The sequence below is a fragment of the Nostoc sp. genome (assembly GCF_036917395.1).
In the GTDB taxonomy this organism is placed as follows: Bacteria; Cyanobacteriota; Cyanobacteriia; order Cyanobacteriales; family Nostocaceae; genus Nostoc.
In genome coordinates this window covers 1-115,343 of sequence record NZ_JBALDI010000012.1, presented here as the reverse complement: position 1 = coordinate 115,343, position 115,343 = coordinate 1, and the positions used below count along the sequence as shown (strand labels likewise).

The following is a 115,343-nucleotide window of genomic DNA, read 5'->3' as shown; positions in this document are numbered from 1 at the left end:
GGCGATATTCATAACGCAATAAAGCATTAAATTTATCGTTATTGGGGTCGCGGTAGGCTAAACCTAGCTTCAGGTTAGCTGTATCTCCCAATCCTGAAAGTTTTTGATTGGAAGAACCGGCTTGTTGATAACGTACCAAGGCTGTGAGAGCCGGAGAAATTTTACCCGTAACACCTGCGGTAATTACTGTATTACCACCACCAGAAGAGGAACGATGTTCGTAACGAGCGCTGGCTTGAAACTGCGGATTATCAGAGTACTCCAGCCCCACACTGTAACTATCGCCCCCATCAAATCCGATCGCAGATGCTGATTGACCAAAGGCGAAGGGTTGGGCATATTGTTGACCAGCCGCAGTTCGTCCAAAGAAGTTGCCAAATACGTGTTCGTAAGCAACGTTCAGCCGCAATCCAGAAGCAATAGTCCAGCGATTATTTAGACCAATCGCCCCTTGGGTAGTCATTTCGTTAGCACCACCCAAAATTGAATAACGACCAGTCAAAGTAGTATTTGGTCCGAGTTTGTGTTCACCATTGACACTCAAGCTGGTGATGGAATTACCCGAATATTGACCGCTAGTGTAAAACTGTTGGGCCAGACTGATATTGACACCAGGAATTGCTGCCCAATTCAACCCTAAGATGGTACGGTCTGGGTAAACAGTATCTTTTTGGGAAGATAAACTCAGTTCATTTTGGGCTTGGAAAGTCAGATTCTTAGCGATGGGAACTGAAAAACGCGATCGCAATTGATCAGAATTACCACTCAGGGCGCTGTCGGGGATGCGGTCTTCCCGATGACGATGAATCCAATCCACATCAAGGGTAGCGCTACCCAAGCGTTGTTGAATCCCAGCGGAAATTGTCGTCAGTGAATTATCAACATTGCTCCCAGGTATGGCCTCAGAACGGGGTGCAAACAGTTCTTCAAAGGTGTCTAGGGGTTGGGGAGCAATCCCAAAGTTGTCTTCGTGGTCATATTGCGCCCTAACGTTGGTACTTGAGGTGAGTTTAGCTGTAACCTGCGCTCCATAACGGGTTTGTCCTGGGACAAAGCTGATAGTGGAATTATTAGCAAAACCTGTATCAGCAAAGCGATAATAGGCACGACCTAGAATCCCATTGGTAATTTGTCCCTCAGCTTCCAACCGATACGCATCACCCCTGATTTTTCCCACAACATCAGAATCATTAGTGGAATGGGCATATTCTGCGATTAACTTACCTTGATCACCCAAAGCAATCAGTGCATCTGCACCATAGAGTTGAAAGTCACGCACCCCGTGATTTTCTTGGACGTAAGTTGTACCGATCCAACTTTCCTGATTAAGTTTGCGGGAAAGGTTATATTGCAGACGGCCAGCATAGATATTGCTGTCAGAATCTTGGCTGTCATATTGGTAGGTAACAACAATCCGGCGTACTAACACTTGTCCAGTTTGATCAATATCGGTGCGAAGAATAGGTTCGCGGAATAATAAGGTACCGCGATCGTAGTCAATTTCGTAGTCTGGGCCTCGATTAAGCTGTTTGTGTTCTAGTACAGTCCCAGGACGATTGAGTTCTTCTAACTCGATAAAGACATTTTCACTACCTGGTTGTAGTAGTCTGCGAGAGAGGAAGTAATAACCGCTAGTGCCATCGGGAGGAATAGTATCCCGTTGAAACCCTTCTAAGTGATTGCCATACAAACCTGTAATTTGTAAGTTGCCTAAGTTGTAGTTAGCTTTAAAGCCGTGGAGTTGACGGGTGATAGAAGTAAATTGCTGCGATCGCCGCGCAAATTCTTCTGTGTTGTAGTCACCCCACATGGCATAATCAGGATCAGATCCGGGGATACGAGTTGAACGCTCAAAACGTAGAAAGAAGCTGTCTATAGAAGGAGCGGTGGCATCAACTTTGGAGCTATCGCCGTAGACAGGATAATTTTGCTCGCTGAATTGGTAAGTTTTAAACAGGCGATTATCGCAGTTGCAATCTTCATTGAGGTTACGAGAACTGTTGTATGCACCTGTAAACAACCATTCCCCGATCGCACCAGTGGCAAATATCGCTGAATGGAAATCTAATTGCGTTCTGTTGTCTTTGTCAGGAGGGAGGAAATCACGGAAGCTGCCGTAATAATCTGTACCTCTAGCGCCCAAACGTAAATCTATTACCCCACTAACCAAACTCGGACGTAGTGCAGTTTCAAATTGCAGTTGGGTAAATGCTTCTAAATCATTAGCGATCGCGCGAATTCTGACAGTTTGGGCATTCAGTTGCGATCGCAAAATCGCTGTAAATTGCCCCGCTTTCGCCTCTACTTGAAATCCGGGTTCATCCGGTTTGAAGTCTTTCCCAACAAACTCCCCAGCAGTAGGTATCAGAGTGATAACAGCATCACGGTTAGAGCGATTACCACTTGCATCAATGAGTTTACCCCGGATTGTCGCCGTGGAACGTCCATCCGCCGGGATACGAGACTCAACTGTTTCTAAAGTTAGTTGTTGTGGCGCTCCCCGAACTGCGACTTGCACCGTTACGGGGGGTTCTGTTCCTCCAACAACTTGTGCAGAGATGGTGTTTGCACCTTCTTTTAACGAGACACCATACCATGTCTGCGTTACCAATTTGGTAGTGGCATCAGTTTCCGTTCGTCCCACTAAAGAAGAGTCTACCAACGCCCCATTTACCCGTAATTCCACCTGACTTCCAGTGGGAAATTGCACAATTACTGTGGTAGCTGGTACATCTACAACACTATTAGCTGCCGGAGTCAGGATTTTTATTGCTGTAGACATAGGGAGAGTGGGAGACACGGGAAGATTTTCATTCACCCCTTGTCTTCTTGTCCCTGCGTCCTCTACTCCGGCAATTTTGCGTAAGCCTCTAGGCAAACCTACGGAAGTTGCTGGTTTAAATGGTTGTATTTCCGTTGAAGAAGCTTGAAACTGTGTATCGGTGTCTTTGCGTGCGTCGTTCTTGTCCTCGATTCCGGCTATTTTGCGTAAGCCTCTGGGTAAATCAACGGAAGTTGCTGGTTGAAATGCCTGTATTTCCGTTTCAGTTGACTGGACACCTGGAATTGAAGTATCAGTAGCTGGTGCTGGAGAAGTTAAGGCAACTTCGAGGAGTGGAAATTGCTGCTCAGAACTTTGTAGGAGATCGGGAGAATTTGGGCGTTGCTCAATTCGACTGTGAATCATTCTCGTGATCTCTGCGCCTTTGTCCAGCATTCGCTTGGCAGTTTGAACGGAGGTTCCCTGCTCAACGTACTGCTTCCCCAATGCACTACCTTGTCTTTGCGTCAGTTTTTCATATTCTGATTCCCCTTTGCCAGAATTTGAACCTGTACTTTTTTCAACCCCTTTGTCTTGATCCGCTTGATCTTTGATAGCATCCTCTGCTTGCAAAGAAGAATCAGGAAAAACCTGGTTTTCATGGATAATTTCTGCTTTAACTATGGCAGGATAGAAAACGAGGCTGAGAGCTACTGGCATTACCCCCATCATCTTCAGGTGAAATATAGTTGCATGGTGCAGTCTGGGCTTCATTTCTTGACTGGCTCCTGGAAAGCGGGGGTAACTGCGAAGTTCATACGTACCAAGCCACCAGGCTCTAAACGCACTAGACGAGATTGGCTATTCCGTTCGCGGAATTTTTCGTTGGGAGCTAAGGTGTAACCGGGTACACTGCTGAGGTCTAGTACACCCGTATGGTTTCCTGGTAAGGCATTGGCTAAGGAAAACAAACCATTGGGATCTGTGGTGATGCGGTTTCCGTCCTCCAGAAAAATTACTGCATTGGGGACTCCAGGCTCACCAGCTTGTTGTTCCCCGTCAAAGTTTTTATCAATAAACACACGACCGATAATAGTGCCACAGTCGGAAACGATTCCTGGACGAATTTTTAACTGGTGTGTTGCAGGGCCATCCTTGGTGCTAAAACGGTTATCAGCCCGTTGGGCATTAACGATCGCACTGTTGCGACCGTTACCACGCAGAGCATCGGCTGTTAGTTGAGCCGCGTAAGCAATATTCAAGATTTTTTCTGTAGTAATTGTTACGTTTGTGCGAAATGTCACCGTGTTTCCATTGCGTTCTGAGGTGAGAGTGATTGCTTGACCATCCAACTCTCCCCGCACAGATTTAGGTAAGAACTGGAATCCTAAAGGTAAGTTGTCGGTGACAACTATATTATTCAAACCAGCATCAGCTAGATTTTTTACCGAGAGACGGTAGATTACTGTATCTCCAGGTTCAGCAGCAGCGCGATCGCCTGTTTTGATGATCTGTAACTGATTGGCTTGACACATATTTACAGTGAATTCAAAGGCTAATAAGTCCAGTCCCACTGTTTCTGCGTTGGGAACTAAGACAACTGTTTCCTCTAGCCTGGTCTCACCTGTGAGACTGATTGGTTGTCCATCCAGAGAAGTAGCGATGTATTGCACGACATTATTATTATTTTTTGCAACAATTTCAATCTTGATGCGCCGTTGTTTGTAGATAGAATTTGGCGGTGGATTGACTACAAAAATATAGCTTCTACCTGGATCAGTTTGACCTTTATTCGGGTCAAGTAGAAAATTGTAGAAACCCGCAGGGTTATTTGTAATGAAATATGGATTACTATTCTCGGTATTTGGCGGTTTACCGCCAGGAACATTGTTATTAGAAATATCCGGTAACTCAGTTCGAGTCAAAGCAAGCAAGCTGCCCAATTCTGTCCCCGTTGGGTCACTAGGGTTAAGTTCGTATACGCCAACTGAAAAACCTGTATAGTCAGGTAAAATAGCGCCACCACAACCTAATATTCGCCCTAAGGGGTCAATTAATGGATTAGAGTTAACCTTAAGCTGATTAGAACTTCCTTGATATTCATAATTACTAGCAGAATCTGTATAAGTATAAGTAGCTTGATTAGTTATTGGCAAAGACGCAGCCAGATTGTTAGTCGTTTGTGCTCTGGCTGGTATAGATATAGTAGTATGCAAAAAACTTACCAAAATAACGGTTGCTGTTAACCTTTGATACCAGATATTGTTATAAGGAATTTGCTTTTGTTTTTGAGTACGGCTCACTGAATACATTTCCTGTGGGATGCCAGTTTTATTAATAAAACTAATTAATTTTTGAAAAAAGTCCATAACTCTTAAAGGATATTTTCCACACCAAAGGATTAGTAATTCATAATTTAAAATCTCCATTACGAATTACTAAACTTCGGGGTTTTTGCATCTTATTAAGTCAACGCACTTGGGTTTGATAAGTCGCTTTGACTGTTGTTTTTGCTGCAACTAATGGCACTTGCAAACGGATATGGGTATAAAGATTCGCTGGTGCTGGTTTGGTTTCGACTTTGCCGTCAGGAAGAGCAACTTTAACAGTCGGATTTTCGACAAAGCTGCGTCCGCCATCAATGCTGTAAATAACTTTGGCATTGTTAGTAACAGTGGTTGATTGAAGTACGTACACCATTGCTTTAGGAATAGGTTGATTGAGAATCAAATTCTTCACTGGGCGATCGCTCTTATTTTCGCCAATCAAGGTATATCGCAACACATCTCCTGGTCGCACCACAACTTGACCTTTCAAAGGTTGCCATGTCTTGCTTTGCTTACCTTGTTGATCCTGTGCTACCACTTGCTTCTCAGCCTCTAAGCGCAATTGTATTTGCCCTTGAGTTTTGACATTTTGAGCGATCGCACTTGTAGAATGCCATAAAGAAGCTACTCCCGGCACTTGACTGACAAATGGAACTGTAGCAATGAGTGCGAACGCTCCTAAACCTGCAAAAGAAAGACGCTTCATATAAATAACCTCAAAAAACTTTCACAATGTCGATTGCTGATTTATCTTTCCCTGTTTTGGCTAGGGAATAATCAGTTTGTAGTTAGCGCTTCAGCCCTAAATCACTAACTACAAACACTTAGGAGCTATTACACCTCTGTTTGCAAACAAAGAGGGGTGAGGTCAAACTACCTAGTTAACCTTGCGTTGGAAGGTAAATGTTCTTTGAATACCTGGTGCAACCTGTCCGGTGGCAGTATCTACATACTTGGTGATATCAGTGTTAACTGTGGTTCCAGTTTGGTCGATGCCAGAGGTAGTAGCTGGATTACCATTGAAGAATTGAATAGTTGAAGCCCCAGAATCCTTAGCTGAACCAACAATGTTGCTAGTATCAATTTGAGTATTACTATCGTTGTCTAGCGCCCAGTTGTTGGGGTTTTGCGTACCATCTTCAGTAATCACAACTTTGTTAGCATTCAAAATCACGTTACCGGTTCCAGCTTGAGCATCAGAAATATTTTTGTACCGAATTTGGTACTCAATAATGTTGCCTGGAGCAGGATTTCTGGGTACATCAGCAATTCCTGGATTCGGATCAATAACAGTGCTGGTAACAGGATTTGTGTAAGCTGGTGTAGAGTCAAAATTATCTTGACCTGCACCAACTGCTGGCCCAGTTCCTTGTAAAACTCGTGACACTTTCACCAGTTGTAAGAAGCCAGTGTAGACGCGATCAATGGAGATGTTGTTGACTTCAACACCATCAAGTACACCATTATTATTACTGTCAATAAAGGCAGTAATGGGTACTGGGAAGCCCTTACCGATATCAGTCGATAGTTTCGTACCAGCTGGTAGGTCAATTTCTACACCATAATTAACACTGGCACCAGCAGCAACACCAGAGACTTTAATTGGTGTACCGGTTGTTATGGTAAAAGCACCAGTACCACTATTGTAGGTATAAACAGCAGATTGATTGTTATAACTAACAGTCACCTTTGTACCAGTTGGCAAATCTGTAGCAGTTGCTGGTGCGGTTGGCACTATTGTAATATCGTTAGGCGCAGTACCGTTGTTCTTAATTGTGTTAGTGAAGCCAACTGATTGCGGGTCAAGTGTACTACCAGGCGCTGTGTTGGGAGGAACAAAGGCAGATTTGTTGGTGAAGTCATCGTTGTTCCCCGATGGGCCAGTAGCATCAGGTGCATTATTCGGCCCATTTAAAACTGAGTTTGCCGTGGCGACTGAAACAGTATAAACGTTGACATCTCCTGTTACAGAATTAGCACCTTGGTTGTTATTGCCTGTGTCAGTTTGACCAGGGGGAACTGTTCCGGGATAATAGCCAGAGTCAGGTGTAGTAGGAAAGGCTCCAGTGGTGGGGTTGATATTATCTGGGTTTTGGTCACCTGAATCGTCAAAGAGTAGGGGACTAGCTGGATCACCAGCAGTTTTACCGAACACTTGAGCGATGTTGTTAATATTTGTCGGTGTAGTTCCTGTGATTCCAGTGGTCGTTACTTGTACTGTAAAGCCTGTAACGGTTGTCCCAGTGGCAACTGTAGAGATAGAGCTAGGATTGTTAATAAAACCAACTCGTCTTACTGTACCGCCTGTTACTTGAGTTTTGTCAGTTTTCCATAGAGCCTGATCAGCAGTTGTAGTTGCAGGATCTTCGCCAGCATAAACCACTATCCACCCTGGAGGAGCGGTCGGAGTCCCATTAAGAGTTGTGGATGCTGGAAGTGCATCAGAAACTAAGATGCGAGTAACTGCACTACCATCTACATTGATATTTGTACCAGCTAAAGCTGCGGGTGTTAGCCCCCGATTGGTTACGTCATTGCTCTCAACTCGCAAGCTTAAACCATAAGTCAGGACATCATCATTGAGTACGGAAGCATTACCAGGGTTGTAGGCTGTCCGAGTTTTGAGTATTGTGGCTAGAGCAACGGTTTTAACAGTGTTGCCCACTTGAATTTGCTGGGTAATACTAGCTTCTCGTGTACCGTTAACTGGTGCGCCAGCAACTTCCCCAGGACTTCCATCAGCGTTATCTATAGTATAAACGTCACCACCATCGGGACTCCGCAGTTGGTTTTGGGCATCACCAGGAGTGTTACCAAGGGTAACTTTGATTACGTCACCCGATTGAGCGCCAGTCTGTACAGTCACTGGCACACGCACCAACACAGTACCGCTAACCGGAATTGAGGGTGTATCTACACCACCTGCTGTTACATTTGTCCAAGTTGCACCGCCATCGGTGCTGTATTGCAGTGTGCCACTAGCTGGTGTTACGTTATTTTTATCAGCAGGAAGTACACCAGAAACTGTACCAGGCCCGGTTGTTGTTGCTTGGTTGGGAATATGGAATTTGGTGGGGTCGTTACCTACGTTCGTTAAGGTGTAGGTGTAGGTTAGTAAATCGTTAATTGCAACAGAGCCACCATTGTTATCTGTAACACCCGACGCAGTAACGGTGATACCAGCAACTTCTGCCACAGTTACAGTTACAGTGTTAGAAGTGGCATTTATAGTTGTCCCTGGCGCATTAGGATCTTCGTAGGTCGCTGTTGCTGTGTTACTTATAGCTTGACCACCAGCTGTACCGTCAGCTAGTACAGGTGCAATAAATTGGAAAAGGCTACTAGTTAATAATGCTGTTGCTACTAGAGATTGATAACGCTGGCGCTGCTTGTTGAGAGATTTTTTTCGGTTTACCATAGAAACAGTTTGTTTATTTGCTGAACTTGTATCTTGGGTTTTGAGACAGGATAAAGTTCAGCAATTCCTTAAAGAATTACCGACTAGACCTGCCCAAAACCTTAATGTTTCGGGGAGTGCATATTTGAGGAGTTAACTTATTGACACTCCTAAAAAACTATCTTGAGGCAATACGCAGAAATAAATTGCTTACTTGTTTTATCCTTACCGTTGATTATCAAGGCTGGCAATCGCAAATAGGGGTAACTTACTACTGTGTGTTGCTGAATTGTCTATGCAAGTAGCAATGTAACTTTTGCAGCAAAAAAAATCTTCCGTATAAATAAGTAACTTCTCTAGCTGTGAATGAGTGCATCAAAGCCGAAAAATTAACTTTATCTTGGCAACACACATAGCAATTTTAGTGATTTAATCAGACGCTAAAAACACTACAACTTATATATGTAAATGCTTTTGAGTTTTTGCTGTCATATATGCATACTACCCTGTGGAGTCATTTAGATAAAAAATAAAAATAGAAGCTTAACTAAGTGATTCAGATCACTTAAATGGGATAGTGATTGAAATAAATGCAAATTCATCATAACTACAATCCAATTTAATCATATTACTCCTCAGTGTTAAAACTGAGTTTTTATTAAATGGAAAATTGAAATCTAAATACTAAATAAAGCAAATAATTACTGGCATGAAAGTTTACAATAACAATTTACTTCAATACCAAACATACCCGACAGTTTTTGTCGGGTATGTTTGACTGGTATTTTTGCTCGTGTTACTATCAGGCGACAGACAAACAGGGAAAGCTAGTTTATGACTCAGGCAATCAAAACCCAAACTCAAACCCAAACCAGCACTGCCTACTTTCAAGCCTTGAAGTGTAAGGAATGTGGTGCAGAATATGAACTCAAAGCCAGTAATGTTTGTGAGTTATGTTTTGGGCCGTTAGAAGTCAAGTATGACTACAGCGCCCTACGTCTAACTGTCACTCGTGAAACAATTCAAGCTGGGCCCAATTCAATTTGGCGCTATCGTCCCTTTTTGCCTGTCGCAACTGACAATGTTATAGATGTGGGAACGGGTATGACTCCCTTGGTTCGTTCCCACCGTCTTGCCCGTCGCCTGGGTCTAAATAAGCTTTATATAAAAAATGATGCCGTTAATATGCCCACCCTTAGTTTTAAGGATCGGGTGGTGTCAGTTGCCCTCTCCAGAGCGCGGGAGTTGGGTTTTACTACTGTTTCTTGCGCTAGCACTGGTAATTTGGCAAATTCTACAGCTGCGATCGCAGCTCACGCCGGTTTAGACTGCTGTGTGTTCATCCCCGCAGATTTAGAAGCCGGGAAAATTCTGGGTAGTCTGATTTATAGTCCCACCCTGATGGCCGTCAAGGGCAACTACGATCAAGTAAATCGTCTCTGTTCGGAAGTTGCTAATACACATGGGTGGGGTTTTGTCAATATTAATCTGCGCCCTTATTACTCTGAAGGTTCCAAGACGCTAGGCTTTGAAGTCGCAGAACAACTGGGTTGGGAACTACCTGACCATGTTGTTGCTCCCCTAGCTTCTGGTTCACTATTTACAAAAATTTATAAAGGGTTCCAAGAATTTGTAGAAGTTGGTTTGGTAGAGGGTAAGAATGTTCGTTTCAGTGGCGCTCAAGCTGAAGGTTGTTCACCCATCGCCCAAGCCTTCAAAGAAAAACGCGACTTTATTAAGCCAGTGAAACCGAATACAATTGCTAAGTCGCTGGCGATCGGCAATCCAGCAGATGGCATTTATGCTGTGGAGTTAGCCCAGAAAACTGGTGGTAACATTGAATCAGTCAATGATGCAGAAATTATTGATGGCATCAAGCTGCTGGCAGAAACCGAAGGCATCTTCACAGAAACTGCTGGTGGTACAACCGTGGCTGTGCTGAAAAAACTAGTAGAAGCTGGCAAAATTGATCCAGATGAAACTACCGTGCTTTACATCACTGGCAATGGTCTGAAAACCCAAGAAGCATTACAAGGCTACGTTGGCGAACCCTTGACTATTGATGCCAAACTCGATAGTTTTGAACGGGCGCTAGAGCGATCGCGTACTCTGGATCGCTTGGAATGGCAACAAGTCCTCGTTTAGTTAGGATTTAGGAGTTATAAGTTTTTTTATTCATGACTCCTAACTCTTAACTATATTCCTCACTCTTCACTCTTAACTTTGTAGTTGTATGGCTGTAACAGTTTTAGTTCCTACTACTCTTCAGAATTTGACTAATAATCAAGCTACTCTAGAATCCAACGGTAGCACCATTGCTGAATTGTTGGACTCCTTAGAACAAAGCTTTCCTGGTATTAAATCCCGGTTGTGCGATGAAGAAGGCAAGCTACGTCGGTTTGTAAATTTTTACGTCGATAGCGAAGATATCCGTCATTTAGAAGGGATAAATACACCCCTAAAAGATGGGGATGAAGTAAGTATTGTCCCCGCTGTCGCTGGTGGTTAATACAGAGAACACCAAATAAAGTAGAAGGCTGACTAGACAAACCTTTGAGAGATTGCCTCGTTCCCAGTCTCAGACTGGGAATGCTGATTAAAATAATTCGTAATTCGTAATAAAACTAAATTTTTTTGCTGCAATTCATAACTAGACCTTTCGAGTAACGATTAATTTGTGCTGATAGTAAAATTTATAGCTGATAAAAATCTCAAATTACAAAGAAATTAATATTCGTGTCTTATTAGTAAGTATTTGGCAATTTGGCAGGTTGTGATTAGAGTCTTTTGATATATTACATAAATTACCAAGATGTTTTTACTTATTATACAGAGGACGGGCTAACTCCCGTCTTTTTTGTTGCTAATTATTTTGCATTTTAGCATTATATTACAACCAAACTATGATATGTAGCAATCCTAAACCTCATCTATGTTGAGAACCGTAGTTTTTGCCCTCACCCTAAATCCCTCTCCCAAGTAGGGGCAGAGGGACTTCTTTCCGGCTCCCCTTCTCCCAAATTTGGGAGAAGGGGCTGGGGGATGAAGGTTTTTTGTTTTCATACGGAAAGAACTACAGTTTTCAAGGTGGATGCGGTTTATTTGATTTGTGAGAATTGCAACCCGCAGATTCGCGACAAGTTTTACGAAGTTGGGGATCTTGTTTCTGTACGTTTAATTCAGGATTGTTATATCTTTAACATCTAATTTTATCTCTTTTGAAAATTAGGCATGGGGGATTGAAAAAGAGATTTTCATTGTTTGTTGCGCCCAATTGGGTATAAGCGCCTGTCAACATAATTAATAATTATTGGGTTAATACTTAAACTTTAGAATATTTATGTGCAAACAGAATTAAAAACTAAAAGTACTCCGCAGAAGACCGATAGTAACTGAGTCACTATCTGGTGTGTTACCAGGCTCTATGATATGAATTATTCCTGGTGTAATGCTGATGTTATCTGTTAGCTGGAAACGATAAAATGCCTCAATTTGAGTGGTTGTTCCTGGTTGTCCACCTGCACGTCCTAAACCAGTATTAATAAAATCAGGGACATTATTCCCTACAGGTAAGTTGCTACTGGTGATTTTAGGAGGTTGACCGACATAAATTCCGCCCAAATTTCCTTTAGCAAATAAATCAGGGAAATTTAGAAATACCATATAATTCGTCGTTTCTACATTTCCCGATCGCCCAGGAATGTAAGATTTAGTATAACCACCCCATGCACCTGCGCTAATATGGGAGGAAATTTGCCAAGTTACAGTTGCACCCACAGCGTTCGTTTGCAGGGGTGCTGATTTTCCGGTAGCGGTATTAACTGTAGTTAAGCATTCATCGCCAACAAAGGTTAGTAAACAACCATCCGAAGAGTAATTGTTAACGTAATACAAACTTAAATCTAGAGTATCGGTTGGTGTCAGCAGCAATTGCACGCCTGTAGTGGTGTTTCCATCAAATAAACCGCTACCTTTACCGGGATTTCCTGGTTGAAAACTAGTATAAATTGCCTGCAAACTAGCGCGTTTAGCAAATTGCCAATCAATAGCTATACCGCCGTGACCGTATCCCATATTTAAAATTGGGTTTCTTTGGGCAAAATAAGACAGCGACCCTGTTGCAGCACTTTCGACTCGATTGGGACCTCGGAAAGCAGCTGGCATACTTACGCCTTCTGTTCCCACCATTACTGCTAATTTATCTGTCACCAGCCAATGAAAATTGAGGTCACTTACAATCAAGCTATCTGTAGGAAATTCGTAGCCAAGTAAAACATTATTCCGAGAAACACTATTGGTAAATCCAAGCGAACTTTTTCCTCTACCATCTAAAAGACCTGTAAACAAGTAACTACGGGGAGTGATTTGACTAGTTAAATACAGCTGCGCCAGGGATATAACATTAGTGTTTGTCGCTGTATCATCTGTATCTTTTTTTCCATCTCTAGGATTCACATCACCACGATTGCTAGTCCGTCCTTGAATGCCAACTATTAGTAGTCCACTGAGTTTGGTTGTTGTTGAGAATTGGTTGGCTTTGATTTCGGCGGTTTTGGCTTCTAAACTATCGACACGACCCCGCAAAGTTGCTAATTCAGGGGCAAATTCTGACTGCAATTTTTGTAATATTGCTAAATCTTCGCGAGTGACTAAATCGCTGGTGGCTGTAGTAAGTAATTCGTTGACTCTATCTAAACAAGCATTTACACCCGCAGCAAATTCATACCGACTTAAAACACGATTACCGCGATAACTGCTATTTGGATAGCCGACTATACAACCATAGCGTTCTACCAAAGACTGTAATGCTTGGAATGCCCAATCGTTAGGTTGTACGTCCTTGAGTTGAGAAACCGATGTAACTTGCGCCATCGAATCTTCTGGGGAGAGGGAAGAAGAATTTAAATCTATACTCTCCTGCGCCTGAGTAGTTTCTGTGTCTGTATACTCTTGTGCTAATACTTTTTGTGCAACTCCATTTACTCCCGCAATTAGTAACCATGCAAGCATCCAGGTTTTGCGATGACTGCGGTTAATAAGTCTACATTTCAACTTTTTACACTCTGCTCACATACTTAAGTGAAGAGTGTATTCGTGATCATCTAGCGTTCACATGGGGAGATTTACGGATTTTGGACAAAATTAGACTTAATCCTTCTGGGCAACTTCTGAAAGGACGAGTATAACAGGATATTAAGTACTGGGGACTTTTAAGGGGCAGAGGGGGGCAGGGGAGAGAGGGGATAGAGGGAGAAATAAATAATACCCAATGCCCCATGCCCAATACCCAATGCCCAATGCCCAAAAATATCCACTGGATTGATTGAAAACTAATATGGCAAACCGCTCACGCAAGCTGACGCCAAAAGCCTCTAAACTAAATAAACCTCATGCAGGTGCGATGAAACGCATTGCTAAAAAACCCCAGAAAAAGCTCAAACGGGGAAGTTGGTTGTCGTCAATGCTAGCGATGTCTACGACGGGCTGCGCCTACGCAATTCTGTTGAGTAGTGCTAGTCTAATTATCGCTTTTGCCTGGATTAGCGTTCTCTTCATCTTCAATCCAGACCAGGTAAGCTGGCTAAATAAAATTTTACCCGCATGGGCACAAATCCCCCTTGGTAAGCACGAACGTCCTCAAACTCTCAAACAAATTCAACTCAATTTAAGTAAAGAAAACAAAATATTTGGGGAAACTCTGCCTTTACATCAGGATGCGAAAAACTTATTTTTACTACCAGTCTTTCAACAGCGTGTTAATTGTCAATCTGATTGTAAACAACTTGTGGAACTCAGGGTTTACGAGCGCTCAGAAGAGTTAGAGTTTAAATCTCAGTCAGAAAATTACTACTATTTAGCAACTCAATTATCTGTAACTGAACCAGAAGAATCCTTTGTGATTTCTCCCTTACTTGATGGGACATCAGAACCCCAAGATATCAGCATTCCCATACCTTTAACTGAAGTGCAACGCTTTGACGGTGGGACACCATTATCAGGGGTTTGGTTTAATTTGCGAGGTCAACGCCAACAAGGAACTGGTGCGATCGCCTATGGTGACATCGTATACTACAATCCAGAACGCACCAATTTACTACAAATGTTGTCTTGGACAAGCCCTAACGGACAATTGCCCAAATGGCAGCAGGTAACTGGTGATGGTACAAAAGAGTTAGTTGTTGATCAAACTATAGGTTTAGAACCGTATTTACAGGTTTACCAAGTCAAGCCTCTGAAGTTATTCCTCAAACCAATTCAATTGGAGGCAATTACTCTCCAATCACCAGCCCTCAAGGATTCTGCATACCAAAATGCCTTGTCAATTGCCCGTAGTGGACTGTGGACACCAGCCTTTGAATGGTTGAAATTCATCAAAAAACAGCGCAAAGGAGTTTTGCCAGAAGTGGCGCAAGCGCAAATGGATTTGATTCGCTTGCATTCCCAACTTACTAAAACCCAAGCTGATAAAAATTGGGCAAGTCCTAGTCAAGAAGTGTTAGCAGATTTGATTGATGGTCGTTGGGGGAAAGCTTTACAGGTGTTTGAAGCGTCGCCACATAATGCCCAAGAAATTGCTACCCTACTCAAAGCTGATAAAAAACGGTTGTGGAATCGCACAGCGGCGGCGTTGCGGGTAAACCCAAATAGACTAGAGGTGCAAGCTTGGTTCGCTTTGATTTTAGCAGTTCAGCAGGGAGAGGAACATGCTAATTCCTGGTTAAAGGCGCAACCAAAAATTACAAAAGATAATCTTGTCTATATTCAAGGTCTGTTAGCAAGACTCAACAATCAGGGTACAAAGTCGCAAATATCCTCTACTCACCCTAGTCAAATTGTCGGTACAGTGCAACCAATTACTCAAGTTACCAGCACCGAATGGCTGCAATCAAATTCCCCAGCGAACTTGAAACTCACAGATAACCAAGTTTGGTATCAGGTAGAGGTTAGTGCTTTTCATGATGGGAAACGCTGGCTAAATTCCCCTTTTGAGAATTTGAACCCACCCAAAACTGACGCCGCCAAATTTTTCTGGAAAACTTTGGGAATCACTTCTGACCCTGAAATCCAGATTGTGGTCTGGTTGCCAAATGGAGAACAACGAATTACTATAGCCGCTATCAAAGCGGTGCAACTACGGGGTAAAGTTTTGCGCCTATTAGCTGCTGGCCCAAAAACTCCAGAGAATCAAAACGGTGTTCTTCAACCCAAACCTTTAGCTTTAACAAATGCAGCACTGGAATGGGTGCAACCATCTCCAATAACTCTACAAGAACTGCATCAACAAAATCCCCAAGGGGTCAAGGTAATGTTATCAACTGTGTGGCAATCTTTACAACAATCTGGTGAAGTTTCGGCTGGTGCTATTCCTAGCTTTGAACAGATGCAGGAAAAGTTGGGTGATTGGCCCGTTCAAGTGATTGATTTAACAAATAACGCTAAACCAGAAATAATACTAACTATCTCAGCAGCAGCAATCGCATCCTTGAATCAGCCTACATCTGGAATTCAGAGGGAAAACACAGAGCAACACCGTGACCGGACTATAATTTTGTCTGATAGCAATGAAGTCATTTACACTGATTTTACAAGAAATCACTTCCAAAGGCTCTCTGCGATCGCCAAGCTTTCTGGGGTGCAATCCTTAGCTTTATTAGTAGAAAATGCTCATAACTACAGTTTGAGACGCTGGTCAGAGAAAAATCAGCGCTTTGAATAGCACGCCTGTTACTCAAATTTACCCTTTCTCAAATTTAAATTAGAGAGGGGAAAAGCGTAGGCGTAGCCCGTCGTAGACATCGCTTTTCTACTAAACTTATTTATTCTTTTTGGTTATTGTCGGCTAGACGTTGGTGCTTCAGGTTTTCCAACTGCTGTAACAGGGAGTCTACCTCTGCTTGTAAATGCATAAACTTAGCTTGCTGATCGTCTTGATAATAAGACTTGGTTAACTTACTGACCCAGTTAGTCTGAGATTCGCGATCGGAAACACTAGATAAACAAGTAGTCATCACTAATTAAATCCACAACTTAACTCACACCATTAGAAATATTATAATAATTCTCTTTTAAGCTTTATTACGATATTGGATATTTTAAATCAATTACTCTAATGGATTTTAGGTTCAATCATAAGAGACGGTGATCATAATCGCTGTGTTCCAAAGAAAACATTGCCCCAAGTATGCAAAGCTTCCGTCCACTCGACGGTACTTAGCAATACTTAATTCATAATCTGTCAAATATGGCTGTATGAATTATTGCTGCCGTCTCTTAGGAATTTACGCAAGAAATTACATGCAGACTATATCAAGAATTACGCAAAATTATGAAAAGATGTAAGGTGCAGCACTTGCCGTAGCCCTTCTCTTAAAGCTTGCTTAGCGCAGCGTCCCGTAGAGAAGGTAATAAATAAGACTACCGTAAAGGAAAGACAACCTGTTATTTATTTTACCTAGCTATTGAAGCGAACATGAGAAAATATACATAGACATGTTCGCGGAGCATCTCGCACAGAAGTAGCTTTTTGCAAGGTAGCGCCGTGTGCAACTTTCTTTCAAACCTAACCCCCAGCCCCAACCCTTGTAGCGTTGGGGAGCAAGAATCAAAGCTTCTCGACCTTTCGGGGAGAGGAATGGAAGCGGGATTCTAAGAATAAGTTGCACATCGCGTAAGGTAGGAATAAGAATTTCAGAGAGTTCTAACCTAAGTCCCATACATTTGCCGAGCATTTTTCATCCCGTCAGCATCCCCAGGCTAATTCGTTAAACCGAAGGTCGCCGTGGCGGTCTATGATAAACTGACATTCAAAATCAAATAAAAATGGCAAGTCAAACGCCTGCACCACAAAAAATAATATTCTTTTGGAATTAGGGGACTCTTAACTCTTAACTGGCAACGAAAAATTCACTTTCTTCCTCTTCCCCATTCTGCCCTTCCCTCCCTATACCATCCTCTCTAAATATCCAATCCTTACATTAAGAAATATTAAATCCTGTGACTTTGAGCCTGTCTGTTGCTAAATCTCATCGCCAACCCTGGCCCGGACTGATAGAAGCCTATCGCGAATACTTGCCTGTCAGCGAAAAAACACCGATTGTGACTCTGTTGGAGGGAAACACACCCCTAATACCAGTGCCAGCGATCGCAGAACGTATTGGCAGACAAGTGCGGGTTTTTGTAAAATATGACGGTCTGAATCCCACCGGCAGCTTCAAAGACCGGGGGATGACTCTGGCAATTTCCAAAGCCAAAGAAGCAGGGGCAAAAGCAGTAATTTGTGCCAGCACCGGCAATACTTCAGCCGCCGCCGCCGCTTACGCAAGGCGTGGGGGCATGAATACCTTCGTACTAATTCCCGACGGTTATGTGGCGCTGGGCAAGTTAGCCCAAGCATTAGTGTACGGTGCAGAAGTATTGGCAATTAAAGGTAATTTTGACCAAGCCTTAGAAATTGTCCGCGAGATGGCCGAAAGCTATCCGGTCACTTTGGTAAATTCGGTCAATCCCTATCGTCTAGAAGGGCAGAAAACAGCAGCCTTTGAAATTGTCGATGTGCTGGGTGATGCGCCAGACTGGCTGTGTATCCCCGTGGGCAATGCAGGGAATATAACAGCATATTGGATGGGATTTTGTCAATATCATCAAGATGGAAAGTGCGATCGCCTACCCCGGATGATGGGATTCCAAGCCGCAGGTGCAGCCCCCTTAGTACACGGTCAGCCAGTGGCAGATCCTGAAACCCTAGCCACAGCAATTCGCATTGGCAACCCTGCTAGTTGGGAGTTAGCTGTTGCAGCGCAAACCGCAAGTCAGGGAAATTTCTACGCCGTTACCGATGCAGAAATTCTCGACGCTTATCGACTTTTGGCAGGATCAGAAGGTATCTTCTGCGAACCTGCTAGCGCCGCTTCTGTAGCCGGGTTGTTGCAGGTGAAAGACCAAATTCCGACAGGGGCGACAGTGGTTTGTGTCCTCACAGGGAATGGTCTAAAAGACCCAGATACAGCCATTAAACACAATCACAGTCAATTTAAACAGGGTATTGCAGCAAAACTGGGCGCAGTAGCGGAGGCAATGGGATTTTAACCACTCTGGAACTAAGAGCGATCGTAATATCTAATTGAAAAATTGCGTAGACATTCGCGCAGCGTCTTGTAGAGAAGCCCACCATACCCTTTCCTACGGGACACTAGGGGCGAACGGGACTTGCTACGCGTAGCGGATGCACCAGAAGCGATCGCAGCCAGGATTTTTCAGTCTGGTAAGTGTCAAAATAATCTTAGATAATTTTTAAGCAACTACTTGATCATCTTGTAATGACTCATTCTACTGATATCGCCACCTTAGCCCGCTTGATGGCAGCTGACTTTAGCAATCAAGAACAAGCTTTTGAAAATCCGCCTTTTTATGCCCACATTCGCGTGTGTATCCGTCCCCTTCCCTTGGAATTGTTCTCAGGGGTAAGTTTGTTTCTCGAACAAGCTTACGATTTTATGCTCAATCAACCCTACCGGATGCGGGTAATGAAGTTGATTCCGGCAGAAAACCACATTGTTATTGAACACTACACGGTTAAAGAAGAACAAAAATTTTATGGCGCATCTCGTGACCCGGAACGTTTAAAAGTTTTATCCCTTGACCAATTGGAAAAAATGTCAGGTTGCAACATGGTTGTAGAGTGGACAGGTAATAGCTTCAAAGGCAGGGTTGAACCTGGTAAAGGCTGCATTGTAGTTCGTGACGGCAAAAATACTTATTTGGATAACGAATTTGAGATTGACGCTAAAGAATTTTTCAGCCTCGACCGGGGAAGGGATTTAGACACTGATGAACGTCTGTGGGGTTCGATCGCCGGGCCATTTCACTTTGTTCGCTGGGGTAATTTTGCCGATGAAGTGAAGGTGTAACAAGTGACCTTGAGGAGTGAATTAAAACTTATAACTCATTTGTTGTTGGTATAAGGTAGGAGGAAAGAGGATTTTAGCCTAGTCAATATACACATAGTTTGGTTTTATTTGCTGATAGCTATTTGTGTATATTATGTATCGGCTATGACATATTAATGCTATTAAGGGAAGCTCAGGAAGAACCTGGAAACAACTCAGGATGTTACAAATAACCTTGGTGATTTGTTTTTATGGATCAGGACTTACGCACGGGTCATGGAAGAAGGAACCACAGAGACACAGAGTACACGGGGGAATGAGAGTTTGAGAGGTTTTTTGCGTAAGTCCTATGGATAAATAAATATACATCATCAGAAATCCAGGCAGACTCCAGAGCTTCCATTAATCTGCTAAAGGTTGTTTGTGCTATAGTCAACCTCCTTAGCGATCGCCTAAAGACTACCAGAAACATCCAGTTAACCCACTATCTCTACCTCAGAATCCTATGCTATTATGGGTTAACTAGCGCCCTATGGCTACTGAATGCTACTAAGATAGCTTAGGAACATTAAAGTAGTTCAGGGAATCCTGCTGTGGCGGCATAGCCAAGTGGTAAGGCAGAGGTCTGCAAAACCTCCACCCCCGGTTCAAATCCGGGTGCCGCCTTTAAATAAATACAAGGATTACAGGGCTTATAAGTCCTTTTTTAATGGGAGTTTTAGGGCTTATTTCCAGAGCCTCTCGAGATTTTTGGGGTAATTTTGGGTAGTTTGGGGAAACAACTGAGGTAAAACTGGGGTAAACATGTAAGGCAAAGGTTTTTACCCCAATACACATTTCTGGGGTAAAACTGGGGTAACCATCAGAAGCGATCGCTCTACAATGGAAGCATATCAGTGATAGATACATTACTTTTGAGCAAGCAATTACAATCAGTATTAAAGGGTTAGCTCTTAAAGATGGATTGAAGACTCAAAACCAAAGACGTTTTCCGATTAATAATCAGCAACGTGAAATTTTAGACTCTATCAAACCTGAAAACTGTAACACAGATGATTTTATCTTTAGAAGTAAGAAAGGCGGCATAGTAGACTTTGGGGATTTTCTCAATCATGCTTGGAAAGGTTACAAAAATCACCGTGGTACACATGTAGATGGAATTGTAACTAAACTTGTAAAACAGGGTGTAGTCAGCGAATATCGCAAACCTTACCAATGCAGACACACTTTTATTACCCTTTGCCTAGAAGCTGATATTGATGCGAAGGATGTAGGAAGATGGGTTGGTAACTCTCCAGAAATTATTTACAAGCATTACGCAGGTAATAAACGTAACCTACAAGTACCAGAGTTATAAATTTGTTGAATTAAAATATAAGTGATCGCCTACAAAGCAATTGTGTCAATAAAAAATACGTAGATATTCCATTTTATATATTTAAATTGTTGTTCAAGTCTATTCTCTATCTGGAATGATGTCTTCGCCAAACTCACTAATTAAATTATTAAAACTATTGTCAGCATAATAACCTGAATGCCACAGATCATCTTCAATATCATCTATTTTTTGATCCATTTTTTTTATTTGTTCTGCAATTTCTATGAAAGATTCATGGTAAATTTTTATTTCTGAGGTAAGCATTTTTTTTAGTAGAATCTCTTCTCTATCTTTAGAAGGTCTTAAAGGAATGTAAGACCAAGTTGAAAAGCATCCTAAAGCATAACCTCCGAAGCACTTACCACTTTTCCAGTGTCCTAGAGAACCAAACTTATTATTTTCTATCCATTCTTTTTCTTCTGAATTTAAAGCTTCTACATTTAACGTTAAAAATCCTTCTTGGTTAAGCTTTATTTTTTTACAAATAGGCTGAATTATATCAATTAATGAAGGACTAAAGTATGTAAATAACTCAAGTTCATAACGAAATCTAGAATTAAGACTTTTATATTTTATAATTAAATGTTTACGCTGATCTTCTTGGTTTTCAAAGGTTGTATCAAAGAGATTTTTTCTAGCCATACTACATTATAAATTTTACACTGTATTATCTTAAAGGGTGCAATATGAAAACTGAAATTTTAAATATATGTCATTTTAATTTTAATCTAATTAGCCTAACCTCAGTAATAATACTATTAAATTCGATTCCTTAGTCCGTTATTAAAACTAAGTCTATATTGCCAAGAATTTAAATTTTACAGCATTCACGCACCAGCATCATAAATACTCCTTTGTCCAGAGTAATTCTCATAAATGTGCTGATAAAATTCCTGACACTTCTGTTCATACAGTTCAGCAGAATAACTCTGAGGTAATCTATCCAAACTATCCTTAATTGCCACTTCTATTGATGCTCTGGTTTGCTGTCTCTTCTTCCAATCCAAAACTAACTTCTCTTTCTTGAGAGTTTCCAATAATTCTCTTGCAACTTGTTTGAGTTCCTGTTCCTCTTTCCTAGTGAGTTTAATTTCTGGTTTAGTCAGTAAGTCAAAAATTGCTAGTTCTTCTTGAGTGAGATTTTTTGTGATCGCTCTTTTATCTTCAACGCCCAATTGTTGAGCAAAATTAATCAAATCATTGAAGAATATCTGCACGTTGCGTGAGTCAGCATTGTGTTCTGCTATCATCTGTTGGAATTTGTCCAGGTAGTTGATGCGAGTTTTATTTAACCTCACCATCTGCTGGAGTTTTTGCGCGATCGCAGTTTTGAGTTTTTCTGTCTCTGTTCTCTGGTAGTCGGTACTAGTAAATTTATTTTTTAACGCTACAAAGTCGATTTGACTTAAGTCGATGCGTTGACTGTGGGATTCCTGAATCACAAACTCTCCAGCAGTGATCGACAGATCCAACAGTTCCTCTACTTGTTCGATCACTTCGGACACATCAACTTCTGGTACTTCTGCGAGAATTTGGTCTTTGATTGCCTGCAAGTGAGCATTGATAGCGGTAAACTCATTAGCAGCAGGATCTAGGAGGATAGCTTTGTAGAGTTTGTTAGCGTTAGCTGCTAGGGAAAGATAAGTTTTTTTGGCATCATTATTAATAATGATAGATTCTACTGCATCTGCCCAAAATTTTGTGCGTGCAAAACCTTGTGCTGACTCCAGTACAGCAAAATCAATGCCTTTTTTGATACAGAATGTTGTGGTTTGGGCGATCGCTTCTCTCAATTGTGTTACTAAAGCTGTTTTAGCTTGAACTGGGGTAAAAATTTATTGAAAAGCTTGAAATACCTGCAAAAAGCTTGTTTTTCTTGGTCTAACCTCTGCCTTACCCCATCATAAATTTAGCAAGGCTTTAGCACAACTGGTAAAACCTAGATAAGTAGAAGCTTACTCAACTCAAACTTGATAGAGGCTTATTGAAAGAGCGATTGGGATTTGAAATTTCCCTATAGGCTCTTTGAGACACACAGATTAGAATAATATAGCAACGGTGGTATCATTGCATCCAAATGATACCGTAATTTTGTCTAGATATAGAATTCTATCGCCCTGCCAACGGTAGATTATTTCTGAAAGGAGTTTCCTGCAATGTCTACAACACCAACTACCCGACTAATTTTGGAGACTTTACTTCCCCATCTCAAAGTAGCAGCAGCTTATGCCAATTTTCTTCAACCAAAAATTGCTGCACTTCCGGCTAAAGAACAAGGCAAAAACTTTTTTGCTGCCGCCCTTACTGATGCAGATGTGGCTATTCAAAATCTAATAGAAGTAGTATTACTGGGCACTTTCCCAGAGATTCGCTTTTATGGTGAAGAGTATGAAAGTTCTAACAACACCAAGTATTTTCGTGCTACCGAACTAGGTTCACAAGGTGATTACTTAGTCACACTCGACCCGATTGATGGCACGAAGTTTTACATGGATGGACATTCTAATTACCAAATTATTCTCAGTATTCTAAATTCGGATGATTTTGAAGCAGTAATTGCCATTTCCCCTGCCGAAAATGTTTATTTTTACGCTTTTAGAGGCGAAGGTGCTTTTAAAGGGACGCTGGAAATGAGCTTAGAAGCCTGTGCCCCGTTACACATAACATCTGCCAAACCTTCTATTTTGTTGGGATGGGGAATGAATTCTGTCGCACCTTTACTAAAAGATCAATATAAATTAATTGATATAGCGACTGATTACTCTAGTGATATTCAAATTCCCAATCTCAATGGTATTCTCAGTGACGACTTGAGTGGAGCAGTTATCAAATCGGGCAAATTTATTGATAGTGCTGCACTCGCTTTTATTGCGAAAGAGGCTGGCTGGATTGTAACTACTCTGGACGGTTCGACTTTACCGCCACTGCACAGTTGTAAAAACTATAGCCTGCCTGGATTGATAGTAGCTGCCTCAAAATCTGTTCATCAAGACCTGCTGTCGGCGATGCAAAGCCTAGCTGTTTGAGGGTAAATAACTAATTAATTATTTGCTAACTATCCCTAAAAAAGATGAAAATCTGTATTGTTGGCGCGGGTGCGATTGGTGGATATTTAGGAGCAAAACTGGCACTGGCAGGTGAAGAGGTGACGCTAATCGCTCGCGGTTCTCATTTGGAGGCAATTCAAAAAAATGGGCTGAAGTTACTCATGGCAGACGGTTCCAGCCAAATTGCCACTCCGATGGCAACTAGTGATATTCAGTCAGCGGGGCCACAAGATGTAGTAATTTTAACTGTTAAGGCTCACAGTGTAACTGCGATCGCACCCTCTCTCCCTGCACTCTACGATCCTCACACAATAGTGGTGACAGCGCAAAATGGCGTTCCTTGGTGGTACTTTCGCAAGTATGGCAGTGAGTATGAAGGTACACGCATTCAATCTGTTGACCCAGATGGGATTATTGAAGCTAATATCGGTGCTGACCGCGCCATCGGTTGTGTTGTTTACCCAGCAACTGAGATAATTGAACCAGGTGTGATCAAACATATTGAAGGCGATCGCTTTACTCTTGGTGAAATCGACGGCACTAAAACAGAACGCATCCAATTATTGGCGCAGACTTTAAAACAGGCAGGATTTAAAGCACCAATCCGCAATCAGATTCGCACGGAGATTTGGATCAAATTGTGGGGTAATGTCGCGTTTAATCCGATCAGTGCCCTGACTGGTGCTACTCTAGAGGATATTTGCCGCTATCCCCTCACCCGTGAACTAGCGCGACAAATGATGAGTGAAACTCAAGCGATCGCTGAAAATTTGGGTATAAAGTTTGGCATCACTTTGGAACAGCGAATTAATGGGGCAGAAAATGTTGGTGCCCACAAAACCTCAATGTTACAAGATATTGAAACCGGACGCGCTACGGAGATAGAGGCGATTGTTGGCGCGGTGGCAGAATTGGGAAAACTTACTCAAATTCCCACACCTTATATTGATGCTATTTATGCCAGCGTCAAGCTGCTGGAAGCGACCAAAGTCAGAATTTGACAGTCCCGAAGTTTTCATGGGATTAGGCAGATATATTACCTACAGAAATGGATATTAGAATTTTTTCCTGCTGTATGTCAGATGATCTCCTGTAAATTACTTGTGATTACTGCGTCACCTCTCCCCCATCTTCTACCCTACTAAAGCTACCGTGTACACATAAGTCTTTTAAAGTTGCTACCTAACGTAGGGTGCGTTAATTTTTACAGGTCGATGCATTGGCATTGTAAGTCGATGCATTGGTATTGCAAGTCGATGCATTGGCATTGTAAGTCGATGCATTGGTATTGCGAGTCGATGCATTGGCATTGCGAGTCGATGCATTGGTATTGCGAGTCGATGCATTGGCATTGTAAGTCGATGCATTGGCATTGTAAGTCGATGCATTAGCATTGTAAGTCGATGCATTGGCATTGTAAGTCGATGCATTGGCATTGTCAGTTGATGCATTGGCATTGCAGAGCAAGATGTGGGGCAGCTTTAGAAGACTTATGTGTACACTGTAGCCTACTAGGGGAAGCCTGTAGCTTTGCTTTAGCTATAGGCGGGGTGAAGTTCTTTTATTATGGGAAATTCAGCGGACATGATATCACAGGTATTATCTGCTCGATTGATTTGACAGTTTAAGGTGCGGAATGGAGTTTATATACTTATCAAGTCCATGAAGAAAAAAAAAGTATGGCTATTAACGATACTGGTTGTAGCAGTAGTAGGAATCAGCATCATCACAGGACATAGTAATTCTCTAAAAGCTGCCTCATCTTTAGGTAAAGACACGCTGACGATAATTACTTCCCCAGATTATCCTCCTTATGAGTTTTATGATACGAAAGGAGGCGATCGCCAAATCATTGGCTTTGATATAGATATTGCCAAAACCCTTGCTGAAAAACTAGGGTTTAAACTTCAAATAATGGAATCCGATTTTAATGGATTAATTCCTGCACTCCAAGCAAATCGCGCTGACTTTGTAATGGCTGGGATGACGCCGACTCCAGAACGTCAGAAAAATGTTGATTTTTCAATTATTTATTACGAAGCTAAAGATACGATTGTCGCACCTAAAGGTAGCAACCTGAAGCAGCCCCAAGACTTATCAGGAAAAAAGGTTGGGGTACAACTAGGAACGATACAAGAACAAAATGCCCAGAAAATTGCTAAAAAAGTTGCGGGGATTCAGCTAAAGCAACTCAACAAAGTGCCGGAAGTAGTTCAGGAAATCAAATCTGGGCGAATTGATGCAGCAATTGTTGAGGATACTGTCGCTAAGGGATTCGCCCAAGCTAACCCAGATTTAGAATTTAATATTATTCCCTCAGAGGAGGCAAGTGGATCAGCGATCGCTTTTCCCAAAGGTTCTTCTTTTGTAGAACCGTTTAACAAAGTCCTTCAACAGATGAAGGATGATGGCACATTGAAAAAACTTGTAGCCAAGTGGTTTTCACTGAACACCGCCGCCAATCCTGCATCCTCAACTCCTGCTAAAGGCGGATTGAATCTCGACTTCACTAGAATTCTTCCAGACATTCCCTTTATTCTTCGGGGAATCCCTTTAACTTTGTTGTTTACGCTATTATCTGTATCCTTGGGGTTAATCTGGGGAACAATCCTGTCTCTATTAAAAATTATCGGCATCAAGCCGCTTACCTGGGTTGCTAACGCCTACACCTCTGTTTTTCGAGGCACACCTTTGTTATTACAGTTGGCGTTGGTTTACTACGCAACACCCCAGCTTACAGGCTATGACATTTCAGCATTGCAGGCTGGGGTGCTAACTTTTACCCTAAATTCTGGTGCTTATATGTCGGAAACCATCAGGGGTGGGATTCAGGCGGTGGATAAAGGGCAAAGTGAAGCAGCGATGTCTATGGGTGTTCCCTATTGGTTGATGATGTGGGATGTGATTTTGCCCCAAGCATTGAAGAATATTCTGCCAGCATTGGTAAATGAAACTATTGGATTGCTCAAAGATTCCGCGCTGGTGTCAACCATTGGGGTGGTGGAAATATTACGCAGCGCCCAAATCGTTGGTGCAAATAAGTATATTTATTTTGAACCACTGCTATTTGCAGGGTTAATCTACTATGTTTTGGTAATGGGTATGACGTTGGGTGCATCCGCTTTAGAAAGGAGGTTACGGCAAAGTGAGTAATGTAGTAATTCGCACGGAATTCTTATCTAAATCCTTTGGCAAACTCGACGTACTCAAAGATATTTCCACTGAGTTTTATCAGGGGGAAGTGGTTGCTATACTTGGCCCTTCTGGTTCAGGTAAATCTACCCTTCTGCGATGCATAAACTTACTAGAACAACCCACCAGAGGAAGAATCTACTTTCACGATCAAGAAATTACCAAACCCAAAGCAAACATCGCTAAGGTGCGCCAGCATTTGGTGATGGTATTTCAACATTTTAATTTGTTTCCCCACATGAATGTGCTGCAAAATGTCACCTATGCACCCATCAAAGTGAAAGGAATAAACAAGCAAAAAGCAGAAGAACATGGCTTAGAATTGCTTGCGAAGGTAGGTTTAGAGTCAAAAGTGTCTGTCTATCCGTCCAAACTATCCGGGGGACAGAAACAGCGAGTAGCGATCGCCCGTGCATTAGCAATGGAACCAGAGATGATTTTGTTTGATGAACCCACCTCTGCATTAGATCCAGAAATGGTCAAAGATGTGCTGGAAGTGATGAAAGCTTTAGCGCTATCTGGAATGACAATGGCGATCGTTACGCATGAAATGGGCTTTGCAAGAGAAGTTGCTAATCGGATTATGTTCCTCGATCAGGGAAGTTTAGCAGAAGATACTACTCCTAACGAGTTTTTTCAAAATCCTAAGTGCGATCGCGCTAAACAGTTCTTGGAAAAAATGCTTTAGAACAATTGAAATTCACCGCTTTTCTTGTATTCCTGAAACTTTTCCAAAACAAAGCGTTCATTTGACATTCTGCCTGTTCTGAATTTAATTCAGAGCAAAGAACAAAAAACTATAAGTAAGTTATAAAAACTTCAATTTATGAAAGGTAAGATATTACTACTCATTGTGTTTCTGTCCGTATTGGTACTCAGTTACTTAATATGTACCTTTTTTGGATATACAACCCTATGGAGATTGTGGCATATTCCTGTCATGATGCCAAACTTTGCTGATACTCGTGCAATCACAAGTGGTTCAGAGGCTAGTGTTCTAGGATATGATCCTTTATTTAATAATGTGCGAGATCCTTGGCATCGTCCTATGAATCTCTCAAGATTATGGAATGTTCTTTTTTATTTTAGATTGAACCAGAGCCATACTAATCTTCTAGGAACAATTTTTATAAGTTCATTTTTTTTGAGTCCTTTTATTTTTATTAAAAAGCTTGATAAACTGACAGCTTGTATACTTTCATGTGCCTTTATTTCCCCAGCTATAATGCTGGGTGTAGAAAGAGGAACACCTGACTTATTCTTATTTTTTATTCTGGCAATTGCTATAAGAGTAGGATGTTTTTCAGTAATAGCTGCATTATGTTTGATTATATTTGCTGCTTTTCTTAAGCTCTTTCCCATTTTTGGCATTGGTTTAATTTTAAAGGAAAAAATATCTCGATTTTGGCTTCTTTTAGCTATGACTTGTATGAGCTTTTTAGCTTATCTTCTTTTCACATTATCAGATGTCAAACAAATGATTAATGTGACTCCTAAAGGAACTGATATGTCCTATGGATATGATGTTTTTATATTAGCTTTAGAAAATCATTTTTAAAAATTAAATTATCTAAGTTTTTTAAAATTTATACTACCTATATTTTTTCATTTGTTATTATTTTTAATATTTACAATAGCTTTATTATTAGTATTTAAGAATTATAATTTAGATGAAAGTAAAATAGAAAAAATAAGGATATAGACTCTTTTAGAGTAGGGGCTGGTATTTATATAGGTACTTTTCTGTTTGGTCACAACTGGGATTATAGACTCATGTTTTTAATTTTTACAATTCCCCAAGTTGTTACATGGATAAAACAGAAAAACAGTCGTTACTTTTTAGCCGCATCAGTCACTTTACCGACAATAATTCTATCTTTCTGGTACTTAATTGTTTCTCGAATAATAAATTACTATTTAACTTTTCATTTAGGTTTTGTCATAGACGAGTTTTTCAATTGGGTAGTTTTCTCTGGTTTAGTTTATTTATTTTTAGCTTCTTTACCTGATTGGTTATACAAGAAAATGTACAAATTAGTTTTAGTAGTTCGTCAAAGATGGCAAATATTAGTTGGTTGATCAAAATTTCGTAAAGAATAGAGACGTAACAAGTTTGAACAAAAATACTTACAGGTAGTATAAGAATTCTATCTGATTTCTGAGCAGTTTTTCAGAGAAAACGCTGATAAAACTGGCTACTTTAGACTCAGTTTATTTTCAACAATCAAATTGGAGTTTTATGGTTTCAACCCATATTCTGCAGGTACGATGTTTATAAAGAAAATCTAAAGGTAACAAATAGCGATCGCCTGAAAACAGGATAATGCAGTTGAACTGGCCAATTTATTCCCATTCAACCTAAAACTATGGCATCTACACCTAAAATCCTCGCCTTTGCTGGCAGCACCCGGATTGATTCTTACAACAAAAAATTGGTAAAAATCGCGGCGGCTGGCGCGAAGGCAGCAGGCGCAGAAGTGACTTATATAGACCTCCGCGATTTGGCGCTACCTCTTTTTGATGAAAATTTGGAAGCTCAAGAAGGACTACCTGCCAACGCCCGCACTTTTAAGGACTTGATGATTTCTCATCAAGGATTGCTGATTGCTTCGCCTGAATATAACAGTTCACTCACAGCAGTTTTGAAGAACGCCATTGACTGGGCATCCCGTCCATATCCAAATGAAGCACCTTTGGCTTTGACTGCTTTTGCAGGTAAAGTCGCTAGTATTATGAGCGCTTCCCCAGGCGCTCTTGGTGGTCTGCGGGGGTTGGTTCACCTGCGGTCTATCTTGGGAAACATGAAAGTTTTGGTACTTCCCGATCAGGTAGCCGTGCCCAAAGCTTACGAAGCCTTTAATGCTGATGATACGTTAAAAGATCCTAAACAGCAGCAATATATTGAAAAGCTAGGAGATGGCTTAACAAAGATATTGCTGAAGCTTAATTAAACTCTTTAATTTGGCAGTAAATAACGAATACCTATCATTAACACAAAGATGCCATACAGCTTTTTCATTAACTCGGTGCTAATAAACGGCTGATTTGCAAACAATGCCCCGAAGAAGTTACCCACAATTAAACCAACTGCAATAATCAGGGCATATTTGATATTAAGATTACCGTTTTGGTGGTAAACTAAGGCTGCTAAAATGCCGATTGGCAAAATTTGAGCAGCCACAGAAGTTCCTGTAGCTAACTTCTGATCTAAACCAATTACTAATACCATTGCCGGAATCATAATTGCGCCGCCACCAATACCAAACATCCCGCCAGCAACGCCAGAAATTAAACCGATTAACAACAGTTGGATAAAGATATTAGACATAAAAAATGGTCGCCAAATTACAAATTAGAAATTAATATTTTTGGAGAAGATTGATTTTGGTAGCATTCCATGCACACCTTTTTGAGGATTGTTGACAACTTGAGTAATATGAAAATTCACAGCTAAACTACACAATACATAAGCGTCTTCTGGCGACAAATTTACGAAGCGTTCCAGAAAATCAATCATGTTTTTTAAAGCTTGTTCTAAGGCTTCATCTAAGGTTTGAGCAAAGCCCATTGTGATGATATGAGTTGGAGTTTCAGCAATTGGTGTTGTCAGTTGTAAATCCTTGCGAAGTTTGAGGGTAATTCTACCGTTCATCGAAGTTTCAATGGCGGTAACATTCACTTCGCCGTCTCCTTGTGCAGAATGTCCATCACCAATAGAAAATAATCCACCTGGTACAAAAATTGGCAAAAATAAACGAGAACCAGCTTGCAGTTCCCGATTGTCAATATTACCACCGTAAGAACCTGGTGGGACAGAAGTTCGAGAGGTTTCTGGAGTAGCGACACCAAGAATTCCAAAAAACGGTTTCAGGGGAATTTTTATGCCAGCACCCGCCGGAAATTCTGCGATATTGTTTGCTAAATCTAGAGGAATGAATCTCAAAGCAGGTTGAGGAAACTGATGTGGTAAAGCTCCCCAACCTGTACGAATGGCATTGAAGCCGACGGGTAAACGAGGTGCGATCGCATCTAATTGTACTTCTAAAACATCCCCTGGTTCGGCATCGCGTACATAAATCGGCCCTGTGAGTAAATGCGGCCCCCCGGCAATTTTGCGTTCTGGTAGAAGATTTTGGCAGATGTCGAGAAATTCTGGTGTGATAAACTCAGGTGGTGCTTTGTCATAAACGTAGTAACCAGTATAAGTTTCTACGTCAACTGTATCGCCTGAATTAATAGTGAGTACTGGTTCTAGCAGATGGGAGAAACCACCTAAATGCACAGTTTCTTTGGTAGCTTTTAAAATATAGTGAGTCATATTATATCCGCCTAATCATTACTAAAAAAAACTCTCTGCGTCAGAGTATCTTCCTAAACAATAAGTCTTCAAGCTGTTTATCAACTCCCGTCATTCCGTCAAACCTCAGATGAAAGGATGCCTACTAGTACTCGTACCAAATCTTCTAAACCTTCAGGAACACGATAAAGTTTAATATCTTCTGTAATTAGCTTCTGTTGTCTATTGAGTGTACCAAATTTCCAGTCATCTCCATTAGTAACTGCGCCAAATAAAATTGATGATTGATTATCTAGAGACTGATCCAGAGCTATTAATTCTACTGCTAGCTGTGTAAACCCCCTTCTGATATCTGATTGTTTTGCTTCAATCACCAATAGTGAGTTAGATTTATGTAAGTAATAATCCAAAGTGCCTTTGAGCTTTTCATCCACATTAAGTGGATATTCACTATATAGTTGAGCTTTTGTTTGATCGCAGATTTCAGCAAGGATAGGAGCAATCATAAATTCTCTGATTGATATCTCAGCCATCGGATTAAAAAGCTTTATATTGCGCTGTAAATAATTTTGTAAAAATTCTAAATAGCTAATATTAGCAAAGTGTCTTGGTAATTCTAGTTCTGTGCGATCGTAGCCGTACTCAAACTCAGCTACTACATCTATTGTTGGGTTAGGTAATAAAAAGTATTGACTAAAAGTGTAACTTTGCTCAGGTTTTAAAATTTTATATTTGCTCATGATTTTTTATCGTGTATGAACCATGCCGGATATAATATTACGAATACGTAACTTGCTTCTCGCCATTCGCGTAGCGTCTCGTAGAGAAGGCGAGTCAGACGCTACGCACAGTTGCTAACACAACTCTTGGAGACGCCCAAGGGACGCAATCGAGCGTCATTACGAATTAGGAATTGGTATGATTATCTCAACAATTTGCTAAACTCCAACTTTGTGGAGAGCAAATAAAAACAATTTGAACATCGGGAATTTGGAGGGGGTTGCAGAGTGGCTGATGATCAACGCATAGTCAATACACAACAGATACATCCAAAAGACTTTTCGTGGAAATTATGGCCTGTTGTGCCACTCTACCCATTTGGTAGGCGGCAGACAATCCGCAAAGAAGTGATTAAGGGCACAATCTGGAATTTTGACCAGATTCAGGGCATTCTCTATGTTGTTGTACCGATTCGCATGACTGTAGTTAAGCTAGAAGCCGGGGGTCTTCTCGTCTATGCGCCTGTTGCACCAACCCCAGAGTGTATTCGGCTTGTGAATGAGTTGGTGGCGGAACACGGTAACATTAAATACATTATTCTGCCAACTATCTCCGCTATAGAACACAAAGTCTTCGTCGGCCCCTTCGCTAGATATTTTGGGACTGCACTGGTGTTTGTGGCTCCCCATCAGTGGAGTTTCCCGCTAAATCTCCCCCTTAGCTGGCTTGGCTTACCCTCAAAACGCACTCAAGTACTCCCAGAAGATAGTAGCAAAACACCCTTTGCTGACGAGTTTGATTATGCAATGCTGGGCCCCATCGAGCTTGGGCCTGGTCGGTTTGCGGAAGTTGCTTTTTTCCACAAGCGATCGCATACTCTTTTAGTAACAGATTCTGTGCTTTCTATCCCAGAAGATCCACCTGCGATCGTTTTATTAGATCCATATCCCTTGCTATTCCATGCCAAGGATCATGCTTTTGATATTGTTGCAGACATTGAAGTAAATCGCCGTAAGGGTTGGCGGCGGATCTCGTTGTTTGCTTTGTACTTTCAACCAAGCACACTAGATATACGCCAATGGAGTCAAGTATTGCAAGATGCCTTGAAAGCACCAGAACGTTCAAGGAAAGCTTATTTTGGATTGTATCCCTTTAAATGGCAGTCAGATTGGCAGCGATCGTTTGATGTGCTGCGAGGGAATGGGCGTTTGTTTGTCGCACCAATTTTACAGACGCTGATTCTCAACCGCGCACCCAAAGAAACCATTGACTGGGCTGATAAAGTTGCTAGTTGGGACTTTGAGTGGATTATTCCCTGCCACTTTGATTCACCGATTAAAGCCGAGCCGCATCAGTTTCGCCAAGCTTTCTCTTTTTTGGAAAAGCAGCCTGCTGTCAGTAGGGGTTTGTTCAGCAGTAGCAGCTATCCCTTACCAGAGGAGGATTTTAAAGCACTTAAGAACATTGATGCAGGTTTAAATAAGTTTGGCATTGTGCCAGCAGCAAAGGAAAAAGTGTAGGAGAATTTTTTGTAACTTTAAGAAAGTGATTATTGATGATTGAAATTTCTATATCTATGACAAATGGAATAAGACTCAAGTTAGATGATAAAATATCTGAATCAATAAAAATCACTTGCTCAAGAGGAAATATATTATGTTAAGTATACTTTAGGGTATTGTTGTTGCACAGATTGCTTTTTGAGGATTAGGCTCGTATTTCATATTGCTAGAAATTTAATTCATGCAGTATTCCTTTTAGCTATTGGGCTTGCAATTTACAGTTTTTTCAAGGTGCGTAATGTGTAAATGAATAACTCATGACAGTCAAAATTTAGTATTCAGAAGTAAAACAGGCTTTCTGGTTGACTTTGAGATCCAATTTGTGTACTTCAGTAACAGGAATTACGCAAAAATCGGTAAAAAACTCAATTTATCGAACCATAATTTAAATAATGATCAACAGAAGAATAAGTGACAGTAATGGCGAATCCTAGAGATACAGAAAGTGGATGGTCGCAGTTAACTCGTGGTGCACCATTGGCAGTAATGGTAGCTGTGATACTCTACATCCTATACCAACTTTTACCAGTATTAGAACTTTTAACTATTGCAGCATTGATTGCTTTAATTTTGCGAACGTTATTACGGTTTTTGCAAAAGTTAGTCAAATCACAGGATCTTGCTGTTCTGTTATTAATTGGATTAATCGTCGGATTTGTTGTAGTATTAGCTACTGTAGTCTTACCAAGTGTGACGTTTGAGTCTCAAAAATTAATAAAAACATTACCAACTTATCTCAATAGATTGACAGGAGATGTTGAGCAACTACGTCAGAGATTCAGTTTTATTCCGGATATTTCCCAAGCACTAATACAACTACGGAACTTGACCGACCAGTTACTGGCTGGAGTACCAGTTTTCTTAGGTGAAGCTTTGAGTTTAACTGTGGAGTTGGTAGCGACGTTAATTCTAGCGCTTTACATGGCTTACGATCCTAATTCCTTAGTGAAAGGGATTTTAAGATTAGTACCAAGGCGACATCATCCACGGTTTAAACGAATCCTTAAGGCTTGCGAGACAAGATTGCGGGGCTGGATTTTTGGGACAGGGATAGCGATGATATTTCTGGGTGTTGGAGCAGCCTTTGGACTTTTGATTTTGGGAATTCCGTCAGCCCTGCCATTTGGGATTATTGCAGGTTTATTTGAAATAATTCCTTACTTTGGTTCGATTATTGGTGCTTTTTTACCAGCATTAATAGCACTGAGTATTTCACCGCTAAAGCTAATATTTGTGCTGATACTTTTCTTTGTAATGAATCAAGTAGATGCCCATGTTGTTCAGCCTGTGGTGATGGGTCAGCAAGTTAATATTCATCCGGTAATGGTGATTGTGACATTTCTGGTAATGGGTAAGCTATTTGGATTTATTGGTATACTGCTTGCAGTGCCTGCGGCAGCGGTGATAATTACGCTGATTGATGAGTTTACGCTTGAAGAACCGACTTTAGAGCAAGTAGCAATTGAAAGTAGGACAGATGTGAAATTGAACGACTAAATGAGCAATTCTTCAGCTAACTATTAGAAGCCATAGTTGATCAAGGTAAACGCACAGGAATTGCGAAAAACATGCTGGATAAGGATTATTGAGTCTTAACGTTTGATTCCCTTAAACCGTTCTTGCGCCGCCTGGAACGCTTCTTGCATCACCAACTGAATTTTTTGGGGATCAGGTTTCTTTCCTCCCATTAAATCACCAAAGTAAACGCAGGCAGCTTCCCCTAACGCCCAGGTATAGGCGGCTGCCCAAGAGGCTGCGATCGCACTACCAAAACCTGGTATAAATTTAATTAACTCCCGGGCAATTGCCTGTGCTAAAAAACCACCTGCGATCGCACTCACAACGCCTCCCGCCTGAGATGGCGTAAGTGTCTGCCCATATAATTTACCCAACAGACCCACCATTGATCCTTGCAAGGCAGTGAGTACGGGCATTGTGGCAAATGGCAGAGGTACAGCCGCGACGGTGGCAGACATAATCGCAAATGGCAAAATATAACGGCGGGCAGCATCTCGGTAAAGGTTGCCAAGTTGCTTACCAGTTTCTTCTTGATCCAAAAGCTGATAAATCGCCTGGGCTTCGGCTTCTGGGAGTAATTCTGCCAGGGAATCTCTCAGCGCTTCTAAGCCATAAAATACCGGAGTGTAACCATCTTCTTCTAAAGTAAAGTCAATTCGTACAGAGCGGTCAGTTATTGCGGCAAAGGCTTGTTGCATTGCGCTAAATGCGCGGTTGACTTCCTGATAATCTGGTGGATAGGCAGGATGATCGACGATATCGCCAGGATAAACCTCGTGCAAGCAGGTAACTACCAGCAGACAGGGAATATTTGGATACTGCTGGCGCAACTGTTGAGCAATTTGTCGTAGCGTGTCAGTTGCAAAATCATTGATTTTAACGGTGAGAAGCAGGATTCTGGCGGAACGAGTCTCTTTTTGTAAATCGCCAACTAACTCCTGAATAATTGCCTGAGTATCTTGTTTAACATCACCTAGTCCGACCGTATCAGTAAAAATCAATAACGGCAGGTCATTGGAAGGATAGGCATAGCGTTGGGTGTGTTGCGTGTGGGGACGAAATCCCTGACCAACAATATCGGCAGATACTCCTGTCAATCCCCTGACAATTGAACTTTTTCCGGCTTGGGGTTTACCAATCACGAGGGCTTCTGTGGTTGGCAGTTCGGCTCGGACTTTCTCTAAAATCTCTGCAACCTGAGCCTCGCTTACACTAAACCATTCAACAACCGTTTGTGCCACTTGTTCTACGGGTAAGAGTTGCGTTAAGCGTGTTGTTGCGTTGTTCCAGACACCAGCAATGCGGTTTGTCCAGGAATTATCGACCGACTTGGTTGTTGCTTTATCGGTCGGTTTACTCAATTGCTGAGAATCAGTTGACGGTGAGTCAGCATCACGTTGCTCAGTCATTTCCATCCAAACGGTAGATAGCTGTCTTTAATTTAGGACACTTTATAGTGTTTAAGATTGAAATTGTTGATAGATAAGACCCTTTTACTCATTTTATAGCGATTCTCATGCATGATAACCAGTATCGTTAGTAGTGTTATAAATCTGGGCGATCGCATTTTGGAGGTAGCGGTGGCTCACACTTTTAGAACACCAATTCAGTAATCCTGGAAGAACCTCTCCCTCAATCCCTCTTTGAAACGGAGCTACAGTGTACACACAAGTCGAATTACCCCCCTTAATCCCACGCCACTTACAACGGAGGGAACCTCCGCAACGCAGTGGCTCCCCTTGGAAAGGTGGGAAACAGGAAATCCAGTTCCCTCCCCAATGCATCGGGGAGGGTTAGGGTGGGGTAAAACCTTAATTAATCATCAGCTATTTCAGACTTATGTGATACACCGTAGCTCCGTTTCAAAGAGGGGATGTTTGGCTTCCCCAACCCTACAAAGGTGGGGGATTGGTTTTTGATTACTGAATCGATGTTCTAGACGAACCGTCGCCGTAGAAGAACGCTAGCACCAGCAAATCATTGTATCGGCTGACAATGCGATTGCATCGGCTGACAATGCGATTGTATCGACTGACAATGCGATTGTATCGACTGACAATGTGATTGCATCGACTGACAATGTGATTGTATCGACTGACAATGTGATTGTATCGACTGACAATGTTAATACAACACTAAAGTTATGGAAAGCCTCTGGGACACTTACTTATATCAGCTTGGCTCAATTAAATCAGCGATCGCTTTCAGCAATACATCTGGATCTACTGGTTTAGAAATATGCATTTGAAATCCTGCTGCTAGCGCTTGCTGTTGATTCATTTCCCCTGCATAAGCGGTCAAAGCGATCGCTGGTACGCGTCCTCCTTGTTGAGGCGATCGCGCTCTCACTTCCCGCATTAGCATATAACCGTCTGTCTTTGGCATTCCAATATCGCTAATTAAAACATCTGGTATCGACTCAGATAGCGCTTGTAATGCTTCCTGTGCTGAAGATACGGCGGTTACTTCTGCACCGTAGTCTTGCAAAATAAAGGTAATTAAGTCGCGGATATCGGGTTCATCGTCTACCACCAAAATTTGAGTGTTTGAAAGGAGCGAGGATTCCGGCTCAGAATCTAAAGACTCATTCTCTTCACATCTAACATCTTCACTTCTGACTAAAAGGGGTAGCTCAACAGTGAAGGTTGCACCCGATCCTTCTCCAGGACTTTCGACTTGAACTTTTCCCCCATGCATTTCTACAACCTTACGCACGAGCGCTAATCCTAAACCTAATCCCCCAAATGTCCGAGTAGTTGTGCCATCAGCTTGGCGAAAGTAATCAAACACATAAGACAAAAAGTCTGGCGAAATTCCCTTACCTGTATCACTGACCTGAATTTGAGCCTGGTTAGCAGCTTCCATAAGTCGAATTTCTACCCGTCCTCCTGTTGGTGTAAATTTTACTGCATTGGAGAGCAAGTTCCACACAACTTGTTGCAGCCGATTTGGGTCGCCCATCACTTGTCCCAAAGTGGGAGCAAATATGGTCTGAATTTGAATTGACCTAGCTTGTGCGGCTAGTTGTACTGTCTTTAGTGCTGCTTCAACCACCATTACCAAGCTTACCGGACAGATATTCAAGTTTAATTTTCCTTGGAGGATGTGAGACACATCCAACAAATCTTCAATTAGCTGGGTTTGTAACTTGGCGTTGCGTTCAATGGTTTCCAAGGCGTGGTTAGTGGTTTTTTCATCAAACTTGCGAGTCCGCAGCATTTTTGACCACCCCAGAAGGGAGTTGAGTGGGGTTCGCAGTTCATGTGAGAGAACCCCCAGAAATTCATCTTTAATTTTGTTGGCGATTTCTGCTTGTTGGCGTGCTGTTTTTTCTCGTTCGAGGAGGCGATCGCATTCTTTCTCGGCTAATTTGCGTAAGCGAAGCTCGTCGTAGACATCAGTAATATCCAGTACAAAAGCAACACCATTATTTTTGGAGTCATTCAGCAAGGCTATCCCCAAAACAATTGGGACTCGCTTCCCGTTGGGGTGGAGGTACTCTTTCTCATAAATTCTGGAAACTCCAGTGGCTTGCACTTCCAAGAGGGCGCGATCGTCTAAATCCTTATACTCGACAGGAGTAAGTTCTCTCCAATTAATTCTCCCTAAGGTGGCAAACTGATTACGAGTGTAGCCAGCTAGTTTAAGAAAGGCATCATTGGCATCAATAATAAAGCCATCCACATTCCAAAAAGCGACCCCAATCAGATTAGATTCAAATAAACGCCGAAATCGCGCTTGACTTTCACGTAATGATTTTTCTGCGCGTTTGTGTTCGGTAATATCGTGATAAACACTAATTACGCCTTCAATAGTTTGATTAGAATTCCGTAATGCTGTGAGGATGTATTCATAATAATGCACTCCATCAGCGGTAAGATATTCACACTGATCCTTAATCGGCTGCCCAGTTTTCATCACAGCTTGTCGTTGATTATCTACCTGCTCTACAAGGTCTGTAGGTAAATCCAGTTCTTGCAAAGTTTTTCCGATGATATCCTGGGGCTTTAAGCCTAGTAAAGTAGCTCCATCACAACTGACATACTGATAGCAACCTCTGCGATTAAAAATGTAAATGTGATCTACCGATGCAGTGAGGATAGCATTTAAAATATTTGCCTGTTCTTGGACTTGAGTTGTTAGTTCACGAGTACTTTCTTCTGCCTGCTTGCACACAGTAGTTTCCATACAAACTCCGATCATTCGCACCGCTTGTCCCTGATCGTCATAAATAAATTTTCCCTTGGCAGAAATCCAATGTACACTTTGATCTAATCGAACTATGCGAAATTCATTGTTGTAGTCAGTCTTTTGTCTTAAAGCCTGGGCAATAACTTGCATTACAGATTGCCTGTCTTCACGATAAACGCACTTCAGAAACGCCTCATAAGTGCCCTCAAAACTCCCTGGAAGCAGACCAAAAAGCACTTCATGATTTTCAGACCAGATAACTTGATTGGTAACAATATTCCAATCCCACAAGCCCATCTGGGAAGCATCTAGAGCTAGCCTGAGCCGTTCTTCACTCTCCCTCAGGGAGACTTCTATCTGCTGTCGCTGGACAATTTCTTGTTGGAGTTGCTGTAAACTCACCGCCCCATCTATTGGCAGATTGAAGGCTGTGGATATTCCTTGTTGAAGATGCGATTTAATGCCATACTCGACAACTTGAATCTGAGGATTCTGTGTTGCTGTTGCCAGTTCTGTTTCTAGTTTTGTTAGTTGTTCCTCAAGCGCTGCTTGCCTTTGTTGATAAGATATTTCTGATTGCTCTAACTCAGCCACACGCTGCCGCAGAACTGCTAATTCATCAGTGACTTGAAAGTTAGTTTTATCAACATTTGGCATCTTATACACTGCTCATAACTAAACAATACCGATTTGATGAGTAGGCATCCTCTAGCTTTAGCAGTATGGATTTTTTAGCTTAAAAATACAATCCATCAAAAGGTACATAGAAGTTTTAGCAAAAAGACATCTGATATTCATAGCGATGTCTAACGACAAGACGCGGGAGCATCCAGCAGTTATTTAGTAATCACTTATCTTTTCAATCGCATGAAAGCTGCACCAATCAATAATCCCACAACTTGCCCCCAGAATACAACACCCGATTGATTTACGCCAACAGGGGGAATATTTAAACTGCTTATACCATAAAATAATTGTTGCACAAACCACCAAAATATATAGAAAAAGGCTGGGAGTTCGATGGGGATATACAAGATTATTAGCGGCAAAATTGTGTCAATTTTAGCTTTAGGAAATTTCATAACATATGCTCCTAAAACAGCTGCGATCGCGCCATTTGCCCCAATCAATGGTACTGTCAAACTCGGTTCAGCTAGAATTTGTCCTATCCCTGTGATCACCCCAGCAGCCAGATAAAATCCTAGATAGCGTCTATGTCCCAGAATATTTTCGACAGTCTTCCCAAAAACCCACAAAAATAGCAGATTTCCCAATATTTGACTAAAACTGCCATGTATAAATATTCCCAAAAGTAGTGATAATGTTTGCCAAATTACAATTATCCAAGCAGCAGAGTTGTTGAATAGTGCATTTGTAATTGCGCTACTAATTTGGGCTGGAATCACCCCCCAACTATTGACAAAATAGCCCAATTCATCACTAAATTCTAGTTTAAGTTCCCATAAAAATATGGCAATATTAATGCCAATCAGCCAGTAATTAATAATCGGTTTACTCCGACAACGAATATTATCACTAATAGGAATCATACTAATTCGTAATGACGCTCAAAGACTCGCTAACATAATTCGTAATTAAGAAACATCAAACAAGTCATAATCCAAGCGGTTCCCTATCAACTCCCTACTCCCCACTCCCCACTCCCTCACTTCTGCTTAACCTGTGGCAAGATTGAAATCAGATCGCATCGCACTTAACTAGGCAAACGAGATGCTAGGAAACACACTTGTTGGAAGATACCAAATTATTAGTAACTTGGGAGGAGGGGGTTTTGGTGAAACATTTGTGGCTTATGATACTCAATTACCCGGATCACCTCAATGTGTTGTTAAGAAACTTAAGCTTCAGGCAACTGATCCAGTAACTTTAGAGACAGCTAGGCGTTTATTTGATACAGAAGCACAAGTTCTATATAAATTAGGAACTCACGATCGCATTCCTCAACTTTTAGCTTACTTTGAGGAAAATGCCGAATTCTATCTCGTACAGGAATTGATCAAAGGCCACGACTTGAGTCAAGAATTAATACCAGGTAAAACCCTAACTCAAGACCAAGTAATTTCACTTTTGCAAGAAATTTTGACAATCTTAGAATTTGTCCATCAACAGAATGTAATTCACCGTGATGTTAATCCCGGAAATATCCTCAGACGCCACCAAGATGGCAAATTAATCTTAATTGATTTTGGTGCAGTTAAACAAATTACTACCCAGGTGATTACTCCTGAAGGCTCAACTAGAGGTACCGTTGCTATAGGTACGCCTGGATATATTCCTAGTGAACAAGCTCATGGTACACCAAAATTAAGCAGTGATATTTATGCTACGGGAATAATTGCTATTCAAGCTTTGACCGGATTATCACCAGAGGAAATAGTAAAAGATGTTGATACTAATGAAATCATCTGGCACAATCAAGCCACGGTAACGCCAGAATTCGCTCAATTCTTAGATAAAATGGTGTGCTACGATTTTCGGCAACGCTATCCTTCGGCAACGGTAGCATTACAAGCGTTGAAAGAGTTAACCCAACCACCTGCCGAGACAATAGCGTTAACTCCTATTTCTCCACCAAAGAATATAACCAAACCCCAACCGAAAAAAGGAATATTAGTTAAAATTTTCCTAGCAATATTTTTAATTGGAGTTAGTGGAGTAGCATCAATATTTATTTTTAATCACATTAATTCAAATAACGCCATAGAATTATCTAAGCAAGGAAATACATTTTTTGATTTGCAACGCTATCAAGACGCATTAGAAGTATATGAAAAAGCCATTGATATTAAACCAGATTATGCTCAAGGATGGAATGGTCAAGGCAAAACGCTGTATAAATTAAAAAAATATAAAGAAGCATTAGCTGCATATGATAAAGCAATTCAAATTCAACCAGATTATTTTGAAGCTTGGAGCGGACGAGGCTTTGTATTAGTAAGTTTACAGCGATATCAAGAAGCGATCGCCTCTTTTGACAAAGCTTTACAATTAAATGATAAAAACTCGGAAGTCTGGAATGCTAAGGGTGAAGCTTTAAGTAATTTAAACCAATATGATCAAGCAATTAAATCTTATGAAAAAGCGATTGAATTCAAACCAGATAATTACGAAGCTTGGTATAAAAAAGGATTAGCCTTACAAAATTCTCAGCGATATGAAGATGCGATCGCAGCCTATGAAAAAGTCGTTGATTTAAAACCAGACTACGAGCCAGCTTGGTATAATTGGGGAAACGCGCTAGTCAAGTTGCGACGCTACAGAGATGCGTTCACAGCTTATGATAAAGCAGTGCAATACCAGCCAAATTATTATCAAGCTTGGTTGGCGAGAAGTAATATCCTCATGAATTTACAACGTTATCCAGAAGCCATTGAATCTTTCAATCAAGTAATTAAATACAATCCGAGTAACTATCAAGCATGGTATAATCTGGGCTGGTCGCTGCATCAAACCCAACGCTATGAAGAAGCAATAAAATCTTATAATAAAGCAGCAACACTTAAGAGAAACGACTATCAACTATGGTATAATCTGGGGAATTCACAATACATTTTGCAAAAATACGCAGATGCGATCGCATCTTATAATAAGGCAGTTCGTTATAAACCAGACCATTCTGAAAGCTGGTATAGCAGAGGTAATGCCCTGTTAAATTTGAAACGGTATCAAGATGCGATCGCATCTTACAATCAAGCAATAAAATACAAGCCTAATTACCAACAAGCAATAGACGCCCGCAATCAAGCCCAGATTCAACTGCAAGGCGAGAAACCAAAGCCTATAATTGTGCCAATTATCCCAGTTCCTAATCCTACTAATCCACCGCAGAGGACACCTTAGTAGACTGTGGCGTGAGTTTGCCTATTTTTAACAAGGGGATTTTACCCCTTGTTTCGAGAAGTGCTATATAAAAGCGGCAGCGTGCAAATCTTGTAAAGTACAAGTTTGCTGAGACTGCGGAATTATAAAAACAGACCTTTGACCACTGATGATATTTACTTTTTCTGCTGATTTTGTTTCTAATTTAGCCTGATTGTTTAAATATTAGGCGCTCACGATTTTATATCTAAGGCTTGCCTGATTGCACATATTCCATTGATTGGTTTGTTAGTGTGCGATCGTTTAGTATCCAAAACTTATGTATTAACAACACTTCTTAGAAGCAAGAATTAGAATTATAGTTGATTTGGAAGAATATTTTTAAATAAAAATTTATAATCCACAGCATTACTATAAATTTCTTGACTATTTTAACAAAAGCTGTGAGCATCGGTAATTTCTTGGGCAATCTAAAGATAACCTAGAATTTTTTCTTACCGAAGTATGTGATTAAGGAGCTAACCCTTGATACAACAAAACTCCAGTCTATTATCATCTGACAAAGGAAATTATCCCTCACGAAATTTACTGATTCGATTTATTCTTGGCGGCACTACCCTTGTAGTCAGTATTTCTGCTTATTTCAGCTATCAAGCTGCTAGAAATATGATGCTCAAAGATTTGAGACAGAGCGCTTTTGTAGAGGTACAGAGAGGGGTTGCTAAAATTGATCAGTGGTTATACCTTCGCCAAGTGGAGGTAGAAACCCTAGCTAATACTTCAACTGTCCGCTCCTTAAATTGGTCTGTGGCAGACCCCTATTTAAAGGCAGAAGTTAAGCGGATCAATGAATTTTTCCTTTTCCAAATAGCTAATCCAGATGGTTCATATTCCAATACAAAAGCTGGTCGATCAAATAAAAATATTCAGGATCGAGACTACTTTCAAAAAGCAATTTCAGGAAAGAGGAACATTTCTGACCCCTTCATTAGCCGTTCTACAGGAATTCCTTTAATTGCGATCTCCACCCCGATCTGGTCAAATTCTGCTAGCAGTAGTTCACCGATTGGGGCCTTTCAGGGCAATGTGAGAGTCGATCACATTGCGGAGGTTGTCAATTCCCTGCACTATGACACGAACAGCTATGCTTTTGCCCTCAATTCCAAAGGACAAGCAATCATCCATCCTAACTCGGCGTTAATGTCAACCGTAGAAAAACCTGCACCCAGCTTGCTGAAAATGGGCGATCGCAATTTAAATGCGATCGCCCAACGGATGGTAAACAAACAACAGGGAATTGAGTTGATGGAAATTGACGGCACTAAAAAGTATGTAGCTTATCTGCCGTTACAAGCCGCTAATTGGTCTGTGGCTTTGGTGATTCCCCGCCAAAATATCGAATCTCGATTGCAATTCCTCGATTTGATTGCCTTAATTGTCGGTGGACTGACACTCACCATGATTACTGTCTTGTGGCAGGTGCAAGCATTTGAACAAGCTCAACTGAAAAAGTCTAAAGCTGCATCTGATACAGCCAACCATGCTAAAAGCGAATTTTTAGCCAACATGAGTCATGAACTGCGAACGCCCTTGAATGGCATTCTTGGTTGTGCCCAAATTTTGCTGCGTTCCCCAGCTTTACCTAATCAAGAGCAATATCACGTCAATATTATTGAACAATGCGGCTCTCATCTGCTGACTTTAATTAATGACATTTTGGATCTCTCCAAAATTGAAGCGAAAAAGCTAGAACTGTATCCCCATGATGTGCATTTCCCATCTTTTCTCCAAGGAATTGTCGAAATATGCCAGATTCGGACAAAAGAAAAGGGCATTTTGTTTGTCTATGAACCCGCGATCAACTTGCCTACAGGGGTTCATGTTGATATCAAAAGATTACGTCAGGTGCTATTGAATCTGCTAGGAAATGCCATCAAATTTACAGATGAAGGTCAGGTTACTTTCAATATTGAAGTTATCGATCAACCTCCCAATGATGGGCAGATAGTAAAACATCGCCTTCGCTGTACTGTAGAAGACACGGGAATTGGCATAAGTACCACAGAATTGAGCAAAATTTTCTTGCCATTTGAACAAGTAGGTGAGAAAAAGCGCCAAGCTGAAGGCACAGGGCTGGGTTTAGCTATTACTCGGCAGTTAGTGCAGATGATGGGTAGCGATATCCATGTTAAGAGTCAGATCGGTCAGGGGAGTAGCTTCTGGTTTGAATTGGAGATTCCCGAAGCGAATGACTATTTTCAGCCTGCGATCGCTGTATCAGAGAAACAAATCATTGGCTTTGAGGGTAGCCCCTACACCATCCTGATGGTTGACGATCGCTGGGAGAATCGCACAGTGATTACAAACTTACTGCAACCACTGGGTTTTAATGTAGTTGAAGCCAGCAACGGTAAAGAAGGTTTAGAAAAAGCGATCGCCCTCAAGCCAGATTTAATCATCACAGATTTGCTGATGCCAGAAATGGATGGGTTTGAATTAATTAAACACCTGCGTCACACTCCAGAAATTCAGGATGTCTTGATTATCGTCTCTTCCGCTAGTGTTTTTGAAGCCGACCAACATCGCAGCCTGCAAGCTGGAGGTAACGCCTTTCTCAGCAAACCTATACAGGTAAATGAATTATTGCATCAATTAGAACGCTACTTAAATTTGGTATGGATTTACAAGCAATCTCAGCCTGATGGAGAAAAAGCCAAAGAAGCAACGACAGCAAATAGCCAACCTGCTCAATTAACCTCTCCTTCCCCCAAAGTGTTGCAGGAACTAGTCACCTTAGCCAGTAAAGGTAACTTCAATGCCATTCTCAAGTGGACTGATCAACTTGAGGAAACAGACACAACCTTCGCGCCATTTGCTAACGAACTACGACAGCTAGCAAGGCAATTTGATGAAGATTTAATCCTCAGTTTCTTGAGTCAATATGCGGTGGAAACAGTATGAAAACGACTATTGTAGACCAAAATAATTCTATCAATTACGCTCCTTCCAGGGGAGTTGTTTTAGTCGTTGACGATAACCCTACCAATTTACAAGTTTTATCCAGTTTTCTGGATCAGTCTAGCTTTGAAGTTTGGGCAGCACGCAGCGGTGAAAAAGCCCTTCAGCGATTAGAAAATGATGATTTACCTGATTTAATCTTGCTGGATGTGATGATGCCGGGTATAGATGGTTTTGAAACCTGTAAACAGCTAAAAAGCAATCCTCGTGTCCAAGATATTCCGGTCATTTTTATGACAGCCCTCTCAGAAACTGCTGATAAAGTTAAAGGTTTGCAATTGGGAGCCGTAGACTACATTACCAAACCTTTTCAGCATGAAGAAGTCTTGGTGCGGATCGAAAATCACCTAAAGCTAAGAAATTTAACGAAAACCTTAATTGCTAAAAACGTCGAATTACAACAGACTCAAACTCAACTGATTCAAGCAGAAAAGGTAGCAGCTTTAGGTCAACTGACAGCAGGAATTGCTCATGAAGTTAATAATCCGATCAATTTTATAGCTGGCAACTTAAAATTTGTTGAACAGTATGTACATGAGATAGTTAATTTACTGTATCTCTATCAAAAATATCTGCCAGAACCCCCAAATGAAATTCAAAATGCAATTCAAAAAAGCGACATCAACTTTTTGTTAAATGATTTATCTAAAATTATTCAATCCATGCAATTTGGTACAAATCGCGTTACAGAAATTGTGTCATATTTGAACAACTTCTCACGACACAGAGAAGATGGTAAAAAACTAGCTAATTTGCATGAAGGGTTAGAAAGTACATTACTCATTCTCGGACATCGGTTTAAACAAAATGCTAACTACCCAGCTATCCAACTAATCAAAGAATATGGAGATTTGCCACTTATTGAGTGTTTTGCTGGCGAAATCAATCAGGTTTTTATGAATTTAATTTGTAATGCGATCGATGCAATTGAAGAAATATATAAAAACAAATATTTAGGTAAAAACTATCAATATTATGGCTTGATTAAAATTAAAACTGAGGTAATTGGAGAGCAAGTTATTTTAAGAATTGCCGACAATGGCTCAGGTATAAACAAAGCAGAAAAAACAAAAATATTTGATGCCTTTTACACAACAAAACCCGTTGGGAAAGGAACAGGGCTTGGTCTATCTATTGCTTACCAAATTGTGGTTAATAATCATCACGGCAAGCTTACATACCATTCCCAACCAGATGAAGGCATAGAGTTTATCATTGAATTACCCATCCGATAAATTAAAATTTGCAAACTAAATAAAAGAAAACATCACTTTTTTATGTACTAGAACACCAATTCAGTAATCTTGAAAGAACCTCTCCCCCAACCCTGATAGGGAATGGGGCTGGGGGATTTATCTCGAAAAAAAGTCTCTGACTGGGAATGCCTAATGGGGGGCTGCCGCCTCAAGACTATATGCAACAAGTCCATTCATCTAAAAATTGCTCTAACTACCGAATGTTTACCTCTTGCAGGTAATTTACTCCTTGAAGATATTCAATCTTAGTAGCTGAGTTTTTAGAGACAAATGAATTTGTTCTTTTTGCAAAAGCTACCTTTTGATAGTCAACCAGCAGGCGTTGCTTTTGAGTATACTCATTCAGTTTTACTTGAGCTTGAGCATAAACTAGAGTATCGTTGGGAATATTTTGGAGCAATTTCAGAGCCAGATCAAAATCACCAATAGATGCTTTTTTGTAAGCGTTCTGCAAAAAGTACGCTGCTCTAATCTGCCGCTTTTTATTGTACTCAGCCAGCTTTTCTTGAACTAAAGCACCTGTACGACTTTCTTGAGGAATTTGACGCAGATATTGTAATGCAGTAGAAAAATCTTTTATCTGGGCACTTTCGTAAGCTTTTGCTAATAAATCTTGCGTCTGTACTTCAATGTTGATGGATGCTTGCTCAACTAGTTTATCTGTTTTAGATTGCCAATATAAAATATTTGGAATTTTAGCAACAGCATGAAGAACATCTGACCATCTGCTCTCATGAAAAGCTGTTTGAGCTATTTGGTATTGCTGTGCAGCTACTTGCCATTGTTGTTGCCACTCTTCAACTGTGGCTTGGGCTTCTGGATAAACATTGCTGTGCGAAGGAATTGATTTAACAAGTGCGATCGCCTCTTGCAAATCTCCTGCTTGATATTCTTTTGTGGCTTGAGATAGAGTTTCTGTTTCTGAGTATGCAGGTGCATTATTAATTAAAGAATATACACCAAATCCCATCACTAAAGAATTAGCCGCCAGTCCGACTTTCATTCCTGTTAATAACGGGGATAATTTCCCAGATGTAAGATTTTGAGAATTATTATCTTCTATCGCCGCCTCTAGGGGAAATTGATCATCTACTTCTAATATTTCTGGTGGCTGATCCCATGTTATTTGTTTGAGTACCCGCAGTACCTCACCCGCAGACTGGAAGCGGTTTTGAGAATCGTAGCGGATCATTTGACTGAGAACAGCGGCTAGATAATCGTTAACTGGCGTGTTTTGAGAACGCCAAAAAATTTCATTAGTATAAGGATCAGCCTTTAATTGTAATGGTTCTAGCCCTGTTAAAGCCTGAATGGCAATCATACCCAAAGCATAAATATCACTGTTGGGCTGTGTTTGACCAATAAATTGCTCTGGTGGTATGTATCCCAATGAGGTGACGGGAATCCGATAAATGGGCAATTCTGCACTTATACCAAAATCAACAGACTGGATTGAGCCAAAGTCAATCAGAACTAACTTGCGATCGCTATTACGTCTAATCAAGTTTTCCGGTTTGATGTCACAATGGATCACGCCTTGAGAGTGAACAAATTCCAGAATACCTAAGACATCTATCAGGAATTCTACAACTTCCCTCTCACTCCACAGACAACCCCACTGTTGCTCGATAGGCAATTCCGCAGTCAGTGCATGTCCTTCAATCCACTCTTGCACTAAATAAAATCGCTCGTTTTCTTCAAAGCAGGCGATGAATTCAGGAATTTGGTGATGGCTTCCCAGAAGCTTGAGGGTTTGGGTTTCAGTTAGAAACAGTAACCTCAGCATCTCCAAGTAGCCAGATTCGGAACTGCTAACTTTAATCTGTTTAACAACACATTTGGGATTCTGTGGATAATCTACGTCTACAGCTATGTATGTTTGTCCAAACACCCCTGCACTTAGGCTTTGGACAATTTGGTAACGCCCTTGTAGTAATTTACCGATTATGTGGTTGGTCATGACCTGGTTACTCAGTAAGTCCCTTTATTTAGTTTTTCTGACATTCCCACCTGTTTCCGGAATACTTTAGAAATAAATAACCAGAATTTTGATACTTTAAATACAAGTTAATTTTTTAAGTATTTTTGCTTATAAAGATGGTATTTTAATTTACTATAATTTATTAATTTTTAATATGACGATATATGTTTATATGATTAATAAAAAATTTCAAATTTAAAAGCCATTTTTTGTCTCTTTGTAAGGGATTAGACGTAATTTGAAACCAAAAAAGAAAGAAGCCATAAAAATTGTGTAAATTTTGTATAAAGTTTATGTATTTTTACTTACACTGATATTTTTTATTTATATCATGCTAAAAACACCATTATTTGATTTAATACATAATCTTTAGTGTCAATAGAACCCTAGTTCAATACTGAATTTTTCACTACGCTTAGTTACTCTTATTGTGGAGCAACCGTGTCCTTTGAAAAGCGTCTCTGGGTGTATAGACTAATTTAGTTTCAAGGAATTCCAACTGTACAGTGACAAATTAAATGGCATCGCGACAAATTAGTGTTATCAAGTTAAGCTTTACCTAGTTTAAGCTTGCAACGATTTATTTTGATGCAGCCTGTAAGTTCCGAATACTGATTTTAGGCTGAACGCTAGAGAGTCCAGGCTTCACACCCTTGATGACACAAAGAAAGGCATAGTGACAAATAAACAATCACTGTACAAAATTTCTGTAAAACTACAAAATACTTGGCCAGGAGAGAGTTAATAGCATGATTAAATTGCTTGACCAAAACAAAAGCAAGAGCTACAAAACGCTACTAATCAACCTGATTTTAAACTTCAAACAATATTTTTACTGTCTTATTTTGACAAATATCATGAATATAAGACTTTATGTAAACAATACCTTCGCTAAAAAAATAGGATGAAGAGAAAGGGCCAATGTAGTATAGTTATTGTCTTTCCAAACGACAACTTAAAAGCTACAAGCAGCCCATATTCAACATATTCACACTGTTACAATGCCTATAAGTAAAACTCAAAGATAAACGTGGACAGAGGTGATCAAAAGTGAGTATAAAATGAACACATCGGTTTAGATTAGGGGCCACTTTTAATCATCTAGCTTTTCTCGTTATGTTCTTACTTAATAAAAATTGTGAAATTGTATAAATGATTAGCTGACCCAGAACCGCCTACGATATAGTAATCACCTGTGTTATCAAGATGCAGACGAAAACTCTTACCTTCACTGCCAGCACCAACGAAAACTGGACTTAAAGGTTTACCATTAACACCATAGAGAGTAACACTAGCATGAGCGCCTAAACTATTAACTTTTAAAGTCAATGTTTGTCCAGCTTTAGCTCTTAATATGTAGATGTTATTTTCTGCATTTTGAATTGTGGTACTACTTTCTCCTCTAGCAAAAACTACACGGCTTGTAGTTAAGGAATTTAAATGCTGTCTGACATTTGCAAACTGTGCTATTGAGGGAGCCGATAAAACATAAGCTCCTGCTGTAAAAAGTAGGGTAGATAAACTACCGACTAAGAGATGTTTCATAACAAAGTTGACGTTTTTAGTATCTATAATAATTACTCGTCTAAGAGGTTGGTTTACGGAAAAGTTAAATTATTTTGCCTGACTGGCAAGCATTCGTAACAAGTTAAAATTAAGCTGATCCCACCCCTCGTTCATAGTGGAATTTCGTGGGCATGGGGCATGGGAAAGAATGCCAACGCCCGTCTAAGAGGTTGGTTTACGGAAATGATCGCTTTTCCCCAGATTTAATCACCAATACATAATAGCCAAAAGCGGCAACCAAGGCTCCAATGAGGACAATCAGCAGCAACAGCAGCAAATTGCCTAGCAACGGCGACTACTTCCACTCTTGAAAGCGATCAAGTACACTTTGAAGTTCGGTTGAGGACATCGGTGTGTCCAAGCGGTAGTCTCCTGGAAAAAGTATTTCCAAGCTATTGATAATTTATATTAATAAACTTAAGTAATTTACCAAAAAGAAATATTGCCCTCTTATGCTTAGAATATCCTAACCCTTAGCTTCGGTATCTTCCTCAACCACCTCAGATTTTTCTGTTAACGGCTTCACTACCCGCGCGATCGCTTCTTGAATAAAAGCCTTGATAAATTCATCTCTGCGATTAATCTGAAACTGTCGCTGCACAACTTCCGTCATTCCACCATCACCCCAATCTTGATCATGACGAAAATATTCAATAAAACTTTTACCAGCAATTCGCGTTAAATAAGCTGCTGTGACGCCTTGAATCGCTCTACCAATAATAAAGGTAGCAACATTGAGCTGCAAAGCTGTAGATAATAATTGAATTGCTCCCTTGACAATGCCCAAACTGGCGATGGTTTTCGCTAAAGAAAGGGCTAACTCTCGTCCCCGTTCCATATTCAATTCACAGCCATAGACTCTGCCAATTTCTACAACCATTTGAGCATTAACAGCAGCTGTCGCCAGCAAATCTACCACTGGTATCGGCGTGACTGATACTACACCAGCACCAATCCACTGAAAACGTTCCACGATTTTGTCAGCTTGACGGCGACGCTGGCCATCAATGAGTTTTCGCGCCTCGTCTCCCAATCGCAGAGATTGCAAAAGAATGTTATCCGCTACCAAATCTTCACCCTCAGCCCTTAAAACAGCAGCCGTGCGCCGCAACAAGGGGACAATATCCGGTTCCGGCTGAAAGGTTTCGCCAGTTTCTAGTTGTGCAGGTTGGGGATTAGCAGCGATCGCCACCACATCGTTAGTTGCAATAAATCCCAGTACCCGTTGACGCAACCTAGCAAGGATAGCTTCTTTATCTTCATCTGTATAGAGATCAGTTTTGTTAAGTACCAGGAGCGATCGCTTACCAATCTCTGCCAACCCCCGCAGCGGCTCATATTCTGAGCGTCGTAAGTCATTATCTACCACAAACAACAGTAAATCTGCTTCTGTTGCCAGTTCTCGCGCCATTTGTTCCCGTTCCGTTCCCGCTACCCCTGCTTCTAAAATCCCTGGTGTATCTGTAATTAAAATCTTGCGTTCTAATCCCTTCAACCGTAGACAATAGGTTTCTCCAACCTGAGTTGTACCCATCGGTGCATCCACCTGACCAACCATGCGTCCCATAATCGCATTAACTAGAGAAGTTTTACCAGCACTTCCCGTACCAAATACCACTACTTGAATTTCACCCCGTGCTAAGTTGGCTTCAATTTCTCGCGATCGACTTAATAAAGCCTGGCGTGTTACCTCATCTTGAATTTGTGCTACCTGTTGTCGCACAGCTTGGAGAGTTGTAGAAGCAGCGTCAGATTTAGCGGCGGGAATTTGCGCCGCAGTCACTCGCTTCGGGTTGCGGCGCGATCGCTTTTCCCCAGATCGAATCACCAATACATAATAAACAAAAGCAGCAACCAACGCTCCTATAAGGACAATCAGCAGCAACAGCAGCAAATTGCCTAGCAACGGCGAATAGGACAATTGCCAATAGAGGCGCGACAGGGAATCAATTAGCCATAGGGCTAGCCCCAAAATGACGATCAGACCAACAATCAGCGTTACTATGCGTGACAGAGGCATGGTTGGGAAAGATTAGTGGGTATTCAGTAGGCAGATGCTTCTAATCTTAATAGTTTCAGTGTTTTTTACCAGAGTGCTAGGAAGGAGCTTTTGATCAACCAGCAACGCTCACTCCATTTTTTGCGTCTATGAGAGCCAAGTATACAAGTGAGAGTGAAACTTGAGCCTCGGAGGGTGAAACCTGAGCCTTTGAGGGTGAAACTTGAGCCTTTGAGGCTGAAGCTTGAGATTCTGAGGGTGAAACTTGAGCCTTTGAGGCTGAAGCTTGAGGTTCTGAGGGTGAAGCTTGGGGTTCTGAGGGTGGAACTTGAGCCTTTGAGGGTGAAACTTGAAGTTCTGAGGGTGAAGCTTGAGCCTTTGAGGGTGAAACTTGGGGTTCTGAGGGTGGAACTTGAACCTTTGAGGCTGAAGCTTGAGGTTCTGAGGGTGAAACCTGAGCCTTTGAGGGTGGAACTTGAGCCTTTAAGTCGATCATAATTATAAAACTGAGTAGGAGCGATCGCTTCCAGCAGTAATTATAAAAACGATCACATTGTCATACCATTGACAGGTCTATTATGTTTTGGCGTGTTCTAATCTTTTAGTGGACTTACGAAAGTGTGTCTACACAAAAGACTTCAAGTCAGTTTTGGCAAACTTTTTGAGAACAAAGAGAGAAACAAACTTATGGGACTTTTCGATCAAATTCTTGGCGCCGTCGCTAATCCCAATCAACAGGGCAGCTTAGGTCAACTGGGAGGTATTATTAACACTGTACAGCAGTTGAGCGATCGCACTGGTACAGACCCGTCTACCATCCAATCAGTTTTGTCTATTGTGGGTGGTCAAGTACGTTCTGCTTTACAAGATAAGCAAGCCACAGATGGTAATGAAGCCACACAAACTCTAGTGAATCAATATGCTGGTACTTCAGCTAACCCCGAAGCCGTCGATTCGCTGTTTTCTCCTCAAATACAACAACAAGTAGCTGAGGTTGCTGCCCAGCGTACTGGATTGGATGCTGGTATAGTTCAACAATTGCTACCTTTAGCAGTACCTTTGGTGCTAAAATTTTTGCAATCAGGTGCCAATGCCACCAATCCCCAAGCTGGCGGCAATCCTGTACTGAATTCTTTCTTGGATGCTGACGGTGATGGTGATGTGGATATCGCTGATGCCATCCAAATGGCTAGTCGGTACATGAGACGGTAAAACTTTGTAACTCCCCACTTCCTTAGACATCGGCAATTAGGGCTTGCTAGATATTTAGGTAAGACATAGCCTAAGAAGATGGGAAATTTGCAAATATAAATCAGACAGTCTATGTCTAAATTTTTTGACTGTATTACTGACGAACTGCAAGACTTTATTGCTGCTCAACACCTTTTCTTTGTTGGCTCTGCACCTTTGAGTCCTACGGGTCATGTTAACCTGTCTCCTAAAGGTTTAGGCTGCTTTTGCATCCTCTCTCCCAACCGAGTAGGTTACGTAGACCTTACAGGCAGTGGTAACGAAACATCAGCCCATTTGCAAGAAAATGGGCGGATAACCTTCATGTTTTGCGCCTTTGAGGAACCTGCGTGTATCCTGCGTCTTTACGGTCAAGGAAAGACGATTTTACCGAGTTCTCCAGACTGGGACTCCCTGTATTCTCTGTTTTTGCCGATGCCTGGAACTCGTCAAATTATCGTCGCTGATATTGAACAAGTACAGACTTCCTGTGGTTTTGGCGTACCACTCTATGAATATCAAGGTCAGCGCCAGACTTTAGTAAACTGGGCTAGTAAAAAAGGTGAAGAGGGAGTTCGAGAATTTCAACAGAAGAGAAATCTCGTCAGCATTGACGGTTTAGCGACACCACTAAGTGAATTACCGTGAATTTGATAAAAGCGGACTTTGGGACATGAGTTATGGATCAATTCAATTCGTCCACTCACACAGGAAGATGAGCCTTTTCTTTGGCAAATTGTTAAGACCCTTTTGGATTGGTGTCACTACCAATTATTGCTTGGAACAAGTTTCCTAGTAAAGATAAAAACGCCGAAACAAACACTATCAGCATTAAACTAGCAAGGGCAGCAAAGGGAGAGATGATGAATAAGAGTAAGAGCGCAAGCATCAAAATTGTTAGTAATGTCTTATTCATCTTTTTTCACCTTTAATAGTTGCTATTCTTAAGCTAACCAACTAAGTCATGAACTTGACCACAGTCAATAGAAGGAATTAGTCTTAGTTCTCTGGTTAGATTTTGCGACCAAATGGAGTGGCAAAATTTAATTTATAAATCAAGAATCTGTCACCTGCCCTCTGTTAGATTTAACCTGTCCGCGCTTAGTTTTATAGTCAAGGCGCTTTCTTTGAGAACTGCGAGTTGGTTTCGTGGGTTTGCGTTTTATCGTCACTACAACTGCGCTTTGAATAAGTTCTTGAAGTCGTCTCAACGCTGATTCTCGATTATTCTCTTGGCTTCGGTGTTCCTGCGCTTTGATTACGACAACTCCTTCCTGGGTGATGCGTCGATCATTCAGCTTTAAAAGCTGTTGTTTATAATAATCCGGTAATGATGAAGCTGCAATATCGAAGCGCAAGTGAATTGCAGTGGAAACCTTATTCACATTTTGGCCTCCCGCTCCTTGCGAACGAATCGCACTAATTTCAATCTCACTCTGTGGGATAATAACTTTGTGGGAAATTTGTAGCATTACTCACAAGACAAAAAAGGAACTTGTAAATTTGAGATAAAAATCCTTTACTCGGTTTGTTCGGCAAAATCTATTACTACGTCTTGGTCTTCATTGTTGTTCAAATTCACCTCTAAAGTCTGTCCTTGTATTGTAACTTTATCACCCGGTACTAGTCGCCGTCCTCGTCGGGTTTCCAGCATACCGTTTACTTGGACATCGCCGCCTTGAATCATCAGCTTGGCTTGCCCTCCAGTTGGCACTATACCCATCAACTTTAAAAATTGATTTAACTTAATTGTGTTGTCTCTGATTTTCTTCATAGTAAGTAAAACTACATTACCTTAATTGTATCTTGGTGTTCTCAAGCCAAAGCGTGAATCTGTTGCAGCACATAATCAGCTAAGTACAACATTTCATTAATTCTAGGACTTACGCACTAAGAATATAAAAACAAAGTTTGAGATTGCAACTCTTGGAGACGCTACGCGAACGCAATGACGTAATTTCGTCACGGTGCATAAGTTCTAAATTCGTAGTTAATTAAATTCGGCAATATCCTGCAATGCCAATGTGTCCTTTGACAATGCCAATGTGTCCTCTGACAATGCCAATGTGTCCTTTGACAATGCCAATGCGTCCTCTGACAATGCCAATGTGTCCTCTGACAATGCCAATGCGTCCTCTGACAATGCCAATGTGTCCTCTGACAATGCCAATGCGTCCTCTAACAATAGACATAGGAGTGAAAACGAATGTAGAGACGTTACATGTAACGTCTCTACTCTGCCGCAAGTCAGAGAGGCGGAGCCTCAATCAGGGGCATTTCCAGTCGAAGACTGGGAACGAGATGAACGAGGTAATGTCTCAAAGCATTTTTGCTTAGTAACTTTCACGTTAATGTTGACACCAATGAATATTGCTGTGCCCGTAGGGCGTCTTCTATTTATCTGAAAATTGCTGATTTTACTAATTGGCTGTGGTGGAGCGACGCCGATAGCGTACCCCTACGGGGAAGCAAGCTACGCGCAGCGTCTCTAAGAGTTGCGTTAGCGAGTCTTGCCTACGGCACGCTGCGCGAACGAGCGTCATAGCCGGTCGTAGACATCACTATGACGACAAAAACAGTAATACCAGTTTATTATCTATAATGTTGATCGACAAAACTGCCAGATATAGGTTAAAAAACTAGTCTGGAAAGTTCTTTTAGTGTGTTCAGGGGACTGGATCTATGATTAAGCTCGGTTTATTAGTACAGTCCCAGAATAACTCTTTGGGTATAGGAAAAGTTACGGAAATATCTGATGCTAATGCGAACGTTGAGTATTTCTGCTCCATAGGGCAACGTCTCCAAAAAACTTTACCTTTAAATTCGCTCTCTGAAGTCAGGCTTGAACCCCAGGCTCGATGCTATATCAAGTCCCAAACCCAGGATAAATGGATAGTTGGCAGAGTTTTCATCTGGGATGAAGATACAGAAATGTATCAAATTGATTTACCAGACAAGAAAACTGCGATCGCATCTGTTGAAGATATTTACGTTCGTTGCAATTTACCCAATACAGACCCCATCGAAACTCTGGCGATGAAGGGTCACGAAACGCCCTACTTCCACGACAAAAGATTGGCTTTCGTAAAATCCTTGATTCAGCAACGCGCTGTCAGTCGCGGGATGACGGGACTGATTTCGGCAAATATTAATCTTTATCCTCACCAAGTTGAAGTAGTCAGGCGGGTACTGGAAGACCCAATTCAACGCTACTTGCTAGCAGACGAGGTGGGACTCGGAAAAACCATCGAAGCGGGTGCAATTCTGCGTCAGTTCCTCCTGGATGAGCCGAAAAAAGGTGCGGTGGTATTAGTTCCGCAATATTTGCTCAAACAATGGCGGCTGGAGTTAGAAAACAAGTTTTACATCTCCCATTTTGGCAAACGGGTAGCGGTGCTAGCGGTTGAAGATATTCATAAAATCAACCTGAAAGCGAGGATAGGCTGCTTAATTTTAGATGAAGCCCATCATATCGCAGCAATGGCAACCTCTAAGGATGCGGCAGTGCGCCAGCGTTTTGAGACTTGCAAAGAACTTGCTCATAAAAGCGATCGCTTACTTTTATTATCTGCCACTCCTGTTCTCAATCATGAGCAGGATTTTCTGGCCATGTTGCACTTGCTCGACCCGACAACCTATAAACTTGGTGATTTAGCAGGTTTTCGTGCCAAAGTTGAAAGCCGTCAGCAAATTGGTAAACTTCTGCTTTCTTTTAATGAAGGTGCAGAGCCTGTTGTTCTCAAAAGCAACTTGCAGCAACTGCGAAATCTCTTTGCTGAGGATAAGTATTTATTGAAGCTGGCGGATGATTTAGAAAACTTACAAGCAAATTCTCCTGAGCAAGAGCAAATAGTCCAAGCGATTCGCACTCACGTCAGCGATACCTATCGACTACATCGCCGAATGCTTCGCAACCGTCGCGCTGCGGTGGAAGATGTCATATTTGACCGCAATTTTACGCCGAAAGAAGAGTATGATTTAGACGAGCGATCGCCTGATATCCACGAACTGCTCAATCAATGGCGTAGTGTTGCTCCTGGTGAAAAGCAATATCAGCGAATTTTTCTGTTGTTATTTCTAGCTTCTGGTACTTGGTTAAAGATTTTAGAGCAGGTAATTACCGCGCGTTTAACTGGTAAACCTGATTCTAAACTCATCCAGGAGTTTAAAGAAGATGATATTCGCCTATTAACTACAACCCCCAAATTCTCAGGGGAAGAAGAGATTCTGCAATCCTTACTAAAAATTATTCGTCAACCTCAAGAGGACGGAGAACGGACGGAAAATTTGAAAACAGTGCTGTTGAATCAACTAGGTACGTACTTCAAAATTCCCGCAAATATTCGGAAAAATCAAAAAGAATTCGTCACGAGGATACAGCAGAGAATCAAGAGACCAATTACCGGCGATATTCTGCCCAAATTTATTGTATTTACCAGTTTTGTGCAAACTTGTGGCGAAATTGTCCGGTATTTGTCTGATACCTTTGGTGTAGAGACAGTAGCTAAACATCAATTTGGAGAATCACCAGACAAAGTTGAGGAAGGCTTAAATAAGTTCAAAAATAACCTAAACTGCTTTATTCTAGTATGCGATCGCTCTGGAGAAGAAGGACGTAACCTCCAGTTTGCCGATTGGTTAATTCATTTTGACCTTCCTTGGTCGCCTAATCAATTAGAGCAAAGAATTGGCAGACTTGACCGGATTGGCAGCAAAATTGGAGTCCAATCCTGTGCCTTGATTGGCCCCTATCTGCCAGATAGCCCTCACAATGCTTGGTATCAAGTATTGAAAGATGGGTTTGGTATTTTCCAACAGTCAATTGCCAGCTTACAGTTTTATGTGGATGAGAAACTTGCAGAATTAGAAACAACTTTGTTTCAATCAAGTGCGGCTGGATTGTTAGAAATGATTTCGCCTATTCAAGAGCAAATTGAAGCTGAAATAGCAAAAATTAGCGAACAGAATGCTCTAAATGAAATTGACGCTAACGATGAAATTGCCACCCAGTATTTTCAAGATTTAGATAATTACGATGCTTGCCATCTAGAAATTAAAAAAGCAATTGAAGGCTGGATTTGTGATGCATTGGGATTCAGGGCACTCAATAACCCAGATTCATCAGAGATTCGACGTTATCAACCGACAACGCGGACATTGGTTCCCATAAATGAGCTAAAAAACCGTTTTGCTGAGAGTTCTTTAGACCAATTTGGTACTTATAATCGCAGGGTAGCAAATCAGAATTCTGGTATTAAACTCTTTCGGATTGGGGAAGGATTTGTCGAAGCACTCTTAAACTATATAAACTGGGATGACCGAGGTGAAGCCTTTGCAATGTGGCGCACTGATGCATCTTGGGATGCTAAAGAAGGGAAGGAGTGGTTTGGTTTCCAATGCAATTATGTAGTTGAGGCAAATTTAAGAATCGCCAAACAAGTTTTACTAGATAACAAACTAGATAATTCTCAATTTAAAAACTTGCAGCGACGTGTCGATGCTCTATTTCCGCCAATTATAGAAACTATCTATGTTGATGGTCGTAAGGAGCCAATACGTGTTGTTGAGGATAAAGCAATCTTAGGTATCCTGCAACGTGCATATAAAGATAAAAACAATAATCAAGGACGAGATTACAATCTGGCAAAAGAGCGCTTAGGAATTATTGACGATTTTGTTGACCCTAGTAAATGGCAAAATTTTTGCTATCAAGTGCGGAACACTTCTTCGGAATTACTCTCCAATCGTCCCGATTTTATTGACTTGTGCCAAAGTTGTGCTAATGTTGCTGAAAAGAAATTAGGCAATAGAGTAGAACAATTACGCCTACGCTTGAACCAGCAAAGTTGGGATAATGCATTAGCTGAAGAATTGAAGATAGAAACTGCTTTAAATGCAGCCATTCTAGAGGGAATTCGCCAGCCCCAGATTAGACTTGATTCTGTCGGTTTTATTATTGTATCGGGGCGATCGCTTGTGCAATTTGAGTGATATTATGTGCAGTAAAATAGCCATAATATCTCCGTTAAACCTGCCTGCAAAGAGGTTTTTTATTCTCGTTGTCGTTTCCATGTTCAGCATGGGAACGACAACGAGTTTCACCTTTTCTGTCACCGAGAATAATAATTTCCTCTGCCCTTGGCAATGTGTCAGCGATCGCGAGGGTTTACAATAGAATTGTACTAGTGTGAAGCAGTCGCTTCAGAATGCTTATGCTAATCCAGTTTCGGTTTCATCCTGAGAAAGCCGTTGAAGCCGCAGCGGTACTTTTAAAGCTGCACGGTAAGCCTATGAAGTATTTAGGTTTACTTAAGATGCTTTACATAGCTGACCGTATTGCATTGAAACGCATGGAGCAACCGATTACTGGTGATCATTATGTGTCGATGGATTACGGCCCTGTCCTGAGCGGTGTTTATGATCTAATCAAGGGAAAGCCCGTTCATAAAGCCTTACCTCTCTGGTCTAAGTTCATTTCTCCTCGTAATGAAAATCATGTTTCCTTGTTGGATGATCCAGGAGACGAAGACCTTTGTGAAGAGGAAGAGGAAATCATTCAGCAGGTTTATCAAGCTTTTGGGCATCTTGACCCTTTTGATGTTGCTGAGTGGACTCATGACCTTCGAGAATGGAAAAACCCTCATGGCTCTGCCATCCCGATTTCGGTAGAGGATATTCTCAAAAATGTGGGTAAGAGTGACGAGGAAATCGAAGAAATTCAGCAAGAAGCCAGTCGAGAAGCATATCTAGATGGGATTTTGAATGGCTAGCATCACCATTAATTTGGGAGATGCATTTTTGCTGGATACGCCTCCTAATAGTGAACACCTCTACATCGCAATTGCACAAACATCTGAAAGCAACTATCTGTTCGTCAATGTCACTACCCGCAGACCTAATTCTGAAACTTCCTGTATTCTCCTACCGGGTTCAGGTATACCAAGCTTTATAGTCCATGAGTCGGTCATAGCTTATCAGTTTGCTCGTGAGATGGATACTACTCAATTAGCTATTTTTATTACCATTGGTAGCCCTATTCCGAAAGGAACTTGTTCGATGGCTGTTATTACACAGATTCAGCAAGGTGGTTTAGTCTCCAAGCGGTTGAAGAAGAGGTATAAAACTGCTCTGAAAACTTTCTTGGGAATACTATAAGATGTCATAGCTCGCAGTCACAGATGGAGAGCGCGTAGTACTGGGAAACTGAGTTGACATAGCGAAGGTATTGATAAAATTAATTATATTTTTGACTTTACCTGAAAAATAAGTAAGTATTAACACTAGTGATACTGAAACGAAGTGATTATAATAAAAGTCAAAAATGAAACGTTCAAACCGCCTTGCTTGGATGGCAGCGATCGCAGTAGCTGCAATCGTTTTACTTAGTCTGATTGCGGCTCCCAATAATACTAAACTTAACACTGGCTCTACCTATAACCGCGCCTCTGATGGCTATGGTGCTTGGTATGCTTTTATGCAACAGCAGGGAATTTCTATCAAGCGCTGGCAAAAGCCTTTTAGTGACATTCAGCCAGAGAACAGCCCAGTTACTGTTCTACAGGTAGGCGGTCATCCAAGGGAGACGATACTGGATAGTCAAGAGCGTGAATGGGTAGAAAAAGGGAATACTTTGGTAATTTTGGGTGCAGGGGCGCGGGTTACAGAAGCGGAGTTTAGCACTATGCAGAAATCTCCCCAAGGTGATATCAAAATTGATACACGTAGACGATATAAGAAAGCTAACTCCAAGCAAGTTGATTTAGGCGATCGCTTTGGTGCTGTTGTCTGGAAAGAAAATTACAAAAAGGGAAAGGTGATTTTTTCTACCACTCCTTATTTAGCCGCCAACGCTTACCAAGATTATTTAAGTAATTTCAAGTATCTAGCCAATTTGGTTACGGAAAAAGGTAACACAGTATTTGTCGATGAATACATCCACGGCTATAAAGATGCCGATGTCAGGAAGAAAGAGAGTGAAGGAGATTTATCTAGCTTTTTTGCTAAAACTCCTTTATTTCCAATATTAATACAGGGATGTATCCTACTATTGATACTAATTTGGGCACAGAATCGCCGCTTTGGCAAGCCAGTAGCTTTAGATACACCAGTTGTAGATAACAGCGAGGCATACATCCAAGCTTTAGCCGGAGTCTTGCAGAAAGCTGATACCACCGACTTTGTTGTAGAGATGGTGGGGAAACAAGAACAACTACAACTCCAAAAAGCCTTGGGATTAGGACAAATACTTTTAGAACGTCAAGCCTTGATCCATTTCTGGATAGAAAAAACAGGCGCAAGTGCAGCAGAACTAGATGCAGTTTTAAAGCTACAATCTGGCAAAAAATCCATCAGTGAACGAGAACTGTTAAGCTGGTTGGGGAAATGGCGAAGCATTAGACTAATTCGTAATTAATTTTTTGGGACTTCCAAAAAAAATATCTCAAAACTAACGCAAAAATACTCTCTATTTATTCTCTCTGTGCTCTCTGCGTCTCTGTGGTTCGTTTATTTCTTGTAAATCCCTTTGAAATTATACATAATATTTCTGCATTAGTGATTTATCAATAAAAAATATGAGCGAAACTCATCCTATCTTAATTCGCCTTGGTCAAGGTCTTAATCAAGTAATTCTCGGACAATCTAACCTAATACAACAACTTTTAGTAGCATTGCTAGCGGGTGGACACGTAATTTTGGAAGGAGTTCCGGGAACTGGTAAAACCCTCCTAGTAAAAGTGTTGGCGCAATTAATCCAAGGGGAGTTTCGCCGGATTCAACTAACACCAGATGTTTTACCTTCAGATATTACTGGTACAAATATTTTTGACTTGAATAGCCGCAATTTCACTTTGAAAAAAGGGCCAATATTTACCGAAGTGCTGCTAGCTGACGAAATCAACCGTACTCCTCCCAAGACACAAGCGGCGCTACTGGAAGCGATGGAAGAGATGCAGGTAACGCTGGATGGTGAAAGTTTACCCTTACCAGATTTATTTTGGGTGATTGCAACCCAAAATCCCCTGGAATTTGAGGGGACTTATCCCTTACCAGAGGCGCAGTTGGACAGATTTTTATTTAAGCTGGTGGTAGATTACCCTGATCAAGCTGCCGAAAAGCAAATGTTACTCAATCGTCAGGCGGGTTTTGCAGCACGGCGTTTGGATATTAGCCGTTTGAAACCAATAGCAACAGTAGCCGAGATTTTGCAAGCACGACAAGCAGTCAAAGAAGTTAAAGTATCAGAAGCGATCGTTGATTATTTATTGGCATTGGTTAGAACATCGCGTCAATATCCCGATTTAACTTTGGGCGCATCGCCTCGCGCCGCTGGTGCTTGGTTGCAGACATCTCAAGCCCTAGCGTGGTTAGCTGGAAGGGATTTTGTAACGCCGGATGATGTCAAAGCAGTTGCATCACCCCTGCTACGTCATCGCCTCATTTTGAAAGCAGAAGCGATGCTGGATGGTTTACAAATGGATGCGGTAATTGCGTCGGTAATTAATCAAGTACCAGTTCCAAGGTGAAAAAATTCTGGCGTTGCTGAATGCAGGGATGAATGGATTTATTTGCGATGTGGCAGTTATTGTAATTTGAGGAAAGTTTTCGTACCAAAGACCAACGCTATAGAAAGGGCTGGGTGTCGAGACACAAAGAATTTCGTTCACCTCAGTTTTATTACTCCCCACTCTACACCCGCCCTGAAATGGTTTGGTAAGGGAAAATTATTTGTAAGCGGCTTACCGTAGACTACAGTAAACCAGTAGCCAGTTAAGTTGTCTCCCACTTCGCAATGTTTGTTGTTAAACTTATACTGAGTCTTTTTTTTACAAAAAATCAAAAAATACTTAACCAATGGTAGATGCCAAAATCGATGAAAATACAGTGATATTAAATTCTAATTCTCCATTTGCTTCCTTTTGCTTGCATTATCTTTTGCTTATATAATTTTGATACTACCTTTACATTAGCCCTTAATTGTAAGTATGAGATAATACATGTTATACTCCTTCGTTAGACAATGCGTAGTCTTATGCTTGGTATTAAACAAAAACCTCATCAAAATTACTGAACTAACACTTTTGAGTAAAAATTAATAGAGTAGAATAACTGAATGTAGCTCAAATATTTTTAAAATTAAAAGCAGGATTTTTTAATGATCAGCTTAAGTAATTCGGAAAACAGCACAGTTAGCAGCATAGCAGCCACTAATAGGCTGGCAAGGGCGATCATGGTTTCTGGTGGGGAGTTCTCACTGATATTAGCTTGTTGTAACAGTGTCGAAAAGCAGCAGCAAGTGCTAAATGTGTTAATAGAATTTTCATCAGCAGACATCCAGGAAATCCTGCTTTCACCTGCGGCTGACACATTATATGCAGCTATTACAACTAAAATTGGTGCTACTCAACCCGAAGCTTTGATGGTACGGGGTTTAGAGTCTGTAGTGGAAATTAACCAACTAATCATCAGTACCAACATTATGCGAGATGAGTTTCGGAAACAGTTTCGCTTCCCGTTGGTGTTGTGGGTGAATGAGGAAATTCTCTGCAAGCTAGTGTGGCTAGCACCAGATTTAAAAGACTGGGCAGCCAGTACTATTAGATTTGATATACCTCACAATCACTTAGTTGAATCTGAACAACAAGCCATCAGGGCCTAATATTGCCTAAGATTGCCTTTAAAATTTTATATCCGCTAGCTTGAGGCGAGCAAAGCCATAAGCTATGCTTCTGTAGCATTCTTTTCTAAAATTACTTTTATTGAACCCTCGCTTGCGAAGGTGAGGCGAAAAACGTTGCAAGAGAGCGTTGTGGATTGTCTTCTCCAACGAACTTCTCATCTTATGAAACCTGAGCTTCTAAGTTTTTACTTGATTGCCGTTGAACTATAGGGCGTTTTAATTAAGTGCATTTTTATCCAGAATTTGTATAAGGAACAAACAATCACTACAGCAGCGTCTGTCTTGATAGCTGTTTCACAAAAGAGATCCTAAATTAATTTCAATTGGTGAAGTTATAGAAATTATATACTTTATTGTATATTCTTGCCTAAATACTATTTATGAGTTCTATAACTCTTGACTAACATCCCTATATTACTATGAAATTCATGCTGAAAGACTACTTTAACCCCAATAAAATGCGAATTTTCACTGCTTTGATTTTGACTGGAATTTTGTCTGTTGCTAGCAGTTTAACACTTATCAAAGATGCTACGGGCGCTACTGCAAAGTTTTCGTTAGAAACAAGCAATGAAGTTCTCAAGGACAATATTAAACCAAACCGCTTGCCACGTCCAGTAGCTAACGCGGTACTGCAAGATTTAGGCCGCAGACAGGGAATTTCAACCAGACAAGTGCAAATTATTGATTATAATCAACAGACTTGGCGTAATGGTTGCTTGGAACTGCCTCAACCTGATGAACTCTGTACCCAAGCGTTAGTTCCTGGTTGGCGGCTTGTGGTGTCCAATGACAAACAAAACTGGATTTATCATACCAATAATAACGGGCGATCGCTACGTTTAGCTTCGACAAACACTTCTTCAGATAAATTACCTGCATCTGTAAAAAATGCTGTTTTGCAAGCCGCCTCTAAACGTTTGCAACAGCCAATTTCTCAGCTAACCATCATTCAGGCTCAACAGCAAACTTGGAGAGATGGCTGTTTAGAATTACCTAATGCTGATGAATTCTGTACCCAAGCTTTGGTATCAGGTTGGCGGGTGGTTGTTGGTCAAGGTGAACAAACCTTGGTTTATCATACCAATCAAACAGGTTCTGCAATCAGGCTGAATCAAAAGGCTAGCTCAAGTCCACTGACCCCTGTGCAAATTCCAGTCAGCCAGTTACCACCACCATTAGCTCGATATGTAGTATTTCGGCAAATTTCCAGTGGTGGTTTTGCTGGCAGAACTTATGAGACTGTTTTACTCAAAGATGGGCGATTGATTCGGGTACGGATTGGTGATGCCAATGATTCTGAGCGTAGTGTTCGCCGCGTTTCTGTGCAACAGGTGCAACAATTTCAGAGCTTTTTAGAACGTTCTAAATTTAGTAAGTTTCGGAATCTGAGTTACCCAGCGCCTAATGGTGCTGCTGATTATATCACCTACACTCTCACCAGCCAACAGGGTACGGTTCAGTACAATGATATTTCTCTAAATAACCTGCCAAAGAGTTTACAGACAATAGTCAAAGCTTGGAATCAACTCGCAGCCAGCGCCAAATAGTAAACCTCAGTGATCAGATTAAATAGCGATTGTTTTAGCGCTTACAATCGAAACGATCGCTATTCATGCTGATTGTTGATAATTTGATCATGTCTGTAGCAAATGATGAAAAGGTTTGTCAAGTGGTGTGTTGAGTTTCATTCGTGGTGGAATATTCGCCAAAGCAGAAAGCTAGGGTTATTTGCCGTCATTGTTACCTTAAGTGTGGTAGCTACGGTGATGTTATCGTTCCCATTGAACGCTCAAATAAATCTGCCACGAACGCCAGCATCTGAGTTAAGGGGAGTGTGGTTAACAAATATTGATAGTGACGTGTTATTTCAGCGCGATCGCCTCAAGGGATCTTTGCAACGCCTTGACGAACTCAATTTTAACACTATATATCCGGCGGTTTGGAATTGGGGATATACATTGTATCCTAGCAAAGTTGCAGCCAAAGTTATCGGGCGATCGCTCGATCCCACACCCGGACTCAAAGGGCGAGATATCCTCAAAGAAATTGTTTATGTGGGACATCAAAAAGGGTTAACAGTGATTCCCTGGTTTGAATTTGGCTTCATGGCACCAGCAGAGTCTCTATTAGTTAAAAATCGTCCCCAATGGCTCACCAGTCGCAGCGACGGGACTCGGATTGTCAAAGAAGGCATACATAATCGCGTTTGGCTAAATCCTTTTCGTCCAGAAGTACAACAATTTATTCAAGATTTAATTGTTGAAATTATTAAAAACTACAATATCGATGGTATTCAATTTGATGACCATTTTGGCTTACCATCAGAATTAGGGTACGATGCCTATACAGTGGCACTTTACAAAAAAGAACACCGTGGTCAAGCTCCCTCCAAAAACTTTAAAGATCCAGAATGGGTGCGTTGGAGAGCTAACAAAATTACCGAGTTTATGAAACGGGTATTCAAAGCTATCAAAGCTACTAAAAAAGATTGCCTGGTTTCTGTTGCTCCTAATCCTCAACGTTTTTCCTACGATTTCTTTTTAGCAGACTGGCAGAAGTGGGAACGGCTGGGAATTATTGAAGACTTAGTTTTGCAGGTATATCGGGATGATTTAAATGTTTTTATCAGCGAATTAGAGTATCCAGAAGTGAAAGCGGCAAAAAGACATATTCCCGTGAGTGTGGGCATTATGGCTGGGTTGAAAAACAAATCTGTACCGATGCAACAGATTCAAACACAAGTGCAAAAAGTACGCGATCGCAATTTTGCTGGAGTCTCTTTCTTCTTCTATGAAACCCTTTGGAATATCAGCAAAGAAAAGCCACAAGAACGCCAAACTGGTTTCCAAAAAATCTTCCCCACACCCGTAACTTACCCGAATTTGCTAGCAGGTTGGAAACCGTTCAGTTAATTTTCCTAACTAGAATTACGAATCGGGTTTAACTTTTCTAAGTATCGCATGTGCTTCACTCCTAACTCCTGTACAGACGCGATTAATCGCGTCTGTAATCCTAACTCAGACACTATCCTATTCCCAAACGCCCAGCCAAGCCCGGAGTTAGGGGTAAAAGCGTGGTAATCATCAAGAATAGAGCCAAAAGCCCCAAAGCAGCTCTAGCATCATCAGGTTCAGTGACTTCATTCAAGCTGGGGCGTTCTTGATCCCGTTGCAAAAAGAAAATTACGATCGCCCAATACATGGCAAGAGTATTACCGAGAGACACTAACGCCAGTAAAATTAAAGTTGCGATCGTTGCGCGTCCTGCGGTTTTGCGTCCATAAATCGCCTGAATAATGCGCCCACCATCTAGTTGTCCTGCGGGCATTAAGTTCAAAGCGGTAATTACTAAACCTAACCAACCAATCACCACTAGGGGATGAACACTCACCAGGGATGATTGCAACGCCGAACCAAGGACAACTCGCGCCAAACTTCCCACCAAAATCGACCCTTGGAAAAACTGATTTGGCAATTGAAATAAACTGCCTGGGTGGGAAAGCAGCAAGCCAGTGATCAGCATTAATAAAGAGACAATACCACCTGCGGCTGGCCCTGCCAAGGCGATATCAAATAATACCTTGCGGTTAGGCAATAGAGATTCAAAGCGGGTAATTGCACCAAAGGAACCAATTTGCACAGCTGGTAAAAAGAAAGGCCAGCTAAGGCGGATTTGGTGACGCCGAGCAAGTAACCAATGACCAATTTCGTGAACTACTAAAACCGTAAATATCCCAGCCCCTATGGGCAAAGCTTCTTTAAACCGCCCTGGATTGCCAAAAAAATCAAAATTCAGCAATAAGCCCGCAGCTTCTAAATTTGTAGCAATAGTTGCTATCAACAGAATACCTGCAAAAGCTTTTTGCGATAACAACATCGGGCGGGGATCATTGCGGCTCGGCAGGACAATTACTACTGGTCTGTCGTCTGTGTTTTCGACTAAAAATAGGCGATATTGATCACCAAGACGTTGCCGTAAACTTGCTGTTAGACGGTTGTGAACCTCTTCTGGTTCTCCCCGCAAATTGCCTTTGAAAATGGCTCCATCTTGATAGGCGATCGTTTCTGTGGCGAAAAACGTATCGATACCAAAGATACCTTTAATTGCATTTAAGTCGTCTTCCGGCAGTGGCGGAATCTCCGGTTTCAGTTCTGTGACTGCTAGTTGTGGGGAATTTGCTTCAACTGAAGAATTAGCGGCGAGTCTTTCTGTTGCGCGTTGCTTGAGGATGGCATCTTGTCCAGCTGTGCGTAACTGTCTGCCCAAGAAGATGTATAATCCGGCGGAAGTCACCACTAAGAACAATATACCCGCTATGTTGATATAAATCCCTGCGGCAAACAATCCAAAAAACAGGAGCCAGGGAGTCATCAACACCACCGACTGTAACCAGGCTAAGATTCCCAGCTTACCAAAAGGTCTGGCGCGATAAAAGCCCCAGCCCAAAATGCCTAAAGCTGCCAGTAGGATTGTCCCCAGGATAGAAGTTTCTGATAAAGTAAACATCTCCAAACCTTTGCTATTGAGACTAAGCCAGAACAAGTCCGGTATTGCAGATACACTTATTAATGTATAACGCCGTCTGTAATCTGCCCAAATTATCCCGCTTTGCGATGCCGAATAGCCCAACCCAGGCATCGACTAAGCAATTAAAAATTAAAAATTAAAAATTAAAAAACAGAATTACAGTAAGCTTTCTGACTGGTAATGGTGTGCAGACTCGAAGCGTAACAGTTTATAGTACACTGTGGCGTCAGTTTGCTTATCTTTAACAAGGGGCTATTGCCTAGTTAATTGAGATGGTAGGTGGATTTACGCTGTAGGTGGAGTCAGCCAGGATTAGAGAAGCCTTGAGACTACCGCAAGCATTTAAAAATCATTGATATATTATGCGATCGCTCTCTTGTTCAATAATTACAGCCGATTTCATTTTTTTTAACCACATCTGTCGTAGGGGCGCAAGGCCTTGCGCCCCTACTGCGTGGTCTATTTACCTAAAAATAGCTGTAATTTGCTCAAACTGTATTTGAGCGAACTGGTCTTTTAAGTCCAATAAAGAATTTCAGCATTTGGAAAGCGCCTAGTAATCTCACTCTCAAAAAAGCAACGCAACGCTTTCATTGTGTCGCGATCATAAACGTACTTCGTCCCACCAAACTTATTACGCTTGACACTGCGTTTTGCCTCATCCATCTCTAATTTTGATTGCGGATACCAACTTTGTAACACTTCTTTTGACCCAGGTGTAAACCGATGCGAGATTAATTCAAAAGTAAGGTCACAGTCAAAATCCAGTGCCTCGTTTATCTGGTCAAACAAAGAACTATAGTGCATCTGCCAATCGTCTACCGGCATAATTGGCGCAATCACCAAGCCAACTGGATAACCGCCACCGCCACGCTCTTGTGGTAGCGCCAACCGTCGCAATCCATTAAGTCTGGATACTACGGAGGCTGTGCCACCTTCAAACTTACCAGAAATCGGTGCTGCATTAACGCTCATCCGACAGCGAGTATGCCCATTGTGTGGTAAGTCGAGTAATCCATCCACAGCATCAAACTTCGATACCCAACGTAGATGTGCATTGGTACGAGTGCCAAAGTAACGGATACATTCAGCCAGACTTCCAGTCAAATGCTCAATACCCAATGGGTCAGTGTAACAGCTAACTTCAAAACTCGTAGTTTTCCCATCTTGCTCGTAGTTAGCTAAATTCTCTAATATCTGCGGTAAGTTGGCAAAAACGCGGATGACAGGTGGCCCCGACAAGCTACCAGCTAGGTAGCAGTATTGACAATGAGCCGGACAACCCTCAGCAAGGTGAAACTGCCAATCCGCAGAAGGCGGGATGGGACTCAGTTTAAAAGAACTGGGTGGTGCAGTAACCACCGCTAAGGTACGCTTGGCGATGTTGTAAGTATCCCGCTCAGACTCACCGCGCAGTCCCTTCAGGCGGTTTTGTGATAATTTTTCTATCGGTAAGTTGAGTGACTGCACACGTGCAAGAATCTGCTGCCCCCAAACCTCATCTAGGGCAGCAGGTGTAAACAGTACCCGTTCAGGTATCCACAACCGTGGTAATTTTGTTTGTGTATTTGATACTGGAACTTGGTCTGTAATTGTATTCAGCAATATCCTTCTCCGTTATTTAGTTTGCTGATTTCTGCAATTAATTTTCAAGGACTTGCTTAATTCGGCGCTCTAACAAATCAAGATCCAAAGTGCCTTCATCACGGCTAATTCGTCGCACAGTCGAATTAACATTACCTAAATTTACCAATAAATCTTGAAGAATTTCCTGCTGCTGACGGGCTTGGGTAACCTCGCGTGGCTCCTGTACTAAATCACGCACGATGGTATCTTCAGCGCGAGAGGCGATAATTGGATCACCTTGCCCTTGAATGTGAACAAAAGTTCGTCGCCCTGGCCCACGCTCCTCTTCTATTGGTATAACTGCTGTTACTTGGTCAGAACGCACATATTTGCCAAATCCTAAATGTACTAGCTCTGATGAGAGGATTTTCATATAATTGAAGCGTGATTTTTAAGTCTTACTTATATTATAAAATCTAGGAAAGTGACCTTAAAGCCATAGACCATACGGCTTATACCCAATTTACAGTAGTAGTTTCCTGTCCCAATTCCTGCTTGATATCTTTCGTCTTTATCATACTATTCGTACCAACTTTCGGGCTTGTTCTGGGGTTTCACCAAGCTCAATAAACTCAAGTTTTAGGTTGGAGTCCTAACTTTGGCTTGTTAAGTACACCATTTCATTAATTCGTAGCAAATTAAATTCAGTAATACCCTGACAATGCCAATGCGTCCCCTGACAATGCCAATGCATTCCGATACAACGTTAATGCGTCCCCTGACAATGCCAATGCATTCCGATACAATGTTAATGCGTCCCCTGACAATGCCAATGCATTCCGATACAACGTTAATGCGTCGCCTGACAATGCCAATGCATTCCAATACAATGTTAATGCGTCCTTTTACAATGCCAATGCATGGGGATGCATTAAAAACTGATAGGACTTATGCAAAAAACCTCTCAAATCATTCCTCCGTGTACTCTGTATCTCTGTGGTTCGTTCTTTCATGATCCGTGCGTAAATACTGACTAAGTAAATAATTTTACTCAACAGGATGTTAGATTTGTTCTTGCATTGAAATTGGGGGGAAACTCTTCAAGATGTTACGCGAACAGACCTTTTAAATTTTAGATTTTCAATAATTCAATTCCATTATCTAAAATTCGGAGATGATAAAATCAAATAAATGATGCGCCATTTCCAATTTAGAACAAGGTGCGATCGCTAGCTGATGTCCTTGACTATCTAAAAATATCGCTTGATTGTTATCACTGCCAAAACCACTATCAGGTTGATCAATCGGATTGGCAACAATAGCGTCTAATTTTTTACTCTGTAACTTTTCTAATGCAGGGTTGACAATATCCCCAGTTTGTGCAGCGAAACCAATTAATATCTGATGCGGCTGTTTAAGTTTTGCTAATTGGGCGATTATATCCGGTACAGGTTCCAAGGGTAAGGCTTCGGGGAGCGATCGCTTGGGCAATTTCTCTGTACTATAATCTCGTGGCTTCACATCTGCCACGGCTGCTGACATCACAATTAGATCAGCATTGGGTAAACATTCCAGCATGACGTGCTGCATTTGCTCGGCACTAATGACGGGAATTGTTTGTACTCCCAATGGTACATCCCAATTAGCTGGCCCATGCACCAGAGTTACATTTGCGCCTCGGTGAAGTGCGGTTTGCGCTAAAGCTAATCCCATTTTACCTGTTGAAGGATTACCAATAAACCTCACTGGGTCAAGATACTCTCGCGTTCCCCCAGCACTAATTAACACTCGTTTACCAACTAAATCTCGTTTGCCTTGAGTGTGTAACAACGATTGGATATGAGCCAAAATTTCTGGAGGTTCTGCTAATCTACCAGCACCGATGCGATCGCACGCTAATAAACCTGATGCTGTACTCATTCCATGATATCGACTATCTATCAATAGCTGTTGCCAATTCCGCTGCACTGATAGCTGTTCCCACATATCCGTATTCATTGCGGGTGCTAACAGCACAGGACAAGTAGAAGCCAGTACGGTATTTGTGAGTAAATTATCAGCCATCCCGTAGGCTAACTTTGCTAATGTATTAGCTGTCAGGGGAGCAATTACCATGACATCTGCCCATTCACCCAACTCAATATGCAACGGACGAAAGTGAGTTGGTTTCCAGAAATCATCATCTGTGTAGACGGGATGACGGGATAGGGTGGCTATTGTCAGAGGCGTGATAAATTCTTGCGCCGAACGGGTAAGGATGACTCGGATTTCCACCCCAGTTTTAAACAGCGTCGAAACTAGTTCACAGATTTTGTATGCGGCGATACCGCCGCATACTCCAATTAGAACCCTGTTCAATTTTGGATTAGTCATAGTAAAAAGTTAGGAGTAAGTAGTAACTTAGGAGCAAGTAGTTACGAATATTAATTTCCAACTCCTAACTTCTGTAGAGACGCGATTAATCGCGTCTCTCCTAACTCCTAACTCTCAACTACGCTTCATCGTAGGGTTCCAAGTCTAAGAGGTAGATATAGGGTTCAACTAACTCTGGACGCTGAAATGCGATCGCTCGCAATAAATGCCAATCATTCAAACCCTCAAAAGCATTACTATAATTATCTAGCTCCAGACGTGTAGCCAGTTCTTCTACTTCTGCCGCAGTCATGGCAGCAATTTCTTTCTTGGAAATGCTTAGAGTTGTCATAATGCTCGCCCCTCCCTTATGCAGCACTCGCCTTCAGCATGGGTTAAGTTGCGCTGAACGCAGCTACCCTATATATCTTACTCATTAGAGGTCATTGATTTCATGAAAATTTTCAGCATTTATACCAGAATTTATAAAAAATTCGTAATCCTGACTAGCTAATTGTATTCACAATAAAATTCCGTAGTACCTCTAACGTTTGTCGATGTATCTCATGCCCCATGTCAAATTCGTGGTATTCTACTGCCACTCCTAGAGACTTTAGAGTTTCTCGTGCCTTCAAAGCTGCTTGCAGTGGTACAACTTCATCATATCTACCATGAGTAATTAAAGTCGGCGGAATCCCACTTTTAGCTGCCGTTAGTGCATCAGGATGTAAATACCCACTCATGACAACTAAACCTGCTAGGGGTAATTTTGAGCCGACATCTAAAGTCATTGCTCCGCCTTGAGAAAATCCACTTAAAATGGTGCGTGACAAAGGTACACCAGTGCTGCTTTCTAAAGATTGCAAGAAATCAGTTAGCAGTTGGCGACTTTCTGCCAACCCTTGATACATATTCTCCACCCGCAGGTCATACCATGCCCTCCCTACAGGGGAATAGGGATAAGGAAAAGGTGCATCAGGTAATACAAACTGGTAATCAGATAAGTTGATCAAAGGTAACAAAGATGCTACATCCTTAGCATTAGCTCCCCAACCATGCAAAGTGACAATTAAGCCTGCGGGGGGTTGAGAACTTGCTGTAGAAACATTAATAAATTGTAAAGACAGAGGTCTACTCCTAAAATCCTACTCTTTTAGTAGATCCTATCTCTTGAAGTAGACTTAGTATTAAGAAGCGGATGTCACTTCGACAGAGATACCCATCTTATTGGCTTAACTTTTTACCAAGGTACTGGTTCACCAAGATCAAAAAAGCCACCACTCGGCCCATCGTCAGGAAGCATCGCTAACTCAACGCCCGTTTTTGCCCCTCTTGTGATATCCATCATTGTGTCAATGAGCCTTCAATACTAGACATATTGACAATTCGACCACTAGGACTCTTTAAAATTAACGGTAGCAGTACTTGAGTCAGTTCTACCAAGGCAAAAAAGTTGGTGTTTAATGTCTGTCGAATAATGTTTATTGAAACAGAAGTGGCATTACTGATTAACCAGTCACCATCTAGAAACACACCTGCATTATTAATCAAGATATCCAGTTTACCAAAAGAGTCACTAATCTCTTGAAAAGCAGACTGAATTTGAGTACTGTCAGTTATATCAAGAGCGATCGCCACAGCCGAAACTCCTTCATTATGCAAGTTAGTGGCTGCCGTTTTTGCTGCTTCTAAATTCCGGGCTGCAATCAGAATCGTCAATCCATGTTGTCCCAGTTGACGACTCATCTCTAGTCCAAGACCCTTATTTGCGCCAGTAATCAAGGCTACTTTATTCTTCAGTTCGCTATTTACCACTGTTAGCCACTCCTATGAAATTGGGGATCTACAATGTATTTAAAAACAGTATGCTTAAGCGTTTGTTTAAATACTGGGTTAATCCTCTCACGAAGTCGCAGGCAAGAAAACCTAGAAAAAAGGCTAGTACCGACTTGTTTTTTGCTCAAGACGCTGGTGCTTTAGGCATTTCTTGATCCCCCCTAGCCCACACCAGTCGCTCCACTTGGGGGTTTCTCCATGAGTAAGTGGCATGGATTTAGGGGTATCTAAAACGTTTTGCTCTTCGCTTAGAGGACTTTTCAAACATCCTCCTAGAGTGATAGAGCGCTAATCACGGTTAAACAACCGTAAAATTGTTTTTGGTTAGTGACAACCCAGCCGATAATTGTGCAAATTGTACCTGAGTAAAGGCACTTGCACTGCCATCTTGGTCAAAGAACAATGCACCTGTAATATTGTTGTAAATAAATCGCTGAGTGCTAGTGGTTGCAGATGCTCCGAGGGTAAACTGACTTGTTTTAAGTGAACCGATTGATAACCCGCCACCAAAACCATCAGCCGCTACTTGAATGAGTTCATTAGTCGCCTTGAAGTCATCAAGTCTATCAATGCCTTGATTGAAACTATTGAAAGCAAAGGTATCAGTACCAGATCCTCCAATTAGGCTATCATTACCATTGCCGCCTATGAGGATATCATTGCCACCATCGCCCCCGTCGAGAGTATCATCCCCATTGCTGCCCACAATCAAGTCATCGAAATTTGTACCTGAGATATCTAATCGTTCGATATTTTTGTAGCTAATCCGATTCGTGCCATCCGTAATTGAACCAGAGTCAGTAGTAGCATTGAATGTCGAAGTAATTCTCTTGGTAAAATTATAATAGCTGGGGACCGACAATAAATCGTTACCTATTCCCCCATCGATCGTATCATTGCCACCACCACCATAGCCACCGGAGAGTGTATCGTTGCCATTGCTCCCCACAATCAAGTCATCGTATTGTGTACCTAAGATATCTAATCGTTCAATATTTTTGTAGCTAACCCGAGTCGTGCCATCTGTAATTGAGCCAATGTTAGTAGTAGCATTGAATGTCGAAGTGATTCCCTTGGTAGAATTATTACTCTGGAACGACAATAAATCGTCACCTATTCCCCCATCTATTGTATCATTGCCACCATAATTATAGCCCTCGTAGAGCGTATCGTTGCCATTGCTCCCCACAATCAAGTCATCGTATTGTGTAGCTGAGATACCTAATCGTTCAATATTTTTGTAGCTAACCCGATGCGTGCCCATTGTAATTGAGCCAATGTTAGTAGTAGCATTGAATGTTGAAGTGATTCCCTTGGTATAATTGGCAGAATAGTTAAAATAGGACAATAAATCGTTACCTGTTCCCCCATCTATTGTATCATTGCCAGTGGCGCTCGCATTTATCGAATCGTTGCCATCGCCGCCAGAGAGCAGATTATTGCCTGTTGACAAGTAAGCATCCAAAGTATCGTCACCAGCACCACCGTTGAGGGTATTATTGCCAGAAGTGGGTCTGTAGTTTCTATCGTCTTGGGCAGTGACCGAAAGATAATCATTGCCATTGCCACCATTGAGTAGGTTATCGCCTGATGAATGGCTAGCATTCAAGTGATCGTCACCAGCACCACCGTTGAGGGTATTATTGCCTAAAGAGGGATGGTCGTCGTTGTCCGGGTCTGGGTTGTAGTACATTACATTGCCAAAGGCAAAAAGATCATCATTGCCATCGCCACCATTAAGTAGGTTATTGCCTGTTGAAGCTACAACACTCAAGTGATCGTTACCAACGCCTCCAGAGAGTAAGTTATTGCCTGTTGAAAGGTCAACATTGAGAATATCATCACCAGCGTCACCAACGAGGGTGTTATTCCCCGCACCATCAACGAGGGTATCATTCCCCGCACCACCAACGAGGGTATCATTCCCCGCACCACCAACGAGGGTATCATTCCCCGCACCACCAACGAGGGTGTCATTCCCCGCACCACCGCGCAGCAAGTCGTTGCCACTTAAGCCGTTGATTTTGTCATTACCCCCCTGACCATTCACCACATCATCTGAGTTGTTTAAACCTGTAATATTATTGTCAAGGTCATTCAGGAAAGTCACCGTGTTCTTGATGCCGATGCTCGTTTCAGTGGAGTTGGCATCCAGGACATCAAAGCTGTCGGTGATGCTAGTTTGCCCATCAAATAGGATATTACCTATGGCTGGTTTTGCTCCAGAAGCTTTCAGATTCCGGAAGTTTTCTAATTTGAAGTTCTGGAGGATAACTTTGATACCAGGCACCTCTTCAAAGGTGATTTCTAAATCCTTGCCATTTTGGGTCAGCAGTAGATTTCGGGTAGTCAATCCATACCCTTGGAATTTGATGGTATCCACTTCGGCAATCACTGCTGCTGTTGGGCTTATTCCTTTACCTACCCCACCGAAATCGGTGATAGTATCAGTACCGTCGGTGATGCCGAAAGTGGCATCCAAGTTGTAAACAAATTTATCCTTGCCGCCGCCACCAGTTAACGTGTCGTTGCCCTGATTAGCTGTGATGGTATCGTTGCCAGCAAGACCATTAATCGTATCCGCGCTGTTAGTACCCAGTAGCGTATCGTTACCATTAGTTCCAATGATATTTGCCATAGCTTTTTCCTACCTAAATCGATTTTTAGAGTAAATTTAGTTCTCAAGTTGCTGTTAGTGCTGTTTCCGGGCAGAAAAATTCGCCAAATGTTGACATTTCGACATCCTTTCATGTCACCCTTGAGGGTTAAGAATTTTTTTTGAAGATTCTCCCTTTGATTGGCTTGCAAGTAGTACTTATCGCACTATCTCGGACTATCTAAGTCTTAAGCGCTGTACAAATTCATGAGCGTGTGGATTCACAAAAACAATTTAGCTTCAGGCTTGTTTTAATCATCCTTCATCAGTAGCCCAGGCAAGCATTTACCGTAGGCATCGCTGAAAAAGAGTGTAAAAGATCGCTCACTATAATTGCATTAATGAATCGGATGCAAGCTGCTATTTCAGACACCTGGCAATCCGATCATTTTCTATTTTCTCTGCTTAGAGTGATAGAGCGCTAATCACAATTAAACAACCGCAAAATTGTTTTTAGTTAGTGACAACCCAGCCGATAATTGTGCAAATTGTACCTGAGTAAAGGCACTTGCACTGCCATCTTGGTCAAAGAACAATGCACCTGTAATATTGTTGTAAATAAATCGCTGAGTGCTAGTGGTTGCAGATGCTCCGAGGGTAAACTGACTTGTCTGAAGTGAACCGATTGATAACCCGCCACCAAAACCATCAGCCGCTACTTGAATGAGTTCATTAGTCGCTTTGAAGTCATCAAGTCTATCAATGCCTTGATTGAAACTATTGAAAGCAAAGGTATCAGTGCCAGATCCTCCAATTAGGCTATCATTACCCTTGCCGCCTATAAGGATATCATTGCCATTACTACCGTCGAGAGTATCATCCCCATTGCTCCCCACAATCAAGTCATCGTATTTTGTACCTGAGATATTTAATCGTTCGATATTTTTGTAGCTAACCCGATTCGTGCCATTCGTAATCAAGCCAATGTTAGTAGTAGCATTGAATGTCGAAGTAATTCCCTTGGTAGAATTATTATAGTTCTCGAACGACAATAAATCGTCACCTGTTCCCCCATCAATCGTATCATTGCCACCAAAGGCCCCGGAGAGCGTATCATCCCCATTGCTGCCCACAATCAAGTCATCGAAATGTGTACCTCTGATATTTAATCGTTCGATATTCTTGTAGATAACCCGATCCGTGCCATCTGTAATTGAGCCAGTATTAGTGGTAGCATTGAATGTCGAAGTGATTCCCTTGGTATAATAATTGTCATAATCATAATAGCCATAATTGATGGACAATAAATCGTCACCTTTACCTCCATCGATCATATCATTGCCAAGGCTCCCATCTATCGTATCGTTGCCATTGGTCCCCACAATGTTGTCATTGTATTTTGTACTATAAATATATAATCGTTCGATATTTTTGTAGCTAACCCGATTCGTGCCATCCGTAATTGAGCCAATGTTAGTAGTAGCATTGAATGTCGTTGTGATACCCTTAGGATAAGAATAGTAGGACAATAAATCGTCACCTGTTCCGCCATCGATCGTATCATTGCTAGTAGTGCTCGCATTTATCGTATCGTTGCCATCGCCTCCAGAGAGCAGATTATTGCCTGTTGACAAGTAAACATCCAAGTGATCGTCACCAGCGCCACCGTTGAGGGTATTATTGCCAGAAGTGGGTGTGTCGTATCTACCGTCGTTGCCAGTGGCCGAAAGAGTATCATTGCCATCGCCACCATTGAGTAGGTTATCGCCTGATGAATAGCTAGCATCCAAGTGATCGTCACCGGCACCACCGTTGAGGGTATTATTGCCTAAAGAGGGATAGGTGCGGTTGTCCGGGCCTGGGTTGTAGAACGACAACATGCCACCAGAGGCCGAAAGATAATCATTGCCATCGCCACCATTAAGTAGGTTATTGCCTTTTGAAGCCTTAGCACTCAATAAATCGTCACCAACGCCTCCAGAGAGTAAGTTATTGCCTGTTGAAAAGTCAACATAGAGAATATCATCACCAGCGTCACCAACGAGGGTGTTATTCCCGGCACCACCAAGGAGGGTATCACTCCCCGCACCACCAACGAGGGTATCATTCCCCGCACCACCGCGCAGCAAGTCGTTGCCACTTAAGCCGTTGATTTTGTCATTACCCCCCTGACCATTCACCACATCATCTGAGTTGTTTAAACCTGTAATATTATTGTCAAGGTCATTCAGGAAAGTCACCGTGTTCTTGATGCCGATGCTCGTTTCAGTCGAGTTGGCATCCAGGACATCAAAGCTGTCGGTGATGCTAGTTTGCCCATTAAACAGGATATTACCGATAGCTGGTTTTGCTCCAGAAGCTTTCAGATTCTCCAAGTTTTCTAATTTGAAGTTTTGGAGGATAACTTTGACATTAGGCACGCTTGCAAAATAAGTACCAGGCACCTGTTCAAAGGTGATTTCTAAATTCTTGCCATTCTGGGTGAGCAGCAGATTTCGGGCAGTCAAATCATAGCCTTGGAATTTAATCGTATCCACTTCGGCAATTACTGCTGCTGTTGGGCTTATTCCTTTACCTACCCCACCGAAATCGGTGATAGTATCAGTACCGTCGGTGAAAGTGTAATCGTATTTGTAAACAAATTTATCCTTGCCACCGCCACCAGTTAACGTGTCGTTGCCCTGATTAGCTGTGATAGTATCGTTGCCAGCAAGACCATTAATCGTATCCGCGCTGTTAGTACCCAGTAGCGTATCGTTACCATTAGTTCCAATGATATTTGCCATAACTTTTTCCTACCTGAATCGATTTTTGGAGTAAATTTAGTTCTCAAGTTGCTGTTAGTGCTGTTTCCGGGCACAAAAATTTGCCAAATGTTGACATTTCGACATCCTTTCATGTCACCCTTGAGGGTTAAGAATTTTTTTTGAAGATTCTCCCTTTGATTGGCTTGCAAGTAGTACTTATCGCACTATCTCGGACTATCTAAGTCTTAGGCATTGTACAAATTCATCAGCATGTGGATTCATAAAAAAACTAGTTTCAGGAGTATTTCAATCATGCTCCATGAGTAGCGTAGGTCAGTAAAAACCGTAAGTACCGCTGAAAAATAGTATAAAAATCAAGCTTGAATGCCTGAAAACCACAGCCCATAATTTAATTGGTTTGTCAATGCGTAAGTCTTAAATAGCTTGAAAATAGGGAACACTTGACAGAGCAGAGGAAAAGTAATTTTTATGTCTTCTTGTGGGTTATTGCTCGTGGATGTTTATCTGGAAAATAGGAAATATCTACTAATAACCTGATAATAAATAAATACCGAATGTTTACTTAGATGTCTATATTTCAATAAAAATCTTTACATATTATTTGCTGATAAATTATATATTCAAAGCCTATCTGAAAACCAAAATGGGTTTAAAAGTAATCCAAGCACAAGCGAAACGTCACATCGCTAAGTAGTTATCTACCTTTTTCTCCTTGCTAGCCCAGACTGTTCAATGTCAACGCAGGTACGGAGAACCTGTTCTACTCCTTTTGTTGCCATGCCACTACCGGATTTCAGAATGATTCCTAAAGGTCTTGAAGTGAACCAAGGCTTATGTAAAACTTGAGATCCTTCGCTTTGAGCCTACTTTTAAGGAATTGATCAATGGCGCGTCTAGCCCTGCTGAGTGTATCTAACAAAACTGGTTTAATTGACCTAGCCCGTAGCTTGGTTGAAGAATTTGACTTTGATTTAATCAGCAGTGGAGGAACAGCCCAAGCCCTCAAAGATGCGGGACTCCCAGTTACTAAAGTTGCAGATTACACTGGTTCTCCAGAAATTTTAGGTGGCCGAGTCAAAACCCTGCATCCCCGGATTCATGGCGGGATTTTGGCGCGGCGAGATGTTCCCCAAGATATTACAGATTTAGAAAATAACCAAATTCGCCCGATTGATTTAGTGGTGGTGAATCTATATCCTTTTGAGGAAACGATCGCTAAACCAGGGGTGACATTATCCCAAGCGGTTGAGCAAATAGATATCGGTGGCCCTGCTATGCTACGGGCATCATCGAAAAACTTCGCCCATCTCGCTGTATTATGCGATCCAGCACAATATGACGAGTATTTGCAGGAATTGAGGCAAAATAACGGCGAAGCCTCCTTAGAGTTTCGCCAAAAATCTGCGTTAAAAGGCTTTTTGCATACTGCTAGTTATGATCAAGCGATAGCGCAAGCGCTGACTTGTCAGTTCGCATCTTATCTCGCAGGAACACAGCAGCATACCCTTAGCGGTACACAATTGCAATCTCTGCGTTACGGCGAGAACCCCCATCAACCCGCCGCCTGGTATCAAACTGGTACTACCCCAACGGGATGGACAGCCGCTACAAAACTGCAAGGCAAAGAACTTAGTTACAATAACTTAGTTGATTTAGAAGCTGCACGCCGAATTATTGCTGAATTCACTGATACCCCAGCAGCAACGATTATCAAACATACAAATCCCTGTGGTACAGCACTGGGAAGCAGTATTTCTGAAGCTTACCAAAAAGCTTTCAATGCTGATTCTACTTCTGCCTTTGGTGGTATTGTCGCACTCAACCGTCCGATTGATGCGGCAACAGCTAGCGAGTTAACTAAAACATTTTTAGAATGTGTAGTAGCACCAAGTTGTGATCCAAAAGCTCAAGAAATCCTTGGCAAAAAATCTAACGTGCGGGTTTTAACTCTACCTGATTTGAGCAGTGGCCCTAAGGATACAGTGAAAGCGATCGCAGGTGGTTTCCTTGTCGAATCTAGCGATGATGTGATTGCTGATACCAATCAATGGCAAGTAGTTACCGAACGTCAACCCACCGCTAGCGAATTAGCCGAATTGCTCTTTGCTTGGAAAGTTTGCAAACACGTTAAATCTAATGCCATTGTTGTCAGTGGCGATCGCACTACACTAGGAGTAGGTGCTGGTCAAATGAACCGCGTCGGCTCAGTTAAAATTGCCTTAGAACAAGCTGGAGAAAAAGCCAAAGATGCAATTCTAGCCAGCGATGGATTCTTCCCCTTTGATGATTCAGTCAGAACAGCCGCAGCAGCAGGAATTACAGCCCTTGTCCAACCAGGGGGAAGTTTGCGCGATCAAGATTCAATCAAAGCTGCTAACGAACTGGGTTTGGTGATGGTATTCACGGGTGTACGTCACTTTTTACACTAATTATTGCCTATCAGGTATGCAGTTCAGAAAGTGTCACACAATATCCTTGCTTTCTGATTGAGTTAGTGATATTGTCTAATCGTGTGTGAGGAGTAAGTTATAAATGAAGAGCGCCTGGGGTGGAAACACGGCAACACTCCCAAGCGCTTTTTAATTGGTATTTAGAAATTGGATTAGTGGTGCAGTTTAGAAAGTGTCACTCAATATACTTGCCTTTTGATAGATGTAATGATATTTTAGATTTGTGTGAGGAGCAAGTTAAGAATAAAAGATGCCTGGGGTGGAAACACGGCAACACTCCCAGGCATTTTTTAATTGGTATTTAAAAATTGGATTGGTAGTGCAGTTTAGAAAGTGTCACTCGATATACTTGCCCTTTGATAGATGTAGTGATATCTTATATTTGTGTGTGAGGAGCAAGTTAAGAATAAAAGATGCCTGGGGTGGAAACACGGCAACACTCCCAGGCATTTTTTAATTAATATGCAGAAAAAATTTCTTGCACATGCGCTATTGCTCCAAAATTTCCTCCCACTCAAGCGGCGAGAGGGGTTTTACCTCTATCTGCATATCAAAACAATTACTAGCTGCGGCAATTAAAGCTGCAATAATTTTTTCCACACTCAGACTTTGAGGCAGTTGTATAGTCGTAAAAGATTCTGCACCAAATACTTGAGCGAACAGTTCAGCATCCGGTTGCAAACGGATAGAACCATGTTGTAAAATCACCCCACCACGTCGCAGTTGAGCGCTACCAATGAGTTTGGTACCATCTGGCAAAACTAAATCTGCACTGGTAGCGGTGGCAAAACAGTTAGGGTTGTGGATGTAACCTCGCCCAGCCGTACCGTAATCTAATTCTACGCCGAGCGATCGCCAGCCTTGAATCAAAAACTCACAAATTTTTTCATACACCTGGAGGCGACTACCCATCAGTCCAGATGTTACTACAGCGTAAGTTAAATCACCTTGATGTAGCACTGCCCGTCCACCGCTAGGACGCCGCACTAAATCCAGTTTTTGCCCTTGCCAAGTTAAATTTTGCCAATATTCAGGATATTGGCGTTGATGATAGCCGAGAGAAATGGCAGGTGGCGACCAGGTATAAAAGCGTAGGGTTGACGGATGTCCAGACTGGTGCTGTTTTAGTAACCAGCGGTCAATTGCCATTTGCACATTGCCACCCGCCTCTAGCAAAGGAATTAGTCGCCACACTTTAGAATTCAAGAGTTAGGAGTTAGGAGAGACGCGATTAATCGCGTACAGGAGTTAGGAGTTTTGAATGAAAAAGTTTATATAACTCACCACTCATAACTCATAACTGAAGCGAAGCGATTAGTCAAGCCGCACCAAATTCTGATTGTAAAGCTTCATCGTTATTATCAGCGATGGTTGCCACAATGGTAATCAGCCGAGACACTTCACCAGGAGATAACTCTGCTAAGGTGCGTGTTGAAATCACAACCACTCGGTTTTCAATAATACCAAAACGCGCTTCAAAAGTACTAGAGCAGTTCAACTCCAACAGATACCGCATCAACTTAGGTTCATCTTTAGCAGGTAAATTTAGCACCGCAGACCAAACCGTTATGGTGTCTTCATCGCTTGTGCCGTTGAGTTGGACAAATACCTGCACACTTCCGTACTTAAACTTCCAGAGATAACCACCCTCTGGAGTGTGGTTAACCATCGCACTGTCATCTTGTTCCAAAGAGTCGATGACATTTTCAATTACCTCCAGATGGTTAATGCTCGTCGTGTCAGCGATTAGCTCTTTAATGGATTCGTTACTAGTTAGGTTTTCTTGGTAGCTCGTCATACAGATTTTTTTCTCAACATACTCGCTGTTTTATCTACACATACTTTATAACTTGTGGACGCAGTTAGTTTAAGCTTCCTTTTGCGGCTACTTTCCAAATGCCCAAAGTGTGGGGCTGCGATCGCAATTACAGTTTAAGAAGTTTACAGTCAGTTTTTGCACTTGCTGGCTGCTGCTAAAAACTATGCACAGTACATCAAAGCTCCCAAATATGTTGATGTAATTGAACTATTCATCAAAGAACAACAACGTCATAGAGGCGACTTAGTACAGTTTTGCGTAGTAGCGTTTTTAATGCAAGGCGATGCATTGGCATTGCAGGGGGACGCATTAACATTGCATCTCGATGCATTGGCATTGCAGGGGGACGCATTAACATTGCATCTCGATGCATTGGCATTGCAGGGGGACACATTAACATTGTCAGCCGACGCATTAACATTGCATCTCGATGCATTGGCATTGCAAGGTATCGCCAAATTTAATTCGCTACGAATTAATGAAATGCTGTACTTAGGAAGGTTTTTTCACCTTGCCCAAATACCTGGTTTACAGCGTAACTGGGGCGACACACTGTTTCGGAAAATACGCTATGCAATCCCAACGATGGAGATTTGGACAACTCCGGTGATCATGGTTGAGACTCTAGCAGTGGTCTATTATAAAGCAATTCAAAAAGCAACAAATTCCCCGGTTTTAAAGCAGTTGTGTCAACTAATGCAATCTATGCAATTACGCTGGCATGAATTGCTGGAGGCGCTGTGGCTCCTCTCCCAGCCAATCTGGATTTTGGGCGGTGCTATCGAAAATTGATGAGGTTTTGAAAGGCTCAAACTCGCCGCGTGATGCTGCTTGTGCCGTTTTAGCTAAGAGCGATCGCACCTGCTGGTCGTTCATGGGCTGGAACGTCCGCACTGCTTCAAACGCTTGCTCTAGAATCTCCATGCTATCAATTCCGGTAATCACAACCGATGTGGGCAGATTCAAAGAATATTGTAAACACTCAATTGGCGTTACAGTATTTGAGCGTAAAAGAATACCGTTTCCCAAGCTTTTCATCCCCAGAACGCCGATGTTTTGTTTGACTAGTTCTGGTACAACCAACTTTGCAAAGCTTCGGTAGTGGGCATCCATCACATTGAGCGGCATCTGAGCCGTATCAAATTTAAACCCATAAGTGGCTGCAACTTCCAGCATGTGCAAATGAATATACGGGTCTTTGTGTCCAGTGAAGCCAATGTATCGGAGTTTGCCGGCTTCTTGCGCCTCAATCAAGGCAACATTCGCCCCTTCTTCGTCGAAAACTCGATGTGGGTCTTCGTGCCGAATGATTTCATGGTGCTGCACAAGATCGATGTAATCAACTTGCAGGCGTTGAAGTGATTCGTCTAGTTGTCTTGCTGCTTCTTTCTTAGAGCGACCATCGATTTTCGTCATCAGGAACACTTTGTCTCGGTAGCGATCGCGCAGCGCTTTTCCCATGCGAATCTCGCTGACTCCATCGTTGTAATCCCAACTGTTATCCATAAAGGTGATGCCACGATCAATGGCTGTTCTAACAATTCGGATAGCCAGTTGCTCATCAACGTTTTTCAAGCCAATGTGCCAACCACCCAGCCCAATCGCAGAAACTCTCTCTCCTGTACTGCCGAGAACTCGGTATAACATTTCTGAATTTGACGTAGTTTCTGACATGTATTCTCCAAGTCTTTCAGCTATTACTAAAGTACATATAGCTGTGTACCAATTCAAATACAAGGAAAAGTTGACAATATCTTGCTGAAGATACACTTTTCGACGCTATGGGAAAAAACTCAAGAAGCCAAAATACAGATGGCAATTTGGGATGTGTGAGGTAGAAAATTGAATTGATGTGTTAAGCCCAGACGTGTGGCGGTAAGGGATTAGCAGCATTACGCTGTGCGAAGGAGTGTCAGAGTTTGTCGCCAGACATCGTTAGAGTATCTTATCTCAACGAACTCCTAACTCCTAACTCCTAACTTTATTTACCACTATAGAAAAAGGCAATTTCTTTCTCTTTTAGGGGTGCGAAACTAGCATCTACAAGTAATTGGTCGAGTTCTGCTTGGGGAATGTGTTTTGCACCAATTCGCACAATGCGCGATCGCATAGTATTAGATACGCCACTGCGCTGTCTATTGCCTTCTAGCGCCATGACTTTACCATAAAGTTCTAGCTTGGCAGGCGGAATGGGAGAACCATCAAAATCAATTCCCTGTGCGATCGCTTCATCAATAGCATCAGCACCTGTGGTAGTTTTATTTTCTGGGTTAGTTTCGGTAGGCATGGTGATTTGTTCTTCTTCGCTATAGGTAGATTTTACCAGCCTTGCTGACACCTTTTTCCTGCGGAGGATTAATTGCAATTCTTGGCGCGGCAGTCGAAACCCTAAGATCGGGCTGCCTTGTCTTTGCCTAAGAATTCTATCTTGATTAAGTCTAATGATCTGAATCAAAAAACGTCTACTAATCACGAGCTTGTCGCGTAACCAAACCACCAACAAACGCCCCTAAGACTGTGCCTGTCCATAGTCCTGTTGTGCTACCTTGCCATATTGCTCCTGGTGTCATCCAAGCGTTGCACATCTCCTTGAAACCCCAAGGTTGGTTTTGGCACTTTTGGCTATGCAGCATGATGGTAATTTGCCCACTGGTGTAAGCACCAATAAAACCTGATGACAGCGCCAAAAAAGTGCAAATTAAAATTCTGTTTTTAATCATTAAACCTCTTGCAAAAGTCAAAAAATCTGGAATGTCATTCTGAGCAAAACGCAGTCAAGAGAAGAATCTCACTACTTTGTTTCGCTTTGCTCAACATGACAATTTAAGCATTTATGCAAGAGGTCTATTGGTATTGAGTATTAGGCACTTGTACTGAGCTTGTCCTGAGCGTAGCCGTAAAGCCTGCGGCATAGCTACGCTTAGGGCACAGCCTCTGGTAGAGTTGTATTGGTTATTTCCCTCCTGCTCCCCCTTCCCAATCAACCTGTATTTCTCATCCCGGCTGCAATCCCATTAATAGTTAACAATGCTCCTCGCAGTAACTCGCCTTTGCTGTAACGAGAGTGGATGATTCCAGAAGTAGCCGTAGTATTTAGGGACTGCCGTAGGCGCTTGAGTAGGGAAACTTGGATAAATCCCAAGGGGACAATTGTGCCATTGCGTAACTGCACAGATCGTTGCAAGACAGGATCACCATCTAACAGTCGATTATGGTCGGTGATTTTTAAGACCAAATCCCTTGTAAGATAGAACTCGCTAGCAATTTGCTCAAAAACCTTGGCAAAACGAACCTGATCTTCTGGTTTTGACAATTCTTGGACGTAATGGTGTGCCATTTGCATATCTACTTTTGCCAAGGTCATCTCCGCCTTAGAAATCACCATCTTGAAAAAGGGCCACTTAACGTAAAAGTAACGTAGCAATTTCAAGTGTTCTTCTGGTTCTTCGTTCAAGAAGTTTTGCACAGCTGTGCCAACGCCGTACCAGGAAGGCAGCAAAAAGCGAGTTTGTGTCCAGCTAAATACCCAAGGAATAGCTCGCAGACTACTTAAATCTTTTTTACCAGATGGACGTCGGGCTGGACGGGAACTAATTTGTAGCTGGCTAATTTCTTCAATGGGGGTTACTTGGTGGAAGAAGTCAACAAAATCAGGCTGTTCGTAGATTAGGGCGCGATAATGTTGACGCGATCGCGCTGCTAATTCTTCCATAATTTCATTCCAGGGTTCAATATCATCAAACCCTGTCCGCAGCAGGCTAGCTTGAATCACAGCAGTGGTGATGGTTTCCATGTGGTACAAAGCCAAGTCCAACAAGGAGTATTTGGAAGCCAAAACTTCTCCTTGTTCGGTAATTTTGATTCGCCCATTGATACTATGACCTGGTTGAGCCAAAATCGCCTCGTAAGCAGGGCCCCCACCCCGTCCCACAGAACCACCGCGTCCGTGGAAAATCCGCAGACTTAGATCATAGTTTTCTGCTATTTCTTGCAGTGATTTTTGAGCTTTATGAATTTCCCAGTTGCTGCTTAAAAAACCAGAGTCTTTGTTGCTATCAGAATACCCCAGCATCACTTCTTGCAAGTTAAAGCGGAGGAGGGAGGAAGAGGCAGGGGAAGATAAATTTTCATCAGCATCCTCTGCTTTTGTCTGTTCGTAGCCGCCGGCTAACAAAGCCCGATATAACGGCAGTTCAAACAGTTTCTGCATGACGCTTCTGGAGCGTTGTAAATCTTCTACTGTCTCAAATAGGGGGACAACTTGAATAGTTCCCACAGCAATGGCGGGGTCAAAAAGTCTGGCTTCTTTGGCTAATAGTAGTACTTCCAGCACGTCGCTCACGTCGCGGCACATGCTGATAATGTAAGTTTGGCAGATGTTGACACCAAATTCTTGTTGCAGCGATCGCACAACGCGAAAGGTTTCAATTACATCGTTGGTTTTTTCAGAAAATGGCAATTCTGCCGGAATTAATGGCCGCCGGGTTTGGAGTTCTCCTGTGAGCCAAGCGACTCTTTGCTCCTCAGAGAGTTCGTTGTAAGGTTGAGATAATATTTGCAGGTATTCCAGGATTTCATTGAGCGCATCGGCGTGGCGGGATGATTCTTGGCGGATATCTAGCTGTGTCAAGTTAAAACCAAAAATTTCTACCTGACAGATGAGATTTTCTAATTCTCGACAGCTTAAGCCGGTTTCTGTCAAGTTGCGCTGAATCATTCGCAGTTCTGCTAAAAAATCGGCTCCCGAAAGATACAGGGGGCTGTCTTGATTTTTTGGCGTTTCCCGATTATATAAAGCTAGATTGCGATCGCGAGTATTTTCCAGCCGTTTCAGTACATAAGCCAGTTTCAGCCGATAGGGTTCTTGTCGATAACGCAGCGCCAGTGCGTCGTAGACTTCACTCAACTGGGACTGATCCAACTCTAGAGATTCCAGCAAATCTGGTAATACATCACTCCAGTGCATCGACACACTCAACAATTCAATCAGATTTTTCACTGACTGAATATATCTCCCCAGTACCATTTTGCGCTGATAGCAAGCTGTCTGCCAGGTGATTTCTGGTGTGACTGATGGGTTCCCATCCCTGTCTGAGCCTACCCAGGAGCCGAAAGAGCAAAAGTTTTTACTCGGTGGTTCTAGCCAAGGAAAGGTGTTGGATAGGGTGTGTTTGAAACGTTTATACAGTTGGGGAATCCCATCAAATAAAACTTCTTGGAAGTAGTGTAGGGCATAATCTACTTCATCCAGCACAGTGGGTTTGAACTGGTGAAGTTCGTCTGTGCGCCACCACAGCCGAATTTCTTCGAGCAATTGTTCGCGCACATCTGCTGCTTCCCAAGGATATGCTCCTGGTGTGCTACCAGAGTGGTTTTCCAAGGCATCCAGTTTTTGTAAGAGTTGTACCACCTGTCGCTGCTTATCTCGGATGGTATGACGAACAATTTCCGTCGGGTGCGCTGTGAAAACTAAGCGCACATCCAGATGTGCAATTAGACGTTGAATTTGCTGGGGTGGTACATTCAGTTTGAATAAATAGGGAAACAAGGCAGCGAAAGTACCTTTTGGTTTGACTGGCACTTTTTCTAGATAACTCTTCCTCAGCAACTCTGCTGCTATTCCCCTGCTAACAGGCGCGTCATCTTCTCCTTGATTGGAGGAATAGTTAACATTTGATGCCGTTTCTGGCGCTATAGCCTCTGTTTCTGCCTCATAGCGACTCAATTGCTGCCGTTGTTCATATTCCTGCTCTATGATGTTAATCAACTGAAAATACAGAGCGAAAGCACGAGCTGCGCGGATTGCTTCGTTGATATTTAGTTGTTCAATCAATTTTACGGCTGAGGATGCTTGGTCATTTCTTGCTTGTCCTTCTGGGGAACATAAATCGCGCAACTGGCGCAACAAGTCTACCATGTTTTGACCGCATTCTTGCCGGAGAACTGACTCCCACAATTCTTCCACTACCTGGAGACGATGACGTAAAAATAATTCCGACACCGGGTATATATCCGCAGTTTGAGACGAAGAGTATAAAAGGGAACCCATATTCTCTATTGTTGTAAAGCTAATTACTGTTTACGCTTTTAGGTTTTACACCTAATGCTCATCCTGTTGTTCCTGAGCAAATAATTATTTGGTGTATATTTTTTAAGTTTGATCAGTTTCGTGATCCTCTGGGAAGTCGAGAATGGGTAGGCGATCGCCTCGAAATAATTCTTCACTGGCTTCCCCTATGGCTTCTAGTGCTCTCACTGTAGTTTTTCCTGTAATCAGCAACAGTAATATAGACGCTGTACCTATTTGTAAAAGGAACGACTGGGGAATGCTAAATAAATCCGGATTGGATGCGGGGTTAGATGAGGGCTGTTGGTTGGCAGAAGGCATTGCTAATTTTTGGTTATGGGAATTATGAGTAAAAAGGAGTTAGGAGACGCGACGCCAGTCGCTACAACGGGGGGAACCCCCGCAACGCGCTGGCTGATTAATCGCGTCTGTACAGGAGTTAGGAGTAGAGACGCGATTAACTTGCGTCTGTACAAGAGAGACGCGATTAACTCGCGTCTGTAGAGGAGTTAGGATTACTCCAATGATCAAAAGACGGAGTTTAAATGAGATAAGCTTGTTGTTTGTTTCGCTCATCAGGGCCGTTAGCGCAATGGGACGTAAGTCCAGCTTTAAAGGACAAGTCATCAGCCAGTCATATAGAATTATTCTGACTCCTGGCTCCTAACCCCTGTAGACGCGATTAATCGCGTCTCTCCTAACTCCTAACTTCTAATTTATGACTCCCTATTAGTAAAATAAACGCAAAACTCAACATTAGTCAGACTCGCAACCTGTACAAGACTATCTTGTCCGATTTTGTAAGCTACGAAGGTAACAAAATTGTTAAAAAAAACCGTTACAGTGTGATAAACCTATGGATCTAGTTTACAAGTGCAGGCACTATTCCCCAACAATCGCTTCCTGTAAAGTTAACTTCCGATGAAAACAGTATTACCAGATCGCCAGCAATCCTTAGTGCAATGGGTAAGCCAAGCAACAGGAATCAACACTTTCGGGGTGAAAGTCAGATTACGGGGAAATGACCTTCATATTCTTTGTGAAGGTACAGAATGTCCACAGCGTTGGCGTATTTTGTCTGATTTGCTGCAAGCACTACAGCAAACAAACTTAGATATCCTCACAAACAGCGACCAAACCTCAATATATCAAGTATTTGTCTATGGCCGAAGAAAAGGGGAACAGCGCCCCAAATGGTGCCATCGGGTTTACTTGAATCAAATAGAAAAGCATCTGGAGCAGGTACAGCAAGCACTGCTAGCAGACTCGGAAAAATCAAAACAATCGGGTGGGGCGCTGATTGTCTCTAACGAAAGTTTGGCACGCCAAGGGAACCCAGAGGCTATTGCCAGATATCTCAGCGAAACTCTAAGTACGTTAGGTGTATCGGTACTAGCAAAGATTAAGCCATATAAATCAAAGAACTCTCAGTTGGAAGAAAATCGCCTATGGATATTTTGCCAGTCGAGCTATAGCCCTGATGCATCGTTGCTTGCTGAACCAATAGCGCAGAAGTTGCGTTATCTCAAGCTTTCCGGCTACCAAGATGCAATAATTGTTTCCCAGGTGAGCGGCGAAACAGCCCCTGATTGGCTGCTGCGAGTAGATTTGACGCCACCAGAGGTGATGCTTAAGGAGTGGGCGCGTTGGGGGGATGTCCAAGCGATCGCTCGATTATTAACTGAGGTATTGTCAAGCTTAAAAGTTGCTATCCAAACTTCTGTTAAAGAATCAACCCTACATATCTTTTGTACCCCAGCTTTTGATCCCTTAGGAACTGCCCCAATCCCCGACAAGGTAGTGTGCTTAGAGGCGATTTTACCTCAGCTAGAGGCGATCGCTCCCCAAGGCATTCTCGCCGCCACCGTATACGGACAAAAAGCAGGCGACAAGCAACCCACTTGGATTGATTGGCTGGCTTTACCCGCTGCAAAGCATCCCGTCTTTGCCACATCACCTCTAGATTTGGCGAATACTGGTGATCAACCAGCGATCATTTTTTTACTGGAACGCTTACTCAATCCTGACCTGGATTGGCGGCTATTGACAGGTGGAATTCGCGTCCTCCTGCTGATCAAAAATGATTTATTGCACATCATGTGTGATGCACCAGTTTGTCCAGAGCGTCAACAAGTAGCAAACAAAGTTACGCAGTTTATCCGCCAGTTAAAAATTCCCGGTATTATGGGGGTACGTGTCTACGGTCGCCGGGCTGGAAATAAAGAACCTTTTTGGAGTTATGGCGTTGATCTTGAGCATCGCCAACGTTTAGTCCCAGAAGCAACCCCAGAATTTGCTGCTACTTCTAAATACGTTAACGATCTGGTAACCTCTGAGACTAATGAACCAATTTTGCGCCCCAACTTAACCACAGAAGAAGTTCAAAGTTTTGTCACAGAAGTAGCGCGAGATTGGATGGTAACGGCGAGTGCAACAGCGAAAAAATTCCTGTTGAAAAGCCAGCTATTTACCGAAAGCCAGCAGTCAGCCGAACAGAAACCTGATGTTCAAGGACTTAAGATTGCTCTGGTTTGGGGGACACTGGGATTATTACTTACCCTCCAAACTGATTGGGTGTTGGGTCAAATTATTGCCTGGACTACGCCGACGCCAAAAGTTGCCAGTGTCTTGCCTTCATCATCTTCTGAGCAAAATGTATCTTTAATATCAGGGAAAACTCAGAGTCAGAAACCGACATTTTTTACCAGCACTTCCAAGATAAAATCTCCTCCAAATCAGAGTTCTGTATTTAATGCTTCTGAATTTACTCAAAGTGATGATCCCCCGACAAAGAATTTGGCAGCCGCACCATTGAAGGAAAAGGCAACTGCAACAGCTATTCTTTTAGCAGCGCGATCGCAGATGCCAAGTTTCAATGTCAGGCAGTTAGACGAGCAACTAGCACTGTATAAACAGCGTTTGGCTAGAACTGGTAGTCCGCCAAATGTGTTGATTATTGGCTCCTCCCGCGCCCTCAGAGGAATAGATCCGGCAGCACTTTCTAAAGCTTTAGCGACTCAGGGCTATCCAAATCTTGACGTGTTTAACTTTGGGATCAACGGTGCTACCGCACAAGTTGTAGACTTTGTGATTCGCCACGTACTGGAACCATCAGAGCTGCCTAAAATAATTATCTGGGCAGATGGGGCGCGTGCTTTCAACGGTGGACGTGAGGATATTACTTTTAAATCTATCGCTGCATCAGCTGGTTATAAACAAGCATTCCAAAAAGCGCCACCAACTACCAATAGCAATGATTCGCCCAAAAATCAGGTAAGTTCCGGAGAACAAAAGATAAAAGAAGAAAAACAGGAGATTAGCACTTATGAAGCTGTCAATCATTCATTAAATCAGGCTCTAGCATCTTTTTCTGCTAGCTACCAAAACCGCGACCAAATTAAAAGTTTACTGCAAAAACAACTGTTCATGCTTGGTCGGAATCAGACAGTTACATCACAAAAACAGCTAACAGATGGTACTTCAGATGAAAGTACTTCCCAGCAAGCAGTTGATTTTGATGGCTTTCTACCTTTGTCTATTCGTTTCAATCCTGCTAGATACTATCAAAAACATTCTAGAGTTCCCGGAAATTACGACAACGACTATAAATCTTTCCAAGTAGAAGGAGAGCAGGATGCTGCCTTTCAAGAAATACTTAAGTTTACCCAGTCTCAGAAAATTTCCTTAGTGTTTGTTAACATGCCTCTCACGGAAGATTATTTAGATCCAGTGCGTACACAATATGAGCAAGAATTTCAGCAATATATGTTGCATTTGGCTACTAATCCCAACTTTATTTATCGTGATTTGAGCCAACAGTGGTCAAAAGCAAATGACTACTTTTCTGATCCCAGCCACCTCAACCGCTTTGGAGCATACGAAGTCTCCAAAAAGCTGGCTAATGATCCAATGATTCCTTGGCCAGCGAAGTAGAGAAGTGAGGGGGCAGGGGGGCAGGGGAGCAGGAGGGAAATAACCAAATGCCCAATGCCCAATACAACTCTTGGAAAGGCTGCGCCTTAAGCGTAAGCTATGCCGTAGGCTTTAAGACTTACCTCGGCTCTGCTCGGCACAAGTGCCCAATGCCCAATGCCCAATAACAAATAACAAATGAACTTTATATCAATTTTCTATGGACTGTTCTTGTTGAGTGTGTTAGGAATTTACTGGTCTTTAGCACAACAGAAATTGCGATTGTGGACGCTGCTAATTGCTAGTTTGGTTTTCTATGCATCTTTGCACATCCAGTACATCCCATTACTATTAGCATTGACATTTATTAATTTCCTTGTGGGGTTGGAGATTGGGAAAAACACATCACCAGGAAAACATTCTCTTGACTGGCAAATTTCTAATGAAGAGTGGCAATTTGCCCAAGGTGATTGGAATCGTCGTCGTCTAAAACTTTTGTGGCTGGGGATAACTCTAAATGTTTTACTGTTATTAGTTTTTAAGTATTTTACCCCTTTATTCAAGTTTGTTTTTCATGTACAAACCAATTCACCAGATAGCTCTTTTAAATTGATTGCACCATTGGGAATTTCATTTTTTACCTTTGAATGCATTGCTTATTTAATAGATGTCTATCGTGGTGCCCCTGCGACTGAGCAGTTTCTCAAATTTGCCACCTACAAATTATTCTTTGCCAAACTGATTTCCGGTCCGATTACGCGCTACCACAACTTAGCAAATCAATTCAATACCGTAGCCTTTCCTAGTGCCGATAGAGTATCTGAGGCGCTGTGGTTAATTGCTAGGGGCGCGGTCAAAAAAGGTATTTTGGCAGACCACCTGGGAATTTTCGTTGATTTATGTTTTGGTAACTTACAACGGGCGGGTAGTACCGATCTCTGGTTAGCTACATTCGCCTACGGCTTGCAATTATATCTAGATTTCAACGGTTACGTAGACATTGCCCGTGGTAGTGCTTTGCTTTTCGGCTTGGTTCTACCTGAGAATTTTGACTTTCCCTACTTCAGCACCAATATTGCAGAATTTTGGCGGCGCTGGCACATGACTCTAGGAGATTGGCTACGTAACTATGTCTACTTTCCTTTGGGTGGTTCCCGTCGAGGTTTAGTCCGTACCTGCTGGAATTTATTTATTGTGATGCTAATCGCTGGTATCTGGCACGGTGCTGCTTTAGGTTATGTTGTTTGGGGCATATTCCACGGGTTAGCCTTGGTGGTTCATCGACTTACAGATACGATGAGCGATCGCTTTAAAAATCTAGAACAATTCTGGCAAAATCCTCTGGGTATCTTTGTCGCTTGGTTATTGACCCAACTGATGGTTTTTACCTCTTGGATTTGGTTCCGCTTACCTAATCTCCAAGACTCTTCTTTGGTAATTCGACATCTTTGGGGTTATCCAGCTGACGCCCAGTTTGCTGAAAAGGTCTATGTAGAAGCCTTAAATATGAGCCAATACCAACTCACTTGGGTACTTCTAGCTTTAGCTGCCCTTATGGCTATAGTCTATGCCTTCAACCGAATGCTGAAGTTAGAGTTTAATTGGCCCCTTAAGCTTGTCTTCGTCCCTCTATGTTTCTACGCTGTTTGGTTATTAGCTCCTGAAGGCAGTTTGCCCTACATCTACTTTGATTTTTAAAATTCCATAACACAGAAAAAATTAACTCAAACATGAAGACGATATAGAAATTATTATCTCGTTACAAATCAGTAAGACTTAAAATTTTTCTCAGAGGCTAATTGTAAAGAAGTGTAAAGGCAAATAATTAGTGCGATCAATTCAACCAGATAACAGAATTATCCTATCTTTAGGTATACAACCTGATTGCTCTGCTTTACATTTACTTTATAAATAGCCTTTTTATGTTAATACTTTCTTGAAATTGAAACCAAATTTTCCGTGTTCTAATTCTAAAAGTAAGTTTCTCTTTCTAATCTTTTTTTACGAGAGATATTTTTTATCAACATGAAAAGTAACATAAATAAAAGTACCGTTAAGCTTTTAGCTACGGTAGCTGGAGTAGTCTTAACGACCGGACTAACTGTAGATGGTTCTGCTAACCCTGTTCAGGCTGCCCAGTTTAATTATTCTTACTCTGGTGAGGGAATTGAAGTTAGTGGAGTCTTAACAACCACTGACAGCAGTGGCGCAAATGGCTACCTAACAATCACGGGTATCACGGGACAGCGAAATGGGGAGACAATTACGGCACTACTACCTCCTGGTAGTTTTCCAAATTCAGCGCCTAACGATAATCTCTTCTCCCCAACAAAACCATTCCTTGACTTTAATGGTTTTTCTTACTTAGTTGGTGCTAAATCTGAAAACGTATTTTATTTTGAGGATAAAGGGGGGTATGGAGAAACTGACGATCCAAATATTGCTACTAATCCAGCTAATGCCAGATTATTGAACAAATTTGATATTCAAGCTGTACCCGAACCTTCCAGTATGGGTGGTTTGATCGTAGTTCTTCTGGGCGGCATCTGGCTGCTAAAGAAAAAATCTGCTACCAATGCCAAGCAAGAACTGGCTGAAAAAGTAGGCTTTTCTTAACACTACCTAGAACCCCCATTAGGGCTGGAGTTGATAATTGACTCCAGTCAAAGCCAACCGATCGCGGTTGAAAGACCGTCTAAGTGATTTGTTTCATCAGTAAAACCTTAAATCATCACTATTTCACTATCAATCATTGACTCCCAAGGTCGCGTCATCAGCACCTGGGCAGACGTAATCAACCGCGCTAACTTGGGTATGGAAGTAATGCACGAGCGCAATGCTCACAACTTCCCCCTAGACTTAGCTGCTGGTGAAGTTACTCCTGTAGCAATGACTGCTCCTGCTATCAACGGTTAATTCTGAAGATTAGCTAAATAAGAAGCGCCCTCCAGAAATGGGGGGCGCTTTTTAGTTGTAATTACCTTAAAAGGGACTGGTTAATAAATTCTGTAGGAGATTTTGTCCGATAACGATGCTTCCACATCAGAAAACCAGTAATAAATAAAATCAACGGTGCAAGTCCGACAAACATATAGAAAATACGGGATGGAAGTCCCCAGAAAGTGCCATAGTGCAAATCGTTAAAGGAATTCAGGATGCGATCGCCTAATGATGCAGTCGCGATCGTAGATACTTGTAAAACCTTGCCGCTATACTGGTCAAGAAAAACATCGCCAAGATTAAAGTTAAACCAAAAAGTCTCTTCTGGTTTACTTGGAAAACCAATTATACTAAGTGATGCATTGGGCAGAGCAGCTTGAGCGATTTTTAACTGGTCTTTTAGTCCTAGCGGCGATTGACCGGAAATAGGTACAGAAACCAAATTGGGTTGAGGTTTAGAGAAGGTGACAGCGTAAATTATCGGGTTGACAAATTCAGAAAAGTTCCAGCAAAAGCCTGTGAAAAAGGTAAAGACTAGAAATGTGGCTGTAATTACACCAGCAACTTTGTGAATATCAAAGTTCATCCGCTTAGGATGAGCGTTCCATTTAATTTTGAAGCCAGCAATCAACTTACGCCAACCAGGCCATAAGATAATGCCTGTAATACTCAAGATTGTAAACAGTAATCCTACAATGCCCACAAACTTAAGACCAATGTCACCACTTAAGAGGGTGTAGTGGAGTGGATAGATAATGTCAAAAAATATCTTTTGGAGCGAGCTTGGCTTGGAGTTAGGATTGAGGATTACTCCTGTGTAGGGGTTAACGTAGATTGGCAGCCAGTCAATTTTTTTTGTTTTGAGGATAACCTTTATTGACCGATCTGGCTTTGGAGGTGGGTAATACCGTTGAACAGTTGTATCTGGCTGGTTGGGGTAGGCTTTTTTGACAGTATTAAGGACAACTTCGATTGGTAGTTGTTTTCCTTGAGGGATGATGGTGCCACTTTGATGAGATTGATCGAAACTGTCAATTTCTGTGTGAAAAACCAATAAACTACCCGTCAAGCCGATGATGATTGCAATCAATCCTAGTGTTAGACCCAAGTAACGATGTAGGGTGAATATCAAGTTGCGTACTTTTTTAGAATTCAAGGTAGATGCTCCTCTGCATAATGTCAAAATACGAGATTGGTTTTCTCAATTAAAACCGCACTGTGAGTGACCCGATAATCGTAAAAGGCGCACCTGGAGAATTTGCAGCAGAATAGCGCGAATTTGTATAGTATTCCACATCGAACAAGTTCTCAGCATTAATTGCTACCTCCCAGTTATTGCGTCGGTAAAATAGAGCCGCATCGAATCGAGTGTAGGCTGGTAGCTTGAAGTTGGGCGGATCAAATTGATCACCTCGGCGATCGCTAACAAAATATGCGCCAAACCCAAAGCCCAAGCCTTGCAAATCGCCGCTTTGAATTCGATAAGTTGTCCACAAGTTTGCAGAATTAGTTGGCGTAATTCTCAGCCGACTGCCCACCTCATACGTAGTATCTTCAGTGATAATCGCATCAATGTAAGAATATCCTGCTGTTAAATTCCAACCTGGTAAGATTTCACCAGTCACGCTCAAATCAATACCACGACTGCGCTGTTCTCCAACCTGAATTGAGTACTTTCCAGGATCAGGCTCGTTGAGATCAGTCGCCAAAACGTTGGATTTTGTGATGTTGTAAGCGGCTAAAAGTGCTGAGAGTTTCCCATTGAGAAAATCGCCCTTGATGCCCACTTCATACTGAGTACCGCGTGACGGGGCAAAAGCTGAATTCGTTCGAGAACGACCAGTGTTAGGCACAAAGGAACGGCTGTAGCTGGCATAGAGTGAAAGAGGCTCGATTGGTCGATAGACGATGCCAAGGCGCGGACTAAATGCTTCACCGTAATTGCTATCAACAGTACCTGCTATAATGTCACTCCCCGTGCTGTTCACCCAATCAAATTGTCCAGCAGCCACTAGGATCAGGTTATCTAGCAACTTAATCTGATCTTGCAGGTAAACACTATAGGATTGAGTGATATAAATAGAACGGCTGAGAGTGGTATCAGTGGGTAATTCGATATTATAATTAGGGTTGAAAATGTCCAGTGGCGGCAAGGGTGCAGTCAGAGAAGAAAAGAAATTCGTCACACGGTTTGCATCAAAACCGAACAGCACTTTATGGGCTACTGAACCAGTATTAAAGTTTGCTATCAGCCCTGTTTGCATCGCATAGGTTTCATATACAGGTTTATCTTTAACATATGTACCTGTAATAAATCGATCGTCAGACAAAGTGCCATATTCACTGTCTATCAAATCTATATGTTGCGAGCTGATAAATAGCGAATTACGCAGTTGAAGATTTTTATTAAACCGATGTTCAAAGGTGTACCCTCCCTGTAGTTGAGTAAGATTAATATCATTCGCACTAGGATAGCCAAAATAGCGATTAATTGGCAGTACAAATGAGCCATTACTCAACGCTGGGACTCCGGCATCAAATCCTGTTTTTTGATTGAGGTATTCAAAGTTTAGTGTCAGCTTTGTATCATCGCTGATATCCCAGGCGATGGTAGGTGCAACAAAAAATCGCTTTGTCCCTAAAAAGTCTCGAAAACTATCAGAATCCTGAAGTGCAATGTTTAGGCGATAGCGTAGGCTTCGGTCTGAATTGAGTGGAGCGGAAAGATCGGCCGTCCCTCGGTAGTAATTATAGCTGCCAGCATTGAAGCCAAACTCGTAGAATGGTTCTGATAGCGGTTGTTTGGTGGTAACGTTAATTATACCTCCGGGTTCGCCCGCTCCGAACAATACGGATGCAGGCCCACGCACTACTTCAACCTGTTCCACGTTAGAAAAGTCTCCCGGTGAGCCTGTGCCTGTAAAACCATTGAGTGTAGTTTGTGCCGGGAAGCCCCGAATTGAATAGTCACCAATGCCAAACCCTTGCCCACCATAATCTCCACTGTTCAGTGCAACACCGCTGACGTTATTTAACACATCTCGCAACCGAGTAACATTACGATCTTTAATTACCTGTTGCGGCACAATTTGAATAGTTTGAGGAATATCTCGTAAGGGCGTATCGGTGCGCGTTCCGACGCTCGTTTGTGAGGGGTTATAGCCTTCATCTCGTTCACCCGTCACCACAAGTTCAATCGGTTCATTACTTTCTGGCGATGGAAGACTAGGCTGTGTTTGACTCTCTGGCTGCTGTGGCTTCACGGAAGATGCAGCAGTTGCAACAGAGAAGATAATACCTTCATCTGGACTGTCAAACAACTCAACAGTTGGTACACCTGCTTCCCCCGTCACGCTCACCCGGATAGTATTGGCATTAAAGTTAGTAACCTTTATTTCACTAACCCCAGTAATTGGTTTAGTAGAACGGAATGTGAATGCATCACCGTTGGGTAAACGCAGTTGAGCATTGGGAATATCAGCAACAAAGTTATTGTCAGAACTTTGATTAACTACTTGTAACTGTTCTCCGTTTGATGTTTGTAAAATTATCTCCACACCTTTAGATGTGGGATTTCCCTTCACAGAAGTCACTTGTACAACTTCACCCTCCTGATTTTGGGCTGGCGGGTTCTGCTGTTGTATTTGAGCAAACCATTCTTTGACTGTTCTTGCAGAACGGTTCAGTTCTTGTACACTTTGAATTTCAGTTACTTGCTTTGCCTGAGTTGGTTGTATGACAACAGCAATAAAAAAACAGGAAATAAATAGCGATGTCCACGACGGGCTACGCCTACGCAACAGTTTCATCATTCCACACACCCAACCGGATTTTTTAAAACAGAGTTGATTATTTGACAATTATTTTTAAATAACTCTGTTTAAGAGAATACAGAAATTTGAGCGATCGCATAGATACTGAAACCGGATTTTTTAAGACGGAATCGGGATGTATTTTTTTCTATAAATATTTTTGCTGACGATATTCTCTAGGAGTGATACCAAATTGCCGCTTAAATAGATACCTAAAATGACCTATACTTTCGTACCCTACTTGAGAAGCAATTTCTGCTACTGTAAGATTAGTATCTCGCAGTAGCCGTTGTGCTTGCTCTAGCCGCAAAGATTGCACATATCCCAACACTGTAGTCCCAAAAACTTCTCTAAATCCCCGCTTGAGCTTAAAGTCATTGAGTCCGATTTCTTTGGCTAGATTTAATAGAGAAGGTGGATTGTGGAGCGTTTGATTTAAAATAGCTTTGGCATGATGTAAACGTTGAATTTCATTAGGACGGAAATAAAGCGATCGCCCCAATACCTGATTATTTTCTCCCCATTGAGCAATCTGGAGTGTCAGTAGTTCCAACACCTTTGCTTCTAAATACATTAGTCTAAGTTTTTCTCGAAAGGGACACTGCAATATTTGTTTGAGTACTAACCGCATTGCAGGCGTGGTTGCTCCTAACGGCTGATGGAATCGCTCTTTTATAGGATTTTCTATCAATTGCCGGAGCAAAGTTGGCAATTGAGCAAAGCTTGCTTGGAAACTATCAAGTAATTCAGGATACCAATAAATACCAATACATTGAGTGCGCTGCTTCGGATTAAAATGCTCAAACTCCCTAATATCAGGCAAGAAAAATAAGTAGTTATAACCTGCAACTTCTTCATAGTCGTCAATGACTCCAGGTACATTTGGTGTAGTGGTTCTCATCCCACCAGACAGAAAAAATTTAGATGTAAGAAAAGGCAAATCATCATGTATACTCTCAAAAATCACTGGTTGAGAATACTCATTGTTACAGATTACTAGCTCAAGGTTATGGCGAAGAAAAGTCCAGCGAAAGCTGCTTTGACCGAACCAAGTAGACAATTCTGCTTTTCCCTCATAGTCATTAAACTGCACATCCTCGCAAAATTCCCCAAAGTCTTCTGTCCCAGTTAGACGAATGGTCATGGTAATACTCTTAACTGCTTGTTGAGAATAGTATCAATCAGAATAAAGAGCGATGTCTACGACAAGCCCTACGGGTGACGCTCCTACGTCGCTAACGCCAGTTCCTTTATGCCTCTTAACCCGTCCGCCGGACTGGCTCACCGCTAAGAGCGTCTACGCAACTGAAAATTTCTGCAACAAGAGGGCGATAAGCCTGACGGCATGGCTAAGTTTTTCAATATCAGATGTTTCAGTTGACATCAAGTTTTGTGCCGTTTTTATCTAGACTGTGCTATGGCGTAACCGCCCAAGTTTGGCGATCGCTCTTAATATTAGGACTTACGCAAAATATCTCTCAAACTCTCATTTCTCTGTGATCTCTGCGCCTCTGTGGTTCGATTTTCCGTTAGCTGTGCGTAAGTCCTGAATATATACCAATTCCTAAATTATTTGTGAAAAGTTAGATCCCCGACTTCTCTGAGAAGTCGGGGATCTGGACACCACGAATTTGAACAAAATCAGGATTGCTATATTACATCTGTGCGATAACTGATGGTTTCTGCTGCGATCGGCTTACTTTTATCTCTTTACATTGATTTAGAGACAGCCTCTAAACCAATGTAGCGGTGCAGAGTAAATATCCAGTTTCAGAGTGATTTAGAGTTGATGAATGAATGTATTCCACTGAATTTAAATATGTAATTTAAATTATCGAATTGCTCAAAAACACGATCCCGATCGCACACAAACCGAAGCCAGCAATGCTAATTTTCCAGGGTAAAATTCGGTTTATTTCTCCCATACCCATCGCAACACCAATTTCTCTAGCACTCATGGCAACCGCAAACAGAGTTAAGGTAATGCCTAGTATATAGGCAACTATTGGCATCATTCCTGCCCCAATAATAGATTCAGCATCAGCGTAACCCTGAAATAAACCAGCACTGACGCCCACCAGAGCAAGTACCATAAAGTTTGGTTGATTTGGCATCATCAGCATAGTACCAAAAACGATGGTAGAAATGGCGATGGCCATTTCTGTGCCTAGTAAATTTAGCTGGAATAAATGAATTACAATGCCTAAGACTGCTGCTGAAACAAAACATCCAGCTATCACAGCGCCACGAACAAACACAGATGAGAGTAAGCCAATAGCAACAATACCAACTAAACAATCCAAGCCAATTACTGGATCTGCCAGTCCCCAGAGAAAGCCTTCCCAGCTGTTAGAGATGGTATGATGATCTGGTATTCCACTCAATGAACTCAGTAAGCTAATTAAGATTAGAGCTGCGATCGCCCCAATATGCCGATGCATTAACTTCAAGGTGTAAAATTCGCTCCCAGCACGGGGTTCTGATAATTTAGTTTTGAACATTACCATATGTCAAATTAGTTTTTTCGGTAATTTATACTACCCACATACCCAATAAAACTAACGTGGTAATCACGCCAGATTACACTAGCTTTATCAAGTTATGCAAATCCACGGTTATTGTAAAAGTCTTCTAATAACGGGCTGCATAAGCGTTGGCGTAGCCTCTCCAAGATTTGCCCGCAGACATCACTACCATTAATCATCAATACTTGACATTCGAGACGGTATCTACTCGACCGCAAATGTAGTTTAAAAATGTAGCTGCGATTTCCTTTTCTCCTGGTATTTTTTCCCAAGTGATACTAATTTTAAAAAAGAATACGACACATATAGCGCTTCTTGTTTGTATACAATACACTCTGACCTCACTTCCATTCCTCTCTCCTAAAAGGCTACGGTGTACACACAAGCCGGAAAAACTTCATCTATTAAAGATTTGCAGTGCGTTACGCTGGCGTAACAAAGCTAAATTGTTGCAATCATGGCGATGCGTGTGGCGGGCTACGCCTACGCATTCGTTATTTCGGCGATGCCTACGGCTGGCTACGCCTACTCATTTGTTATTTCAGCGAACTCATTTGTTATTTCGGCGAACTCATTTGTTATTTCGGCGAACTCATTTGTTATTTCGGCGAACTCATTTGTTATTTCGGCGAACTCATTTATTATTTCGGCGAACTCATTTGTTACTTCGGCGAACTCATTTGTTACTTCGGCGAACTCATTTGTTACTTCGGCGAACTCATTTGTTATTTCGGCGATGCCTACGGCTGGCTACGCCTACGCATTTGTTATTTCGGCGTGTCCATAACGCACCCTACGAAACTACTAAAATTGAAACGTATGCTGGTCATACTTGTGTGTACACCCTAGCCTAAAAGGAGAGAGGCTTTAAGGCTTACCCCCCAACGCTACAAGGGTTGGGGTTAGGGGTTAGGTCTGTATTTCATGCAATAGAGAACCGCTATAGTTAGGTGAAAATCAGTCTGGGTAAGACTTTCTCAATCCAAAATCTAAAATCTAAAATCCAAAATGGTATGGGATGGTTCACTTAACCCAATCTAAAACTTATCTTAACTGAACTCTATTAAGAAGAAGACTAATCTAGAAAGTACCTTCATTGGAAGAGAGAATGAAATTTATCAAATTACTACTACTTAGTATTGCTCTCATCTTCTTTGCATGGGTTAGTCCACTGCAAGCTAGTCAAATAGCTCAATTGCCAACTCCTTTACTTTCAGTTGCAGAACGTGAAACAACATCTCTGAAAAATTCGCAGGATGTATTGACTGTTGCAACTTTTAATGTCGAGAATTTAGACCCGAAAGATCAACGTTTTGATCAGATTGCTAAAATTATTGGCAATAATTTGAACGCACCAGATGTCATCAGTTTAATTGAAGTTCAAGATAACAACGGCCCAATCAATGATAACGTTGTAAATGCAAACCAGACTTACCAAAAACTGATTACTGCGCTCAAAAATATCGGTAGTCCAGGATACGATTTTGTTGATATTGCGCCCAGCGACGATCAAGATGGTGGAGAACCTGGAGGCAATATCCGTGTCGGTTTATTATTTCGACCCAGCCGGATAACTCTAGCAAAATTGCCCAGAAGAGGCGGTTCATTAGATGCTGTGGCTATTACTCAAGGTTCAAATGGTCTTGACCTCTCGCTCAATCCAGGTCGGATTGACCCCAGGAATAATGCTTTCGATCAAAGCCGTAAGCCACTTGCGACAGAATTTATATTTAACGATCAAAAACTGTTTATCATTGCTAATCACTTTATTTCCAAGCTTGGAGGTTCTCCCAGCGATGCTCAACGAGTCAAGCAAGCCCAAATCGTTAATGAATTCGTAGCGCAACTACTACAAGTTGACCCGCAAGCCAATGTAATTGTACTAGGTGACTTAAACGATTTACCAGATTCTTTACCTCTAAAGACCTTGGAGGGTAACATTCTTGAGAATCTGACGGTTCGTTTACCTCTTAGCGATCAGTTTAGTTTCAAATTCCGTGGAAATCCTGAACTTATTGACCATTTGTTGGTCAGTGAAAATCTTTCTGGTGTTGCTCAACCTGAAATCGACATTGTGCATGTCAACGTTGGCTTTAGTAAGCCTGTCAGCGACCATGATCCCGTGATTGCAGCATTTACATTACCTGCTAACCAGTCCACCTCTGACACAATCCCTCCCGTTAGCCAACCCACTCCTGCAAGTGATTCGGCAATTATATTGCCTCAATTATCCAAATTCGCTCTAGTTGACGAACTAGCTAAAGAGTATACGCCAAGCAAAGTCTTGAATTATGATCGGGCAAGAGACCAAATGTTTGGCATTATTGACAACCGAGCAGGTATTGTGACAGACATTTATGCCAGTTACCCAATTCGTTTGATTGGTAATGGCGATCCTAGTCAGGAAGCTGAAAAATTAGGGCTGAATACCGAACATGTTTGGCCACAAAGTAAAGGTGCTGACAAAGGTAATTCCCGAAGTGACCTTCATCATCTATTTCCTGCACGAGAAGATATTAATAGTGAGCGAGGCAATAAACCATTCGACGATATAGCCGACACAAGTACTAAAAAATGGTATCGAAATAATACTGTTCAATCTACAATTCCTAATAATGCAATTGACGAGTTTAGCGAATCAACATCTTCTGAATTTGAGCCTAGAGAGAAAGTAAAAGGAGATATAGCCAGGGCAATTTTCTACTTTTACACCATTTATCGGAATCAGGCTGAGAGAGTAGACTTAAATTACTTTCAGAATCAGCGTCAGACTTTGTGTAAATGGAATCAGCAAGACCTCCCAGATATTACTGAAATAGAACGCAGTCATGCGATCGCCCAATTTCAAGGTAATGACAATCCATTCGTGTTAGATGTCACATTAGCAGAACGGGCATACTGTAATTCCGAGAACGGTAGTGTTTGAGAATGGTTGTTTTACGTCTTAATGAGTAGACCAAATTACCATCAAACAGACTTTATCTGAATTGGAATCTGAATGATGAACTCTGTGCCTTGAAGCGGTGCAGAAATACACTTGAGTTGACCACCATGCTTGTTGATAATTTGGTAGCTATTTTAAGGTAAGTTTTAGTTGATAGTTAGCTGCTTCTAGTTCTGCCGGACTTGGCAAAGCCAGAGCCTGGGGGATGATGGGTAACAGTGCGATCGCTGTATATAGTGAGACAATAGCCGTAATAACTTTAATGAAAGTGGACAGCCAGTAAGTTGGATGCCAAAGTGTCCATACATCCATCACATGGGTTGTACCACAAGAGACGATAAAAGCTCCAAATAATAAAAGTATCCATTTGAAAGGGAAATCCTTTCGTTTGTGAACAAAGTAAACAAAGATGATTGGAATAGAATAATACACCAAAGCAATCAGAGAATCTGAGAAGATGTTTAGCCACACTAAACTCGGCTTCCAGAGGTAACAATGTCCATGTGGAATAAATGAGCTATCAGTAAAAAAAATTTGTAAAAATTCCAGCATAAACGAGATAATTTATCACATATTGAATGATAAATTATGCACACTGCATCAGAAATTGTCCTTAACGTTAAATGTTGTATTAGTGCAGTAATTCCTCAACTTGATGCTGGCTCCACAAAGTTTTGTACAGACCCTGTTGTTTCACCAGTTGTGAATGATTGCCTATCTGGACTATTCTTCCCTTTTCCATTACAAAAATTCGGTCAGCAGCTGCCGCTGCCGATAATTGATGAGTAATGAAAACTACTGTCTTTTTTTCAGTACCACCAGAGAGATTTTTGAGGATTTGTGTGGCTGTTTGATTATCCACACTAGAGAGGGCATCATCCAAAATTAATACTGGCGCATTGACCAGCATCGCTCTAGCCAAGGCAGTCCGTTGTCGTTGACCGCCAGAAAGAGTAATACCGCGTTCACCGACGAGAGTTTCGTATTGCTGGGGAAAATTGTTAATTTCTGATTCAATTTGGGCAAGTTGAGCGACAGATTCTACCTGCTCTTGTTCGCTAATTGGGTCACCGTAGCGGATATTATTTTTGATTGTAGTGCTAAATAGAAAGCTATCTTGAGGAACGTAGGCGATCGCACCTCGTAAAGAAGCCAAAGCTACCTTAGTAATATCCAGCCCATCTAAAAACAATTGTCCTGATTCAATATCCAACAAGCGCGGCAAAGCATTGGCCAAAGTAGATTTTCCTGAACCAATGGCCCCAACAATTGCCACGGTTTCTCCCGGAGCAATGGTAAAGTTAACATTTTCTAAAGCTGGAGTAGTGGAACCAGGGTAATTGTAGGTGAGATTTTTAGCTGTCAGTTCCCCTTTAAGTTCAGCCACTGGTAGATGTATGGCATCGGCTCTGTCTTGAATTTTCGGTGTGACAGAGAGAATAGATTCAAGCCTATCGATACTAACTTCACCCCGTTGGTAGGCAGTAATTGTGAATCCTAAAAGAGCAGTAGGAAAAACTAGACGCTCTACATAAATTAACAGTGCTAAAAAGTCGCCAACCTGAAGGGTTCCAGAAGACATCCGCCCCACCCCTAGCCAGATGATAACTAGTGAGCTGACATTGGCTAGCCCGCCAATTAGCGGAAACAGTGTATTTCGGAGTTTTGCCAGTTCCAGGTTAGCAGTCAATAGCTGGTGATTTTTTTTAGCAAAGGCTCGCCGCTCGTTTGCTTCTTGGGCATAGATTTTAATTAAAGCAATGCCACTGATATCCTCTTGGATGAGTTCGCTGATGTCAGAGAGTTGCTCTTGGACTGCTGCTTGTTGTTTGCGTAAGCGATTGCTAAACAAACTCACTAATAAGAACATAAAAGGGTACACTGCCAGGGCGGCTAGTGTGAGATCCACACTAATCGTTAGCATTACTGGCAGTGTCAGGGCGTAGGCAAACACCGTATTTGCCAAACTCAAAACTGCAAAACCCAATAACCGCTTGATATTGTCTACATCACTGGTAGCCCGGTTAATCAAATCGCCAGCAGTATTACTGGCAAAATAAGCTGGCTCCAGCTTGAGTAAGTGTTCAAAAATCCGTTGTTTGAGGTCAAATTCCACCTGACGCCCCACCCCAAATAGCCAAATGCGGGATGCCATCCGCATTAGCCACATTGCCGAACTGAGTAAGACAATGATTACTACGTAATGTAGGATTTGGTTCCAGCTGAAGGTTGTCGAGAGTTTGTCAACACCAGCACGAATCAACCAAGGGATATAAACGCCCAGTGCATTGACAGACAACAAAGCGAGAATTCCTAAGGACGCTTCCCGCCAATGGGGTCGTAGGTAAGCAGTGAGTTTAGCGATTCGTCGAGATTTTGCCATTAAAGCAATTTTGCAACTTTATCATCCTAGATTAACTGCTAGTCCAAGAGGGCAGCTATGTAGAGGGAATATCGCTTATAAATTAAGCTTTTGTTACCTCTTTCAACAGATAGTTATTGCCGTTCCCTTTCGCCTAAAGCAGAATAGTAATGTCTACTTCAACTTTTGGTGTGGCGGCAATCACAGCTTTAATTAATCCAGCTACTAGTACCGCTACCTGGTGGGGAACGCGGTACTAGGGCATGGCATTGTGACCTTTTGAGTTTTACTTTTTTAACTTTATTACCGCTGAACACGCAAGAACCTGTAAATTTCAAAGAGATAAGTTTCCCAAGTTCTGGTTGTCAATTGCAACGTTTCCGCATTCGGTACAAAGTCTTCAAGTCGTAAACCGCGGGCGCGAATATCTTGAGGACTTCCTTGTAATAGGTAGGGAGGCACTCTCAAATTATAAGAAAGAATGCGATCGCTTGTCACATCTGAAATGTTCCCTGCGGTGGTTTGTTGTCCTAATGCCACCAGTATCCCAGATGTTGGTGCAGCAGTTGCTACATAGGTTTCACCTGCCATTGCTAGAGGTGCCCTATAAAGTAAATAAGCGACTGCTGGTGTACTTGCTAACAGCAAAATCGTCAGTGCCCAACCTACTAAGTATCCACCTGGTTTGTCTATCCCGCCTCCTTTGATTCTCTGAGCTGCAAAAATCATCATTAAAACAGAGGCTCCTAGAGGCTTAAGTGGAAAAGACAGCATCCTCGACAACGAGGCTACAGCTGGTTCATTGGGGTTAACAAATGATAGGGCTATGATTACTAAGATAACGACTAAGATCAATCGCCCGACAAAACTTCCAGAGGGATAAAATCGCTGGAACAGAGAATATACGATAGTGCCAATCAGCAGCCACAGCAGTACCCGACTTAGCAATAGAAACATAGATTAACTCTCAAATTTTCTGGTGCGGTGAGCCAGTGTGGTGGTAAGGCAGTCCGCTTTACTAGGGGTTTCCACGCCACTTCTTCAACCGGGAGAACCCTAGTTGAAGAAGTGGCTCCCCAAAAAGAACTGCTATGTATGGTTTCCCGGCATAAAACAACTAGCGACTTCTTAGCTTTAGCGACGCTAGGAGCGTCACCCGTAAGGGTCAACCTAGAGGTTTCGGGAAATGGATTTATTTTATTGTCAAATTGTAATCGTACTGTTTGACTTAAAATACTTCAAACCTCACACCCAAAGACTACCGTCGTAGTGATTTTAGTGCAATTTTTTGACACTGCGTCTATTATTTATAATTTTCCAGAAGAGTAATGTGGCACCGGTAAACTAAATTAATTGAGTAATCCACTCAAAAGGAAAAACTATGTCGTCTGGAAAGCCTACCATTTTGGTAACGGGGGGAGCTGGATATATTGGTTCTCATACAGTGCTTGCTTTGAAGCAAGCGGGTTATAACGTTGTCATCCTTGATAATCTGGTCTATGGGCATCGTGACCTGGTAGAAACGGTTTTACAGGTAGAACTGATAGTAGGGGATACAGGCGATCGCGCCTTGCTAGATCACCTATTTAAAACCCGCGATATTGCCGCTGTGATGCACTTTTCTGCATACGCCTACGTAGGAGAGTCGGTGACTGACCCAGCTAAATATTACCGCAATAACGTTGTTGGTACTTTGACTCTGTTAGAAGCGATGCTGACAGCATCTGTGAAGAAATTTGTCTTCTCTTCTACCTGTGCCACCTATGGTGTACCGGAATTTGTACCGATTCCAGAAACCCATCCCCAAAATCCGATTAATCCCTATGGCGCTACTAAGCTGATGGTAGAGCGGATTCTCTCTGATTTTGATGTTGCTTACGGTTTCCAATCAGTACGTTTCCGCTATTTTAATGCTGCTGGTGCTAATCCCAGTGGTTTGCTTGGCGAAGATCACAACCCAGAAACCCATTTGATTCCCTTGGTGCTGATGACAGCTTTAGGCAAACGAGAATCTATCTCAATTTTCGGCACCGATTACCCTACGCCCGATGGTACTTGTATTCGAGATTATATTCACGTTAACGACTTAGCAGATGCCCATATTTTGGGATTGGAATATTTATTAAAAGGTGGCGATAGCGAAGTTTTTAATTTGGGTAATGGCAGCGGCTTCTCCGTCAGAGAAGTTATTGCAGCAGCTGAACAGGTGACAGGAATTTCCATACCAGTCGAAGAACGCTCACGCCGTCCTGGCGATCCCCCAATTCTGATTGGCACCAGCGAGAAAGCCAGAACAATCTTAGGCTGGCAACCTCAGTACCTTTCCATAAAAGATATTGTCGCTCATGCGTGGCAGTGGCATCAAAAGCGACATAAGTAGATTTGAAAGTAATTAATATTTATTGGATTGTGGCACACCTCTGTGCTTTCACTGGCACAAGGGGGACAAGGAAGAAAAATTGCTTCCTTGTCCCCCTTCCCACTCTCCTACTCCCTACCGCCTTTCATACTTTGCAGTACAACAACTAAGATGGCAATAAATGCGAAGATTGGAAGTGCGATCGCCCAAATTGGGAATTTCTGAGATTCACCCTCCACTAAATCGCCATTGACATCTCGCAGGTTTCGTGTACTATCTGTAGACCCGCCTCCTGCCACAGTAACTTCAAATTTGAACTTAAACGGTTTGAATCTTCCCCCAGAGACTGGTTTACCATTTAGTTGCAACTCATAAATACCTGGCTTGGGAAAGACAACTTCCGCACCTGGGATGCCTTTATAGCGTTCAGCTGCCACAGATTCTAACTGTGGTTCTAGGAGTGGTGGCTCTCCGGCTGCATAGGGTTCGGCATAAACAGCCAACTGACAATTACACTGTGACAGGGGAATCACCCTTCCACCTCTGCGGGTAAGTGCAAACCAGACTTGGCTTGGTTCTCCAGCTTGGGGGTTATCATTTGGTTCAACATGGAGGGTGCCACCGACATCTCCAGCTACTTCTACCTGATGAGCAGCAGCAGGGTAAAGATTAGTTATTGAGATGACTAAGCAACTCAGGAATAATAAATACTTTATTGTTCCTTGATGCCAGGAAATGCCTTTGAGCGGGTAACCTCTCTGTTTTTGACTCGTTGGGATGGAGCTAGAAAACAAGGATAATTTACCGCGATTTGGTTGGGGGAACATAAAACTTTTCTACGGCTAACTTTGACCAAAAAAAGCGCGATCGCACTAGCAAGACACCAAGAGTAATAACTCCCATCAGTACTGCCGCTAATTTATTTCCCCAAGTTGATTGCAAGGAACCCAGGTAATGGGAACCAATCAACACAGCATGAATGGTACTCAAGAGCAAGGCTGGCACACCCAATAGATGAATCTGTCGCCAACGTTTGCCCAAAGATTTCTGCAAGGATTCCCAACTCGTAAAAGCGGCGGGGGACATTAATACCAATGCTACAGCACCCGCAGCCATACCCCACTGAAATTCTTGTGGCATAAAATCAAAGGCGGCAAAATTCCATTGCAATGAGTGTTCTATCATGTGGGCGGTGTGAACCACAGAAAGCACAAAAGCTCCCACCCCCAAGGCGCGGCGATAACGCAGTGGTGAAGCCCACAACCCACTAATAGGACGCGCAATTAGCGCCAAAATTAAGCAAAATAAAGCGGCGTGTCCGGTGTAATCTACCATTGTGTCACCAGTCCGCAGCAAGGTGATGACGCCAATGGTGAGTGTCACCCAACCGCCTAATCGAAACAACTGACTGCGCCTGTCTTTACTTACCAACGATGTGGAAACGCCTACACCCAGCATAGTGGGCAGGGTTCCCAAGCCAAACGCCAGCATAGTTGCCCCACCCATCCATAAATTGCCAGTTTCAGCCGCTTTAATTTGGGCAGCATACAGGAAACCACAGGGCATTAAACCCCAAGTCATCCCCAAAAGCATTGGCGTCCACCATTTGGTTTTGAAGGAAAGCTTAATCATTCCCGCGCTGAAGCGATCGTGTAAACTACCTTGTAATAAGGGGTGTAACACGGGAATGCGCGGCAGCAAATCGGGTTTTACTTGTCCTAAGCCAAACCAAATCAGCATCACGCCAGTTATAATTGCCATCCAGCGCCGGAAGTCGCTGCCAACACCCGCTAGCTGTCCACCTTGCAACAATACCGAACCCAGCGCCCCAATCCCAGCACCGACTAAAGCATAGCTCAACATCCGCCCCAGGTTTAGCAAAAGATGAAATTTTAATTGCTGTTGCCAAGTGTCGGACTTTTCTAAGGTTGATGTCCGTCCCAAGGAAGCTTTTTGTGGAATTTTCGGCTGATGAGACAGGGAAAACGCCACTGTTAGAGGGCCACACATCCCAAAGCAATGTCCAAAACTCCCCAGGAACCCCAGGATTGCGATCAGCAATAAATCTACCATAAAAAAATTCCTGAGTTCTGAGTCATGAATCCTGAGTGTCAGAATAAAGATTTTGAAGAATTAAGAAGAAATTCTTTTCTCTTCTTCTTTGCTCAGTACTCAGCACTCCTCTAGTGCGGCAGTGTAAGTTAAGTTGCGATCGCTGTCAAAAGACAAGTTGTCAAACTTGATGTTTATTCATAGGAAAGAAAGCCTGCGTGTAAACACTTATAAAATTCCCTAAACGCGCGTAAATCCTAAATTAATAACTTGACGTATAAGGGTATATACGGTAGATTACTCTACTTTAAATTCTGTATAATTTTTATTATATAAAGTAGTATCTACTTAAAAATGTCTGTCCATTCTTTCGATTAATATCTTAATAGTATTTACAAACTTATCTTAAATAGATAATTTTTAACTAAACACGAGTAGAAAAGATATGTTATTTAACAATAAAGTATATAAAACAAATGATGTTTATGGTATAAGTCGTGACCTCCCTTTAAACTATATCAAGAGACAAGAAGTTGATCAAAAACTTATTGAAAATTTAGATAAAAAAAGACATATTGTTATATATGGTAGCTCCAAGCAGGGAAAAACATCTTTAAAAAAGAGTTGCCTTAAATCTGATGAATATATTAATATTCAATGTTTTAATCATTGGAAATTAACAGATATACATCTTGCTATTCTAAAACAAGCAGGTTACCAAACTACTCAATCTGTCAAACAAACTGCTTCTGGCAAGCAAAAGGTTGCAGCTTCTTTTGAAGGAATAGTGAATTTTTTTGGACTTGCTGGAAGTAAAGGAGCAATTGCAGCCGACACAGAACAACAAAAAACTACTGAGACTTTATTAGAAAATTTTGATGTTGATCCAGACGATGTAAATGATATTATTGCTTGCTTGAATGCGATCAACTTTCAAAAGTATATTGTTTTAGAAGATTTTCATTATCTTGATATAGATATTCAAAGAGACTTTGCAGTTGTATTAAAAGCATTTCATGAAGCATCTAAGTTTTGTTTCATAATTATAGGTGTTTGGTTAGAAGAGAATAGGTTAATTGTACATAATGGCGACTTGACTGGACGTGTGATTGCTGTAGATGCTGACAAATGGACTTATAAAGAATTGATGCAAGTAATTGATGAGGGAGCTAAATTATTAAATATTAATTTTACCGTAAATTTTAAAAATACTGTTATAAAAGAATCATATGGGAGTGTTTATATAGTTCAAGAAGTTTGTTCTCAAGCGTGTGATCAAGAACAAGTAAAAGAAACCCAAAGCCAATCATGTACCATTGGTGATAGGTTGTATGTGCATCATCTAATCAAATCTGTTGTTGATCAGCAAAATGGGCGATATATATCTTTTATAAATCAATTTTCTGAAGGATTTCAAGATACACAGTTAGAGATGTATAAATGGATTCTTTACCCTATTCTTTCACTAGGATTAAAGGAGTTACAGCAGGGAATTACTTATACACGAATACGTGATACCATTTCTGTATGAAGCTGCGCTAAATTATCACCAAGGGTAAATTTGGTTTAAGCGTGATGGGTTTAAGATTACAAGTCGAAATAAAAGAGA

Annotated in this window: 86 protein-coding genes, 1 tRNA gene and 2 pseudogenes (1 of these 89 running past the window's edge); 38 read left to right on the top strand and 51 right to left on the bottom strand. The window is 41.8% G+C overall.

Going from position 1 to position 115,343, the window contains the following annotated elements:
- The 4 genes from V7K46_RS08070 to V7K46_RS08055 all read right to left on the bottom strand — a co-directional run.
- Positions 1-3,217: the 5' portion of a TonB-dependent receptor gene (locus tag V7K46_RS08070; RefSeq protein WP_442939812.1), read on the bottom strand. It extends 554 nt beyond the left edge of the window; the window shows 3,217 of its 3,771 coding nt (coding positions 1-3,217); its start codon is at positions 3,215-3,217; its stop codon lies off the left edge, out of view.
- A gap of 314 nt (positions 3,218-3,531) precedes the next feature.
- On the bottom strand, positions 3,532-5,073 hold the full coding sequence (locus tag V7K46_RS08065) for a hypothetical protein (RefSeq protein ID WP_335112083.1): 1,542 nt from the start codon (positions 5,071-5,073) through the stop codon (positions 3,532-3,534).
- Positions 5,074-5,230: 157 nt separating this feature from the next.
- On the bottom strand, positions 5,231-5,794 hold the full coding sequence (locus V7K46_RS08060; RefSeq protein WP_335112026.1) for a hypothetical protein: 564 nt from the start codon (positions 5,792-5,794) through the stop codon (positions 5,231-5,233).
- Between the two features lie 171 nt (positions 5,795-5,965).
- On the bottom strand, positions 5,966-8,506 hold the full coding sequence (locus tag V7K46_RS08055) for a beta strand repeat-containing protein (protein WP_335112025.1): 2,541 nt from the start codon (positions 8,504-8,506) through the stop codon (positions 5,966-5,968).
- An 813-nt stretch (positions 8,507-9,319) separates the two neighbouring features.
- Here V7K46_RS08055 and thrC (V7K46_RS08050) point away from each other — a divergent pair.
- Both thrC (V7K46_RS08050) and V7K46_RS08045 read left to right on the top strand, forming a co-directional pair.
- The gene (gene thrC / locus V7K46_RS08050) at positions 9,320-10,630 is read left to right on the top strand and encodes a threonine synthase (RefSeq protein WP_335112024.1); all 1,311 of its coding nucleotides are present in this window, start codon (positions 9,320-9,322) and stop codon (positions 10,628-10,630) included.
- 88 nt (positions 10,631-10,718) lie between these two features.
- The gene (locus V7K46_RS08045; RefSeq protein WP_334797366.1) at positions 10,719-10,994 is read left to right on the top strand and encodes a ubiquitin-like small modifier protein 1; all 276 of its coding nucleotides are present in this window, start codon (positions 10,719-10,721) and stop codon (positions 10,992-10,994) included.
- Between the two features lie 845 nt (positions 10,995-11,839).
- Here V7K46_RS08045 and V7K46_RS08040 read toward each other — a convergent pair.
- A complete protein-coding gene (locus V7K46_RS08040; protein ID WP_335112023.1) occupies positions 11,840-13,495 on the bottom strand; it encodes an iron uptake porin in 1,656 nt (551 codons plus the stop codon).
- 325 nt (positions 13,496-13,820) lie between these two features.
- Between V7K46_RS08040 and V7K46_RS08035 the strand changes: the two genes are divergently transcribed.
- The gene (locus tag V7K46_RS08035; protein WP_335112022.1) at positions 13,821-16,202 is read left to right on the top strand and encodes a hypothetical protein; all 2,382 of its coding nucleotides are present in this window, start codon (positions 13,821-13,823) and stop codon (positions 16,200-16,202) included.
- Between the two features lie 100 nt (positions 16,203-16,302).
- Here the strand turns inward: V7K46_RS08035 and V7K46_RS08030 are convergent, their stop codons facing one another.
- Complete coding sequence (locus V7K46_RS08030; protein ID WP_335112021.1) at positions 16,303-16,494, bottom strand: hypothetical protein; 192 nt, start codon at positions 16,492-16,494, stop codon at positions 16,303-16,305.
- Positions 16,495-17,479: 985 nt separating this feature from the next.
- Here V7K46_RS08030 and thrC (V7K46_RS08025) point away from each other — a divergent pair.
- The 4 genes from thrC (V7K46_RS08025) (at position 17,480) to V7K46_RS08010 (ending at position 20,728) form a co-directional block, all read left to right on the top strand.
- A complete protein-coding gene (gene thrC / locus V7K46_RS08025; protein WP_335112020.1) occupies positions 17,480-18,571 on the top strand; it encodes a threonine synthase in 1,092 nt (363 codons plus the stop codon).
- A gap of 230 nt (positions 18,572-18,801) precedes the next feature.
- Positions 18,802-19,392 (top strand): chromophore lyase CpcT/CpeT, encoded by a 591-nt coding sequence (locus V7K46_RS08020; protein WP_334871234.1) that lies wholly within the window; start codon positions 18,802-18,804, stop codon positions 19,390-19,392.
- 574 nt (positions 19,393-19,966) lie between these two features.
- A tRNA-Cys gene (locus V7K46_RS08015) sits at positions 19,967-20,037 on the top strand.
- 298 nt (positions 20,038-20,335) lie between these two features.
- Complete coding sequence (locus V7K46_RS08010; protein WP_335112019.1) at positions 20,336-20,728, top strand: hypothetical protein; 393 nt, start codon at positions 20,336-20,338, stop codon at positions 20,726-20,728.
- A 99-nt stretch (positions 20,729-20,827) separates the two neighbouring features.
- Here the strand turns inward: V7K46_RS08010 and V7K46_RS08005 are convergent, their stop codons facing one another.
- Together V7K46_RS08005 and V7K46_RS08000 are read right to left on the bottom strand one after the other, a co-directional pair.
- Positions 20,828-21,391 carry a hypothetical protein gene (locus V7K46_RS08005; RefSeq protein WP_335112018.1) on the bottom strand — a complete coding sequence of 188 codons (564 nt, stop codon included), beginning with the start codon at positions 21,389-21,391 and terminating at the stop codon, positions 20,828-20,830.
- A 185-nt stretch (positions 21,392-21,576) separates the two neighbouring features.
- Positions 21,577-22,584: a type I restriction enzyme endonuclease domain-containing protein gene (locus V7K46_RS08000; protein ID WP_335112082.1), complete on the bottom strand. Its 1,008-nt coding sequence runs from the start codon at positions 22,582-22,584 to the stop codon at positions 21,577-21,579.
- Between the two features lie 321 nt (positions 22,585-22,905).
- Here V7K46_RS08000 and V7K46_RS07995 point away from each other — a divergent pair, with 321 nt between their 5' ends.
- Positions 22,906-23,775, top strand: a complete 870-nt coding sequence (locus V7K46_RS07995) for an inositol monophosphatase family protein (protein ID WP_335112017.1) — start codon at positions 22,906-22,908, stop codon at positions 23,773-23,775.
- A 44-nt stretch (positions 23,776-23,819) separates the two neighbouring features.
- Positions 23,820-24,797, top strand: coding sequence for a 2-dehydropantoate 2-reductase (locus V7K46_RS07990; protein ID WP_335112016.1), 978 nt, complete (start codon positions 23,820-23,822; stop codon positions 24,795-24,797).
- Between the two features lie 196 nt (positions 24,798-24,993).
- On the opposite strand, the gene V7K46_RS07985 is transcribed toward V7K46_RS07990, so the two are convergent.
- The gene (locus tag V7K46_RS07985) at positions 24,994-25,263 is read right to left on the bottom strand and encodes a hypothetical protein (protein WP_335112015.1); all 270 of its coding nucleotides are present in this window, start codon (positions 25,261-25,263) and stop codon (positions 24,994-24,996) included.
- 195 nt (positions 25,264-25,458) lie between these two features.
- Between V7K46_RS07985 and V7K46_RS07980 the strand changes: the two genes are divergently transcribed.
- From V7K46_RS07980 to V7K46_RS07965, 4 genes are all read left to right on the top strand, one after another.
- Complete coding sequence (locus V7K46_RS07980; RefSeq protein ID WP_335112014.1) at positions 25,459-26,949, top strand: ABC transporter permease subunit; 1,491 nt, start codon at positions 25,459-25,461, stop codon at positions 26,947-26,949.
- Positions 26,942-27,676, top strand: coding sequence for an amino acid ABC transporter ATP-binding protein (locus V7K46_RS07975; RefSeq protein WP_335112013.1), 735 nt, complete (start codon positions 26,942-26,944; stop codon positions 27,674-27,676). The genes V7K46_RS07980 and V7K46_RS07975 overlap by 8 nt, the downstream gene beginning before the upstream one ends.
- 252 nt (positions 27,677-27,928) lie before the next feature.
- Positions 27,929-28,546 carry a hypothetical protein gene (locus V7K46_RS07970; protein WP_335112012.1) on the top strand — a complete coding sequence of 206 codons (618 nt, stop codon included), beginning with the start codon at positions 27,929-27,931 and terminating at the stop codon, positions 28,544-28,546.
- Positions 28,547-29,354: 808 nt separating this feature from the next.
- Positions 29,355-29,939 carry an NADPH-dependent FMN reductase gene (locus V7K46_RS07965; RefSeq protein ID WP_335112011.1) on the top strand — a complete coding sequence of 195 codons (585 nt, stop codon included), beginning with the start codon at positions 29,355-29,357 and terminating at the stop codon, positions 29,937-29,939.
- A gap of 5 nt (positions 29,940-29,944) precedes the next feature.
- On the opposite strand, the gene V7K46_RS07960 is transcribed toward V7K46_RS07965, so the two are convergent.
- The 3 genes from V7K46_RS07960 to V7K46_RS07950 form a co-directional block, all read right to left on the bottom strand.
- Complete coding sequence (locus tag V7K46_RS07960; protein ID WP_335112010.1) at positions 29,945-30,316, bottom strand: sulfite exporter TauE/SafE family protein; 372 nt, start codon at positions 30,314-30,316, stop codon at positions 29,945-29,947.
- A 24-nt stretch (positions 30,317-30,340) separates the two neighbouring features.
- Positions 30,341-31,306 (bottom strand): acetamidase/formamidase family protein, encoded by a 966-nt coding sequence (locus V7K46_RS07955; protein WP_335112009.1) that lies wholly within the window; start codon positions 31,304-31,306, stop codon positions 30,341-30,343.
- A gap of 98 nt (positions 31,307-31,404) precedes the next feature.
- Positions 31,405-32,025: a hypothetical protein gene (locus tag V7K46_RS07950; protein ID WP_335112008.1), complete on the bottom strand. Its 621-nt coding sequence runs from the start codon at positions 32,023-32,025 to the stop codon at positions 31,405-31,407.
- 267 nt (positions 32,026-32,292) lie between these two features.
- On the opposite strand from V7K46_RS07950, the gene V7K46_RS07945 reads away from it, so the two are divergent.
- Both V7K46_RS07945 and V7K46_RS07940 read left to right on the top strand, forming a co-directional pair.
- Positions 32,293-33,525: a DUF4336 domain-containing protein gene (locus V7K46_RS07945; RefSeq protein WP_335112007.1), complete on the top strand. Its 1,233-nt coding sequence runs from the start codon at positions 32,293-32,295 to the stop codon at positions 33,523-33,525.
- 462 nt (positions 33,526-33,987) lie between these two features.
- On the top strand, positions 33,988-35,064 hold the full coding sequence (locus V7K46_RS07940; protein ID WP_335112006.1) for an AI-2E family transporter: 1,077 nt from the start codon (positions 33,988-33,990) through the stop codon (positions 35,062-35,064).
- A gap of 95 nt (positions 35,065-35,159) precedes the next feature.
- Here V7K46_RS07940 and V7K46_RS07935 read toward each other — a convergent pair whose 3' ends face one another.
- The 5 genes from V7K46_RS07935 to V7K46_RS07920 form a co-directional block, all read right to left on the bottom strand.
- Complete coding sequence (locus V7K46_RS07935) at positions 35,160-36,494, bottom strand: GTPase family protein (protein WP_335112005.1); 1,335 nt, start codon at positions 36,492-36,494, stop codon at positions 35,160-35,162.
- Positions 36,495-36,599: 105 nt separating this feature from the next.
- Positions 36,600-36,752, bottom strand: coding sequence for a hypothetical protein (locus V7K46_RS07930; RefSeq protein WP_335112004.1), 153 nt, complete (start codon positions 36,750-36,752; stop codon positions 36,600-36,602).
- A gap of 252 nt (positions 36,753-37,004) precedes the next feature.
- Positions 37,005-37,166, bottom strand: a complete 162-nt coding sequence (locus tag V7K46_RS31970; protein ID WP_442939811.1) for a hypothetical protein — start codon at positions 37,164-37,166, stop codon at positions 37,005-37,007.
- 91 nt (positions 37,167-37,257) lie between these two features.
- Positions 37,258-39,933 carry a hybrid sensor histidine kinase/response regulator gene (locus V7K46_RS07925; protein ID WP_335112003.1) on the bottom strand — a complete coding sequence of 892 codons (2,676 nt, stop codon included), beginning with the start codon at positions 39,931-39,933 and terminating at the stop codon, positions 37,258-37,260.
- Positions 39,934-40,127: 194 nt separating this feature from the next.
- A complete protein-coding gene (locus V7K46_RS07920) occupies positions 40,128-40,826 on the bottom strand; it encodes a rhomboid family intramembrane serine protease (RefSeq protein ID WP_335112002.1) in 699 nt (232 codons plus the stop codon).
- Positions 40,827-41,007: 181 nt separating this feature from the next.
- Between V7K46_RS07920 and V7K46_RS07915 the strand changes: the two genes are divergently transcribed.
- The 3 genes from V7K46_RS07915 (at position 41,008) to V7K46_RS07905 (ending at position 47,369) form a co-directional block, all read left to right on the top strand.
- Positions 41,008-43,137 (top strand): tetratricopeptide repeat protein, encoded by a 2,130-nt coding sequence (locus tag V7K46_RS07915; RefSeq protein WP_335112001.1) that lies wholly within the window; start codon positions 41,008-41,010, stop codon positions 43,135-43,137.
- Positions 43,138-43,641: 504 nt separating this feature from the next.
- Positions 43,642-46,077 (top strand): hybrid sensor histidine kinase/response regulator, encoded by a 2,436-nt coding sequence (locus tag V7K46_RS07910; protein WP_335112000.1) that lies wholly within the window; start codon positions 43,642-43,644, stop codon positions 46,075-46,077.
- Positions 46,074-47,369: a hybrid sensor histidine kinase/response regulator gene (locus V7K46_RS07905; RefSeq protein ID WP_335111999.1), complete on the top strand. Its 1,296-nt coding sequence runs from the start codon at positions 46,074-46,076 to the stop codon at positions 47,367-47,369. The genes V7K46_RS07910 and V7K46_RS07905 overlap by 4 nt, the downstream gene beginning before the upstream one ends.
- A 214-nt stretch (positions 47,370-47,583) precedes the next feature.
- Here the strand turns inward: V7K46_RS07905 and V7K46_RS07900 are convergent, their stop codons facing one another.
- The 4 genes from V7K46_RS07900 to V7K46_RS07885 form a co-directional block, all read right to left on the bottom strand.
- A complete protein-coding gene (locus V7K46_RS07900; RefSeq protein ID WP_335111998.1) occupies positions 47,584-49,350 on the bottom strand; it encodes a serine/threonine-protein kinase in 1,767 nt (588 codons plus the stop codon).
- A 1,143-nt stretch (positions 49,351-50,493) separates the two neighbouring features.
- Positions 50,494-50,916: a hypothetical protein gene (locus V7K46_RS07895; protein WP_335111997.1), complete on the bottom strand. Its 423-nt coding sequence runs from the start codon at positions 50,914-50,916 to the stop codon at positions 50,494-50,496.
- A gap of 487 nt (positions 50,917-51,403) precedes the next feature.
- A complete protein-coding gene (locus V7K46_RS07890; protein WP_335111996.1) occupies positions 51,404-52,957 on the bottom strand; it encodes a YcjF family protein in 1,554 nt (517 codons plus the stop codon).
- 94 nt (positions 52,958-53,051) lie between these two features.
- Positions 53,052-53,432 carry a hypothetical protein gene (locus V7K46_RS07885; RefSeq protein ID WP_335111995.1) on the bottom strand — a complete coding sequence of 127 codons (381 nt, stop codon included), beginning with the start codon at positions 53,430-53,432 and terminating at the stop codon, positions 53,052-53,054.
- A 191-nt stretch (positions 53,433-53,623) separates the two neighbouring features.
- Between V7K46_RS07885 and V7K46_RS07880 the strand changes: the two genes are divergently transcribed.
- Together V7K46_RS07880 and V7K46_RS07875 are read left to right on the top strand one after the other, a co-directional pair.
- The gene (locus V7K46_RS07880) at positions 53,624-54,148 is read left to right on the top strand and encodes a DUF937 domain-containing protein (RefSeq protein ID WP_335111994.1); all 525 of its coding nucleotides are present in this window, start codon (positions 53,624-53,626) and stop codon (positions 54,146-54,148) included.
- A 111-nt stretch (positions 54,149-54,259) separates the two neighbouring features.
- The gene (locus V7K46_RS07875) at positions 54,260-54,814 is read left to right on the top strand and encodes a pyridoxamine 5'-phosphate oxidase family protein (protein WP_335111993.1); all 555 of its coding nucleotides are present in this window, start codon (positions 54,260-54,262) and stop codon (positions 54,812-54,814) included.
- A 91-nt stretch (positions 54,815-54,905) separates the two neighbouring features.
- Here V7K46_RS07875 and V7K46_RS07870 read toward each other — a convergent pair whose 3' ends face one another.
- The 4 genes from V7K46_RS07870 to V7K46_RS07855 all read right to left on the bottom strand — a co-directional run bounded on the left by V7K46_RS07870 (position 54,906) and on the right by V7K46_RS07855 (position 56,358).
- A complete protein-coding gene (locus V7K46_RS07870) occupies positions 54,906-55,082 on the bottom strand; it encodes a hypothetical protein (protein ID WP_335111992.1) in 177 nt (58 codons plus the stop codon).
- 139 nt (positions 55,083-55,221) lie between these two features.
- Positions 55,222-55,638, bottom strand: a complete 417-nt coding sequence (gene arfB / locus V7K46_RS07865; RefSeq protein WP_298907103.1) for an alternative ribosome rescue aminoacyl-tRNA hydrolase ArfB — start codon at positions 55,636-55,638, stop codon at positions 55,222-55,224.
- Between the two features lie 47 nt (positions 55,639-55,685).
- Positions 55,686-55,940, bottom strand: coding sequence for an RNA-binding S4 domain-containing protein (locus V7K46_RS07860; RefSeq protein ID WP_273767590.1), 255 nt, complete (start codon positions 55,938-55,940; stop codon positions 55,686-55,688).
- A gap of 220 nt (positions 55,941-56,160) precedes the next feature.
- On the bottom strand, positions 56,161-56,358 hold the full coding sequence (locus V7K46_RS07855; RefSeq protein WP_335111991.1) for a hypothetical protein: 198 nt from the start codon (positions 56,356-56,358) through the stop codon (positions 56,161-56,163).
- A gap of 490 nt (positions 56,359-56,848) precedes the next feature.
- Between V7K46_RS07855 and dpdE the strand changes: the two genes are divergently transcribed.
- The 8 genes from dpdE to V7K46_RS07815 all read left to right on the top strand — a co-directional run bounded on the left by dpdE (position 56,849) and on the right by V7K46_RS07815 (position 67,759).
- The gene (gene dpdE, locus V7K46_RS07850) at positions 56,849-60,157 is read left to right on the top strand and encodes a protein DpdE (protein ID WP_335111990.1); all 3,309 of its coding nucleotides are present in this window, start codon (positions 56,849-56,851) and stop codon (positions 60,155-60,157) included.
- A gap of 215 nt (positions 60,158-60,372) precedes the next feature.
- Complete coding sequence (locus tag V7K46_RS07845; protein ID WP_335111989.1) at positions 60,373-60,936, top strand: Panacea domain-containing protein; 564 nt, start codon at positions 60,373-60,375, stop codon at positions 60,934-60,936.
- A complete protein-coding gene (locus V7K46_RS07840; RefSeq protein ID WP_335111988.1) occupies positions 60,929-61,321 on the top strand; it encodes a hypothetical protein in 393 nt (130 codons plus the stop codon). Before V7K46_RS07845 ends, V7K46_RS07840 begins: the two co-directional genes overlap by 8 nt.
- Positions 61,322-61,487: 166 nt before the next feature.
- Entirely contained in the window at positions 61,488-62,579 is a 1,092-nt protein-coding gene (locus V7K46_RS07835) for a DUF4350 domain-containing protein (RefSeq protein ID WP_335111987.1), read from the top strand.
- A 160-nt stretch (positions 62,580-62,739) separates the two neighbouring features.
- Complete coding sequence (locus V7K46_RS07830) at positions 62,740-63,690, top strand: AAA family ATPase (RefSeq protein WP_335111986.1); 951 nt, start codon at positions 62,740-62,742, stop codon at positions 63,688-63,690.
- 629 nt (positions 63,691-64,319) lie between these two features.
- A complete protein-coding gene (locus tag V7K46_RS07825) occupies positions 64,320-64,823 on the top strand; it encodes a hypothetical protein (protein ID WP_335111985.1) in 504 nt (167 codons plus the stop codon).
- Positions 64,824-65,263: 440 nt separating this feature from the next.
- A complete protein-coding gene (locus V7K46_RS07820) occupies positions 65,264-66,394 on the top strand; it encodes a hypothetical protein (RefSeq protein ID WP_335111984.1) in 1,131 nt (376 codons plus the stop codon).
- A 105-nt stretch (positions 66,395-66,499) separates the two neighbouring features.
- Positions 66,500-67,759, top strand: a complete 1,260-nt coding sequence (locus V7K46_RS07815) for a glycoside hydrolase family 10 protein (protein WP_335112081.1) — start codon at positions 66,500-66,502, stop codon at positions 67,757-67,759.
- A gap of 112 nt (positions 67,760-67,871) precedes the next feature.
- Here V7K46_RS07815 and V7K46_RS07810 read toward each other — a convergent pair whose 3' ends face one another.
- The 10 genes from V7K46_RS07810 to V7K46_RS07765 all read right to left on the bottom strand — a co-directional run bounded on the left by V7K46_RS07810 (position 67,872) and on the right by V7K46_RS07765 (position 80,510).
- Positions 67,872-69,353, bottom strand: coding sequence for a site-2 protease family protein (locus V7K46_RS07810; RefSeq protein WP_335111983.1), 1,482 nt, complete (start codon positions 69,351-69,353; stop codon positions 67,872-67,874).
- A 537-nt stretch (positions 69,354-69,890) separates the two neighbouring features.
- Positions 69,891-70,913, bottom strand: coding sequence for a spore photoproduct lyase family protein (locus V7K46_RS07805; protein WP_335112080.1), 1,023 nt, complete (start codon positions 70,911-70,913; stop codon positions 69,891-69,893).
- A gap of 103 nt (positions 70,914-71,016) precedes the next feature.
- Complete coding sequence (locus V7K46_RS07800; RefSeq protein WP_300415579.1) at positions 71,017-71,373, bottom strand: hypothetical protein; 357 nt, start codon at positions 71,371-71,373, stop codon at positions 71,017-71,019.
- Between the two features lie 233 nt (positions 71,374-71,606).
- Complete coding sequence (locus V7K46_RS07795) at positions 71,607-71,825, bottom strand: hypothetical protein (protein ID WP_335111982.1); 219 nt, start codon at positions 71,823-71,825, stop codon at positions 71,607-71,609.
- Between the two features lie 276 nt (positions 71,826-72,101).
- Positions 72,102-73,313: a bifunctional phosphopantothenoylcysteine decarboxylase/phosphopantothenate--cysteine ligase CoaBC gene (gene coaBC / locus V7K46_RS07790; protein WP_335111981.1), complete on the bottom strand. Its 1,212-nt coding sequence runs from the start codon at positions 73,311-73,313 to the stop codon at positions 72,102-72,104.
- Positions 73,314-73,431: 118 nt separating this feature from the next.
- Complete coding sequence (gene isiD / locus V7K46_RS07785; RefSeq protein WP_190877921.1) at positions 73,432-73,644, bottom strand: protein IsiD; 213 nt, start codon at positions 73,642-73,644, stop codon at positions 73,432-73,434.
- A gap of 154 nt (positions 73,645-73,798) precedes the next feature.
- Entirely contained in the window at positions 73,799-74,419 is a 621-nt protein-coding gene (locus tag V7K46_RS07780; protein WP_335112079.1) for an alpha/beta hydrolase, read from the bottom strand.
- A gap of 217 nt (positions 74,420-74,636) precedes the next feature.
- Entirely contained in the window at positions 74,637-75,107 is a 471-nt protein-coding gene (locus tag V7K46_RS07775; RefSeq protein ID WP_335111980.1) for an SDR family NAD(P)-dependent oxidoreductase, read from the bottom strand.
- Positions 75,108-75,426: 319 nt separating this feature from the next.
- Positions 75,427-77,766: a calcium-binding protein gene (locus V7K46_RS07770; protein WP_335111979.1), complete on the bottom strand. Its 2,340-nt coding sequence runs from the start codon at positions 77,764-77,766 to the stop codon at positions 75,427-75,429.
- 449 nt (positions 77,767-78,215) lie between these two features.
- Positions 78,216-80,510: a beta strand repeat-containing protein gene (locus V7K46_RS07765; RefSeq protein WP_335111978.1), complete on the bottom strand. Its 2,295-nt coding sequence runs from the start codon at positions 80,508-80,510 to the stop codon at positions 78,216-78,218.
- A gap of 866 nt (positions 80,511-81,376) precedes the next feature.
- Between V7K46_RS07765 and purH the strand changes: the two genes are divergently transcribed.
- Positions 81,377-82,921 carry a bifunctional phosphoribosylaminoimidazolecarboxamide formyltransferase/IMP cyclohydrolase gene (purH, locus tag V7K46_RS07760; RefSeq protein WP_335111977.1) on the top strand — a complete coding sequence of 515 codons (1,545 nt, stop codon included), beginning with the start codon at positions 81,377-81,379 and terminating at the stop codon, positions 82,919-82,921.
- Between the two features lie 510 nt (positions 82,922-83,431).
- Here purH and V7K46_RS07755 read toward each other — a convergent pair.
- Together V7K46_RS07755 and V7K46_RS07750 are read right to left on the bottom strand one after the other, a co-directional pair.
- The gene (locus V7K46_RS07755) at positions 83,432-84,091 is read right to left on the bottom strand and encodes a lipoate--protein ligase family protein (protein ID WP_335112078.1); all 660 of its coding nucleotides are present in this window, start codon (positions 84,089-84,091) and stop codon (positions 83,432-83,434) included.
- A gap of 169 nt (positions 84,092-84,260) precedes the next feature.
- Positions 84,261-84,740, bottom strand: a complete 480-nt coding sequence (locus V7K46_RS07750) for a YbjN domain-containing protein (RefSeq protein WP_335111976.1) — start codon at positions 84,738-84,740, stop codon at positions 84,261-84,263.
- A 156-nt stretch (positions 84,741-84,896) separates the two neighbouring features.
- Here V7K46_RS07750 and V7K46_RS07745 point away from each other — a divergent pair, with 156 nt between their 5' ends.
- Complete coding sequence (locus V7K46_RS07745) at positions 84,897-85,553, top strand: hypothetical protein (RefSeq protein ID WP_335111975.1); 657 nt, start codon at positions 84,897-84,899, stop codon at positions 85,551-85,553.
- On the opposite strand, the gene V7K46_RS07740 is transcribed toward V7K46_RS07745, so the two are convergent.
- The 5 genes from V7K46_RS07740 to V7K46_RS07720 form a co-directional block, all read right to left on the bottom strand.
- Positions 85,473-86,435 carry an aldo/keto reductase gene (locus V7K46_RS07740; protein WP_335111974.1) on the bottom strand — a complete coding sequence of 321 codons (963 nt, stop codon included), beginning with the start codon at positions 86,433-86,435 and terminating at the stop codon, positions 85,473-85,475. The genes V7K46_RS07745 and V7K46_RS07740 overlap by 81 nt on opposite strands.
- Before the next feature lie 307 nt (positions 86,436-86,742).
- Complete coding sequence (locus tag V7K46_RS07735) at positions 86,743-87,048, bottom strand: small RNA NsiR4-regulated ssr1528 family protein (RefSeq protein WP_335112077.1); 306 nt, start codon at positions 87,046-87,048, stop codon at positions 86,743-86,745.
- A gap of 178 nt (positions 87,049-87,226) precedes the next feature.
- Positions 87,227-87,481: a hypothetical protein gene (locus V7K46_RS07730; RefSeq protein ID WP_273767617.1), complete on the bottom strand. Its 255-nt coding sequence runs from the start codon at positions 87,479-87,481 to the stop codon at positions 87,227-87,229.
- A gap of 260 nt (positions 87,482-87,741) precedes the next feature.
- Entirely contained in the window at positions 87,742-90,810 is a 3,069-nt protein-coding gene (ppc, locus tag V7K46_RS07725) for a phosphoenolpyruvate carboxylase (RefSeq protein ID WP_335111973.1), read from the bottom strand.
- 102 nt (positions 90,811-90,912) lie between these two features.
- Positions 90,913-91,149, bottom strand: coding sequence for a hypothetical protein (locus tag V7K46_RS07720; RefSeq protein WP_273767619.1), 237 nt, complete (start codon positions 91,147-91,149; stop codon positions 90,913-90,915).
- A gap of 600 nt (positions 91,150-91,749) precedes the next feature.
- Between V7K46_RS07720 and V7K46_RS07715 the strand changes: the two genes are divergently transcribed.
- The 4 genes and pseudogenes from V7K46_RS07715 to V7K46_RS07700 all read left to right on the top strand — a co-directional run.
- The gene (locus V7K46_RS07715; protein ID WP_335111972.1) at positions 91,750-94,761 is read left to right on the top strand and encodes a DUF1574 family protein; all 3,012 of its coding nucleotides are present in this window, start codon (positions 91,750-91,752) and stop codon (positions 94,759-94,761) included.
- Positions 94,762-94,938: 177 nt separating this feature from the next.
- A complete protein-coding gene (locus V7K46_RS07710; protein ID WP_335111971.1) occupies positions 94,939-96,438 on the top strand; it encodes an MBOAT family O-acyltransferase in 1,500 nt (499 codons plus the stop codon).
- A 327-nt stretch (positions 96,439-96,765) separates the two neighbouring features.
- Positions 96,766-97,356 carry a PEP-CTERM sorting domain-containing protein gene (locus tag V7K46_RS07705; RefSeq protein WP_335111970.1) on the top strand — a complete coding sequence of 197 codons (591 nt, stop codon included), beginning with the start codon at positions 96,766-96,768 and terminating at the stop codon, positions 97,354-97,356.
- A 129-nt stretch (positions 97,357-97,485) separates the two neighbouring features.
- Positions 97,486-97,656, top strand: a pseudogene (locus V7K46_RS07700) (photosystem II q(b) protein); the annotation flags it as partial.
- 61 nt (positions 97,657-97,717) lie between these two features.
- On the opposite strand, the gene V7K46_RS07695 reads toward V7K46_RS07700, so the two are convergent.
- From V7K46_RS07695 to V7K46_RS07680, 4 genes are all read right to left on the bottom strand, one after another.
- Entirely contained in the window at positions 97,718-98,836 is a 1,119-nt protein-coding gene (locus tag V7K46_RS07695) for a PepSY-associated TM helix domain-containing protein (protein WP_335111969.1), read from the bottom strand.
- Between the two features lie 49 nt (positions 98,837-98,885).
- The gene (locus V7K46_RS07690; RefSeq protein ID WP_335111968.1) at positions 98,886-101,492 is read right to left on the bottom strand and encodes a TonB-dependent siderophore receptor; all 2,607 of its coding nucleotides are present in this window, start codon (positions 101,490-101,492) and stop codon (positions 98,886-98,888) included.
- Between the two features lie 148 nt (positions 101,493-101,640).
- Positions 101,641-102,636 carry a helix-turn-helix transcriptional regulator gene (locus tag V7K46_RS07685; RefSeq protein ID WP_335111967.1) on the bottom strand — a complete coding sequence of 332 codons (996 nt, stop codon included), beginning with the start codon at positions 102,634-102,636 and terminating at the stop codon, positions 101,641-101,643.
- Positions 102,637-103,318: 682 nt separating this feature from the next.
- On the bottom strand, positions 103,319-103,993 hold the full coding sequence (locus V7K46_RS07680; RefSeq protein ID WP_335111966.1) for a HupE/UreJ family protein: 675 nt from the start codon (positions 103,991-103,993) through the stop codon (positions 103,319-103,321).
- 481 nt (positions 103,994-104,474) lie between these two features.
- Here V7K46_RS07680 and V7K46_RS07675 point away from each other — a divergent pair, with 481 nt between their 5' ends.
- Positions 104,475-104,804, top strand: coding sequence for a hypothetical protein (locus tag V7K46_RS07675; RefSeq protein WP_335111965.1), 330 nt, complete (start codon positions 104,475-104,477; stop codon positions 104,802-104,804).
- Positions 104,805-105,125: 321 nt separating this feature from the next.
- A complete protein-coding gene (locus V7K46_RS07670) occupies positions 105,126-106,943 on the top strand; it encodes an endonuclease (RefSeq protein WP_335111964.1) in 1,818 nt (605 codons plus the stop codon).
- A gap of 162 nt (positions 106,944-107,105) precedes the next feature.
- On the opposite strand, the pseudogene V7K46_RS07665 reads toward V7K46_RS07670, so the two are convergent.
- The 3 genes and pseudogenes from V7K46_RS07665 to V7K46_RS07655 all read right to left on the bottom strand — a co-directional run.
- A pseudogene (locus V7K46_RS07665) lies at positions 107,106-107,513 on the bottom strand (sensor histidine kinase); the annotation flags it as partial.
- A gap of 79 nt (positions 107,514-107,592) precedes the next feature.
- On the bottom strand, positions 107,593-109,344 hold the full coding sequence (locus V7K46_RS07660) for an ABC transporter ATP-binding protein (protein ID WP_335111963.1): 1,752 nt from the start codon (positions 109,342-109,344) through the stop codon (positions 107,593-107,595).
- A 282-nt stretch (positions 109,345-109,626) separates the two neighbouring features.
- Positions 109,627-110,280, bottom strand: a complete 654-nt coding sequence (locus V7K46_RS07655) for a hypothetical protein (RefSeq protein ID WP_335111962.1) — start codon at positions 110,278-110,280, stop codon at positions 109,627-109,629.
- A 424-nt stretch (positions 110,281-110,704) separates the two neighbouring features.
- On the opposite strand from V7K46_RS07655, the gene galE reads away from it, so the two are divergent.
- Positions 110,705-111,703, top strand: coding sequence for a UDP-glucose 4-epimerase GalE (galE, locus tag V7K46_RS07650; protein ID WP_335111961.1), 999 nt, complete (start codon positions 110,705-110,707; stop codon positions 111,701-111,703).
- A 107-nt stretch (positions 111,704-111,810) separates the two neighbouring features.
- Here galE and V7K46_RS07645 read toward each other — a convergent pair whose 3' ends face one another.
- Together V7K46_RS07645 and V7K46_RS07640 are read right to left on the bottom strand one after the other, a co-directional pair.
- Positions 111,811-112,509 (bottom strand): hypothetical protein, encoded by a 699-nt coding sequence (locus V7K46_RS07645; protein ID WP_335111960.1) that lies wholly within the window; start codon positions 112,507-112,509, stop codon positions 111,811-111,813.
- Positions 112,484-113,755 carry an urease accessory protein UreH domain-containing protein gene (locus tag V7K46_RS07640; RefSeq protein ID WP_335111959.1) on the bottom strand — a complete coding sequence of 424 codons (1,272 nt, stop codon included), beginning with the start codon at positions 113,753-113,755 and terminating at the stop codon, positions 112,484-112,486. The genes V7K46_RS07645 and V7K46_RS07640 overlap by 26 nt, the downstream gene beginning before the upstream one ends.
- A 424-nt stretch (positions 113,756-114,179) precedes the next feature.
- Between V7K46_RS07640 and V7K46_RS07635 the strand changes: the two genes are divergently transcribed.
- On the top strand, positions 114,180-115,265 hold the full coding sequence (locus V7K46_RS07635; protein ID WP_335111958.1) for a hypothetical protein: 1,086 nt from the start codon (positions 114,180-114,182) through the stop codon (positions 115,263-115,265).
- Positions 115,266-115,343: the final 78 nt, after the last annotated feature.

Coding starts and splice junctions, on each gene's coding strand:
- V7K46_RS08065 (WP_335112083.1), bottom strand. CDS start 5,073: ATGTATTCAGTGAGCCGTACTCAAAAACAAAAGCAAATTCCTTATAAC.
- V7K46_RS08060 (WP_335112026.1), bottom strand. CDS start 5,794: ATGAAGCGTCTTTCTTTTGCAGGTTTAGGAGCGTTCGCACTCATTGCT.
- V7K46_RS08055 (WP_335112025.1), bottom strand. CDS start 8,506: ATGGTAAACCGAAAAAAATCTCTCAACAAGCAGCGCCAGCGTTATCAA.
- thrC (WP_335112024.1), top strand. CDS start 9,320: ATGACTCAGGCAATCAAAACCCAAACTCAAACCCAAACCAGCACTGCC.
- V7K46_RS08045 (WP_334797366.1), top strand. CDS start 10,719: ATGGCTGTAACAGTTTTAGTTCCTACTACTCTTCAGAATTTGACTAAT.
- V7K46_RS08040 (WP_335112023.1), bottom strand. CDS start 13,495: ATGCTTGCATGGTTACTAATTGCGGGAGTAAATGGAGTTGCACAAAAA.
- V7K46_RS08035 (WP_335112022.1), top strand. CDS start 13,821: ATGGCAAACCGCTCACGCAAGCTGACGCCAAAAGCCTCTAAACTAAAT.
- V7K46_RS08030 (WP_335112021.1), bottom strand. CDS start 16,494: ATGACTACTTGTTTATCTAGTGTTTCCGATCGCGAATCTCAGACTAAC.
- V7K46_RS08020 (WP_334871234.1), top strand. CDS start 18,802: ATGACTCATTCTACTGATATCGCCACCTTAGCCCGCTTGATGGCAGCT.
- V7K46_RS08005 (WP_335112018.1), bottom strand. CDS start 21,391: ATGGCTAGAAAAAATCTCTTTGATACAACCTTTGAAAACCAAGAAGAT.
- V7K46_RS07995 (WP_335112017.1), top strand. CDS start 22,906: ATGTCTACAACACCAACTACCCGACTAATTTTGGAGACTTTACTTCCC.
- V7K46_RS07990 (WP_335112016.1), top strand. CDS start 23,820: ATGAAAATCTGTATTGTTGGCGCGGGTGCGATTGGTGGATATTTAGGA.
- V7K46_RS07980 (WP_335112014.1), top strand. CDS start 25,459: ATGAAGAAAAAAAAAGTATGGCTATTAACGATACTGGTTGTAGCAGTA.
- V7K46_RS07970 (WP_335112012.1), top strand. CDS start 27,929: ATGATGCCAAACTTTGCTGATACTCGTGCAATCACAAGTGGTTCAGAG.
- V7K46_RS07965 (WP_335112011.1), top strand. CDS start 29,355: ATGGCATCTACACCTAAAATCCTCGCCTTTGCTGGCAGCACCCGGATT.
- V7K46_RS07960 (WP_335112010.1), bottom strand. CDS start 30,316: ATGTCTAATATCTTTATCCAACTGTTGTTAATCGGTTTAATTTCTGGC.
- V7K46_RS07955 (WP_335112009.1), bottom strand. CDS start 31,306: ATGACTCACTATATTTTAAAAGCTACCAAAGAAACTGTGCATTTAGGT.
- V7K46_RS07950 (WP_335112008.1), bottom strand. CDS start 32,025: ATGAGCAAATATAAAATTTTAAAACCTGAGCAAAGTTACACTTTTAGT.
- V7K46_RS07940 (WP_335112006.1), top strand. CDS start 33,988: ATGGCGAATCCTAGAGATACAGAAAGTGGATGGTCGCAGTTAACTCGT.
- V7K46_RS07935 (WP_335112005.1), bottom strand. CDS start 36,494: ATGACTGAGCAACGTGATGCTGACTCACCGTCAACTGATTCTCAGCAA.
- V7K46_RS07925 (WP_335112003.1), bottom strand. CDS start 39,933: ATGCCAAATGTTGATAAAACTAACTTTCAAGTCACTGATGAATTAGCA.
- V7K46_RS07920 (WP_335112002.1), bottom strand. CDS start 40,826: ATGATTCCTATTAGTGATAATATTCGTTGTCGGAGTAAACCGATTATT.
- V7K46_RS07915 (WP_335112001.1), top strand. CDS start 41,008: ATGCTAGGAAACACACTTGTTGGAAGATACCAAATTATTAGTAACTTG.
- V7K46_RS07905 (WP_335111999.1), top strand. CDS start 46,074: ATGAAAACGACTATTGTAGACCAAAATAATTCTATCAATTACGCTCCT.
- V7K46_RS07900 (WP_335111998.1), bottom strand. CDS start 49,350: ATGACCAACCACATAATCGGTAAATTACTACAAGGGCGTTACCAAATT.
- V7K46_RS07895 (WP_335111997.1), bottom strand. CDS start 50,916: ATGAAACATCTCTTAGTCGGTAGTTTATCTACCCTACTTTTTACAGCA.
- V7K46_RS07890 (WP_335111996.1), bottom strand. CDS start 52,957: ATGCCTCTGTCACGCATAGTAACGCTGATTGTTGGTCTGATCGTCATT.
- V7K46_RS07885 (WP_335111995.1), bottom strand. CDS start 53,432: ATGATCGACTTAAAGGCTCAAGTTCCACCCTCAAAGGCTCAGGTTTCA.
- V7K46_RS07880 (WP_335111994.1), top strand. CDS start 53,624: ATGGGACTTTTCGATCAAATTCTTGGCGCCGTCGCTAATCCCAATCAA.
- V7K46_RS07875 (WP_335111993.1), top strand. CDS start 54,260: ATGTCTAAATTTTTTGACTGTATTACTGACGAACTGCAAGACTTTATT.
- V7K46_RS07870 (WP_335111992.1), bottom strand. CDS start 55,082: ATGAATAAGACATTACTAACAATTTTGATGCTTGCGCTCTTACTCTTA.
- arfB (WP_298907103.1), bottom strand. CDS start 55,638: ATGCTACAAATTTCCCACAAAGTTATTATCCCACAGAGTGAGATTGAA.
- V7K46_RS07860 (WP_273767590.1), bottom strand. CDS start 55,940: ATGAAGAAAATCAGAGACAACACAATTAAGTTAAATCAATTTTTAAAG.
- V7K46_RS07855 (WP_335111991.1), bottom strand. CDS start 56,358: ATGTCTATTGTTAGAGGACGCATTGGCATTGTCAGAGGACACATTGGC.
- dpdE (WP_335111990.1), top strand. CDS start 56,849: ATGATTAAGCTCGGTTTATTAGTACAGTCCCAGAATAACTCTTTGGGT.
- V7K46_RS07845 (WP_335111989.1), top strand. CDS start 60,373: ATGCTTATGCTAATCCAGTTTCGGTTTCATCCTGAGAAAGCCGTTGAA.
- V7K46_RS07840 (WP_335111988.1), top strand. CDS start 60,929: ATGGCTAGCATCACCATTAATTTGGGAGATGCATTTTTGCTGGATACG.
- V7K46_RS07835 (WP_335111987.1), top strand. CDS start 61,488: ATGAAACGTTCAAACCGCCTTGCTTGGATGGCAGCGATCGCAGTAGCT.
- V7K46_RS07830 (WP_335111986.1), top strand. CDS start 62,740: ATGAGCGAAACTCATCCTATCTTAATTCGCCTTGGTCAAGGTCTTAAT.
- V7K46_RS07825 (WP_335111985.1), top strand. CDS start 64,320: ATGATCAGCTTAAGTAATTCGGAAAACAGCACAGTTAGCAGCATAGCA.
- V7K46_RS07820 (WP_335111984.1), top strand. CDS start 65,264: ATGAAATTCATGCTGAAAGACTACTTTAACCCCAATAAAATGCGAATT.
- V7K46_RS07815 (WP_335112081.1), top strand. CDS start 66,500: ATGAAAAGGTTTGTCAAGTGGTGTGTTGAGTTTCATTCGTGGTGGAAT.
- V7K46_RS07810 (WP_335111983.1), bottom strand. CDS start 69,353: ATGTTTACTTTATCAGAAACTTCTATCCTGGGGACAATCCTACTGGCA.
- V7K46_RS07800 (WP_300415579.1), bottom strand. CDS start 71,373: ATGAAAATCCTCTCATCAGAGCTAGTACATTTAGGATTTGGCAAATAT.
- coaBC (WP_335111981.1), bottom strand. CDS start 73,313: ATGACTAATCCAAAATTGAACAGGGTTCTAATTGGAGTATGCGGCGGT.
- isiD (WP_190877921.1), bottom strand. CDS start 73,644: ATGACAACTCTAAGCATTTCCAAGAAAGAAATTGCTGCCATGACTGCG.
- V7K46_RS07770 (WP_335111979.1), bottom strand. CDS start 77,766: ATGGCAAATATCATTGGAACTAATGGTAACGATACGCTACTGGGTACT.
- V7K46_RS07765 (WP_335111978.1), bottom strand. CDS start 80,510: ATGGCAAATATCATTGGAACTAATGGTAACGATACGCTACTGGGTACT.
- purH (WP_335111977.1), top strand. CDS start 81,377: ATGGCGCGTCTAGCCCTGCTGAGTGTATCTAACAAAACTGGTTTAATT.
- V7K46_RS07755 (WP_335112078.1), bottom strand. CDS start 84,091: ATGGCAATTGACCGCTGGTTACTAAAACAGCACCAGTCTGGACATCCG.
- V7K46_RS07750 (WP_335111976.1), bottom strand. CDS start 84,740: ATGACGAGCTACCAAGAAAACCTAACTAGTAACGAATCCATTAAAGAG.
- V7K46_RS07740 (WP_335111974.1), bottom strand. CDS start 86,435: ATGTCAGAAACTACGTCAAATTCAGAAATGTTATACCGAGTTCTCGGC.
- V7K46_RS07735 (WP_335112077.1), bottom strand. CDS start 87,048: ATGCCTACCGAAACTAACCCAGAAAATAAAACTACCACAGGTGCTGAT.
- V7K46_RS07730 (WP_273767617.1), bottom strand. CDS start 87,481: ATGATTAAAAACAGAATTTTAATTTGCACTTTTTTGGCGCTGTCATCA.
- ppc (WP_335111973.1), bottom strand. CDS start 90,810: ATGGGTTCCCTTTTATACTCTTCGTCTCAAACTGCGGATATATACCCG.
- V7K46_RS07720 (WP_273767619.1), bottom strand. CDS start 91,149: ATGCCTTCTGCCAACCAACAGCCCTCATCTAACCCCGCATCCAATCCG.
- V7K46_RS07715 (WP_335111972.1), top strand. CDS start 91,750: ATGAAAACAGTATTACCAGATCGCCAGCAATCCTTAGTGCAATGGGTA.
- V7K46_RS07710 (WP_335111971.1), top strand. CDS start 94,939: ATGAACTTTATATCAATTTTCTATGGACTGTTCTTGTTGAGTGTGTTA.
- V7K46_RS07705 (WP_335111970.1), top strand. CDS start 96,766: ATGAAAAGTAACATAAATAAAAGTACCGTTAAGCTTTTAGCTACGGTA.
- V7K46_RS07690 (WP_335111968.1), bottom strand. CDS start 101,492: ATGATGAAACTGTTGCGTAGGCGTAGCCCGTCGTGGACATCGCTATTT.
- V7K46_RS07685 (WP_335111967.1), bottom strand. CDS start 102,636: ATGACCATTCGTCTAACTGGGACAGAAGACTTTGGGGAATTTTGCGAG.
- V7K46_RS07680 (WP_335111966.1), bottom strand. CDS start 103,993: ATGTTCAAAACTAAATTATCAGAACCCCGTGCTGGGAGCGAATTTTAC.
- V7K46_RS07675 (WP_335111965.1), top strand. CDS start 104,475: ATGGCGATGCGTGTGGCGGGCTACGCCTACGCATTCGTTATTTCGGCG.
- V7K46_RS07670 (WP_335111964.1), top strand. CDS start 105,126: ATGAAATTTATCAAATTACTACTACTTAGTATTGCTCTCATCTTCTTT.
- V7K46_RS07660 (WP_335111963.1), bottom strand. CDS start 109,344: ATGGCAAAATCTCGACGAATCGCTAAACTCACTGCTTACCTACGACCC.
- V7K46_RS07655 (WP_335111962.1), bottom strand. CDS start 110,280: ATGTTTCTATTGCTAAGTCGGGTACTGCTGTGGCTGCTGATTGGCACT.
- galE (WP_335111961.1), top strand. CDS start 110,705: ATGTCGTCTGGAAAGCCTACCATTTTGGTAACGGGGGGAGCTGGATAT.
- V7K46_RS07645 (WP_335111960.1), bottom strand. CDS start 112,509: ATGTTCCCCCAACCAAATCGCGGTAAATTATCCTTGTTTTCTAGCTCC.
- V7K46_RS07640 (WP_335111959.1), bottom strand. CDS start 113,755: ATGGTAGATTTATTGCTGATCGCAATCCTGGGGTTCCTGGGGAGTTTT.
- V7K46_RS07635 (WP_335111958.1), top strand. CDS start 114,180: ATGTTATTTAACAATAAAGTATATAAAACAAATGATGTTTATGGTATA.